At 70.2% G+C, this 109,683-nt stretch carries 103 protein-coding genes and 1 pseudogene (1 of these 104 running past the window's edge); 65 read left to right on the top strand and 39 right to left on the bottom strand.

Annotated features, from left to right (window positions below; translation table 11 throughout):
- Nucleotides 1–198: 198 nt before the first annotated feature.
- Genes Q9R08_RS15845 through Q9R08_RS15830 form a run of 4 tightly spaced genes read right to left on the bottom strand, consistent with a single transcriptional unit; the run spans nucleotide 199 to nucleotide 3,879 of the window.
- On the bottom strand, nucleotides 199–1,161 hold the full coding sequence (locus Q9R08_RS15845; protein ID WP_308869091.1) for a VOC family protein: 963 nt from the start codon (nucleotides 1,159–1,161) through the stop codon (nucleotides 199–201).
- A 40-nt stretch (nucleotides 1,162–1,201) separates the two neighbouring features.
- Nucleotides 1,202–2,404, bottom strand: coding sequence for a 4-oxalomesaconate tautomerase (locus tag Q9R08_RS15840; RefSeq protein WP_308869090.1), 1,203 nt, complete (start codon nucleotides 2,402–2,404; stop codon nucleotides 1,202–1,204).
- Entirely contained in the window at nucleotides 2,391–3,107 is a 717-nt protein-coding gene (locus Q9R08_RS15835; protein ID WP_308869089.1) for a 4-carboxy-4-hydroxy-2-oxoadipate aldolase/oxaloacetate decarboxylase, read from the bottom strand. The genes Q9R08_RS15840 and Q9R08_RS15835 overlap by 14 nt, the downstream gene beginning before the upstream one ends.
- Nucleotides 3,108–3,123: 16 nt before the next feature.
- Nucleotides 3,124–3,879 (bottom strand): PIG-L deacetylase family protein, encoded by a 756-nt coding sequence (locus Q9R08_RS15830; RefSeq protein WP_308869088.1) that lies wholly within the window; start codon nucleotides 3,877–3,879, stop codon nucleotides 3,124–3,126.
- Between the two features lie 147 nt (nucleotides 3,880–4,026).
- Between Q9R08_RS15830 and ligM (Q9R08_RS15825) the strand changes: the two genes are divergently transcribed.
- Together ligM (Q9R08_RS15825) and Q9R08_RS15820 are read left to right on the top strand one after the other, a co-directional pair.
- Nucleotides 4,027–5,433, top strand: coding sequence for a vanillate/3-O-methylgallate O-demethylase (gene ligM, locus Q9R08_RS15825; protein WP_308869086.1), 1,407 nt, complete (start codon nucleotides 4,027–4,029; stop codon nucleotides 5,431–5,433).
- A gap of 169 nt (nucleotides 5,434–5,602) precedes the next feature.
- Nucleotides 5,603–6,463 (top strand): IclR family transcriptional regulator, encoded by an 861-nt coding sequence (locus tag Q9R08_RS15820; protein ID WP_308869085.1) that lies wholly within the window; start codon nucleotides 5,603–5,605, stop codon nucleotides 6,461–6,463.
- Between the two features lie 152 nt (nucleotides 6,464–6,615).
- Here the strand turns inward: Q9R08_RS15820 and Q9R08_RS15815 are convergent, their stop codons facing one another.
- From Q9R08_RS15815 to Q9R08_RS15800, 4 genes are all read right to left on the bottom strand, one after another.
- A complete protein-coding gene (locus Q9R08_RS15815; protein ID WP_308869084.1) occupies nucleotides 6,616–8,238 on the bottom strand; it encodes a tannase/feruloyl esterase family alpha/beta hydrolase in 1,623 nt (540 codons plus the stop codon).
- A gap of 155 nt (nucleotides 8,239–8,393) precedes the next feature.
- Nucleotides 8,394–9,173, bottom strand: a complete 780-nt coding sequence (locus Q9R08_RS15810; protein WP_308869083.1) for an NAD(P)-dependent oxidoreductase — start codon at nucleotides 9,171–9,173, stop codon at nucleotides 8,394–8,396.
- A 10-nt stretch (nucleotides 9,174–9,183) separates the two neighbouring features.
- Nucleotides 9,184–10,113 (bottom strand): IclR family transcriptional regulator, encoded by a 930-nt coding sequence (locus tag Q9R08_RS15805; protein ID WP_308869082.1) that lies wholly within the window; start codon nucleotides 10,111–10,113, stop codon nucleotides 9,184–9,186.
- A gap of 155 nt (nucleotides 10,114–10,268) precedes the next feature.
- The gene (locus tag Q9R08_RS15800) at nucleotides 10,269–11,636 is read right to left on the bottom strand and encodes an aminomethyl transferase family protein (protein ID WP_308869081.1); all 1,368 of its coding nucleotides are present in this window, start codon (nucleotides 11,634–11,636) and stop codon (nucleotides 10,269–10,271) included.
- 226 nt (nucleotides 11,637–11,862) lie between these two features.
- Between Q9R08_RS15800 and Q9R08_RS15795 the strand changes: the two genes are divergently transcribed.
- From Q9R08_RS15795 to Q9R08_RS15775, 5 genes are read left to right on the top strand one after another with little or no spacing between them, the layout of a single operon-like run.
- Nucleotides 11,863–12,675: an ABC transporter ATP-binding protein gene (locus Q9R08_RS15795; RefSeq protein WP_308869080.1), complete on the top strand. Its 813-nt coding sequence runs from the start codon at nucleotides 11,863–11,865 to the stop codon at nucleotides 12,673–12,675.
- The gene (locus tag Q9R08_RS15790; RefSeq protein ID WP_163615928.1) at nucleotides 12,662–13,372 is read left to right on the top strand and encodes an ABC transporter ATP-binding protein; all 711 of its coding nucleotides are present in this window, start codon (nucleotides 12,662–12,664) and stop codon (nucleotides 13,370–13,372) included. Before Q9R08_RS15795 ends, Q9R08_RS15790 begins: the two co-directional genes overlap by 14 nt.
- A 1-nt stretch (nucleotide 13,373) precedes the next feature.
- Nucleotides 13,374–14,255: a branched-chain amino acid ABC transporter permease gene (locus Q9R08_RS15785; RefSeq protein ID WP_308869079.1), complete on the top strand. Its 882-nt coding sequence runs from the start codon at nucleotides 13,374–13,376 to the stop codon at nucleotides 14,253–14,255.
- The gene (locus Q9R08_RS15780) at nucleotides 14,255–15,400 is read left to right on the top strand and encodes a branched-chain amino acid ABC transporter permease (RefSeq protein ID WP_308869078.1); all 1,146 of its coding nucleotides are present in this window, start codon (nucleotides 14,255–14,257) and stop codon (nucleotides 15,398–15,400) included. Before Q9R08_RS15785 ends, Q9R08_RS15780 begins: the two co-directional genes overlap by 1 nt.
- A 20-nt stretch (nucleotides 15,401–15,420) precedes the next feature.
- Nucleotides 15,421–16,692, top strand: a complete 1,272-nt coding sequence (locus Q9R08_RS15775) for an ABC transporter substrate-binding protein (RefSeq protein WP_308869076.1) — start codon at nucleotides 15,421–15,423, stop codon at nucleotides 16,690–16,692.
- A 201-nt stretch (nucleotides 16,693–16,893) separates the two neighbouring features.
- Here the strand turns inward: Q9R08_RS15775 and Q9R08_RS15770 are convergent, their stop codons facing one another.
- On the bottom strand, nucleotides 16,894–17,553 hold the full coding sequence (locus Q9R08_RS15770) for a GntR family transcriptional regulator (protein WP_308869075.1): 660 nt from the start codon (nucleotides 17,551–17,553) through the stop codon (nucleotides 16,894–16,896).
- A 342-nt stretch (nucleotides 17,554–17,895) separates the two neighbouring features.
- Between Q9R08_RS15770 and Q9R08_RS15765 the strand changes: the two genes are divergently transcribed.
- The 4 genes from Q9R08_RS15765 (at nucleotide 17,896) to Q9R08_RS20855 (ending at nucleotide 21,684) form a co-directional block, all read left to right on the top strand.
- Nucleotides 17,896–19,392 (top strand): aldehyde dehydrogenase family protein, encoded by a 1,497-nt coding sequence (locus Q9R08_RS15765; protein ID WP_308869074.1) that lies wholly within the window; start codon nucleotides 17,896–17,898, stop codon nucleotides 19,390–19,392.
- 772 nt (nucleotides 19,393–20,164) lie between these two features.
- A complete protein-coding gene (locus tag Q9R08_RS15760; protein WP_308869073.1) occupies nucleotides 20,165–20,713 on the top strand; it encodes a GNAT family N-acetyltransferase in 549 nt (182 codons plus the stop codon).
- 179 nt (nucleotides 20,714–20,892) lie between these two features.
- Entirely contained in the window at nucleotides 20,893–21,384 is a 492-nt protein-coding gene (locus tag Q9R08_RS15755) for a hypothetical protein (protein WP_308869072.1), read from the top strand.
- A gap of 3 nt (nucleotides 21,385–21,387) precedes the next feature.
- Entirely contained in the window at nucleotides 21,388–21,684 is a 297-nt protein-coding gene (locus tag Q9R08_RS20855; RefSeq protein ID WP_418001357.1) for an RNA polymerase sigma factor, read from the top strand.
- A 49-nt stretch (nucleotides 21,685–21,733) separates the two neighbouring features.
- Here the strand turns inward: Q9R08_RS20855 and Q9R08_RS15750 are convergent, their stop codons facing one another.
- From Q9R08_RS15750 to Q9R08_RS15740, 3 genes are all read right to left on the bottom strand, one after another.
- Complete coding sequence (locus Q9R08_RS15750) at nucleotides 21,734–22,036, bottom strand: hypothetical protein (protein ID WP_308869071.1); 303 nt, start codon at nucleotides 22,034–22,036, stop codon at nucleotides 21,734–21,736.
- A 170-nt stretch (nucleotides 22,037–22,206) separates the two neighbouring features.
- On the bottom strand, nucleotides 22,207–23,637 hold the full coding sequence (locus tag Q9R08_RS15745; protein WP_308869070.1) for an HNH endonuclease signature motif containing protein: 1,431 nt from the start codon (nucleotides 23,635–23,637) through the stop codon (nucleotides 22,207–22,209).
- 385 nt (nucleotides 23,638–24,022) lie between these two features.
- On the bottom strand, nucleotides 24,023–26,500 hold the full coding sequence (locus Q9R08_RS15740) for an alpha/beta hydrolase-fold protein (protein ID WP_308869069.1): 2,478 nt from the start codon (nucleotides 26,498–26,500) through the stop codon (nucleotides 24,023–24,025).
- Between the two features lie 185 nt (nucleotides 26,501–26,685).
- On the opposite strand from Q9R08_RS15740, the gene Q9R08_RS15735 reads away from it, so the two are divergent.
- The 8 genes from Q9R08_RS15735 to Q9R08_RS15700 are packed head-to-tail and all read left to right on the top strand — an operon-like array spanning nucleotide 26,686 to nucleotide 35,192.
- Nucleotides 26,686–27,588 (top strand): transporter substrate-binding domain-containing protein, encoded by a 903-nt coding sequence (locus tag Q9R08_RS15735; RefSeq protein WP_308869068.1) that lies wholly within the window; start codon nucleotides 26,686–26,688, stop codon nucleotides 27,586–27,588.
- Nucleotides 27,589–27,595: 7 nt separating this feature from the next.
- The gene (locus tag Q9R08_RS15730; RefSeq protein WP_308869067.1) at nucleotides 27,596–28,519 is read left to right on the top strand and encodes an amino acid ABC transporter permease; all 924 of its coding nucleotides are present in this window, start codon (nucleotides 27,596–27,598) and stop codon (nucleotides 28,517–28,519) included.
- Nucleotides 28,516–29,325 carry an amino acid ABC transporter ATP-binding protein gene (locus tag Q9R08_RS15725; protein ID WP_308869066.1) on the top strand — a complete coding sequence of 270 codons (810 nt, stop codon included), beginning with the start codon at nucleotides 28,516–28,518 and terminating at the stop codon, nucleotides 29,323–29,325. The genes Q9R08_RS15730 and Q9R08_RS15725 overlap by 4 nt, the downstream gene beginning before the upstream one ends.
- Nucleotides 29,322–30,446, top strand: coding sequence for a CapA family protein (locus Q9R08_RS15720; protein ID WP_308869065.1), 1,125 nt, complete (start codon nucleotides 29,322–29,324; stop codon nucleotides 30,444–30,446). Before Q9R08_RS15725 ends, Q9R08_RS15720 begins: the two co-directional genes overlap by 4 nt.
- Before the next feature lies 1 nt (nucleotide 30,447).
- Entirely contained in the window at nucleotides 30,448–31,692 is a 1,245-nt protein-coding gene (locus Q9R08_RS15715) for a CaiB/BaiF CoA transferase family protein (protein WP_308869064.1), read from the top strand.
- Complete coding sequence (locus Q9R08_RS15710) at nucleotides 31,689–32,735, top strand: 2-hydroxyacyl-CoA dehydratase (RefSeq protein WP_308869063.1); 1,047 nt, start codon at nucleotides 31,689–31,691, stop codon at nucleotides 32,733–32,735. Before Q9R08_RS15715 ends, Q9R08_RS15710 begins: the two co-directional genes overlap by 4 nt.
- Complete coding sequence (locus tag Q9R08_RS15705) at nucleotides 32,732–33,991, top strand: 2-hydroxyacyl-CoA dehydratase (protein ID WP_308869062.1); 1,260 nt, start codon at nucleotides 32,732–32,734, stop codon at nucleotides 33,989–33,991. The genes Q9R08_RS15710 and Q9R08_RS15705 overlap by 4 nt, the downstream gene beginning before the upstream one ends.
- A gap of 4 nt (nucleotides 33,992–33,995) precedes the next feature.
- Nucleotides 33,996–35,192 (top strand): MFS transporter, encoded by a 1,197-nt coding sequence (locus tag Q9R08_RS15700; RefSeq protein WP_308869061.1) that lies wholly within the window; start codon nucleotides 33,996–33,998, stop codon nucleotides 35,190–35,192.
- A 4-nt stretch (nucleotides 35,193–35,196) separates the two neighbouring features.
- Here the strand turns inward: Q9R08_RS15700 and Q9R08_RS15695 are convergent, their stop codons facing one another.
- The 5 genes from Q9R08_RS15695 to Q9R08_RS15675 form a co-directional block, all read right to left on the bottom strand.
- Nucleotides 35,197–35,733: a MarR family winged helix-turn-helix transcriptional regulator gene (locus Q9R08_RS15695; RefSeq protein ID WP_308869060.1), complete on the bottom strand. Its 537-nt coding sequence runs from the start codon at nucleotides 35,731–35,733 to the stop codon at nucleotides 35,197–35,199.
- 9 nt (nucleotides 35,734–35,742) lie between these two features.
- Nucleotides 35,743–36,324 carry a PadR family transcriptional regulator gene (locus tag Q9R08_RS15690; RefSeq protein WP_308869059.1) on the bottom strand — a complete coding sequence of 194 codons (582 nt, stop codon included), beginning with the start codon at nucleotides 36,322–36,324 and terminating at the stop codon, nucleotides 35,743–35,745.
- A gap of 115 nt (nucleotides 36,325–36,439) precedes the next feature.
- Nucleotides 36,440–37,852: a vanillate/3-O-methylgallate O-demethylase gene (ligM, locus tag Q9R08_RS15685; RefSeq protein WP_308869058.1), complete on the bottom strand. Its 1,413-nt coding sequence runs from the start codon at nucleotides 37,850–37,852 to the stop codon at nucleotides 36,440–36,442.
- Between the two features lie 35 nt (nucleotides 37,853–37,887).
- Nucleotides 37,888–38,763 carry a formyltetrahydrofolate deformylase gene (gene purU / locus Q9R08_RS15680; RefSeq protein WP_308869057.1) on the bottom strand — a complete coding sequence of 292 codons (876 nt, stop codon included), beginning with the start codon at nucleotides 38,761–38,763 and terminating at the stop codon, nucleotides 37,888–37,890.
- On the bottom strand, nucleotides 38,760–39,698 hold the full coding sequence (locus Q9R08_RS15675) for a methylenetetrahydrofolate reductase (protein ID WP_308869056.1): 939 nt from the start codon (nucleotides 39,696–39,698) through the stop codon (nucleotides 38,760–38,762). The genes purU (Q9R08_RS15680) and Q9R08_RS15675 overlap by 4 nt, the downstream gene beginning before the upstream one ends.
- Nucleotides 39,699–40,035: 337 nt before the next feature.
- Between Q9R08_RS15675 and Q9R08_RS15670 the strand changes: the two genes are divergently transcribed.
- From Q9R08_RS15670 to Q9R08_RS15650, 5 genes are all read left to right on the top strand, one after another.
- The gene (locus Q9R08_RS15670; RefSeq protein ID WP_308869055.1) at nucleotides 40,036–41,028 is read left to right on the top strand and encodes an ABC transporter substrate-binding protein; all 993 of its coding nucleotides are present in this window, start codon (nucleotides 40,036–40,038) and stop codon (nucleotides 41,026–41,028) included.
- A 165-nt stretch (nucleotides 41,029–41,193) separates the two neighbouring features.
- Nucleotides 41,194–42,027, top strand: a complete 834-nt coding sequence (locus Q9R08_RS15665; RefSeq protein ID WP_308869054.1) for an ABC transporter permease — start codon at nucleotides 41,194–41,196, stop codon at nucleotides 42,025–42,027.
- The gene (locus Q9R08_RS15660; protein WP_308869053.1) at nucleotides 42,024–42,848 is read left to right on the top strand and encodes an ABC transporter permease; all 825 of its coding nucleotides are present in this window, start codon (nucleotides 42,024–42,026) and stop codon (nucleotides 42,846–42,848) included. The genes Q9R08_RS15665 and Q9R08_RS15660 overlap by 4 nt, the downstream gene beginning before the upstream one ends.
- On the top strand, nucleotides 42,841–43,644 hold the full coding sequence (locus tag Q9R08_RS15655) for an ABC transporter ATP-binding protein (protein WP_308869052.1): 804 nt from the start codon (nucleotides 42,841–42,843) through the stop codon (nucleotides 43,642–43,644). Before Q9R08_RS15660 ends, Q9R08_RS15655 begins: the two co-directional genes overlap by 8 nt.
- The gene (locus Q9R08_RS15650; RefSeq protein WP_308869051.1) at nucleotides 43,641–44,501 is read left to right on the top strand and encodes a PaaX family transcriptional regulator; all 861 of its coding nucleotides are present in this window, start codon (nucleotides 43,641–43,643) and stop codon (nucleotides 44,499–44,501) included. Before Q9R08_RS15655 ends, Q9R08_RS15650 begins: the two co-directional genes overlap by 4 nt.
- Before the next feature lie 27 nt (nucleotides 44,502–44,528).
- Here Q9R08_RS15650 and Q9R08_RS15645 read toward each other — a convergent pair whose 3' ends face one another.
- The 6 genes from Q9R08_RS15645 to Q9R08_RS15620 form a co-directional block, all read right to left on the bottom strand.
- Nucleotides 44,529–44,990, bottom strand: coding sequence for a DUF3237 domain-containing protein (locus tag Q9R08_RS15645; RefSeq protein WP_308869050.1), 462 nt, complete (start codon nucleotides 44,988–44,990; stop codon nucleotides 44,529–44,531).
- Entirely contained in the window at nucleotides 44,987–46,510 is a 1,524-nt protein-coding gene (locus tag Q9R08_RS15640; RefSeq protein ID WP_308869049.1) for an acyl-CoA synthetase, read from the bottom strand. The genes Q9R08_RS15645 and Q9R08_RS15640 overlap by 4 nt, the downstream gene beginning before the upstream one ends.
- 102 nt (nucleotides 46,511–46,612) lie before the next feature.
- A complete protein-coding gene (locus tag Q9R08_RS15635) occupies nucleotides 46,613–47,065 on the bottom strand; it encodes a MaoC family dehydratase (protein ID WP_308869048.1) in 453 nt (150 codons plus the stop codon).
- Between the two features lie 108 nt (nucleotides 47,066–47,173).
- Nucleotides 47,174–48,379 (bottom strand): acyl-CoA dehydrogenase family protein, encoded by a 1,206-nt coding sequence (locus Q9R08_RS15630; RefSeq protein ID WP_308869047.1) that lies wholly within the window; start codon nucleotides 48,377–48,379, stop codon nucleotides 47,174–47,176.
- 1 nt (nucleotide 48,380) lies between these two features.
- Nucleotides 48,381–49,283, bottom strand: a complete 903-nt coding sequence (locus Q9R08_RS15625) for an amidohydrolase family protein (protein WP_308869046.1) — start codon at nucleotides 49,281–49,283, stop codon at nucleotides 48,381–48,383.
- Between the two features lie 95 nt (nucleotides 49,284–49,378).
- Complete coding sequence (locus Q9R08_RS15620; protein WP_308869045.1) at nucleotides 49,379–50,308, bottom strand: SDR family NAD(P)-dependent oxidoreductase; 930 nt, start codon at nucleotides 50,306–50,308, stop codon at nucleotides 49,379–49,381.
- 93 nt (nucleotides 50,309–50,401) lie between these two features.
- On the opposite strand from Q9R08_RS15620, the gene Q9R08_RS15615 reads away from it, so the two are divergent.
- Nucleotides 50,402–50,866, top strand: coding sequence for a MarR family winged helix-turn-helix transcriptional regulator (locus tag Q9R08_RS15615; RefSeq protein WP_308869044.1), 465 nt, complete (start codon nucleotides 50,402–50,404; stop codon nucleotides 50,864–50,866).
- Nucleotides 50,867–51,109: 243 nt separating this feature from the next.
- On the opposite strand, the gene Q9R08_RS15610 is transcribed toward Q9R08_RS15615, so the two are convergent.
- The 3 genes from Q9R08_RS15610 to Q9R08_RS15600 all read right to left on the bottom strand — a co-directional run bounded on the left by Q9R08_RS15610 (nucleotide 51,110) and on the right by Q9R08_RS15600 (nucleotide 54,672).
- Nucleotides 51,110–52,336 carry an MFS transporter gene (locus Q9R08_RS15610; RefSeq protein ID WP_308869043.1) on the bottom strand — a complete coding sequence of 409 codons (1,227 nt, stop codon included), beginning with the start codon at nucleotides 52,334–52,336 and terminating at the stop codon, nucleotides 51,110–51,112.
- Between the two features lie 190 nt (nucleotides 52,337–52,526).
- Nucleotides 52,527–53,711 carry a 4-hydroxybenzoate 3-monooxygenase gene (locus Q9R08_RS15605; protein ID WP_308869042.1) on the bottom strand — a complete coding sequence of 395 codons (1,185 nt, stop codon included), beginning with the start codon at nucleotides 53,709–53,711 and terminating at the stop codon, nucleotides 52,527–52,529.
- 208 nt (nucleotides 53,712–53,919) lie between these two features.
- A complete protein-coding gene (locus Q9R08_RS15600) occupies nucleotides 53,920–54,672 on the bottom strand; it encodes an IclR family transcriptional regulator (protein WP_308869041.1) in 753 nt (250 codons plus the stop codon).
- 428 nt (nucleotides 54,673–55,100) lie between these two features.
- Here Q9R08_RS15600 and Q9R08_RS15595 point away from each other — a divergent pair, with 428 nt between their 5' ends.
- The 12 genes from Q9R08_RS15595 (at nucleotide 55,101) to Q9R08_RS15540 (ending at nucleotide 66,005) form a co-directional block, all read left to right on the top strand.
- Nucleotides 55,101–55,859 (top strand): IclR family transcriptional regulator, encoded by a 759-nt coding sequence (locus Q9R08_RS15595; protein WP_308869040.1) that lies wholly within the window; start codon nucleotides 55,101–55,103, stop codon nucleotides 55,857–55,859.
- A gap of 262 nt (nucleotides 55,860–56,121) precedes the next feature.
- Entirely contained in the window at nucleotides 56,122–56,991 is an 870-nt protein-coding gene (gene pcaH / locus Q9R08_RS15590) for a protocatechuate 3,4-dioxygenase subunit beta (protein ID WP_308869039.1), read from the top strand.
- Nucleotides 56,991–57,578 carry a protocatechuate 3,4-dioxygenase subunit alpha gene (gene pcaG, locus Q9R08_RS15585; protein ID WP_308869038.1) on the top strand — a complete coding sequence of 196 codons (588 nt, stop codon included), beginning with the start codon at nucleotides 56,991–56,993 and terminating at the stop codon, nucleotides 57,576–57,578. The genes pcaH and pcaG overlap by 1 nt, the downstream gene beginning before the upstream one ends.
- Nucleotides 57,568–59,079, top strand: coding sequence for a lyase family protein (locus Q9R08_RS15580; RefSeq protein ID WP_308869037.1), 1,512 nt, complete (start codon nucleotides 57,568–57,570; stop codon nucleotides 59,077–59,079). Before pcaG ends, Q9R08_RS15580 begins: the two co-directional genes overlap by 11 nt.
- On the top strand, nucleotides 59,076–59,870 hold the full coding sequence (locus Q9R08_RS15575; protein WP_308869035.1) for an alpha/beta fold hydrolase: 795 nt from the start codon (nucleotides 59,076–59,078) through the stop codon (nucleotides 59,868–59,870). Before Q9R08_RS15580 ends, Q9R08_RS15575 begins: the two co-directional genes overlap by 4 nt.
- The gene (pcaC, locus tag Q9R08_RS15570; protein WP_308869034.1) at nucleotides 59,867–60,268 is read left to right on the top strand and encodes a 4-carboxymuconolactone decarboxylase; all 402 of its coding nucleotides are present in this window, start codon (nucleotides 59,867–59,869) and stop codon (nucleotides 60,266–60,268) included. The genes Q9R08_RS15575 and pcaC overlap by 4 nt, the downstream gene beginning before the upstream one ends.
- A gap of 38 nt (nucleotides 60,269–60,306) precedes the next feature.
- Nucleotides 60,307–60,741 carry a MarR family winged helix-turn-helix transcriptional regulator gene (locus Q9R08_RS15565; protein WP_308869033.1) on the top strand — a complete coding sequence of 145 codons (435 nt, stop codon included), beginning with the start codon at nucleotides 60,307–60,309 and terminating at the stop codon, nucleotides 60,739–60,741.
- A gap of 251 nt (nucleotides 60,742–60,992) precedes the next feature.
- On the top strand, nucleotides 60,993–62,210 hold the full coding sequence (locus Q9R08_RS15560; protein WP_308869032.1) for an alpha/beta hydrolase family protein: 1,218 nt from the start codon (nucleotides 60,993–60,995) through the stop codon (nucleotides 62,208–62,210).
- A 244-nt stretch (nucleotides 62,211–62,454) separates the two neighbouring features.
- Nucleotides 62,455–63,222, top strand: coding sequence for a 3-oxoacid CoA-transferase subunit A (locus Q9R08_RS15555; protein WP_308869031.1), 768 nt, complete (start codon nucleotides 62,455–62,457; stop codon nucleotides 63,220–63,222).
- Entirely contained in the window at nucleotides 63,219–63,911 is a 693-nt protein-coding gene (locus Q9R08_RS15550) for a 3-oxoacid CoA-transferase subunit B (RefSeq protein WP_308869030.1), read from the top strand. Before Q9R08_RS15555 ends, Q9R08_RS15550 begins: the two co-directional genes overlap by 4 nt.
- A 1-nt stretch (nucleotide 63,912) precedes the next feature.
- Nucleotides 63,913–65,085: a thiolase family protein gene (locus tag Q9R08_RS15545; protein WP_308869029.1), complete on the top strand. Its 1,173-nt coding sequence runs from the start codon at nucleotides 63,913–63,915 to the stop codon at nucleotides 65,083–65,085.
- A 140-nt stretch (nucleotides 65,086–65,225) separates the two neighbouring features.
- On the top strand, nucleotides 65,226–66,005 hold the full coding sequence (locus Q9R08_RS15540) for an IclR family transcriptional regulator domain-containing protein (RefSeq protein ID WP_418001360.1): 780 nt from the start codon (nucleotides 65,226–65,228) through the stop codon (nucleotides 66,003–66,005).
- Nucleotides 66,006–66,031: 26 nt separating this feature from the next.
- On the opposite strand, the gene purU (Q9R08_RS15535) is transcribed toward Q9R08_RS15540, so the two are convergent.
- The 5 genes from purU (Q9R08_RS15535) to Q9R08_RS15515 all read right to left on the bottom strand — a co-directional run bounded on the left by purU (Q9R08_RS15535) (nucleotide 66,032) and on the right by Q9R08_RS15515 (nucleotide 70,804).
- A complete protein-coding gene (gene purU, locus Q9R08_RS15535) occupies nucleotides 66,032–66,907 on the bottom strand; it encodes a formyltetrahydrofolate deformylase (RefSeq protein WP_308869028.1) in 876 nt (291 codons plus the stop codon).
- Between the two features lie 69 nt (nucleotides 66,908–66,976).
- Complete coding sequence (locus Q9R08_RS15530; RefSeq protein ID WP_308869027.1) at nucleotides 66,977–68,032, bottom strand: glycosyltransferase; 1,056 nt, start codon at nucleotides 68,030–68,032, stop codon at nucleotides 66,977–66,979.
- Entirely contained in the window at nucleotides 68,029–69,147 is a 1,119-nt protein-coding gene (locus Q9R08_RS15525) for a glycosyltransferase (RefSeq protein ID WP_308869026.1), read from the bottom strand. The genes Q9R08_RS15530 and Q9R08_RS15525 overlap by 4 nt, the downstream gene beginning before the upstream one ends.
- Nucleotides 69,148–69,160: 13 nt before the next feature.
- Nucleotides 69,161–70,270, bottom strand: coding sequence for a glycosyltransferase family 4 protein (locus Q9R08_RS15520; RefSeq protein WP_308869025.1), 1,110 nt, complete (start codon nucleotides 70,268–70,270; stop codon nucleotides 69,161–69,163).
- 153 nt (nucleotides 70,271–70,423) lie between these two features.
- Nucleotides 70,424–70,804 (bottom strand): MerR family transcriptional regulator, encoded by a 381-nt coding sequence (locus Q9R08_RS15515; RefSeq protein WP_308869024.1) that lies wholly within the window; start codon nucleotides 70,802–70,804, stop codon nucleotides 70,424–70,426.
- 77 nt (nucleotides 70,805–70,881) lie between these two features.
- On the opposite strand from Q9R08_RS15515, the gene Q9R08_RS15510 reads away from it, so the two are divergent.
- A complete protein-coding gene (locus Q9R08_RS15510; protein ID WP_308869023.1) occupies nucleotides 70,882–72,129 on the top strand; it encodes an MFS transporter in 1,248 nt (415 codons plus the stop codon).
- A 43-nt stretch (nucleotides 72,130–72,172) separates the two neighbouring features.
- Here the strand turns inward: Q9R08_RS15510 and Q9R08_RS15505 are convergent, their stop codons facing one another.
- Nucleotides 72,173–73,129: a LysR family transcriptional regulator gene (locus Q9R08_RS15505; RefSeq protein WP_308869022.1), complete on the bottom strand. Its 957-nt coding sequence runs from the start codon at nucleotides 73,127–73,129 to the stop codon at nucleotides 72,173–72,175.
- 218 nt (nucleotides 73,130–73,347) lie between these two features.
- On the opposite strand from Q9R08_RS15505, the gene Q9R08_RS15500 reads away from it, so the two are divergent.
- From Q9R08_RS15500 to Q9R08_RS15435, 14 genes are all read left to right on the top strand, one after another.
- On the top strand, nucleotides 73,348–74,649 hold the full coding sequence (locus Q9R08_RS15500; protein WP_308869021.1) for a C-glycoside deglycosidase beta subunit domain-containing protein: 1,302 nt from the start codon (nucleotides 73,348–73,350) through the stop codon (nucleotides 74,647–74,649).
- Nucleotides 74,650–74,666: 17 nt separating this feature from the next.
- On the top strand, nucleotides 74,667–76,154 hold the full coding sequence (locus Q9R08_RS15495; protein WP_308869020.1) for a C-glycoside deglycosidase beta subunit domain-containing protein: 1,488 nt from the start codon (nucleotides 74,667–74,669) through the stop codon (nucleotides 76,152–76,154).
- 211 nt (nucleotides 76,155–76,365) lie between these two features.
- The gene (locus Q9R08_RS15490) at nucleotides 76,366–77,673 is read left to right on the top strand and encodes an extracellular solute-binding protein (RefSeq protein WP_308869019.1); all 1,308 of its coding nucleotides are present in this window, start codon (nucleotides 76,366–76,368) and stop codon (nucleotides 77,671–77,673) included.
- 76 nt (nucleotides 77,674–77,749) lie between these two features.
- Nucleotides 77,750–78,709: a carbohydrate ABC transporter permease gene (locus Q9R08_RS15485; protein ID WP_308869018.1), complete on the top strand. Its 960-nt coding sequence runs from the start codon at nucleotides 77,750–77,752 to the stop codon at nucleotides 78,707–78,709.
- 1 nt (nucleotide 78,710) lies between these two features.
- Nucleotides 78,711–79,547, top strand: a complete 837-nt coding sequence (locus Q9R08_RS15480) for a carbohydrate ABC transporter permease (RefSeq protein WP_308869017.1) — start codon at nucleotides 78,711–78,713, stop codon at nucleotides 79,545–79,547.
- Nucleotides 79,548–79,671: 124 nt separating this feature from the next.
- On the top strand, nucleotides 79,672–80,466 hold the full coding sequence (locus Q9R08_RS15475) for a TIM barrel protein (protein ID WP_308869015.1): 795 nt from the start codon (nucleotides 79,672–79,674) through the stop codon (nucleotides 80,464–80,466).
- Nucleotides 80,463–81,998: a GMC oxidoreductase gene (locus Q9R08_RS15470; protein WP_308869013.1), complete on the top strand. Its 1,536-nt coding sequence runs from the start codon at nucleotides 80,463–80,465 to the stop codon at nucleotides 81,996–81,998. The genes Q9R08_RS15475 and Q9R08_RS15470 overlap by 4 nt, the downstream gene beginning before the upstream one ends.
- A 96-nt stretch (nucleotides 81,999–82,094) precedes the next feature.
- Nucleotides 82,095–82,505, top strand: a complete 411-nt coding sequence (locus Q9R08_RS15465; RefSeq protein ID WP_308869011.1) for a C-glycoside deglycosidase beta subunit domain-containing protein — start codon at nucleotides 82,095–82,097, stop codon at nucleotides 82,503–82,505.
- Nucleotides 82,502–83,602, top strand: a complete 1,101-nt coding sequence (locus Q9R08_RS15460) for a sugar phosphate isomerase/epimerase family protein (protein WP_308869009.1) — start codon at nucleotides 82,502–82,504, stop codon at nucleotides 83,600–83,602. Before Q9R08_RS15465 ends, Q9R08_RS15460 begins: the two co-directional genes overlap by 4 nt.
- Nucleotides 83,603–83,646: 44 nt before the next feature.
- Nucleotides 83,647–84,681 (top strand): sugar phosphate isomerase/epimerase family protein, encoded by a 1,035-nt coding sequence (locus tag Q9R08_RS15455; protein ID WP_308869007.1) that lies wholly within the window; start codon nucleotides 83,647–83,649, stop codon nucleotides 84,679–84,681.
- A gap of 95 nt (nucleotides 84,682–84,776) precedes the next feature.
- On the top strand, nucleotides 84,777–85,193 hold the full coding sequence (locus tag Q9R08_RS15450) for a C-glycoside deglycosidase beta subunit domain-containing protein (protein WP_308869006.1): 417 nt from the start codon (nucleotides 84,777–84,779) through the stop codon (nucleotides 85,191–85,193).
- Nucleotides 85,194–85,216: 23 nt separating this feature from the next.
- Entirely contained in the window at nucleotides 85,217–86,383 is a 1,167-nt protein-coding gene (locus Q9R08_RS15445) for a Gfo/Idh/MocA family protein (RefSeq protein WP_308869112.1), read from the top strand.
- A 53-nt stretch (nucleotides 86,384–86,436) separates the two neighbouring features.
- On the top strand, nucleotides 86,437–87,444 hold the full coding sequence (locus Q9R08_RS15440) for a sugar phosphate isomerase/epimerase family protein (RefSeq protein WP_308869004.1): 1,008 nt from the start codon (nucleotides 86,437–86,439) through the stop codon (nucleotides 87,442–87,444).
- A gap of 83 nt (nucleotides 87,445–87,527) precedes the next feature.
- Nucleotides 87,528–88,397, top strand: a complete 870-nt coding sequence (locus Q9R08_RS15435) for a ThuA domain-containing protein (RefSeq protein WP_308869002.1) — start codon at nucleotides 87,528–87,530, stop codon at nucleotides 88,395–88,397.
- 68 nt (nucleotides 88,398–88,465) lie between these two features.
- Here Q9R08_RS15435 and Q9R08_RS15430 read toward each other — a convergent pair whose 3' ends face one another.
- Both Q9R08_RS15430 and Q9R08_RS15425 read right to left on the bottom strand, forming a co-directional pair.
- A complete protein-coding gene (locus Q9R08_RS15430; protein WP_308869000.1) occupies nucleotides 88,466–89,932 on the bottom strand; it encodes a hypothetical protein in 1,467 nt (488 codons plus the stop codon).
- Between the two features lie 100 nt (nucleotides 89,933–90,032).
- Entirely contained in the window at nucleotides 90,033–91,310 is a 1,278-nt protein-coding gene (locus Q9R08_RS15425) for an ROK family protein (protein ID WP_308868999.1), read from the bottom strand.
- 176 nt (nucleotides 91,311–91,486) lie between these two features.
- Here Q9R08_RS15425 and Q9R08_RS15420 point away from each other — a divergent pair.
- The 9 genes and pseudogenes from Q9R08_RS15420 to Q9R08_RS15380 all read left to right on the top strand — a co-directional run.
- Nucleotides 91,487–92,446, top strand: a pseudogene (locus tag Q9R08_RS15420) (Gfo/Idh/MocA family protein); the annotation flags it as partial.
- Nucleotides 92,443–93,225, top strand: coding sequence for a hypothetical protein (locus Q9R08_RS15415; protein ID WP_308868997.1), 783 nt, complete (start codon nucleotides 92,443–92,445; stop codon nucleotides 93,223–93,225). The pseudogene Q9R08_RS15420 and the gene Q9R08_RS15415, both read left to right, overlap by 4 nt.
- Before the next feature lie 106 nt (nucleotides 93,226–93,331).
- Entirely contained in the window at nucleotides 93,332–94,351 is a 1,020-nt protein-coding gene (locus Q9R08_RS15410) for a VOC family protein (protein WP_308868996.1), read from the top strand.
- A 76-nt stretch (nucleotides 94,352–94,427) separates the two neighbouring features.
- The gene (locus Q9R08_RS15405; RefSeq protein ID WP_308868995.1) at nucleotides 94,428–95,399 is read left to right on the top strand and encodes a fumarylacetoacetate hydrolase family protein; all 972 of its coding nucleotides are present in this window, start codon (nucleotides 94,428–94,430) and stop codon (nucleotides 95,397–95,399) included.
- Nucleotides 95,396–96,394 carry a cyclase family protein gene (locus Q9R08_RS15400; protein ID WP_308868994.1) on the top strand — a complete coding sequence of 333 codons (999 nt, stop codon included), beginning with the start codon at nucleotides 95,396–95,398 and terminating at the stop codon, nucleotides 96,392–96,394. Before Q9R08_RS15405 ends, Q9R08_RS15400 begins: the two co-directional genes overlap by 4 nt.
- A 36-nt stretch (nucleotides 96,395–96,430) precedes the next feature.
- Nucleotides 96,431–97,564 (top strand): FAD-dependent monooxygenase, encoded by a 1,134-nt coding sequence (locus tag Q9R08_RS15395; RefSeq protein ID WP_308868993.1) that lies wholly within the window; start codon nucleotides 96,431–96,433, stop codon nucleotides 97,562–97,564.
- A complete protein-coding gene (locus Q9R08_RS15390) occupies nucleotides 97,561–98,565 on the top strand; it encodes an amidohydrolase family protein (RefSeq protein ID WP_308868992.1) in 1,005 nt (334 codons plus the stop codon). The genes Q9R08_RS15395 and Q9R08_RS15390 overlap by 4 nt, the downstream gene beginning before the upstream one ends.
- A gap of 177 nt (nucleotides 98,566–98,742) precedes the next feature.
- Entirely contained in the window at nucleotides 98,743–100,230 is a 1,488-nt protein-coding gene (locus Q9R08_RS15385; protein ID WP_308868991.1) for an MFS transporter, read from the top strand.
- Between the two features lie 17 nt (nucleotides 100,231–100,247).
- Nucleotides 100,248–101,843: a GMC oxidoreductase gene (locus Q9R08_RS15380; RefSeq protein ID WP_308868990.1), complete on the top strand. Its 1,596-nt coding sequence runs from the start codon at nucleotides 100,248–100,250 to the stop codon at nucleotides 101,841–101,843.
- A gap of 128 nt (nucleotides 101,844–101,971) precedes the next feature.
- On the opposite strand, the gene Q9R08_RS15375 is transcribed toward Q9R08_RS15380, so the two are convergent.
- The 3 genes from Q9R08_RS15375 to Q9R08_RS15365 form a co-directional block, all read right to left on the bottom strand.
- On the bottom strand, nucleotides 101,972–102,739 hold the full coding sequence (locus Q9R08_RS15375; RefSeq protein ID WP_308868989.1) for an SDR family NAD(P)-dependent oxidoreductase: 768 nt from the start codon (nucleotides 102,737–102,739) through the stop codon (nucleotides 101,972–101,974).
- A 218-nt stretch (nucleotides 102,740–102,957) separates the two neighbouring features.
- Nucleotides 102,958–104,451 (bottom strand): peptide MFS transporter, encoded by a 1,494-nt coding sequence (locus Q9R08_RS15370; protein WP_308868988.1) that lies wholly within the window; start codon nucleotides 104,449–104,451, stop codon nucleotides 102,958–102,960.
- A 189-nt stretch (nucleotides 104,452–104,640) separates the two neighbouring features.
- Nucleotides 104,641–106,044, bottom strand: a complete 1,404-nt coding sequence (locus tag Q9R08_RS15365; protein WP_308869111.1) for an MFS transporter — start codon at nucleotides 106,042–106,044, stop codon at nucleotides 104,641–104,643.
- A gap of 199 nt (nucleotides 106,045–106,243) precedes the next feature.
- Between Q9R08_RS15365 and Q9R08_RS15360 the strand changes: the two genes are divergently transcribed.
- Nucleotides 106,244–106,957, top strand: coding sequence for a GNAT family N-acetyltransferase (locus Q9R08_RS15360; protein WP_308868987.1), 714 nt, complete (start codon nucleotides 106,244–106,246; stop codon nucleotides 106,955–106,957).
- A 45-nt stretch (nucleotides 106,958–107,002) separates the two neighbouring features.
- Here the strand turns inward: Q9R08_RS15360 and Q9R08_RS15355 are convergent, their stop codons facing one another.
- Together Q9R08_RS15355 and Q9R08_RS15350 are read right to left on the bottom strand one after the other, a co-directional pair.
- Nucleotides 107,003–107,206, bottom strand: a complete 204-nt coding sequence (locus tag Q9R08_RS15355) for a hypothetical protein (RefSeq protein WP_308868985.1) — start codon at nucleotides 107,204–107,206, stop codon at nucleotides 107,003–107,005.
- Between the two features lie 2 nt (nucleotides 107,207–107,208).
- Nucleotides 107,209–108,015 carry an SDR family oxidoreductase gene (locus Q9R08_RS15350; RefSeq protein ID WP_308868983.1) on the bottom strand — a complete coding sequence of 269 codons (807 nt, stop codon included), beginning with the start codon at nucleotides 108,013–108,015 and terminating at the stop codon, nucleotides 107,209–107,211.
- A gap of 153 nt (nucleotides 108,016–108,168) precedes the next feature.
- Here Q9R08_RS15350 and Q9R08_RS15345 point away from each other — a divergent pair, with 153 nt between their 5' ends.
- From Q9R08_RS15345 to menC, 3 genes are all read left to right on the top strand, one after another.
- Entirely contained in the window at nucleotides 108,169–109,086 is a 918-nt protein-coding gene (locus Q9R08_RS15345; protein WP_308868982.1) for a cyclase family protein, read from the top strand.
- Nucleotides 109,087–109,187: 101 nt separating this feature from the next.
- Nucleotides 109,188–109,418, top strand: coding sequence for a hypothetical protein (locus Q9R08_RS15340; protein ID WP_308868981.1), 231 nt, complete (start codon nucleotides 109,188–109,190; stop codon nucleotides 109,416–109,418).
- Nucleotides 109,419–109,456: 38 nt separating this feature from the next.
- Nucleotides 109,457–109,683, top strand: the start of a protein-coding gene (menC, locus tag Q9R08_RS15335) for an o-succinylbenzoate synthase (RefSeq protein ID WP_308868979.1). The gene runs 907 nt beyond the window's last position; the window shows 227 of its 1,134 coding nt (coding positions 1–227); its start codon is at nucleotides 109,457–109,459; its stop codon lies beyond the right edge, outside the window.

The following is a 109,683-nucleotide window of genomic DNA, read 5'->3' as shown; positions in this document are numbered from 1 at the left end:
CCCGGCCGGCCCGGCGCGGCCCGGCCCGCCCCGGCCCGCGCCGCGCCGGCCTCAGACCGCGAGAGTACATCTGGTGGACGAGGGGTAGGCGGGTTCCCTGGCTTTCGTCCGCCAGGTGTACTCTCGCGGATCGGAGACGTCGGAGGCGAGCGGCGGGGCGAGCGACGGCGGCGGCGGCGGGCGGCGAGCGGGGGCGGGTCAGTGACCGGGTGCCTCCACCACGGGGGTGCCGTGGGTGTGGAAGGTCTCGATCGTCTTCATGCCCCAGGCCTGGCCCTTGCGGCGCTCGGCCTCGGACCATTCGACGACGGGCTGATCGGGGTCGAGCAGCAGGCGGGCGCCGGCCTGGGCGAACTCGATGCGGTTGCCGCCCGGCTCCCAGACGTACAGGAAGAACGTCTGGTTGATGGCGTGCTTGTGCGGGCCCGACTCGATGTGGATGCCGTTCTCGAGGAAGATGTCGGCCGCCTTCAGGATGTCTTCGCGGGTGTCGGGCGCGAACGCGATGTGGTGCAGGCGGTTGCCATGCTTGGTCCAGTCGTCGGAGTACACCACGTCGTAGGACTTCAGCGAGAAGTGGAACCACCACGCCGCGAAGCGGCCGTTGTCGAGCCGGATGCGCTCCGACTCGCGCATGCCGAGCGCATCGCGCAGGAACTCGCCGTTCGCCTCGACGTCCTTCGCGAGGTAGTTGATGTGGTCCAGGCGGCGGGCGTTCACCCCGCGGCCGGGGAAGCGTGAGGCCTGGTTCTTGAGCGCCGGCTTGTCGTCCGTGGCGACGTAGCGCTCGGCCTCGTAGAAGATCGCCATCGCGTGGCCGTCGGGGTCGGTGAACCCGTACGTCGGCCCGCAGCCCAGGTCGCCCTCGGTCCAGCCGGTGCCGTGCCCGGTCGCCTCGATGGCGGCGACGCGACGCTCGAGCGCCTGCGGCGACGACGCGCGGAACGAGGTGCGGCCCACGCCCGCGGCATCCGACGCGGTGAGCTTGATCGTGTACAGCTGGTACTCGTCCCAGGTGCGCAGGTAGATCGAGTCGCCGTCCTCGGCGACGACGCGCATCGCGAGGAGCTCCTCGAAGAACCACCGGCTCTCCGCCGGCTTCGGGGTGAGCAGTTCGACGTGGGCGAGGTGGGCGACGTCGAACGACGTGTCGGCGGTCATGGGGCGTCCTCTCTGACGTGTTCGGGTGTCTCTCGTGCGGTCACCGGCGCGGCCGGGGGAAGACCGTGCCGTCGAAGAGCTTGCGGGCGGTGCGGAGCGAGAACGAGGTCGCGCGCCACGTGCCGTCGGCGTCGCGGGTGACGTTCACGCGCGACGGGAACGTGCCGCTGGGGTGCTCGACGACGGTCTCGTCGCCGGTCAGCGGGCCGGCCATGTCGTGCCCGACGGTGCCGGGGATCCTGAGCGCCGCGGCGACGGATGCCGCCATCAGCACGCCGATCGCCGTGTGCACGCGGGCGGGGATGAAGGCGCGGGTCGAGATCGCGCCGCCGTCGCGGGGCGGCGAGAGCAGGATCATCTTCGGCACCGTCTGAGCGGCGACGTCGCCCAGCCCCATGAGCGGGCCGGCGCCGAGCCGCACGCGCTCGATACGGCCGGCGAGCTCGTCGTCGGCCTCGAGCGCGGCGGGCGGCTCCGAGCCGTCGACGCCGAACTCCTCGGCGCGCAGCAGCACCACCGGCATTCCGTTGTCGATCAGGGTGACGGTGTGGCCGTCGACCTCGTCGGAGGGGTGGCCGGTCGGAAGGAGCGGCTTGTCGGCTCCGCCGCCGACTTCGAGCTCGATCGCGGATGCCGTGCCCGGAACGCCGTCGATCACCGCGTCGCCGTCGTAGTCGGGGCGCCCATCGACGGTCGGGAACTCCGCGGTCGCGATGTCGCCGGTGTTGAGCAGCCGGATGCGGACCGTGGTGCGCTCCCCGGTCGCGGGCAGGAGGCCGCGCTCGACCGCGAACGGCCCGATGCCGGCGAGCAGGTTGCCGCAGGTCTGCGCGTCGCCCACGGTCGCGGCGTCGACTCCGATCTGCAGGAACAGGTAGTCGACGTCGATGTCCGGCGCCGCGGACCGCGACACGACCGCGACCTTGCTCGTGAGCGGGTGCGCGCCGCCGATGCCGTCGATCTGGCGCGGGTCGGGCGACCCCATGATCCGCAGGAGCAGGTCGTCGCGCACGGCGGGGTCGCTCGGCAGGTCCGCGGCGAGGAAATACGCCCCCTTCGAGGTGCCGCCGCGCATGAGCATGCATCGGATGCCGTTGCGCACCGCCGCCGCGACCGACGGCTCGGCCGCGCCCGACGGTTTGCTCGCGATCGGCGGTTCGCTCGCGACCGACGGCCCCGCCGCGATCGGCGGTTCGCTCGAGATCGGCGGTTCGCTCGCGACCGGCTGCTCAGCCGCGTTCACGGTTCTGCGCCTCCCAGTCCGCCTGCGTGAGGTACTCGACGCCGAGCTCGGCCAGGAGCGGCCGCAGCCCCTTGCGGTCGAGGCTCAGCTGGCCGCCGCCGTACGCCGCCCGGTCGGCCTCCTCCTTCGCCAGGCGCGCGTCCGCCGCGGCGAGTGCCGCGTCCGCTCCGCGCCGCGGCACCCGCAGCACGCCGTCGTCGTCGGCGACGATGACGTCGCCGGGGGCGACCGTGACCGCGCCGAGGGTGATCGGCACGTTGACCGAGCCGGGCGTCGCCTTGACCGTGCCCTGCGCGAAGACGGCCGCCGACCACACCGGGAAGCCCATGGCCCTCAGCTCCGCGACGTCGCGCACCCCGGTCGTCGTGACGAGCCCGCGCACTCCTCGGGCGTGCAGGGCGGTGGCGAACAGCTCGCCGAACGCCCCGTCGATCGACGGCGACGTCGTCGTCACCACCAGCACGTCGCCGGCGCGGCACTGCTCGACCGCCGCGTGGATCATGAGGTTGTCACCGGGGTGGCACAGCACCGTGACGGCCGTGCCCGCGATCCGGACGCCGTCCTGGATGGGACGGATGCCTGCACCGACGAGGCCGGTCCGGCCCATGGCCTCATGCACGGTCGCGACGCCGTGCACGCCGAGTGCGTCGGCGGTCGCGGCATCCGCCCGGTCGATGTCGGTGACGACCACCGGACCGCTCATGACAGGGTCCGTCCGCTCATGACAGTGCCTGGGTGACCTGCGGGAAGTGCCGCATGTAGGCCTCGCCCATCGTGTCGTGGGGAAGGCCCAGGTTCGGTCCGGCGTTGCGCTTGAGCTGCACGCCGCGGCGGATCGCGAGGTCGGTGTAGTACGACCACATGTGCTTCTGGGCGGGCAGGCACTCCATCGCGGCGCGCTTGCGCGGGAACGCCTCCGTGATGTCGAGCAGGACGTTCGGGGTGAAGTCGCACTGCTCGGGCTGGTGCGGCTCGAAGAAGAAGACGGGCGGGGCGCCGATGATGTCGTCCTTCGAGGGGTAGGTTCCGTCGGAGTTCGCCACGCCGATCGCCTGCGCCAGCACTCGGGCTTCGAGCGCCATGCGCGCAGCCGCGGGGTGGTCGCCGTTGTACGGGTCGCGGAGGGTGTGCGTGAGCACCACCGTGGGCTGCACCCGCCGGTACAGGTCGACCAGGCGCGCGACGGCCTCGCGCGACTCGACGAGCGGGTAATCGCCCAGGTCGAGGAATTCGATCTCGGCTCCGAGAGCGGATGCCGCGGCCTCGGCCTCGTCGCGGCGGATGCCCTTGATCTCATCCAACGACTTGCCGTCGAGCCATTGGCTGGCCGACTCGCCGCGCTCGCCGTACGACAGGCAGGCGACCACCGCGCGCTCGCCGCGGAGGGCCGCGGCGGCGATCGCGCCGCCCGCCCGCCAGACGAAGTCGCCGGCGTGGGCGCTGACGACGAGGAGCGTGTCGGCAGTGTCTGTCATGGGGCCAGCGAATCACACCCATGGCGAAATGGTCAACAAATTGTCTACAATCGTGGCGACCAAATACCTCTGGACGTAGGTATAGCGGACACGTAGCATCGCGCTCAGGTCACCCCGGAAACACTGGACGAGGAAGTCGAGGAACTCATGGCGAGCAATCTGCAGGAGCTCATGAACGAACGGGGGAGTGTGGTCGAGATGCTGCGCAACTCGCGGCTCGGCACCTACATCTACCCCGTCGTGCCCGCGGAGTTCACGAACTGGCGCCGCGAGCAGAAGGCGTGGCGCGAGACGGCCGTGCTCTACGACCAGACGCACCACATGGTCAACTTCTTCATGACCGGGCCCGACGCGCTGAAGCTGCTGTCGGACACCGGCATCAACTCGTTCGCGAACTTCCCGGTGAACACCGCCAAGCAGTTCGTACCGACGTCGTCGACCGGCGGGGTGATCGGCGACGGCATCCTGTTCCATCTCGCCGAGGATGAGTACGTGTACGTCGGCCGCGCGCCCGGCGCCAACTGGCTGCAGTTCCACGCCGAGACCGGCGGCTACGACGTCGAGACCCGCTACGACGACCGCTCGCCGTCGCGCCCGTACGGCGAGGCGGTGACACGGGAGTTCTATCGCTTCCAGATCCAGGGCCCGAATGCGTGGCCGATCATCGAGAAGCTCGCTGGCCGCGAGGTCGAGCAGGTGCGGTTCTTCCACATGGGGGAGATCGAGGTCGCCGGTCAGCCCGTGCGGACGCTCCGCCACGGCATGGCCGGCGCACCGGGCCTCGAGATCTGGGGTCCGTACACCGAGCACGGCCGCATCCGTGACGCCGTGCTCGAAGCGGGACGCGAGTTCGGGATCGAGCCGTGCGGCTCGCGCGCGTACTCGTCGAACACCCTCGAGTCGGGGTGGATCCCGTCGCCGCTTCCCGCGATCTACACCGGCGGAGACATCGAGCGGCGCTACCGCGAGTGGCTGCCGGCGAGCAGCTACGAGGCGATCAACGCCCTCGCCGGATCGTTCGTGTCGGACGACATCGAGGACTACTACCTCAACCCGTGGGACCTCGGCTACGGCTCGTTCGTGAAGTTCGACCACGACTTCATCGGCCGCGAGGCCCTGGAGCAGGTCGATCCCGAGGCGCAGCGCAAGAAGGTCACGCTCGCGTGGAACGACGAGGACCTCGGCCGCATCCTCACCAGCGTGCTCGATCGCGAAGGCCCCGGGTACCAGTTCTTCGACCTGCCGAACGCGAACTACGGCTCGTCGAACTACGACGCCGTGATCGACGCGGACGGCAGCCACGTCGGGCTGTCGCTCTTCACCGGCGTCACCGCCAACGAGAGGCGCGGCCTGTCGCTGGCGACGGTCGACCGCGACGTCCCGATCGGAGCGGAGGTGCGCGTGGTGTGGGGCGAGCCCGACGGCGGCTCCCGCAAGACCACCGTCGAGCCGCACGAGCAGATCGCGGTGCGCGCCGTCGTCAGCCCGGTGCCGTACGCCGAGACGGTGCGGCAGGAGTATCACGGCGGCTGGCGCACCGCCGGGGTGGCCTGATGCTCGCGCTCGAGGGGTCGGCCGCTCCCTGAGCTCGTCACCGGTCACCGAGCTCTTCGAAGGGCGCTTCGGCGGGCTCGGCGACCGGGAGGCCCACTGACCGGGAGGCTCACCGGGCTCGGCGACCGGCGGCCCCGGCAGCCATCCCCCGACCCGAAGGAGGTTCGACGTGGCACGCGGCTCGGACGGCGAGTCCGTCCTGCACAAGCATCTGCGGGTGCTGCAGGCGTTCGACGTGCTGCGCCCGTTCCTCACGCTGACCGAGATCGTGGAGACGACCGGCCTCGCGGTGTCGACCACCCACCGCCTCGTCGCCGAGCTCGAGCGGGAGGGCCTGCTCGAACGGATGCCGGACCGCTCGTACCGGCTCGGCATCCGGCTGTGGGAGTTCGCGTCGCGGACCCCCGGCGCGCTGGGTCTCCGGGAGCTCGCCCGGCCGTGGCTCGAGGCGGTGCATTCGCGCGTGCGCCAGCACACGCAGCTCGGGGTGCTGAGCGGACGGGACGTGCTCTTCATCGAGCGCCTCTCGACCCGGGAGGCGGTCGTCAACGCCACGGTGATCGGCGGCCGCGTGCCGCTGCCGGTCAGCTCGAGCGGCCTGGTGCTGCTCGCCCACTCCGAGCCGGGCGTCGTGGCGGACGTCATCGCGGCCGGCTGGCCGGCGTACACGTCGGCGACCATCCGCACCGGCGAGGAGCTGCGGGCGCGGCTGCGCCGGGTGCGGGCGGACGGGTTCGCCGTCACGGACGGGCACATCCATCGCGAATCCCGCGGCATCGCAGTGCCGGTCCTCGACGCGCACGGCCTGGTGCATGCATCGCTCGGCGTCGTCGTGCCGAACGACGGCACCTCGCCGCAGGCGGCGGTCGAGCTTCTCACCGTGGCGGCGGCGGGCATCTCGCGTGCGCTCGAGGCGGCGGGCGGCGCGGGCGGGCACGGCATGCGCACGCTCGCCAACACCTCACGGAAATCGCTGGACTATTTCTCGTCGCTCGACGCCCGCACCCTGCCGTCCGCGTCCGCCGGCTGACCCGCCGTGGGCGTGGGCCGCGGTGCTGCTTCGGGGTGGAGGTGACGGCGTGTCGTGTCACCTGAGCGCCGCGCGGGCGACGCGGCACGCGAGGACCCGGGCATCGGCGGATGCCCGGGTCCTCGCGCGTCACGACGAGACGCGTCGCGAGGTCAGCCCGTCACGCAGGTGTACGAGCCGGCGTCGTCGATCGATCCGGAGCCCGAGTACTCGGGCCAGGCCGGGTACTCGCACATCGGGCGGGTGCGATCGGCGCCCGCGTTGCCGTCGCTCGCGACGAGGCCGGACGGCGCGACGCCCTGCTCGACCCAGGCGACGATGGCGTCGAGGCCGTCGTACTGCGCCAGGAACCGGCCCTGGCCGTGGCCCCAGCCGGGCACCATGTAGAACTTCGCGAACCTGTCGAGGCGCTTGCCGAACTCGTCCTGCAGCGACTCCCAGTACTGCACGGTGTTGTGCGGCGTGATGAAGTCGTCGATGGTGCCGTGGGTCAGGATGAGTTTGCCCCCGTGCGCGCGGAACTGATTGAGCGAGACGTCCGTCACGTCCATGATCTCGCCCACCTCCTGCACCCGCTCGGCGTAGTCGAGGGGATCGACCGTGTAGGGGTCGAAGCCGGGAGGATCACCCGCGACGCCGTACCGCATCGTGGCCTCGAACACCGCGAACTGCAGCCCCTGCGCCTGCGCGCTGGAACCGAAGCCGGCGAAGCCCTGGTACAGGGCGCCTTCGAGGAGCGCGCTCTTCGCGAAGATCGAGTTGCCTTCGATGTCGATGCCCAGGTCGTAGTCGGTGCTGATCTTGACGGCGGCCGCGATCTCGACGTTCGAGAGGCACGTGTCGACGGTGGCGGCATCCACTCCCGCAGGGCAGGCGAGGGACTGGATGTCGAACGCCGCGTCGCAGCCGGGGACATCGCTGATGATCCCGTCCACGGCGCCGTCCAGCCCGTCGCACGTCGCGTACACGGCGCTCGTGATCGTCGCCGTCTCGGCGGAGTTGAGGTGCCCGGCGCCGCCCTCGAGCTGCAGCGCGTCGCGGAAGTTGACCGCGCCCACATGCATCATCGTGACGTTGTAGGCAGGATAGTTCGCGATGACGCCGTCGTAGTCCTTGGGGTAGCGCGCCGCCGCATCCAGGGCCTCGTGCCCGCCCTGAGAGCCGCCGATGAAGTACGACCACTCGGCCTCCATGCCGTAGGCCGCCTCGATGACGACCGCGGCCGCATCGTGCGCCTTCTTGACCGACCACTGCCCGTAGTTGAGGAACAGCTCCTCGTCGAGCTGGAAGGTGCCGTCGAACCCGGGCGCTCCCTGGTGCCCGCCGTCGGAGCCGAGGGTGACCCAGCCCTGCGACAGGGCGGTCGGGGTACCCGCCGGCTGAGCGGTGTAGGCCCCGGTCGCGGTGACCAGGGATCCGTCGAACCCGCCGCCGCCGAACTGCAGCGTGCGCTCGTTCCAGATGGCCGGGAGGTTGACCCGGAACTGCATGTCCTGCGGTGCCGAGACCGCACGGATCCAGCCGGTGACCGCGCAGTAACTGCCGGCGGCATCCCACACCGCCGTCTCGACGTCGGCCCCGCTCGTCGGCAGCCCGATGTCTTTCGCGGAGATCGTGAGGCCGGCCAGCGACGTGCACTCGGACGCCGTGAGAGTGGGCGAGCCGGCGTGGGGACCGCCGGGTGCTGCCGTGGCCGACGAGATGCCGGCCGTGAGGACGAGGGCTGCGGCGATGCCCAGCGACACCGCTGACAGCCGCCTGAACGTGGATTTCATCGACGCTCCTTCGCGTTGTGAACCGCAGTCGCCGTGGGGTCGGCGCCGTGCGTGTGCGGCGAGGATCGCATCCCCTCACACCGGCGGCAACGGCACTTCCGTCCAATGCGCTTCGCCGTTGTGCCGGGCAGAGGATGCGGGTATGTTGCCGGGCTTCAGTCGTGATCGCGCTCGGCGACGAGCCGCTCGAACCACGCCAGTGTCGCGCGCGTCATGTCGGCGGGCTGCCCTGACGACTCGAGTGCCGCCAGGGCGGCGCGCACCTCATGCTCCCGGCGCACGGCGTGCAGGGTCGAGCCGTCGACGAGCCGGTCGACGAGCGCGTCGCCGTCGGGACCCAGCTCGTCCGCCATCTGCCCGCGCAGCCATTCCTCGGCACCGGCGGCGCGCGCGGCACCGAGTCCCTCGAGCACCAGCGCCGCCAGTCCCTTCATGAACACGCTCCGCAGCAGCCGGAGGCGCGCGGCCTCCCCCGCGTCGCCGTCGATGACCTCGACGGGCACCTCGAACGGGCCCACGCGGTCGGCGAACGTACGTGCTCCGGGACCGCTCGCGAGGAGCGGCGTCCGGTGCCCGGCGCGCACCACGGGCGCGAGCACCGCGACATCGGCCATCGCGAGCCCCCGGTCCGCGGCGAGGCGGGCGATGCGCTGTTTGAGGTCGGGAGCGGCGGTGTTGAGATCGGCGTAGACGGCCCCCGCGGCGATGTGCGGCAGCGCCTCGCGGGCGACGGATGCCGCAGCATGCCCGGTGACGAGGCTCAGCGCCACGTCGGCCCCGAAGACGGCGTCGGCCAGTGTGGCGAACTGCGGCACGTCGGGGTCGCCGAGGTCGTGGGCGGGATCGAACGCGCGGACGTCCGCCCCGGCATGGGCCAGGCCGCGGGCGTAACGACGGCCGGCCTCGCCGAGGCCGAGGATCGCGATCGTCGTCATGGCCGCCACCCTAGAGCACTGGCGCAGGGCCGAGGCCGGCACCGGTGGCGGGGTCGGAGCTGCCGGAAGGGGCCGGAGCGCCGGCGTCGTGCGGGTCGGTGTCGAGGCTCTCGAGGTACTCGAGCGAGCGGCGCGACCCGCTCACGAGCGAGCGGATGCCGTGGGTGCGCTCGTCGACGTCGGGCCGGTAGGCGAGCGCGAGCTCGCGCGCGATGCCGGCGGCGGCGCGGCGCAGCAGCTCGGCGTAGCCGTGGGTCGAGGCGCCGTCGTTGGGCACCACGACGCCGATCGCGGCGTAGACGCTGCCGCCCGGTCCCGTCACGGGCACCGCGATGCCGCGGGACTCGGGGTGGATCGCGCCCTCCGTCACCGCATACCCGTCCTCGCGGACGCGTCGCAGCTGCGCGCGCAGCTCAGCGCCGCTGCGGATCGTGTTCGCCGTATACGGCCGCAGCCCGCGCGCGATGACGTCGTTGACGAGGGCGTTGTCGGCATACGCCAGCAGCACGAGGCCGCTGGACGACGCGTGCAGCGGGATGCGGCCGCCGATGAGCGTCGCGTTCACGACGGCCTCGCGGGTCGACATCCGATCGATGAACAGCACGTCGCGTCCGCTGAGCACGCCCAGCTGCGCGTGCTGACGAACCCGTTCGTGCACGGCGCCCAGCCACGGCCGCGCGATCTCGCGGAGGCCGACCGCGCCCGGCGTGCGGCTGGCGAACTCCCACAGTCGCACGCCGAGGCGGTACGTGCGATCGGGCAGCCGCTCGAGCAGTCCCTCGCGCTCGAGCTCGGCGATCAGCCGGTGCGCGCTCGAACGGGGCACGCCGGCGGCATCGGCGATCTCGCTGAGCGTGAGGAACGGATGCCACGCGTCGAAGCTCTCGAGCACGCGCAGGTGCCGGTGCAGGACCGACTCACCCGCAGATCCTCGTGCCACGGCATCCTCCTCGATGACGCCGCCATGCTAACCCGGACGGGCGCCACTGTTCCGTTGAGCGGAACCGGAGTACCGGTCTCCGTTCCGGTCGCTGAGCGTGTCGAAGCGCCCTTCGACGCGCTCAGGGACCCGTGGGCGGCCCAGGCCCCGGTCGCTCAGGCGTTCGCGCGATAGACCGTCCGGGCGTAGTCGTGGTACGGCGCGGGGGCGACGGTCGCACGGATGCGCACCTGGCGGTGGTCGGCGTCGACCGAGTCCTTGCGCGAGATCGGATCCTCGCCCCAGACGACCTCGACCTCGTCGCCGTCGCGGAGTCCCACGTCCAGGGTGGCCAGCGACATGTAGAGCTGGTCGTACGCCACGTAGCCGGCATCCGTCGAGATCCCCACGCGCTCGCCGTCCTTCAGGATCTCGTCCATCTGGTACAGCCCGTAGCGGGCCTTGGGGAAGTCCAGGTACTTCGCGGGCGTGCCCGGTTCGACCTGCGAACGGACGACCGCCGCGACGTCGTCGGCGTTCCAGATCAGCGTGACCTTGCGGCGTCGCTGGTTCTCGGCGTGCTTCTCGAGCGCCTCGCGTCCGTGGAAGTCATGGTCGAAGCGCACCGAGCGCCCGAGGCCGATGTCGAACGGCGTCATGTAGAAGTCGTGCACGTCGGTCGAGTACAGCGAGCCGGCGACCGAGCCGATGCGCGCGGCGGGGAGCCAGGCGCGGTACTCCGCGAAGTCGTCGTCGAAGACGGCGGGGAAGGGCGTCGGCACCCAGCCCGACTCCAGCGGCGACGACGAGTACGCCTTCGCGCCGACGCGCCGGATATCGTGCTCCGCTCCGGCCGACATGAGCGCCTCGAGCACGATCTCGTTGTCCTCCCAGGGGCCGTAGAACTCGAACCCCGGCTGTCCGGCCATGCCGTGGCGGAGCGCCTTGACCGGTCGCCCGGCGATGGTCACGTCCCCGATGTGGAAGAACTTGATCTCGGGCGCCGGTCCGCCGAACACCTTCTCCATAACGAGGTCGGCGTGGGGGCCCTGCAGCTCGTAGCGGTAGAAGGTCGGCGGTCCCTGCCGCATGTGCGAGTTCGCTTCGAGGCGGTAGCGGACGTCCTTGCCGGCGGACTGCGCCTTCTCGACGTTGAACCGCACCCAGTCGATGAGGATGTGGTGCCCGATGAGCACCAGCCCCTCGGGGCCCTCGGAGTTGTAGAACAGGATGCCGTCGCCGATGAGGTAGCCGTCCTCGTTCACCGAGATGAGCTGCTTGGCGACGCCGGGACGGAACGTCGCGAACGTGTTGGGTGAGATCGAGCTCAGGAGCGGGATGAGGTCGGCTCCGTCGAGGAACAGCTGCGTCATGTGGTGCGACTGGTCCATGAGCGCGACGGACGTGTTCCACGCCCGCTGCTCGTCGCGCCAGTTCGTGAACTCCGGTGCGACAGGGAATGTGAATGCCGGCCAGTTCTGGTTGCGCAGCAGTTCCACCGCGCTGCCTGCGCGATCGATCGCCTGGGCGAGTGTCTCGGTCATCGTCGACCCTCCTTCGTTGTTGCGGAAGCTGCGGTCAGCGTAGGAGCTCCTCCCGGTGGCTTGTCCCGGGGTGTTCCGTTGAGCGGAAACGGATGCCGCATCCCCCGGTTCGGCGGGCCAGCATCGAATCGCACCATCACGGTTGCGAAACTTCACACCAAAATCGTTGACAATCTTTCCGGGGATCCGTAGTTTTCCCAGCAGGGGGAGGACTCGAGTCCCCCTGATGACCACACGCGACGACGCGAAAGGTGGGGCCATGGGCGCTCGGCTCGCAGTCCGCGACGTCAGCCTTCACTTCGGCGGCGTCAGGGTGCTCGAGGACGTGAGCTTCACCGTGGAGTCGGGCCAGATCTTCGGCCTGGTCGGGCCCAACGGCGCCGGCAAGACGTCTCTCTTCAACTGCGTGAGCGGTCACTACCGGCCGAGCGCCGGCTCCATCACGATCGACGACGTCGAGGTTGTCGGGTCGTCCCCGGCCACGCTCGCGCGGCAGGGGCTCGCGCGCACGTTCCAGCATCCCGCGCTCCAGCTGCGCGAGACCGTGCTCGAGAACGTGCTCCTCGGCGCCCATACGCGCCTTCCCGGGGGTCCGGTGGAGTGGTCCCTGCGGCTGCCGCGCACGGTGCGCGCCGAGAAGGCGCTGCGGCAGGAGGCGCTCGACCTCCTGGACCGCAACGGCCTCGGGTGGGCCGCCAAGATGCGGGCCGACGAGCTGTCGCACGGACTGCACAAGGGCATCGAACTCTGCCGCGCGCTGCTCACCCACCCCGGCCTCCTCCTCCTCGACGAACCGGCGGCAGGGCTCCCGCACGCCGAGGTGGAGCAGCTCATCGAGACGGTGCGGCGGGTGCGCGATGAGGACATCACGGTGGTGATCGTCGAGCACAACATGGGGCTCATCTCGGCGCTCACCGACCGCGTCGTGGTGCTCGATCACGGCCGCAAGCTGATGGAGGGCTCGGCCGCGGAGGCGCAGGCCGACCCCCGCGTCATCGAGGCCTACATCGGGAAGGACGCGGTCGATGACGCTGCTTGAACTGGCCGACGTGCGCGCCTTCTACGGCCGCATCCAGGTGCTCGAGGGCGTCTCGCTGACGGTCCCTGACGGGGGCGCGGTCGGCATCCTCGGCGCGAACGGCGCCGGAAAGACCACGACGCTGCGCGCGATCTCGGGCACCGTGCGCTCGACGGGCACGATCCGCTTCGACGGCAAGGACCTGCGGGGACTGCGTCCCGACCAGGTCGCCGCACTCGGGATCGCGCACGTGCCGGAGGGACGCGGCACGCTCGGCGATCTGACGGTGCGGGAGAACCTCAGGGTCGGCGCCTACAAGCGCAAGGACCGCAAAGGCATCGCCTCGGACATGGACTACTGCCTGGACCTGTTCCCGCAGCTGCAGGACCGGATCCGCTCCAACGGCTCAGCGCTCTCGGGCGGCGAGCAGCAGATGCTCGCGATCGCCCGCGCCATCATGTCGAAGCCGCGGCTGCTGCTGCTGGACGAGGCATCACTCGGTCTCGCTCCCGGCACCGCGAAGAGCGTGTACCAGGCGATCGGCCGGCTGCGCAGCGAATCGGGCATCGCGATGCTCGTGGTCGAGCAGAACGCCAACCTCGCCTTCACTCTCGTCGACAGCGCCACGGTGCTCGAGACCGGGCGGAACGCCCTCACCGGCTCGTCGGCGGAGCTCAAGGGCATGGACGAGATCCGCCGCGCGTACCTGGGAGGCTGACGTGGGCACGTTCATCCAGCTCGTCATCGACGGCCTCTCCACCGGCTCGATCTACGCCGCCCTCGCGCTCGCGATCGTGCTGGTGAACCAGGCGACCGGGCTCATCAACTTCGCGCAGGGCGGCATGGCGGTGCTGTCCGCCTACATCGCGTGGACGCTGAACGGTCTCGGCATCCCGCTCCTGCTCGCGATCCTCGCAGCCGTCGTCATCTCGTTCTTCCTCGGAGCCGTCATCGAGCGGTACCTCATCCGGCGCTTCGAGCGCGGCGACCCCGACACCGCCGTCGTCGTGACGATCGGCCTGCTCACCTTGATCACGGGGTTCTGCGCCTGGATCTGGACGTACAACAACCGGCTGTTCCCTTCGCTGTTCCCGCTGGAGACCATCCAGATCGCGGGGGCGGTGATCAGCGTCCGCTCGCTCGGCACCTTCATCGTGATCGTCGCATGCATGCTGCTGCTGCAGGCGCTGTTCCTGGGCACCAAGCTCGGTCTCGCGTTGCGCGCAGTCGCGATCAATCCCGCGTCCGCCGCATTCGCCGGCGTGAACGTCGGCCGCAACCTCATGATCGGCTGGGGGCTGGCCGCCGTGCTCGGCGCGGTCGCCGGCGTGCTGGTGGCGCCGCAGCTGACCCTGACGCCCGGGATGATGGACTCCGCCCTCGTCTATGCGCTCGCCGCGTGCATCCTCGGCGGCCTGTCGAGCCCCATCGGGGTCGTGGTGGCCGCGTGGCTCATCGGCGTGCTCGAGAACCTCGCCGCCGTCTACGTGCCGTTCATCGGTCACGATCTGAAGATCGCGGTGCCCTTCATCCTCATCTTCGTCGTGCTCTTCCTGCGGCCACAGGGCCTGTTCGGGCGGAAAGCGGTGGTGCGCGTCTGATGGCTGCGAACACGGACCTCTCCAACCGGTCGCCCCTCCTCGAGCGCCCCTGGCTGCGCTGGGCCGTCATCGGCCTCGTCATCGTGCTGATGATCGTGCTGCCGCTGATGCTCCCGGAGTTCGCGAACCAGACGATCGCGCGCATCGGCGTCTTCGCCGTCGCCGTCCTGGGCCTCAACGTCGTGATGGGCTACACCGGCCAGGTCTCGCTCGGCCAGATCTTCTTCGTCGGCGTCGGGGCCTACGTCACGGCGTTCGGGGTCAATGCCGACTGGAACATCCTGCTCGTCTTCGTGCTCGCGTGTCTCGTACCCGCGGTGATCGGCCTGGTCATCGCCCTCGCCGCCGCGCGTCTCGGCGGACTCGCCATCGCCATGGTCACGATCGCTCTGCCGATCATCGGCGTGCCCCTCGCCAAGCGCCTATCGGACTTCACGGGCGGCTCGCAGGGCACCTCCGCCCGCTTCTCGGGCGCACCGGAGTGGACCGGCCTGTACGACGACCAGTGGCAGCTGTACATCGTCTTCCTCATCGGCGGCATCACCTTCATGCTCACGCGCAACCTCGTGCGGGGCAAGTACGGCAGGGCCTTCGCGATAGTGAAGGGAAACGAAGCGGTCGCCGGGTCGCTGGGCGTGTCGCCGTACCGCTTCAAGGTGCTCGCGTTCACGATCGCATCACTCATCGGCGGCGTGAGTGGCTTCCTCTACATGGTCGTCATCCAGTACACCTCGCCCGAGACGCTGCACTTCGGCCACTCCATCGAGCTCCTCGCGTCGATGGTGATCGGCGGCGCCGGCAGCATCCTCGGCTCCCTCCTCGGGGGCGTCTGGTACGTGCTGCTGCCGCAGGTCACCAACCTCATCGACCCGAACATCACCGCCATGCTGCAGGGCGCCATCCTCCTGGTCGTGCTGTTCATCCTGCCCGGCGGGCTGGTCTCGCTTCCGAGCCTGTGGCGGCGACGCGGGCGCGACGCCGGCTCCGGTCGCCCGAGTGGACCCGTCGGCGGTGCCATGCAGGCGGATGCTGCGGGATCCGTCGCCGGAATCTCCACCGTCGGCGACGCACTGGGCGCCCCTTCGACGCAATCACCACCACCACCTACGACGCAATCACCACCACCATCTACGACGCAGTCGTAACACACAGAGAGGCATGACCCATGAGCACGAATCGCAGAAGGATGCGCGTCGCCTCGGTCGTCGCGGGGATCGGCATCGTCGCCGTCCTCGCTGCCGGCTGCGCACGCGGCGGCGGCTCGCCGAACAGCACCGACGACGGCGGCGGCGCCGAGGCGAGCCCGGGTATCACCGACGACTCGATCACCCTCGGCATCACCACCCCGCTGTCGGGACCGACCGCCGGCCCGGGCACCTGCACGGTGGCCGGCATCACCGCGTACTTCGGCGCCAGGAACGCCGAGGGCGGCGTGGAGTTCGGCGACGGCAACACCCGCACCGTCGAGATCGAGGCGCTGGACGACGAGTACGACCCGCAGAAGGCGAAGGCCAACTACGACCAGCTCAAGAGCAGCGTCTTCGCGATGACCGCCGGCCTCGGCACGCCCACCAACCGGGCGTGGCTCGACGCGGCGATTGCTGACGAGGTGCCGCAGGTGCTGATCATGACGGGCGATCCGATCTTCAGCAACCAAGAGGAGAGCCCCTGGCAGCTCGGCTTCGTGCCGATCTACCAGAACGAGGGCGAGGCGTTCGGCGAACTGCTGGCCGGATCGGCCGAAGACCATAAGGTCGCGATCCTGTCGCAGAACGACGACTACGGCGAGGGCTACGTCGAGGGCTTCAAGACCGCCATCGAGGGCGCCGACAACATCGAGGTCGTCAAGGAGTTGACCTACGAGGCCACCGACACCTCGGTCGACGCGCAGCTGACCGAGCTGGCCGGCTCGGGCGCCGACGTGTTCTTCAACGCCATGTCGATCACCCCGCTGGTGATCTCGTCGCTGCAGAAGTCGCAGGAGCTCGGCTGGCTGCCGTCCTGGTTCCTGCCGTCGAACACGTCGAGCCCGACGGCCATCCTCGAGCCGGGCGGCGCCGCGGCGTTCCCCGGCGTCTACACCGTGGCGTTCGCGCAGTCGGCGGCGGCGCCCACGTTCGCCGAGAGCGAGGACGGCGCAGCCTTCCTCGAAGGGCTGAAGGAGTACGCGAACTACCCCGACACTCCGGCGTTCCCGCACTGCGTCTGGTCGTACCAGATCGGGGCGACGCTCGAGGAGGTGTTCGGCAACATGACCGAGCCGACGCGCGACAACTTCATGGAGGCGCTGCGCGACGTCTCGGGCTTCACGGCGCCGCTCATGCTGGAGGGCTCCACTGTCGACACGACCCAGGACGGCCAGCCCGCGGTCTCGACCGTCCAGGTGCAGAAGTACAACGGCAAGGGCTACGCCCCCGCCGAGAGCTGGGACGAGTGAGCTAGCTCGCTCGACGCGTGAGCGCGCGGATGGGGCGGCCGGAGGCATCCGGTCGCCCCTTTCTCGTTCGTTCGTTCGTCGCGTCGCCCGGCGTTGCCGAGAACAGGTGTTCTGGCGAAGGCAGGGCGTTTGCCGGCGGATCGTCCTGTGCTCGCCAGATCACCTGTTCTGGGCGACGGATGCGGCGGCTCGCGACGCGGCTCACTCCATGCCGTGCAGGACCTCGACGATGCCCGAGAGATGGGCGCGGGTCGCGGCCTCGGCGGCGTCGGGGTCCTTGGCGAGAATCGCGTCGATGATCGCGATGTGCTCGGGAGCCGAGGTCGCGGCGCGGCCGGGGTGGAACGCGAGGCGGAACTGGTGGCGCGCCGACTGGGCGCGCAGGCGCTCGAGCAGCTGCGTGGCGGTGCCGTGACGGCTGAGGTCGCGGATGCGGCGGTCGAGTTCCTGGTTGAGGCGCGAGTACGCCATGAGGTCGCCCGACGCGATCGCCGCTTCGATGTCGGAGCGCAGCGCGCGCAGGCGCTCGGCGTCGGCGGGCGTGAGGTTCTCCGCGGCTTTGCGCGCGCAGAGGGTCTCGAGCCCGATGCGCACCTCCACGATCTCGATCGCCTCGTCGACGGTGATGGCGCGCACGCGTGCGCCGCGGTTGGGCAGGCGCTCGACGAGTCCCTCGCCGGCGAGGTTGAGGAGGGCGGTGCGCACCGAGGCACGCGATGCGCCGTACCGCTCGCTCAGGTCGGCTTCGATGAGGCGCTGATGCGGTGCGAACTGGGCGTCGAGGATCGCCTCGCGGATCACCTGGGTGAGGTCGGGCCGCTCCATCGTCTCGTCGTCGCTGCGCACTGCGGCATCCGTCATCTCGCCCATCCCTTTCGGCGCCCTCGTCCGTGCACTGACACTATCTCTCGACGATGGTCCCATCGGGAAGCATTCCATACGAAATCTGCGCGAAAATCGTCGACAATCTTGATTCACGCGCATGCGGGAGGCACGCTGGGAGCAGGTGTCGACGGCGCACCCCGCGCCGACCCGCCGACAACCCGAACAACAACGTGCTTCGGCGAGAGCCGGAGCGAGAAGAAGGCGCACCGCCCCGGCGAGAGCCGGAGCAAGGAAGCACAGGCCCCGGCGAGAGCCGGAGCCGGACAACACATGCCCCGGCGAGAGCCGGAGCCGGACAACACAGAGAGGTGGCGTTCCATGGGCGAGACCGCGATGGGGACATCGGTTCGGACGGGACTGTACATCGGCGGTGAGGAGCGGTTCACCGACGACGTGCTCACGATCCCCGACCCCGGCAGGCCCGGGGCGGTCGTCGGCGAGGCTGCGGCGGCATCCGTCTCCGATGTGAAGGATGCCGTGGCCGCGGCGAAGGCGGCCTTCCCGGCGTGGGCGGCGCTCACGGCGCAGGAGCGTGCCGCGAAGATGGCGGAGGCGATCGCCGGGATCGCGGACGATCGCGACGAGGACGCCGCGATCCTGTCGCAGGAGAACGGCAAGATCCGGATGGAGGCGTGGATCGACGCCCTCGTGTTCGAGATCCGCTGGAACCTCGCCCTGATGCTGGCCGACGAGGTCGACGCCTCCAAGACCCTGCCGCCGATTCCCGGGGCGATCCCGGTCTCGACCGAAGTGAGGTATCAGCCGCTCGGTGTCGTGACCGTGATCGTGCCGTTCAACTGGCCCATCGCGATCCTCGGCGCCGCGCTGCCGCACGCGCTGCTGGCCGGCAACACCGCGATCGTGAAGCCGCCGCCCTCGGCGCCGCTGGCGACCACGCGGGTCGTGCAGCGGGTCGCCGAGAAGCTGCCGCCGGGCGTGCTGAACGTCGTCACGGGACGCGACCACGACATGGCCGACCTCATCCAGAACCCCGACGTCGCCAAGGTCTGCTTCACCGGCAGCGTGAACGGGGGCAAGCGGATCATGGAGATGGCTTCCAAGACGCTGACCCGCGTAACGCTCGAGCTGGGCGGCAACGACGCGGCGGTCTTCCTCGATGACGCGATCCTCGACGACGCGCACCTCGACCGCCTCTACGCCGCGATCTACGACACCACCGGACAGATCTGCATGAACGCCAAGCGCGTCTTCGTGCACCGTTCGCGCCTCGACGAGCTGGTCTCGGGACTCGCCGCGCGGCTCGAGAAGGCCAAGCTCGGCCACGGCCTCGACGAGGGCACCACGATGGGTCCCCTGCATCAGCCGGCGCAGAAAGCCTTCGTCGACGAGATCATCCAGGAGGCGAAGGATGCCGGAGCCGACGTGCGCGAGTACGGAGAGCTGCCCGGCGGCGACCTGGCCGGAGGCAACTGGGTCCGCCCGGCGATCGTCGTCGACCCGGAGCTCGACCTGCGCGTGGTCACCCAGGAGCAGTTCGGCCCCGTCATTCCGGTGATCCCGTTCGACGACGAGGACGAGGCGGTGCGCCTCGCCAACGACACGTGGGGCGGGCTCTGCGGATCCGTATGGACGGGTTCGCCGGAGGCAGCGCAGCGCGTCGGCTCGCAACTCGAGTGCGGCTACGTGTGGGTGAACGACCACGGCGCGACGCGTCTCGACCTGCGGGCGCCGTTCGGCGGCATGAAGCAGTCGGGCTTCGGCCGCGAGCAGGGGATCGAGGGCGTCCGCGCCTTCCAGGACACCCGCTCGATCGCCACGCTCGACCCGGAGGCGCTCGCGTCGATGGCTCACTGACCGGTGGGCACGCTCAGGGACCGGGGTCGGCCAAGGACCGAGGGTGTGGCCACTCGGTGGGCTCGGCGCGGATGATGCGGCACCGAGGAGGAATCTCGCGCTGGAATCCGCCCGCTAGGTCTGCCTACGCGGGCGAAATCCACGCGCGGGCTATACGTTCACGTGGGCGCTCTGGAGTCGCAGGGGAGTCGTAGCGTCGTCGGCCGGCTCTATGGGCTGCCGTCCTCCGCACGGCCGAGAACCATGCTCCCGAGTTGTGGATCACATCCTGATCACTGGAATGTCCGGCGTCGGAAAGTCATCGGTCCTGAGTGAACTCTCGCGTCGCGGCCATCGAACGGTCGACACGGACTACGGCCAATGGGTGCGCGCAGACGGCGCGTGGACGAACCACGAATGACTGCCCTGCGCTCCGCCGCCTCCCCCATCATCGTCTCGGGGAGGGTAGAGAATCAGGGGCGCTTCTACGACCGCTTCCGTGCCTTGATTCTCCTCAGCGCACCGGTCGACGTCCTGCTACACCGCCCCTCGGTGCGTACGAACGATCCCTACGGAAAGTCAGAACGCGATCAGGCCGAGGTACGCCGATATGTGCGGGACGTCGAGCCCCTGCTGCGTCGCGGCGCGACCCTGGATCTCGATGCGCGCCGACTCACCAGCGAACTCGCCGATGAGATCGAGAAGCTGGCAATACCGCCCGGCTCCAGTAGCGCACGATGGGCGACCCTCTTCCGCGTCATCTCGGCAGTCGACGCACGCTTAGGCTTGCCGGATGCCCGAGGAGTTTCACGTCGTCACCCATCGCGCACTGACCGGCTCACAGCGTGCCGCTCTGCAGAGGTTGTTCGACAGCGAGTACCTCGCGGAGTACGGCGCGTGGGATCCGGATCGGCCCTACGGCTACTCGCCCGCCAGTGTGCACACCCTCGCCTTCGTGGACTCTGAGTTGGTTGCCCACGTTGGGTTTCAGGTCCGGACGATCAGCGTCGGCGAAGCGGAAGTCACCGTAGCCGGCACAGGGGGCGTCTTGGTAGACGAGGTCGCTCGGGGCAGAGGGCTTGGTCGGCGTCTCATGCTGTGCGCGCAACAGGAGATGCGCAAGAACGCGCGCATCGAATTCGGTTACCTCGGCTGCCGAGAGGAAGTCGTCCCGTTCTATGAGCGCGCAGGCTGGCTGCGAATCCGCGCCATCGAGCGCCATACGTCGATGCAGGATCCGCAGGCAACGGTGGTGTCGTCTGACGGTCCGCTCCTGATCTTCCCCACTCGGAGGGTCGACTGGCCAGTTGGCGACATCGACCTACGCGGCACGCCCTGGTGAGTTGGGGCCGACCGGCATTCCTCGTCGCCCGAAACGAGCGCGTTGAGCGACGGCCAAGCGGGCCGCTGTGCGGAGCGGCAGTCTGGGCTCACACTGTGTCGCTTGACCCCGACCGGGCCGAAGGCCGCGGCCGCCGTCGGTCCAATCCCGGGCAGCCACGGCGTCACTATGCTCGAGAGGTGACCGAAGCGACGCACCGATCCCGCGCACGCCGTCTGCGGATCGGGGGCGCCCTCCTGCTGGCGCAGGGGGTATTGATGGAGGCGACGGTCTTCGTCGGAGTGGTTGTGTTGCTGGTCCTCCGAGTGCCGCAAGCGACGATCTCAGACCGCATCGACATCTTCGCGCTTGCGTACCTGAATGAGAATCTCTACATGATGATGGCGATGAGCGGCATCTTCGCAGCACTGCGTATCATTGGCGCGATCGGCGTCCTGCGCAATCGCCTCTGGGCTCTGGTGCTAACCCTCATCAACTGCACCGCCACCCTCCTGCTAATGGTCTTCATGCTTCCCGCGGGTCTGGTCGACGGGCTGCTGACTGGCACCGCACTCGTGCTCATCCTCAGTGCGTGGATCCCACCGAACCGCACAATCATCGGTTCCGGCTCCGACGCAACCGCTTTCATGACCGCCGACAAACCGGCGCGCACCTTCGCCCCGGCTGAATAGCGGATGCGCCCGCGCAGAACGACCGCTCGAGGACGGTTTGCGGCGACTCTCGCCATCGATCTGACCGTGCGGGCTGTGAAAGGTGGCGATGACGCAGAGCGTGCGGAGCATGTCCGCTCGCTTATTCGATGCCTTCCAGACATCGATCAGGAGATCGTCCGACTCGTCTACTGGGACGGTTTCACGCAGGAGCAGGTCGCCACGATCATCGGTAAGTCGGCCACTGCCGTCCGCGCTCGGCTCTCGCGCGCGCGAGGAGTGCTCCGAGACCGGTTGGCGGAGGGCGGAGATGTCGAATGAGGCACACCAACCGTCATCGGCGGATCTCCTATCGGTATACACACCGGAGTCAGCGATGAATGTTCACCGCGAAATGGACCCCGCAGTCCTCCACCTGCCCGGCCCACAGAAGCAGGATGAGTCCGGCCACGCGCACCGACAGGCCGACGCGTTCCCACTCCAGACGGTTGCGGACGAGCGGGATCCGCTGAGTCTGAGTCAGGATGGGGACCGACTTCGCATCACGACGCGACGCATTGATGCGGCGGGCTGAGCTGGCCCGGTCGTGGATGAGCCAGCGCACGTAGTTGCGGATGTGTTTTCGGGTGCAGGGGCCGTCTGCGAGGTAGTCGTCGACGTGGGCCTGCGTCATCTCGGCCGGGTCGGCGCCACGTGTGTCGGAGAGCAAGATAAGCCGCTTCGCGGCCTCGGTGATCTCTTTGCTTGGAGGCGTGTGTCACGGTTTCGAGGTTCGCGGCGGGATCTGTTGCGCGTTTGCGGATCCGCCCACGCGCGCTGGACGCTCGATCCGGCGTGCCAGGTTCACGTGGGCAGGGCGATGAGGTCGCGTCTTCGGGTGGGGGACTTCGTGGCCGGTCGCCACTTCACCTGCGCGTCCCACCAGTACGGGCCTTTCACATATGGCACGCCGTCGATCATGCGGATCTGCCAGCCGCCGGTGTCGATGGTGCGGTGGTGGAACCAGCAGAGCAGCACCCCGTTGTCGGTGTGGGTCGGGCCGCCGCGGGCGTGTTCTTCGACGTGGTGGACCTCGCACCATTGCGGTGGGACGGAGCAGCCGGGGATGAGGCAGCCTCCGTCGCGGAGGGTGATCGCTTTGCGTTGGTGGTGGTTGAAGATGCGGTCCAGCGTCGTGATCGACACGATCCGCCCGTTCTCGCCCAGAACGACGCGTTGGATGGCGCCCGTGCAGGCGATGTGCCGGGCGACCGCGAGCGGGACCGGCTGGTCGTCGCCTGGGAGGTGGGCGCGACCGCGGCCGGCTGCGACGTCCTCCTGGCGCACAGACACCACCAGGGTGGGCGCCGCCCTGCCGAGGCTGGGGAGTTCGCCGGACGCAGCGGCGGCGGTGAGCAGCACCGCGAACGCGTCGTGCTGCTTCTGGGGGTGGCTGCGCTGATCGGCCGCCGACGCCAAGGGTTCCGATGGATCGCGGTCCGGATCCTGGACGAAGCGCGGTCCTGGTGCCGGTGCGCCGTCGACGCGCGGATTGAGAACGCTGTCGAACCCGAGCTGCAGCTGCGCGGCCACTTCGGGGAGGAGGCGTCCGCGGAGGGGGACGAGGCCGTCGTCGCCGCGACGACCCACGGTGACGCCCCGTCGGCGGAGCGCACGGGTGTCTTCGGGCTCCGCTCCGTCCTGGTCGAGGTACGCCGCCCACACCTGCGCCAGGGCACGGAGTTCATCCGCGGACGCCGGCGGTGCGGCATCCACCCCCTCGCCACATGCGGCCGCGGCCAACTCAGCGTCGGCGGCGAGCATCTCCACGCGACCGATCTGGCAGCCGCGGAACGCGCCGGTTACCGCGATCACCCCTTCGATTCCGACCTGTCCGCCACTCAGTGCGACTCGCAGCCCCGGAAACTCCGCGGGCAGCACCTCACCGGTGGACAATGCGACAGGCTGCTGCACCGCGTTCGCTGCGGCGATCATGTCGGATGCCGTCCGCCCCGAGACCCGCGTCGCGCGCTGCACGAGTTCGCTCATGTTGCGGCATCCGTACCGCGTGGTGACCCGGTCATTGTGACCGACGCCACGGTCGCGGTCCACGATCACCGCGACCGCCTCAACCATCACTGCGTCGGCAACACGCCGGATCCGCCCCGCCGTCGCGAGCGCCGCGAGCACGTCGGCGTCATCCGACCCCCGCAACCCGCCGTCGGCGAGCGCTAGCGCGGCCACTTTCGCGAGCGCGTCGCCGAGCTCCGTGAGAGCGTCGGCGAGGTTGGTCATACCGCTATTCTGACGAGGGCCACCGACATTCAAACTGCCAGATCACCTGGCAAAAATACACTGTGGATAACCCGGCGTAGAGGCTGGCGAGAGGCGCCTGTGGAGGAGCCGAAACTCCGTCCACACCACGACCATGACGACCACGGCCACTCCGACGACCGCGACCACACCACACCACACACACCACGACCACCATGACCACGACGACCACGACCACGACCACGACCAGGACGACCACGACCACGACCAGGACGACCACGACCAGGACGACCACGACCACGGCCACGCCGACGCCGACGAAGGTGCGACCACGAGGCGCTGTAGCCGACCGGCAGCAGAAGGGCGGGCCCCCGCGGGCCCGCCCTCCTGCGTCACGCGCCCACCGTCAGGGGCGCACGGCGGCCCAGGACGACAGGGCCGGCTCGGACAGCCCCAGGATGCTGACCGCGGTTACCGTGTACTCCTGAGACTCGTGGTCGCGGTCGCCCGCGACCCGGCATGTCGTCGCACGTGTCTCGCATACGACCTCGCCCGACGCGTCGCGAACGATGTAGCCGTCGAGCGGCAGATCGGATGCAGCGGTCGTCCAGGTGACGCGAACCGCGCGGCCGGCGACGACAGCCGTCACGTCTGCGGGCGCGTCCGGAGGTGACAGGCGATGGGTGCCGGCGGAGACGTGCGCGACGCGTGTCGCGCCGTCGCGGGCGAGCTGGATCGTCACCTCACCGTCCGCCGTGACACTCAGCTCGGCGGGTGCCGCCGGGTCGAGGCCCGCGCGGTCCAACTCCACGCGCAGCTTCGCCACGTTCTCGGTCGAGAGATCGAGGGCGTTGCGCGGCTCCTGCTCACCGGTGGGCGCCCAGGCCTGGTCGCGCACCTGCACGTTGCGGCCGTCGATGACCTGCGTCTGATCCGTCAGCACCGCTTCCGTCGAGGTCCTGGCCAGGGCGTGCGACGTCGCCTCGACGCGGCTCCATCGGGCGGATGCGTCGCGAACGGCGAGGCCGGTCAGCCAGTACGCACGGTCGACCGTGATCCCGAGGTCGGGCCGGGCGTCCCCCGGCTCCCAGCGGAACGACACCTGTGCGGGGGAGTGGACGCGTTCCGGATGCTGCTCCACGTACTCCGCGGCATCGCTCCAGCCGAGCCACTGCCCGAGCTGGCCGTGGTCAGCGTCCTCGTAGTAGTTCGCCCGGTAGCGGACGTCGGCGGCGTCGGCCGCGGCATCCCAGCGGCGCGTGTTGTTCAGCGCCACATCACGGGATCCGGAGTCCATGAAGGTCACGAGGTTGCGGAGGTTCTCCATCCGGTCCTCGTCGCCCGCCTGGTCGCGTCTGCCCTGTGTGTCGTAGTAGCCCGCGCCCGAGACGATGACGGTCGCCGCGAACAGGTCGGGATGGTTGGTGGCGATGCGGGTCGCGCCCACCGCGCCCATGGACCACCCGCCGATGACCGTGCGATCCGGGTCCAGGGTGTACGTCCGCGCGAGATCGCCCCAGATCTCCCAGACATCCAACTCGCCCTCGTTGATGTACCAGGTGGTGTTTCCACGACCGAGCGGGGTCACGCAGATCGAGCCACGGTCCTCGCACATGGGCCCGTAGACGTCTTCCTGGGTCGTGCCCCCGAAGCCGTTGTGGTTGCGATCGCCCGCGTGCAGCAGCAGCGTGAGCGGCGCGGGGTCGCCGGCGTCGTATCCGGTGGGCACGTACACCGTGTACGGCTGGACCCGGCCGAAGAAGGAGGGTCCTCGCAGCGCCGGACCGTAGGTCAAGCGCGCCTGCGGGTCGAGTCCCTGCCCGAGGTCGAGCGACGACACGTACCAGCGCGTCGAGTATCCGGTGGGAGCGGGTTCCGCCGTCGAGGCCTGCTGGGCGACCCGGCCCCAATCCAGCTCGGCGGCGAAGTCGGTGACGTCGCCGGCCCTCAGGGCGGCGGACTGGGCGCCGTTGTTCCATCGCGTCGAGGAGTCGGTCCACCCACCCGCGAGGAACTGCTCGTCATCGCGGTCCCGGAAGGCCGCGTTGTACACGCGCGAGCCGTCGGGCGCCTGCGGAGCGGGCGCGAAGCCGTCGCCCGACGCGTTCGCGACGCCCGCCGCGAGCCGCACCGTCCACGTGTCGTCAGCGGGCATCACCGTGCGGGGCACTGCTACGACGAACGATCGAGCGGCCTCGTCCACCGTCACGGTCGCACCCGACGCCGTCAGATCGGTGCGGGCTCCCGTCACCGCGTCGACGAGCCACGCACCGCGCGACGACACGATCATGGCTGTTTCGATGCCCGGGGACACGACACCGGCGTCGGCGGGCCACGAGGCGGTCCCGGTCGCCGTGTCGGCGTCGGTGTCGAACGCCCACGCGGCTACCGGAACGTCGGAGTCGATGAGCGTGTTCCAGTCGACCCTCCAGTAGGTGTGCGTCGCATCGCCCGCGATCCCGGCACGGAACACGTCGGCGCCATTGCCGGCCGCCTGCGCCGATGCATAGGTGAAGTCCCCGCGGCCCATGTCGTCGTACAGCCAGTCCGTCCAGAGGAACGCGCCGACGTCGTAGCGGCTGGTTCCGGACGTGCGGGGAAACTGCTCCGAGAAGCGCCAGCCCTCCGCGCGCGGAAGCGCAGGTTCGTCGGCCGTCGCGGCGGCGGGGATCTCAGGGGGAAGACCGGCCACACGGGCGCCGTCGCCCGCGGCCGCCGTCGCCGTTGCCGCCGTCGTCGTTGCCGCCGTCGCCGTCGTGGGGGCAACGCAGAGGGCGAGTACAAGCCCCGCGGCTGCAGCGCCGACCAGCACTGCTGGGACGGGCCGTGACCGGCGCGCCCTCTGCGCAGCGGCCGCTTTCAGGCGATCAGGGAGGTGGACCATGGCTTCTTCTCCTTCGAAGAAATATCAACCAAATTGATATTTTGGTACGCTAACCGGGCATCTTCGTTGGTGTCAATCACGCATGGAGATAGTGATAGTTGATATCTTCAATGATCAACTTTTATGATGTTCCTGACGGTGATCGATCGACACCGACCCGATCTGCACAACGATGTGGAGTCCTCATGCGCACCACTAAGAGCGTCATCGCCCTCGCCCCGCTTCTCGTCCTCGGTCTCATCGCGGGCTGCTCCTCCCCGGCCCCGGAGAGTGAGCCAGCCGAGACGGATGCCGCGACCGAAGCGCCCCTCTACGACCAGCTTCCCGACGCGATCAAGCAGGCCGGCGTCATCAAGATCGCCGGCGACACCCACCCGCCCTACCGCACGATCGAAGAGAGCGGCGAGATCACCGGCATCGATCCCGACCTCCAGGCCGCCCTGTCGGAGCAGCTCGGTGTGCCGTTCGAGATCATCACCTCGTCGGGTCTCGACGCGATGCTGACCGGCATGCTCTCGGGGCGCTACGACGCGTTCAACGGACCCGTCCGCACGACACCGGAGCGTGAGGCGGAGTTCGATGCCGTGGTCTGGATGACGACGCGCACCTCCTACGTCTTCCTCGACGAGCGCGCGGACGAGCTCGACGATCCCGAGGCGCTGTGCGGCTCGCGGGTGGCCGGTGTCACCGGCTCGGTCACCGAGAGTCAGCTCGTGCGCTACAACGAGTGGTGCGAAGCCGAGGGCCTCGATCCGGCGGAGTTCATCGGCCTCGAGGACAGCAATGCGACGTTCCTCGCGGTGAACTCCGATCGCGCGGACTACGCCGGCACGACGCAGTCCGCCGCGATCGACCTTCAGGCGTCCGACCCCGACCGCTATGGGTACCTCATCCAGAGCGACGAGCAGGGCGCCGGTATCGACCAGCTCGCCCTCTTCATGCCGAAGGGCAACGGGCTCGCCGAGCCGATGCTCGCCGCGTTCGAGGCGATCTTCGAGAACGGCGAGTACGAGCGGGTCATGTCGGAATGGGGCATCGAGGATGCCGCCGTCGAGGCGCCGGTCCTCAACCCGATGACGAGCGAGTGAGGCGATCATGACTGATCTCACGACGCAGCCCGTGCGCAATCCCTTCGCGGATCGCACGGTGGACGTCGCGAACGCGGGACGCCGCATCCATCCGTGGCGCGTGGTCGTCGGCATCCTTCTCGCCCTCGTGACCGTGCAGATCTTGGTGTTCCTCGCCACCAACGAGCGGTTCGAATGGCCGGTCGTCGCCGAGTACCTCTTCAACCCGAGCGTGCTGATGGGCCTGGGCATGTCGATCCTGCTGACGATCGTCGGCATGGTGTTCGGGTCGATCCTGGGGACGGCGCTGGCCGCCGGGCAGCTCAGCGACTTCCGACCGCTGCGCTGGGCGTCCATCGTGTTCGTCGGGGTCTTCCGAGGCGTCCCGCCGCTCGTGCAGCTGATCTTCTGGTACAACCTCGCCTACCTGCTGCCCCGCCTCGCCGTCGGCGTGCCCTTCGGCCCTGAGCTCTTCAGCTGGCCGACGAACGATCTCATCACTCCGCTCACTGCGGCGGTCATCGGCCTGTCGCTTCACGAGGCCGCGTACATGGCGGAGATCATCCGCGCCGGCATCCTGTCGGTCGACTCCGGTCAGCGCGACGCGGCCGCCGCCATGGGCTTCAGCCGCTGGCACTCGTTCACCAGGGTCGTGCTGCCGCAGGCGATGCGCGTGATCATCCCTCCCACGGGCTCGCAGGTCATCGCGCTCCTGAAGGGAACGTCTCTCGTGAGCGTCATCGCGATGGGCGACCTCCTGCACTCGGTGCAGGTGATCTACAACCGGACGTACGAGGTGGTGCCGATGCTGATGGTGGCCGTGATCTGGTACCTCGTGGTCGTGACGGCACTCACCCTGGTGCAGCGCCGTGTGGAGCGCCACTTCAGCAAAGGCATGACGCGCGCGGCCGTGGCCCGCCGGACCGTCGAACGAGTGGAGGCGACGGCGTGAACGCTCGCTCGGAAGATGCCCTGACCCCCGTGCTCCAGGTCGTGGGGCTCCGCAAACGCTACGGCGATCACCTCGCGCTCGACGGCGTGGACTTCGAGGTGCATGCCGGCGAGGTCGTGGCCGTGCTCGGCCCGTCGGGTTCGGGCAAGTCGACGCTGGTGCGCTGCATCGATCAGCTCGAGTCGATCCAGGGCGGGGCGATGTACCTCGACGGCGAGCTTCTCGGCTATGAGCGTCACCGTGACGGGGTGCGTCCGCTCCGCGACACGGACGTGCAGCGTCAGCGGCGCCGCATGGGGATGGTGTTCCAGCAGTTCAACCTGTTCCCGCACTGGACCGTGCTCCGCAACATCACCGAGGCGCCGATCAAGGTGCACGGCGTGGCCCCGGGCGAGGCGAGGGACCGCGCTATGGAGCTGCTCACGCGCGTGGGACTTGCCGACAAGGCGCAAGCGCACCCGCGCCAGCTGTCGGGCGGCCAGCAGCAGCGCGTGGCGATCGCGAGGGCGGTGGCGACGCAGCCGCGCATCCTGCTCTTCGACGAGCCGACGAGTTCGCTCGACCCCGAGCTCGTGGATGAGGTGCTGCAGGTCATGAAGGATCTGGCGGAGTCGGGGATGACGATGATCGTGGTCACCCACGAACTCGACTTCGCTCGGCATGCTGCCGATCGCTGCGTGTTCATGGCCGACGGCCAGGTGATCGAGGACCGCCCGTCGGGAGCGTTCTTCGACCACCCCGAGTCGACGCGCCTGCGCACGTTCCTCACGCGTACCTCCGGAACCGTGGTGGGCGGGACCGCGTGATCACGATCCACGCCGTCGGCGATCTCGTCCTCGAGCGCGAAGACGCGCGTGACCTGCTGGCGCCCGCCGCCGAGACGCTCCGCGCCGCCGACCTCGTGATCGGGCATCTCGAGATCCCGCACCTGCACGACGGGGTGGTGCAGACGACCGATGTGCCGGCCCTGCCGGGACCGCCGTCGGCGCTCGACGCCGTGGCGGAGGCCGGCTTCGGCATCCTGACCCTGGCAGGCAACCATGTCTACGACTTCGGCGCCGAGGGGATGCGCGAGACCGTCCGGCACTGCGAGGCGCGCGGTATGCGGACCGTGGGCACCGGCGAGAGCCTCGACGAGGCCTTCGAGCCGGTGATCGACGAGCGGGACGGCGTCCGGATCGCGGTGCTGAGCGTCAACTGCGTGGGACCGCGTGAGAGCAGGGCGACGTCGCTCAAGCCGGGCGCGGCCTACGTGGACGTCGTGACGCACTACGAGGCACGCAACGCGAACCCGGGTGGGCCGCCGCGCATCGACACGTTCGCCGAGCCGGCCAGTCTCCGCCGCTTCGCAACTGCGGTGACGGATGCGGCCACCCGCGCGGACGTCGTCATCGTGGCCCTGCACAAGGGGCTCGTGCATGTGCCCGTCGAGATCGCGGCGTACGAGAGGCAGATCGCGCACGCGGCCGTGGATGCGGGAGCGACCGTCGTGCTCGGACACCACGCCCACATCTGCAGGGGCGTCGAGGTCTACCGCGGCCGCCCGATCTTCCACGGCCTCGGGAACTTCGCGACCGTGACGACGGCGCTCTCGGATGGTCCTGGCGCTGTGCCCGAGCGATCGGGCTGGGCACGTGAACGGCGACGGCTCTTCGGATTCGACCCCGATCCGTCGATGCCGGACTACCCGTTCCACCCCGAGAGCCGGCACACCGCGATCGTCGAACTGACGATCACCGAAGGCGGGATCGACGCCGCGCTCATCCCCTGCTGGATCGACGACGCCGCGCGCCCCGTCCCGGTGGCGCGCGGCGAACGCGGGGATGAGGTCGCGGCCTACCTGCGAAGAATCACGAGCGAGGCCGGATTCGCCACCGAGCTCGTCTGGCACGGCGACAGGCTCGTCGTCCGAACGAAGGAAGACTGACATGAACACCGCCGACGGGCCTCTCGCAGGCAAGACCGTGATCGATCTGACCACCGCACTCGCAGGTCCCTACGCCACGCTGCTGCTGGCGAGCCTCGGTGCGCGCGTCATCAAGGTCGAGAACCCCAGCCGTGGCGGCGACTCCTCGCGGAACAACTCGCCCTACGTGACGGCGGACGGGCTGCAGATGCGACGTTCCGCGCCCGACGACATGTCGGTCTCGATGATGGCCCGCGGGCGGGGCAAGGAGAGCATCACCCTCAACCTCAAGCATCCCGAGAGTCGGGGTGTCTTCTTCGATCTCGTGCGCAACGCCGACATCGTCGTCGAGAACTTCAGCGCGGGTGTCACCAGGCGACTCGGCATCGACTACGCCGCCGTCCAGCAGGTCAACCCGCGCATCGTCTATACCTCGATCAGCGGCTTCGGCGCTCAGGGTGTGCCCGGCGAGGGCAAGGCGATGGACACCATCATCCAGGCCCTGAGCGGCGTCATGATGACGGCAGGCGAGCCGGGCGATGCGCCGATCCGCTTCGGGTTGCCCATCGGCGACCTGGTCGCCCCGCTGTTCGCGGTGATCGGGACTCTGGCTGCGGTGATGGATGCCGAGGCCACCGGCGAAGGCCAGCACGTGGACGTCTCGATGCTCGGCAGCCTCACGTCGCTGGTCGCGTGCGAGCCGTTCGATGCGCTGGAGTCCGTGGGCTTCCCGCTGCGAACCGGCGCGGTCGTTCCCCGGCTGGCGCCGTTCGGCACCTTCCAGACGACGGACGGATGGTTCGCCATCTGTGCGCCGACGGATCAGTTCGCCGAGGGCACCCTCGCGGCCATGGGCAGCGGCGATCTCGTCGACGACCCGCGCTTCTCCTCGCGCGACGCGCGTGTCACGCACGCCGAGGAGCTGCACGGCATGATCGCGGACTGGGCAGCCCCCCGCTCCAGCGCGGAGGTGCTGTCCGCGCTCGAACGCCACGGCGTTCCCGCCGCACCGGTGCGCGACACCGCCACCGCGGTCCGCGACGACATCGTCACGAGCCGCCGCGAGGTCGTCCCCCTCGTGCATCCCCGCTACGGGCACCTGGAAGGGCTGTACGGCAGCGGGCTTCCGGTCGTCTTCTCCCGCAGCTCCGCGGACCTCTCGCGGCCTGCTCCCGGGCTCGGCGAGCACACCGCCGATATCCTCGGCGGGCTGCTCGGCTACGACGACGAACGGGTCGACGCGCTCCGGAGGGACGGAGTGCTGTGACGCCGGTTCGACGCGCGATCGTCGGGATCGTCGGAAACGACGTCCCGCGGCAGCTCGTGCTCGCGAGCGGCGGCCTTCCCCGGCGGATCACCGGCTCGTGGACAGGCGCCATCGACGCGGAGGCACAGGATCTGCTCGGTGCCGCCGACGCCGTCGTCGCGCGCATGCTCACCGAGCTGCGCTCCGGGCACGTCGAGTGCGACGCGCTCGTCGTCTGCGCCGACACTCAGGCGCACGTCCGGCTCTTCTACGTGCTGCGGTCGATCGCGTCCGAACTGCCGTTGCATCTGCTCGATCTTCCCCGAGCGGAGTCGGCGGCAGCGCGGCGGTTCGCACGTTCGCAGCTCGAGCGCCTGGCGGCCTTCCTCACCGGCATCGGCGGCGAGACCATCGACGGCGCGGCCCTCGCCGCGGCGGGCAGCGCCGAGCGGGACCTGGGGGAGGCGCTCGCACGGCTGCGAGTCCGGCGGGGTGCGACGCCCCCGGAGTGCGGGGGATCGGCTGCCCTGGAGGCCTGGCTCGAGGCGGGACGCGTCGACCCGGAGGAAGCCATCACGCGGGTCGACGAGGCCCGCGTCGACGTCCCGGTCACGGCCGCCCGCGTGCACATCACAGGGTCGAATCACCCGGACCCCGCGCTGTACCGCATCCTCGAAGAGCAGGGCTGCGTCGTGGTGGGCGAGGATCACGACACCGGCGAGGGGGCGTGGCTCGGCGTGGCGGTCGATGCGGCGAGCCTCGACGAGGCGATCGAGCGTCTGGTCGACCTGCACTTCGGCCGCGTCGGCGGATCCGCCACCGCCTCGAGCGCCGACCGGGCACGACTGACCCACGAGGCGGCGTTGCGCAGCCGGGCCGATGTGGTCGCGGGCGTGATCCGCGATCTCGACGAGGCCCCGGCATGGGACCTTTCCGACCAAGCCGCGGCCCTTGCAGGGATCCGCGTGCCCTTCGTCATGCAGACGCGGCTGCGTCCCGGCGACGAGGCGCGGGCCGCGCGGGACCTGGGACACCGCATCGTCAAGGGGACGGCATCCTCATGAACGCCCAGCGCATCGCCGCCGATCGGCTCTCGAGCGCGGTCGAGGCCACCTCGTACCAGCGCGAGTGGTTCCACTCGCTGGCCGCCAAGGTGCACGCCGGCGAACCCCTCGCGCTGGCGAACGCCGACGCCCCGCACGAGGTGCTCCGGGCGCTGGACGTGAACTACGTCGTCAACCAGTGGTGGTCGTCGATCATCGCCGCCAAGCGCGCGGGCGCGGCGAGCCTCGAGGCCGTGGCGGCGCGGGGTCTCCCCGACTACAGCCGTCAGTACGACGTGCTGCCACTGGGCGCTCAGGAGCTGCGGGGCGCCGATGCGCCGTGGGGCGGCCTGCCGCAGCCCCGCTTCGCCATCGCCGAGCGGGGCGGCGATGTCACGCACAAGATCTTCGAGCAGTGGGGTCGCCGCGCGGGGACCGAGACCTTCCTGCTCTCGCGGACCGCGGCCGATCCGGCACCCGAGGGCTGGTGGGACCTCGTCTCGCACCGCTGGGAGGAGGTGTTCGGCGCGGAGCGCATCGATCTGCTCCAGGGGGAGATCGAAGACCTGATCGCCTGGCTCGAGCACCGGCTGGGACGCCGCGTGCAGCGCGAACGGCTCCGCGACGTGATGACGCTCGCCAACGAGCAGGCGGAGTGGAACCGGCGCACCCGCGACATGCTCGCATCCGCCCGGCCGTTGCCCGTGCCCGTGACTGACATCATTCCGAGCGTCATGGTGCCGCAGTGGCACCGGGGAACCCGCTGGGCCGTGGATGCCGCGCGCCGGCTCCACGACGAGGTCGCCCGCCGCATCGACGAGGGCGCTGCGGTGTGGCCGGGCGAACGGCGCCGTCTGATGTGGGTCGGCCGCGGCCTGTGGTCCGATCTCGACATGTACCGGTCGTTCCAGGAGGACTTCGACGCGGTGTTCGTGTGGTCCATGTACCTGGCGATCGCAGCCGACGGATACGCCCGGTACGGCGACGATCCGATCCGCACCCTCGCGGCGAGGTTCGTGGGACTGACCGACCTGTTGTACGTCCCGCCCATGTCGTCGTCGTGGTACGTCAAGGAGGCCGTCGCGCACGGCGTGGACGGCGTGGTGCATCTCGTCGCCGACGACACCCCCGGCGGCGCCCTGATCACCGCCGCGCTCGAGGACCGCGGAATCCCGGTGCTCGAGATCCGCGGCAGCAACGCCGATGCACGATCGACCGCCGGCGTGCGCGAGCGGATCGCATCGTTCGTGCGCGACCGGGTCGCCGCGAGCAGCTGAGCGCGTGACCTCGTGGGGGGTGTTCCGGCCGTTCGCGAACGGCCGGTTCTCGCTCTACTTCGGCGGGCAGGTCGTCTCCAACACCGGGACGTGGTTCCAGAACCTTGCGCTCTCGCTGGTGGTGCTCGGGGAGACCGGCAGCGCACGTGCGCTCAGCGGCGTCACCATCGCGCAGTTCCTCCCCCTGCTGCTGCTCAGCGTGCCTGCCGGCCGCGTCGCCGACCGCATCCGGCCGCGGACGATCCTCCTCGTCACGTCACTGCTGTCGACGGCCATCGTGGGCGGGCTCGCGGTCGCGACGCTGAGTCCCGCCGCACCGATCTCGCTCTTCTACCTGCTGGTCGCGGCGCTCGGCACGGTGCACACGTTCGAGCGAGTCGCGGCACAGGCGATCATCTTCGAGATCGTCGGCTCCGCCGACCTGAGCAGGGCGGCCTCGCTCAGCACCATCGCGCTGGCGTCCGCCCGTTCGATCGGCCCGGGGCTCGCCGGCGTCGCGTTCCAGAGCCTGGGAGCGACGGCCTGCATGCTCGTCAATTCGGGCTCGTTCCTCGTGGTCTTCCTCTCGATCGCGCTGATCCGCCCGTCGCGCCTGCACGTGCGGGAGGCTCCTCGCCGGCCACGGACGACCGAGCGATACCGCGTCGGCACCGACCGCGGGATGGCCACGCTCCTCGTCGTCAATGCGGTGGTGGCGCTGCTCGCCCTCAATCTGATGCTCGTGCTCACGTCCACGGTCACCCTCACCTTCGGCGGGGATGCGACCGCCGTCGGCGGCGTCCACACCCTGAACGCGATCGGCGCGATCCTCGGCGGCATCCTGGCGGCAGGGCGCGCACGTGTCACCGTGCGATCCCTCATCGCCGCGTGCGCCGGCCTGGGGCTCGCCCTTCTCGCGAACGCGGCTGCGCCGGGGCTGCCCGCGTTCCTGGCCCTCGGACCGCTGCTCGGACTGGGAGTCGGGTACTACCAGGGCATCCTCAACGCCGCCGCGCAGGTCAGCGTGCCCCCCGACCAGATCGGACGCACGATGTCGCTGGTGACCCTCGGCAGCTACGGCATGGTCCCGTTCGGTGCCCTGCTGATGGGCTGGGTCATCGACGAGTCCGGGGGACGGACCGCTCTCGTGATCGGAGGGAGCGCGGCACTCGCCTGCGCGCTGTTCGTTGCGATGCGGCTGCGTCGCCGCGGGTCTCGGTGACTCGTCAGGCGGGCGCCATCCCGGCGCCCTTGCTCGGACGGCGCCGTCGCGCCACCGCCTCCGCCTCGGCCTCACGGTCGCCGAAGTAGCCGCCGGCGATCACCTCTGCGGCGTGCTCGAGGACCTCGGCGAGCGTGCTGCCGAGATCGGGGCCGATCGCCTCGGCGAGCCGGTCCTCACGCGCACGGATCTCCCGTTCGCATTCCGCCAGCGTCGCCCAGCCGGCTTCGCTCAAGCGGACCAGCCTGACGCGCCTATTGGTGGGATGCTCGACCCGCTCGATCAGTCCGGAGGCGAGCAGTTCGCTCGACACGACGTGGGCCGCCTGCGAGCTGACGAAGGTGCGGTGCGCGACCTGCGCGTTCGACAGCGGCAGCCCTTCGCCGAGGACCTGCAGGATCAGCAGCTGCGGCAGGGTGACGGCGTGTGCGAGAGCGGTGTTCTCGGCCGCGCGATTCAGCGCTCGCGCAAGGCGGTACGCCGTGTAGTTGAGCCGATCCGTCGCGGGAGTCCCTCGAGGGTCTCGGCTGATGTCCGGCACACGTCCAGCCTAAGCGTGGAGGCGGTCGATCAGCTCGAGCCCTCGGCGGGCCCAGGCGATCTCGCCCTGCGCGCGCTCGACGAGGCCTTCGTACGCGAACCGCTTGTAGGCGATGGTCCGCTCACGGTCGGCGTCGGCGGTGACCGCGAGGCGGCGCACCAGCATCGGGTTGGCGACGGCGTCGATGCGCTCGAGCTCGCCCTCCCACTGCGCCAGCTCGCCCGCCCACTGCGCGATGTGCCGCTCGAGGAACCCGCGCGCGTCCTCGGGCGTAGCCGCCTCGAGGTAGGCGGCCCGCAGGTGCGCGGGGTCGCGCACCCGCTGATAGTCGAGGGGTGAGGCCATCCAGTCGAGGAAAGCCCGGTTGCCGGCATCCGTCACGTGGTACATGCGGCGCGTGCCGCGCTCGCCGCGCGTCTGCTCCTCGCCTTGGATGAGGCCGAGCTCCTCCATCTTGCGCAGCTCGGGGTAGATCTGGGAGTCGGGCGCATGCCAGACATGTCCGACGGACTGGTGGAACTGCTTCTGCAGGTCGTACCCCGACAGCGGACCCACCCGCAGGATCGCCAACAGTGCGTACCGCAGACTCATGCGACTCCTTTCCCTCCAAGAGAGTAGCGATCAGCGGATGCCGCGCCCCGCCGGCCCGGCGGAATGGTACGAGGGGGCCCGCCCGGAGCGGGCGGACCCCCTCGGGTCTCGTGGGTCAGGCGGGCTGGGGCTGGTATCCGGTGCGCCAGCCGCCGTGGTAGCTCTGACGCACCACCGTGGAGTACGGCACGGGCGAGACAACCGCGCGGACCTCGAGCTGCTGGTGCGGTTCGACCGAGGCCTTCGTGGTGCCGCCGTTCGGCTCGCCCCACACGACCGTCACCTCGGCGCCCTCGGGCACATCGGGGTTCACGGTCGCGAGCGACAGTGCCCGCTTCTCGTTGGCGCTGTACCCGGTGAACATCGAGAAGCCCACGACGCTGCCGTCGGCATCCGTCACCGAGTCGTAGTTCGCCGATCCGTAGTTCGCGAGCGGGAGATCGAAGAACTTGTAGCTGTCGCCTTCGACGTCGAACAGCGACGCGAAGATCTTCGTCACGTCCTCGGCGTTCCACGCGAGCGTCACCTTGCGGCGCTGCGTCTCGGGGTCGACCTTCTCGAGCGCGTCGCGCCCGATGAAGTCGTGGTCGAACTTCACGAACGAGCCGTAGCCCAGCTCCCACGGCGTCAGGTAGTAGTCCTCGATGTTGTCCGACACGAACGAGCCGGCGAGCGTGCCGGTGGCCTCGTAGCTGTCGACGCCGAGCCACTCGCGGTAGCCGCGCTCGGCCTCGCCGGAGTAGATGGCCGGCAGCGGCGACGGGATCCAGCCCGACTCCAGGGTGTTCGACGGGTACGCGCGAGAGCCGACCGGCACGAGGCCGAACTCCGCGCCCGCCTCGACGATGATGTCGCGGACGCGGTGGTGGTCCTCGTACGGTCCCCAGACTTCGAGGCCGGGCGCTCCCGCCATGCCGTGGCGCAGGGTGCGGACGTTGGCGCCGCCGATCTGCATCTCCGACATGCTGAAGAACTTCAGCTGCTCGAGGGGGCCGCCGTTCAGCTTCTCGATGACCTGCCACGCCGCCGGTCCCTGGATCTGGAACCGGTAGTAGCGCCGGCTGACCGCGTCACCATAGGGGCGCGAGGGCGAGCGGCGGTCGACGGTGACATCGAGGTTCGCGTAGCCGCCGGTCTCACCGTGGTAGAGCAGCCAGTTCGATGCCGGCGCACGACCGACGTAGACGTACTCGTCCTCGGCCTCGTGGAACAGGATGCCGTCGCCGATGACGTGCCCTGAGGCGGTCGTCGGCACGTACTGCTTCGCGCGGTTCACGGGGAAGGTCGCCACCGAGTTGATCGCCGTGTCGGAGATCAGGCGGATCGCATCCGAGCCCTTGAGGAACACATTGTCCATGTGGTGCGACTGGTCGTAGAGCACGGCCGTGTCGCGCCACGCCTTCTGCTCCTTGATCCAGTTCTGGAAGTCCGCGGGGACCACCGGATAGATGTACGAGCCGATCTGCGAGTTGCGCAGCATCTCGACGGCGTTCTGGCCGTCGAGCAGCTCCTGCAGATTCTTCGCCATGGGGAACCTCTCTGTTCGTGGGGTGTGGTTCGGGGTTACGTGAAGACGATCGTGCTGTTGCCGTGGCGGATCACGCGGTCTTGGGCGTGCCATTCGACCGCCCGCGAGAGCACTGCGCGCTCGACGTACGCGCCGCGCGCCTGCAGGTCTCCGGCGGTCATCGCGTGGGTGACGCGTGCGACGTCCTGCTCGATGATCGGGCCCTCGTCGAGGTCGGCGGTGACGTAGTGGCTGGTCGCTCCGATGAGCTTGACGCCGCGCTCCTTGGCCTTGCGGTAGGGGGCCGCGCCGATGAACGCCGGCAGGAACGAGTGGTGGATGTTGATCACCGGGACGCCGACCTCGTCGAGGAAGCGATCCGACAGGATCTGCATGTACCGGGCCAGCACGACGAAGTCGACGTTGCCTTTCAGCAGCTCGATGATCCGCGCTTCGGCTGCCGACTTGTCGGCTCCCTGCGACGGGACATGGAAGAACGGGATGCCGAAGCTGCGGACGTCCTCCGCGGTGTTGGTGTGGTTCGAGATGACCATCGGGATCGTCACGGGCAGCTCGCCGCGACGATGCCGCCAGAGCAGCTCCAGCAGGCAGTGGTCGGACGTCGAGGCGAGGATCGCCATGCGCTTCGGGATCGACTGGTCGGTGAGCCGCCACTCGAGGCCGAGCGGGCCGAGCGTCTCGTCGAGGTCGGCCTCGATGGCGGGCAGCGCCGCCTGCAGGTCGACGCGGTGGAAGACGACGCGCTGGAAGAACTCGCCGCCCTCGGGGTTGTCGGAGTACTGGTCGAGCGTCACGATGTTGCCGAGGTTGCGCGCGACCAGAGCGGTCACCGCCGCGACGATGCCGGAGCGGTCCGGGCCGTGCACGATCAGGCAGGCGTGGTCGCGCCGCAGTTCGAGGTGGGTCGTCATCGACGCGCCCCGTGCGCCTGGGCGGCGACGAACTCCCGTGCCCAGTTGCTCGTCGCGAGCAGACCGCCGAACGTGTAGAAGTGCAGCTTGACGTCGCCGTATCCGGTCGCCGAGTCCGTTCCTGCCGTCGCCGTCTCCATCGGTGCGCCGGTCGGCTGAGGGGCCGAGTCCAGGCGCTCGGCAAGGTCGGACACGAAGCGATCGGGGCCTGCGGTGCCCATGAGGTTGGTGAGCGAGAACCCGTACTTCTTCACGATCATCGCGTTCGCACCGATGCCGAAACGTCGCGCGAAGCCGAGCAGCCGCTTGATGCCGGCGGGTCCAGGCGTGCCGATGCGAATCTGCGCGTCGATGCCGCGATCGCGCACCTGGCCGATCCACGTCATCACCGGATCCGTGTCGAACGCGAACTGGGTCAGGACGACGGCATCCAGTCCCTCCTGCGCCAGCGTGAGCGCCTTCTCGTCGAGGTGACGCCAGAGCACGTCGTCAGGGATGTCGGGGTGCCCCTCGGGGTAGCCCGCGATCGAGACCTCGCGCACGCCGAACTTCTGCAGCACGCCCGACCGGATCACGGTCAGTGCGTCGGGGTACGGGCCCTCGGGCTCGGCCGGGTCGCCGCCGACGGCGAACACGTGCTCGGTCGCGCCGACCTCTTGCAGGCGTCCGAGGAACTCCTCGAGCTCGTCCTGCGACCGCAGCCGCCGCGCCGACAGGTGAGGGACCGGGACGAAACCCATCTCCTTGACGGCCTTCGCAGCCGCGACGCGCATCTCGAGATCTTCGTTGCCGAGGAAGGTCACGTTGACCTTCGTCCCCTGCGGGATCGTGTCGCGGGCCTCTTCGAGGCCGCCGATGTCTTTGCCGGTCATCTCGAGCGAGAAGCCGTCGACGAGGGCGGCCGCCGAGGGCGATGCGGGGGTCGCGTGGGCCATGAGAGAGGTCCTTTCCTCTTCCGGGTGCGTCTCTGCACCGCGGTAGCCAGAGAATACCTATCACCATAGGTAATGGCAATAGGCACGCTGTGCGTGCGGACCCATCCTGCGCGGGGCGGCCCGCGACGCACGTCGCGATTTCCGTTGAGCGGATGCCGCAGTGCCAGGTTGCCGGGTGATTCATGCAATTCGTGACGGGCGTCACAAAAGCATTGACAATCGACGCGGAGAGGCGCACGATGACTGTTGTCCGGCACGCCGCGGTGCCGATCCCGACTCCCGGTCGGGCGGACGCGGCTGACGGCACCCACAGCACCCGCTCCTGAGAGGCCCGTCAATGAAGAAGAGTCTTGCCACCCTCGGCGTCCTCGCCGCCGCCGCGCTCGCGCTCAGCGGCTGCACCGATTCCGCCGCCGATCCCGAATCCACTGCCACGTCCGGCGGCGACGCGGAGGGCTCGGGCGAGCTCACCACCGTCCGCGTGGCCGCGCTGCCCATCGCCGAGACCGGCGCCCTCTGGGCCGCCATCGACGAGGGCATCTTCGAGGATCATGGCCTCGAGATCGAGGTCGTGCCCGCGCAGGGCGGCGCCAACGCCATCCCGGCGCTGCTGAGCGGCGACATCCAGTTCGCCATCGGCCAGCCGTTCGGCCCCATCCGTGCCGACGTCCAGGACCTCGGCGTCGTGATCGTGGGCAACTACGCCAACAGCCTGGCCGAAGGCGACGACGTCAACGCGGTCGTCGCACTGGGCGACTCCGGCATCTCGCGGCCGGCCGACCTCGCCGGCAAGAAGGTCTCGGTCAACACCATCGGCGCCGCGGGAGACCTGACCATCCGCAAGGCCGTCCAGGACGACGGCGGCGATCCCTCGACGATCGAGTTCGTCGAGGTCGCGTTCCCCGACGTTCCGGCACAGCTCGCCGCCGGCACCATGGACGCCGCGTGGGCGCCCGACCCGTTCCGCGGAATGGTCCTCGGCGACGGCGGTGTCTCGGTCGTCGCGCCGTACCAGGCGACGATCCCCGGCCTGTCGGTGCTCACGAACATCACGACGCAGGCGCTCCTGGACGACGACCCCGACCTCGTCGCCGACTACTCGGCCGCGATGGCGGAGGCGCTGGAGTGGGCGGGCGAGAACGAAGACGCCGTGCGTGCCGCGATCGCGACGAACCTCGAGATCCCCGAGGAGGCGGCTGCCGGCATCACGCTCCCGACCTTCACGTGGGACCTCGCCGACGCCGGCATCGAGGACCTCGGCACGCTGGCGGTCGAGTTCGGCTACATCGACGCCGAGCCGAACTTCGACCGGCTGCTCCAGCAGCAGTAGCCCCGTGACAGGGGGGTGACGGATGCCGCGCGCCGCGGCATCCGCCACCCGTCACGTCCCCGCCCCACCTCGTGAAGCAGCATCCGCTCACCCCTTCGTCCCTCCCCACCTCGTGGAGCGTCACATCGACACCCCCACGACCCGACCGCACCGATCGGAGGCACCGTGACCGCCACCGCTGACGCTCCGCCGGTCGTCGCCACGACGCCACGCGCCCGGCAGAACCGCACCATGCGCAAGGTCGTGCTCGGCGTGGCCGGCATCCTCGGGTTCCTGGCGACATGGCAGCTGCTGCCGACGCTCGGGATCGTGAACCCGGCGTACTTTCCGACGGCTACCGAGACGATCGCGCAGCTGATCGTGCTCTTCGGCGATCTGGAGTTCTGGCGCAACGTCGGCCGTACGCTGACATCCTGGGCTCTCGGCCTGCTGATCGCGACGGTCCTCGCGGTGGTCCTCGGCACGGTCATCGGCCTGGTGCCGTTCCTGCGCCGAGCGACGCACACCACGGTCGAGTTCCTGCGGCCCATCCCGTCGGTCGCGCTCATTCCGCTCGCGATCCTCATGTTCGGCTACCAGCTGCAGGCCGCGCTCCTGATCATCGTGTACGCGAGCTTCTGGCAGGTCTTCATCCAGGTGCTCTACGGTGTGGCCGACGTCGACGCCGTCGCCCGCGACACGGCGCGCAGCTTCGGGCTCTCTCGGGGGTCGCGGATCGTCAACCTGGTCTTCCCGACCGCGCTGCCGTATCTCATGACGGGTCTCCGGCTCGCGGCGACCGTCGCGCTGATCCTGGCGATCACCGCCGAGATGTTCATCAGCATCCCCGGGCTCGGACGCGCGATCATGCTCGCGCGCGAATCCGGGCAGTGGACGACGGTGTATGCCCTCGTGATCGTGACCGGCATGCTCGGCCTGCTCGTCAATCTCGTGTTCCGGGCGATCGAGCGCCGGTCGCTGTCGTGGCATCAGTCCGTACGAGGGGAGGAGGTCCTGTGACCCTCTACACGAGCACCGTCGTCACGCCGCGCCGCCCGTCCCGGGTGTGGGCGAAGTTCGGCGAGAACACCGCGTACGCGCTGGGGCTGCCCATCATCCTGCTCGTCATATGGGGCATCTGGTCGTCGATCTCGCCGGCCCCGTTCTTCCCGAGCCCACTCGTCATCGCCGAGGCGTTCGTCGAGACGTGGGTGGGCCCGGCGTTCTTCGCTGACGTGGTGCCCAGCCTCGGCCGGCTCGCGATCGGCATCGTGCTGGCCGTCGCCCTCGGCATCGCGGCGGGCATCGTCATCGGCCTGGTGCAGTGGCTGCGAGAACTGCTCGAGCCCGTGTTCGAGTTCTTCCGCGCGGTGCCGCCGCCGGTGCTCATCCCGATCGTGGCGGTCCTCGTCGGTGCGAACGACCTCATGAAGGTCGTCGTGATCGTCGCCGGCGCGATCTGGCCCGTGCTGCTGAACACCATCGAGGGCGTCCGTTCGACGGACTCGGTCATGACGGAGACCGCACGGTCGTTCGCGGTGACCTCGGGTGAGCGGCTGCGGTATCTGGTGCTTCCGGCGGCGAGCCCCCGCATCATGACGGGTGTGCGGCAGTGCCTCTCGATCGCGCTCATCCTGATGGTCATCTCCGAGATGTTCTTCTCGTCCTCAGGCCTGGGCTATCGAATCGTCTACTTCCAGCGCAACTACCTCATCGCCGAGATGTGGAGCGGCATCGTGCTGCTCGGCCTCATCGGCGTGCTGCTCGCCGTGATCTTCGGATTCGTCGAGCGGCGCGTGCTTCGCTGGTATCACGGAATCAAGGAGGTCGAGCGTGCCTGACACACTGCTGAACGTCGAGCACCTGCGCAAGGTGTACGAGTCCACGACCGGGAACGTCGAGGCCATCGGCGACATCGGATTCCAGATGGATGCCGGTGAGCTGGTGTGCATCGTGGGTCCGTCGGGCTGCGGCAAGACCACGCTGCTCAAATGCATCGCAGGGCTGCTCAAGCCGACTTCGGGCGTCATCGAGCTCGGCGGCCGACGCGTCACCGCGCCGCCGCCCAACATGGCGCTGGTCTTCCAGGAGTACGGTCGCAGCCTGTACCCGTGGCTCACCGTCCGCGGCAACGTCGAGCTGCCGCTGAAGCACAAGAAGCTCAGCCGCGCAGAGCGGGATCGGCTCGTCGACGACGCGCTCCTCGCCGTCGGGCTCGAGCACGCGACCAAGAGCTACCCGTGGCAGCTCTCCGGCGGGATGCAGCAGCGCGTCGCCATCGCGCGGGCCGTCGCGTACCAGCCGGAGGTGCTCATCATGGACGAGCCCTTCGCCGCGGTCGACGCCCAGACGCGCGCGGACCTCGAAGACCTGGTCCGCAAGCTGCACCGGGAACGCGGGATGTCGATCCTCTTCGTGACGCACGACATCGACGAGTCGGTGTACCTCGGCGAGCGCGTGATCGTGCTGTCGAAGTCGCCGACCTGGGTGCAGGAGGACCTCGCCATCGACCTCGCGCCCGACCGCGACCAGATCACGACGCGCGCGCTGCCGCGGTTCACCGAGCTGCGCACCCACGTGTACGAGCAGATCCAGCGCGCCAAGCGCGGTGAGGCCGTGCGCCCGGAGGCCGCGTGAGCGTCGCAGCCGCCAAGACCGCCGTCGCGCTGCCGGCACTCTCGGCCGTCGAGACGTCGGTGCTCACGCGCAAGCCCCGGCAGCTGCTCTTGGCGTTCTTCGGCGAGTACGTGTGCGACCGCTACTTCGAGCCGCTGCGAGCGAGCGTGCTGATCGGCGCGCTCGAGAGCGCCGGGGTCGCGGCATCCGCGGTGCGGACCAACCTCGACCGCATGGTGCACAGCGGGCTGCTCGAACGCCGGCGCCTCGGCAGGGAGATCGGGTTCGTCCTCACCGGGCACGGCAGCGAGGTGCTGCGCGAGGCCTCGGGTCGCGTCAACGGCCCGGCGCCCTTCGAACCGCAGGGCGATGGCTGGACCCTCGTCACGTACACGGTTCCCGAGCACCTGCGCGACCTCCGCCATCGCCTGCGCGCGGCCCTGACGTGGTCGGGGTTCGCTGTGCTCCGCGACGGACTGTGGATCGCGCCCGGCGCCGTCGACCTCGCCGCGGCACTGGGAGCGATCATCCCCGACCTGCCGTCGGGATCGGTCAACGCGTTCTCGGCCGCCGAGCTCGACGGGTTCCCGATGGTCGAAGCGGTGCGCGTCGCGTGGGACGTCGAGCGCATCCGCGAGGCTCATGACGAGTTCATCGCGCACTGGGAGCGAGAGGATGCGGCATCCGATCTCCCTCCGCTCACCGCGCGCACACTGCTGGTCGCCGACTGGCTCGCCCTGCTGCGCGCCGATCCGCGCCTGCCGCGGCAGTACATGGGCGAGGACTGGCCCGCCGACCGCTCGTTCGAGCTGTTCACGCAGCGCCACCGCGAGTTCGCGTTCCCCGCGGTGCGGGACTTCGCCGCCCTCGTCGGCTGAGCTCTCGGAATCGCGGGGCAGAGCCGCTCAGGTGACGCGGTAGGCGACGTACCGGACGCGGCTCGCCTCACGGGTGTACGACGCGACGTAGACCGCGCGCTCGAACTCGGGGCGCGACGCGGACTCCAGCGTGAGCGCGGCGCGGAAGTAGTAGGCGTCCGGTTCGACGTCGTCCCCGCGCAGCAGCGCCTCGAGCACGGCGGGATCGCCGCTGCGCACGCCCCGGGCGCGGATGTGGAGCAGCGACCCGTCGTCGCCGCGGGCGCTGTACCGGCCGTCGATCTCGATCGAGCCGTCCGCCCGCACGGTCTGCCAATCGGCGCCGCCGGCGAGGATCGTGCCGGTGAAATCGCCCGTGACCGTGCCGCCGACCACCGGGATGATGCGGCGATGGCCGGCGCGGGTCATGCCGTGGTCCTCGAGCGGACCGAGCTCTGCGACCACCTCGAACGCCGGCACGAGGGACGGCACCGGCGGGACGCGCGTCATCGGCTCTCGCCGAAGCGCGCGCGCAGGTCGGCCTTGCGCACCTTGCCCGACGCGGTGCGCGGCAGCTCTTCCACCACGACGACGTTCTTCGGCAGCTTGTAACGCGCCAGCACGCCGTCGAGATGGGAGCGCACGATCGCGGTGTCGACCTCGGCGCCCTCCTTGACCGTCACGACCGCCCACGGCACCTCGCCCCAGCGCTCGTCGGGCACGCCGACGACGGCGACGCCGGAGATCCCCTCGATGTCGGAGATGAGGTTCTCGACCTCGGCGGGATAGATGTTCTCTCCGCCGGAGATGATCATGTCCTTCAGCCGATCGGCGATGTAGAGGTAGCCGTCGGCGTCGAGGTAGCCGAGGTCTCCCGAGCGGAACCAGCGGTCGTCCGTGAACGCGGCCGCCGTCGCCTCGGGCTGGCCGTGATAGCCGAGGAAGACGTTGGGGCCCGAGATCTCGATCTCGCCGACCGTGCCGCGCGGCACGACATCGCCGTGCTCGTCGGTGATGCGCACCTCGGTGAAGAAGTGCGGGAGGCCGACGCTGCCCTGCTTCTCGCGGGTCATCGACGGTGCGAGCGACGTCGCCCCCGGCGACGTCTCGGTCATGCCGTAGCCCTGCGAGAACGACAGCCCGCGCTCTTCGTACGCGTTGAGGATGCGGGTGGGGACCGCCGACCCGCCGCACGTCAGCTTCTGCAGCGTCGAGATGTCGGTCGCCGCCCAGTCCGGGTGGTCGGCCAGCATCTGATACGTGGTCGGCACGCCGCTCAGCATCGTGATGCCGTGGCGCTGGATCTGCGCGAGCGCGCGCCCGGGCTCGAAGCCCTTCTCCAGGACGAGCGTCGCGCCCTTGAGGATCACCGGCAGCGCGCCCATGCCGAGCGAGGCGACGTGGAACAGGGGCGAGATCATCAGCGAGACGTCGGTCGAGACGACGTCGTAGTCGACGATGCAGTTCACGGCGACCCAGGTGAGGTTGCCGTGGCTCAGCACGGCGCCCTTGGGGCGCCCAGTTGTGCCCGATGTGTAGATGATCGCGGCGGGATCGTCGAGGCTCACGTCGGCGACGGTGTGACCGCCCGGGGCGTCAGCCACGAGGCGGGCGAGGCCGGGGTGCTCCGGCAGCCCGTCGCCGGTCACGATGACGTGGGCGATGCGCCCCGCCTCGATACCCGGCATCGCCCGTTCCAGGAACTCCGGGTCGAGCACGACGGCCCGCGCCCCGGAGTCGACGAGGACGTGCTGCATCTCGGGACCGGCGAGCCGCGTGTTCAGCGGCACGAAGACGGCTCCGAGCTGTGCCGCGCCGAACATCACCTGCAGGAACTGCGGGCTGTTCTCGCCGATGTAGGCGACGGCGTCGCCACGGCGGATGCCGCGATGCCACAGCACCGCGGCGACATGGTCGGCGGCATCCGCGAGCCGGCGATAGCTCAACTCGTCGTCGCCGAAGACGACGGCCGTCTTGTCGGGGTCCTTCAGCCGCCGCTTGGCGAGCCAGAACCCGATTCCCTCGTGCATCGTTGCGGAGTCCTCTCCCTCGAGGAAGGTGGGGCTGCTCGCCTGTCACGAATCGTGGGTGGGAACCAGCGATTGCGACAGGCGAGCGGGTGGAAGGAACGGTCAGGCGTAGAAGCGGTACAGCCCTCGCGCGACGACTGCGGGCTTCTCGCCGCCTTCGATCTCGATGGTCTGGTCGACGGCGAACTGGTAGCCCCCGCGCACCTCGGTCACCTCGTCGATGACGGCGTTCATGCGCACGCGGGACCCGACGGCGACGGGCGAGACGAAGCGCACCTTGTCGAGGCCGTAGTTCACGCGCGTCGTGACGCCGGTGACGTCGAACAGCTCCGACCAGAACTTCACGGTGAGCGACAGCGTCAGGAACCCGTGGGCGATGGGCCCGCCGAAGGGGCCGTCGGCCGCGCGCTCGGGGTCGACGTGGATCCACTGGTGATCGTCGGTCGCGTCGGCGAAGAGGTTCACGCGGTCCTGCGTCACCTCGAGCCACTCGGTCCAGCCGAGGTCGGTGCCGGCGAGCCCGGCGACGTCGGCGTAATCGACGGTGGTGGTCATGGGATCTCCTTCGGTAGGTGGTGCTTCGACAAGCTCAGCAACCGGTGGGCGGCTCAGCAACGGGTGGGGCGGCTCAGCGACCGGTAGGCGGCTCAACCGGCGGGCGGGTCAGGTGAAGGCCGACGCGCCGGTGAGCGCGCGGCCGACGATGAGGGCGTTGATCTCATGCGTGCCCTCGTACGAGTACACGGCCTCGGCGTCCGCGAAGAAGCGGGCGACGTCGTGCTCGAGCAGGATGCCGTTGCCGCCGAGCACCTCGCGCCCGAGGGCGACCGTCTCGCGGGCGAGCCGGGCTGTCTGCATCTTCGCGAGCGCCGAGTTCTCGTCGGGGAACTCGCCGCCGACCTCGGCGGAGCCGTCCTGGTGCAGGGAGAGCTGCACGACGAGGGCGAGCGACGCCACGCAGTTGCCGAGCATGCGTGCGAGCTTCTCCTGCACGAGCTGGAACCCGCCGATCGGCCGGCCGAACTGGTGCCGTTCGCGCACGTAGCGCACGGCGGCGTCGAGCACGCCCGCCTGGAGTCCCGCGGCGATCCAGGCGACGTCGGCGCGCATGGCGCGCAGGATGCGCGCCACGTCCGCCCACCCGTTCACATTCTGCAGTCGTGACTCTTCGGAGACCTGTACTGCGTCGAGCGAGATGAGGGCGTTCTGCATCGGCCGCAATGAGACCTTGCCGCCGATCGTCTCGAGGCGGACTCCCTCGGCACCGGTCGGCACGAGGAACACCTTGACCGCGCGGTCGTCGACGTCGCGCGCGAAGACGACGAGGACATCGGATGCCGCAGCCCCGCCTATCCACTTCTTGCGACCGTCGAGCACCCAGCCGTCGCCCACGCGCCGGGCGCTGGTGGCGAGTCCGCCGGCGATGTCGGAGCCGTGCTCGGGCTCGGTGAGCGCGAACACCCCCTTGACCTCGAAGCTGCGAACGCGCGGGTCGAGCTCGGCCGCCTGCTCGGGTGAGCCGCCGAGGGCGATCGCGGTGCGGAAGAGTCCGGACTGGGCGTTGTAGAGGGTGGCCACCGAGACGTCGGTGCGCGCCAGCACATAGTTGCGGAACCCCGAGTAGACGCTCGACGCAGCCTCGGCGGCATCCATCCCCTCCGGCTGCATGAGATCGAGCGGGATGAGTGCGTCGAGCACCTCGCGCGGCATGGTCGCCGTCTCCCAGGCGTCGGCGAGGAGCGGGCGGATGTCGCGGTCCAGGGCGGTCTGCAGCCGCCCGAGCGCAGCGCGCGCGGCGGGGCTCAGCCGGGCGGCAGCGATCGCGTACGGGTCGAACCCGAACGTCGCATCCGCCTCGAGCACCGGCATGTCAGCCGCCGAGTCCGAGCAGGCGTACCGCGTTGTCCTTGAGGATGCCGGGCAGAGCCTCGGCCTTGAAGCGCGCGGCGCCCGAAGCGGTCGGCAGCTCGGCATCCCGCAGCCAGCGGTCGGGCGTGAGCAGTGGGAAGTCCGAGCCGAAGAGCACGCGGTTCTTCAGGTACGAGTTGGCGGCGCGCACGAGCGACTCGGGGAAGTACTTCGGGCTCCAGCCCGACAGGTCGATCCAGGTGTTGTGCTTGTGGGTCGCGACCGACAGGGCCTCGTCCTGCCACGGCACCGACGGGTGCGCCATGATGATCTGCAGCTCGGGGAACCGCGCCGCGACGGGGTCGAGCAGAATCGGGTTGGACAGGCCGAGCAGGAGGCCCCGGCCGCCCGGAAGACCCGCGCCGATCCCCGTCTGACCGGTGTGGAAGAGCGCGACGACGCCCGCGTCCTGCAGCGTCTCGTACAGGGCGGAGTGCACGGCGTCGGACGGGTCGAAGCCCTGCACGGTGGGATGGAACTTGAAACCGCGCACGCCGTGGTCCTCGATGAGGCGGCGCGCATCGTCGACCGCGGTCGGCTTCAGCGGGTCTACCGAGCCGAACGGGATGAGCACGTCGTTGTTGCGGGCGGCGCCCTCGGAGATGTCGGCGCTCGCGATCGGCGACTGCCCCAGATTCGTCTCGGCGTCGACCGTGAACACGACGGCCGCCATGCGCCGTTCGCGGTAGTAGGCGGCGACGCCGTCGAGGTCGGGGTTCGGTCCGTCCGTGCTGAAGTACGCCGCCGCCGCATCGCGGAGGTCGTCGGGCAGCGACGAGTGACCGTGATGGTCGACCTCGATGTGCACGTGCACGTCGACCGCGGTGAGCGCGTCGACGTCGATCGCGGGTTCGTAGCGGGTCATGGCGGGTCCTCAGTGGGTCATGGGCCGGTCCGTGAGCTTGTCGAAGGGTGCTTCGACGACTCAGCGACCGATTTCGGCGTACTCGGGGTGAGGTGTCACGGGCGCTGGAGCTCTTCCGGGAGCGGCGGGAACTTCTCGCCGACGGACTGCAGGTCGCCGGCCGCCTCGTCGAACCCGGTCGCCAGATCGTCGTACGACCAGCCGCCCTCGTGATACGCGGTCGCGACGGCCTCGGGGTGCGACCACATCTGCAGGCGGTCGCCGCCGATGCCGATGGCCTGCCCGGTGACGCCGGCTGCGGCATCCGATGCGAGGTAGGCGATGAGTCCGGCGACGTCGTCGGACGTGCCGAACCCGAGGTCGTGCCGGAAGAACGCGGGCATCGGCTCGCCGGCCGCGTCGGCCTCGACCGCCGCGGCGAAGTAGGGGACCGTCGCTGTCATCGCGGTCGCGGCGACCGGGATCACGGCGTTGGCGGTGATGCCGGCCTTCTTCAGCTCCAGCGCCCACGTGCGCACCATGCCGACGATGCCCGCCTTGGCGGCCGCGTAGTTCGTCTGCCCGAAGTTGCCGCGCTGACCGGTGGGCGAGCCGATGCAGATGATGCGACCGGCCACCTGGTTCTCGCGCATCCAGGTCGCCGCCTCTCGCACGCAGGTGAAGGTGCCGCGCAGGTGGACGTTGATGACCGTGTCGAAGTCGTCGTCGCTCATCTTCCACAGCACGGTGTCGCGCAGCACGCCCGCGTTCGTGACGAGGATGTCGAGCCGCCCGAACGTGTCGACGGCGGCTTGCACGAGCTGCTTCGCGGTCTCGGTGGGGCCGACCGGTGCGACCACGGCGACCGCGCGGCCGCCCTCGGCCTCGATCGAGGCGACGGCCTCGGCGGCGGTGGCGTCGTCGACGTCGTTGATCACGACGGCGGCGCCCTGGCGGGCGAGCTCCTGGGCGTAGGCGAGGCCGAGGCCGCGGCCCGAGCCGGTGACGATGGCGACCTTGCCGTCGAGGGGGGCGTGCGAAGACATGCGTGAACTCCTTCGTGTCGGGTCCATTGAAGTCCTAACCGTTGAGAAAGTCAATCATTCCGTTCATCCATGAAGTGGACTAGCATCGTGGCCATGCCGAAACCCGCCGACGCCGTCGCGCCCGAGGGGCTCCGCTCGTCCGCCCTGACCGACGACGTCAGCTTCCTGCTCGCCCGCGCGAACGCCATCGCGCTCGCCGCGGGCAACGCCGCGCTGGCCGAGCACGGGCTCAAAGCCCGCTCGTACTCGGTGCTCGTCCTCGCGTCGGGCGATGCCCGGCCGTCGCAGCGGGAGCTCGCGGAATTCCTCCGGCTCGATCCCAGCCAGGTCGTCAGCCTCGTCGACGAGCTGCAGGCCCGCCACCTCGTCGAGCGTCAGCCCGATCCGTCCGACCGTCGCGCCAACGTCGTGGTCGCCACCGACGCCGGCCGCGAGCTCGTCGCCGTGGCCCGCGAGTCCGCCCGTGCCGCCGAGGAGCGCGTCCACGCGCAGCTCAGCGCCGAGGACCGCGGGACCCTGGGCACGCTCCTGCGGGCGCTGGCCTTCCCCGACGAGTGAGCCTCGCGCCGCGCTGTGGCGGGCGTTGAGGTGTCACGATACGCGGTGCCGCGGTGCGGGATGCCGCACTTCGTGACACCCGAGCGGGTGCGCCGCGCGGACGGCGGCGTTGAGGGGACACGACACGCGGTGACGCGGGGTGGGATGCCGCACTTCGTGACACCCGAGCGGGTGCGCCGCCCCTGAAACCGTGGTCCGACGCCCGAGCCCTGGGACGTCGTCTCGAGCCACGGCGTCGGGGCGCTAGGGGCGTTCGAGGACGTAGCGGTCGCGCCCGGCGAAGACGCCGACGACCGTGAGCGCGGCGAGCACCGCGAGCACGAGCGCCAGCGAGGCGATCCAGTCGCCGGTGAGGCTGTGGAGCGCGCCGAAGGCGACCGGCCCGAGCGCGGCGATCACGTAGCCGACCGACTGCGACATGCCCGAGAGGGCGGCCGACGCGTCGTGGTCGCGCGCCCGCTGCGCCATCAGCGTGAGCGACATCGCCAGCGTCGCGCCGCCGGTGAGTCCGATGAGCGACGCCCACAGCAGGACGGCGTCCGGCGCGATCATGAGGCCGGCGACGCCCACGATCGCGAGCGACGGGATGAGGGCGGGCGCCCACCGCTCCAGGCCGCCGCGCAGGATCAGTGGCAGCAGCAGGCAGCCGGCGAGCGAGAACAGCTGGTAGACCATGACGTCGATGCCGGCGATCACCTCGGTGCGTCCGATCGACATCGACAGCGGGGCGAGCCAGGTCACGAACATGTAGAACATCGATGCCTGGAGGCCCATGTACACGGCGACCAGCCAGGCGATCGGGTCGCTCCAGATGCCCGTGCGGCCGCGGGGCACGGACGCCCGGACATGAGCGTGCGCAGCGCCTCGGTGCGCCCACCACCACCCGGCGATCGCGAACGGCAGCAGCGCCGCGCCCGTCACGAGCAGCGCGAACCGCCAGCCGGCGGGATCGCCGTCGACGGAGATGTGCGAGATCGGCACGACGACCCCCGACGACACCGCGCCGAGCCCCGCGAGGAGCGCCGTGTAGGCCGCGGTGACCGCCGGAACGTGCGTCGGGAAGTCACGCTTGACCACGGCGGGCATGAGCACGTTGATGATCGCGATGCCGATGCCGATGATCGCCGTGCCGACCCAGAGGCTGACGACCGGCCCCGGGATCGATCGCACCAGCGTGCCGACCAGCAGCACGAGGAGCGACCACATCAGCACCCGCGGCTGCCCGAACCGCCGGCTCAGGTCGTGCGCGAGCGGCGAGAACAGCGCCCACGCGACCAGCGGCACGGCGGCGAGGACCCCGAGCGCCGAGACCGACATCCCGGTGTCGTCGCCGATCTGGTCGAGAAGCGGTCCGAGTCCCGTGATGGCCGGCCGCATGTTCGCCGCGACCAGGCACACGGCCACGAGCAGCATCGCGACCGCGGTGGTGCGCGACGGCTCGGGCGGTGCGGTCCGCGACGATGAGGCCATGGGCACCGGACTATAGCCGAGACGGCCGTGCGGCATCCGTCCATTCCCGTTGAGCGGCAGTCGCCCGCCGGTCGTGTTCACGTGCGCTGTTCGTCTCCTTCCGGGCCCATTCAGGCACGGACGCGCACGTGAGCCTGGGGAAACCAGCGGGGCGGGGCGGGCGGTGCGGGGAGGCGGGTGCGGGTGCGCGTCAGGTGAGGCCCTCGAGCGGCCACCCGGTGTAGGCCTCCGCGAGGAAGCGGCGGCCGGCCTCGGACTCGACGACGGAACGCAGCTCGCCGAGCTGGCGCAGGCGGTCGAATTCCGACGCGTCGGGCGCGACGTGCAGCATGTTCGTCATCCACCACGAGAAGTGCTGGGCCTTCCAGATGCGGTGCAGCGCCTTCTCGGGGAACGCCTCGATGAGGCGGTCGTCGTTCTCGAGCAGCAGCGCGCGCAGCGCCCGCTCGAGCACCAGCACGTCGGCGACCGCGAGGTTCATGCCCTTCGCACCGGTGGGGGGCACGGTGTGCGCGGCGTCGCCGATGAGCGCGACACGGTTGTTGAGCAGCTGGTGCGCGACGAAGCTGCGGAACCGCAGCACGTCGCGCTGGAAGATCGGCCCCTCCTTCAGCGTCGTGCCGGGCACGCGGGCCTGCAGCGCCTCCCACAGCTGCTCCTCCGAGAGGGCGTTCGGGTCGGCATCCGGATCGCACTGGAAGTACATGCGCTGCACCGTGGCGCTGCGCTGGCTGATGAGCGCGAACCCGTCCGGCGAGTTGCTGTAGATGAGCTCGTCGGCACTCGGCGGCGCCTCGCACAGGATCCCGAACCACGCGAACGGGTACTCGCGGAAGTAGCCACCGGTGTGCGAGCCGGTGACCGCCTCGCGCACGACGCTGCGGGAGCCGTCGGCGCCGACGACGAAGTCGGCCTCGATCTCGAGCGGCGAGCCGTCGGCGTCGGTGGCGATCAGGCGCGGACGGTCGGATGCCGCCTCCTCGACGCGCACCGCGGTCACACCGAAGCGGAGGTCCTGGCCCTTGCCGAGGCGCACGGCGATGAGGTCTTTGAGCACCTCGTGCTGCGGGTACAGCCACACGCCGCGGCCCACGAGGTCGGCGAAGTCGATGCGGTGACCCGCTCCGGCGAAGCGCAGCTCGATGCCGTCGTGCCGGTTGCCGACGGTGCGGACGCGGCTCGAGGCTCCGGAGGAATCGAGCACCTCCACGGTGCCCTGCTCGAGGATGCCCGCGCGGATCGTGGTCTCGATCTCGTCGCGCGAGCGCTGGTCGATGACGATCGACTCGAGGCCCGCGATGCCCAGGAGGTGCGAGAGCAGGAGGCCGGCGGGCCCGGCGCCGACGATGGCGACGCGGGTGCGGATCGTGGACATGAGCGTCTCCTTCGACGTTCGGAAATCGGATGCCTCGGCCCAGTGTGGCCCCGCCGCGCCAGCGTTGCGTCGGATTCCCGTTCATCGGGAAGCGGGGCGCTGCTGGCTGCGATGATCCGCGCGAGGACGGGAGGAGATGCGAGGAGCGGAGGAGCGAAAGGCGGGGATCGGTCCTCCGCCCCTCACATCCCCTCCGCTCGTGACGGATTCAGCGGCGGTCGGCGCGGAGCGCGGCCTCGATACCTGCGGCGGCTTCGCGCAGGGCCGCGACGGCGGCATCCGGGTCGGTCTCGCGCGGCAGCACCACCGAGAGCGCGGCGACCACCTCTCCGGCGTCGCGAATGGGGACGGCGACGCCGGTCGAGACCGCCTCGATCGAGCCCGGCGCGACCACCACTCCGGTGCGGCGGACCTCGGTGAGCAGGCGACGCAGGCGTGCGGCATCCGTCACCGTCTCGGGTGCGAGGGCGCGCAACGGGCCCGCGAGCACCCGCTCCCGCAGCGCCGCGGGCGCGTGCGCCAGCAGCACGATGCCGGACGAGGAGGCGTGCAGCGGCAGACGGCCGGCGATGCGGGTGATGTTCGCGCCGGCGTCGGGGTGCGACAGGCGCTCGAGGAACAGCGCCTCGTCCTGTTCGAGCACCGCGAGCTGCGTGTGCTCGCGGATGCGGGACTGCACCTGCTCCATGTGGGGGAGGGCGGCCTGGCGCAGGCGGAGCGCGGCCGAACCGCGCAGGGCGAGCTCCCACAGGCGCAGGCCGAGGTGCACGCGGCGGTCCTCGTCGCGCTCGAGCAGCCCGGCATCGACGAGCTCGTCGACGATCCGGTGTGCCGTCGACGACGGGAGCCCCGCGCGTCGCCCGATCTCGGCGGCCGACTGCATCGAGCGCTCCGCCGTGAACGTCTCGAGCACGCGCACGATGCGCGCCGTCATCGAGTCGCCGGAGGGCGAGTTGGCCATGCGCCCACTCTGCCACCCGACGCGACCATGGCTGCGCGCAGCGGCAGCGCTCCAGCTCCTCGGAAGTGTGGGGGTGTGGGCCCGCGAAAGCGGCTCGCCGCGGCGATCGCGCCGGAAGTTGAGGAGTTGCGCTCCTCGAAGCGGCAGGTACGGGTTCAGGGTCGGCTCGAGGTGCGGTCGGTCGGCGCGGGATGCCGCGGGCGGGCTCGTCGGCGGCGGGCCATCGCAACTCCTCAGGAATGTGCGCATGCGGGCCGGCTCGTTGGCGGCGGGCCGTCGCAACTCCTCAGGAATGTGCGCATCCGGGCGGGCGTACCGGCTTGGCGCGCGAGCGCGCCGGATGTCGAGGAGCTGTGTCCCACGAAGCGGCTGGTCGCGCCACGGCGGACCGCGAGCGGCCGCGGGGTAACGTCGCTCGGGGAGGAAGCATGGCGGACGGCGAGGGCGTGCTCGAGCGCACGCTGCGGGTGCTCGGATGCTTCACCGACGACGAGCCGGCCGTCACGGCGACGACGCTCGCGGCGCGCACCGGGCTCGCGTCGTCGACACTTCATCGCCTGCTCGCCACGCTCGTGGCCGAAGGCCTCCTCACGCGGGGCCCCGGGCACACCTACGCCATCGGCCCGCGGCTGTGGGAGCTCGGCGAGCTCTCGCCCCTGTCGCTCCGCCTGCGCGAGACGGCGCTCCCGCACATGGTGCGCCTCTACGAGGCGACCGGCGAGAACGTGCACCTCGCGGTGCTCGACGGCGCGACCCCCGAGACCACGAGCGCGCTGTACGTCGGGCGCCTCACCGGCCGCCAGTCGATCCCGACCCTCAGCCGCATGGGCGGCCGCGGGCCGCTGCACACCACGGGCGTCGGCAAGGCGCTGCTCGCCACGCGCGACGAGAGCTGGCTGCGGCAGTACTTCCGGGCGCCTCTCGAGCGCGAGACCGTGAATTCCATCACGAGCGAAGCCGACCTCCGCGCCGACATCGCCCGCACGCGCGCACTCGGCTACGCCACGACGCGCGAGGAGATGACGCTCGGCAACGTCTCCGTCGCCGCCGCGCTGCCCCGCGTCGAGGGCCTGCCGCCCGTCGCGCTCGGCCTGGTCGTGCACCTCGAGCGCGCAGACGAGCGCCGGCTGGGCCCGCTCGTGGTGCAGGCCGCGAAGGACCTTCACCACGACCTCCGCAACACCTGAGCGGAGACGGATGCCGCGCCCGCGGCATCCGTCCGATTCCGGTCGTCGAGCGAGCGCGCCGGGGTCACCACGGGTGTGGGGTGCATGTCGTGCGTTCGGGGCGCACGTCGCGCGCCCCGAACGCACGCGTCGCGCCCCACACCAGGAGGAGACGGATGCCGGGAGGCCGCCGCACCGTTATTCCCACTGGGTGGGAATCTGCGACGCGTACCCGACCGGGCGGTGCGACCCTGGGACGACCCGAGTCGTCGAAGGAGACCTCATGACCGCGACCCAGCCCGATCCCCGGGGCGAGGAGGCGTTCTCGTCGTCGGTGGTTCTCGAGCAGAACGCGGCAGCGCCGGAGTCGCTGCTCGCCTCGCCCGACCAACTGACACAGAACGAGATCACGCAGGAGATCGTCGACTACCACGCCGCGGCGGCCCGCCGTGAGGAGGCGGGGGAGCGGCAGAACATCAGCCTGCACGACTTCCCGCCGTACCGGTCGAGCCTGCTGCGCCACCCGACCAAGAACCCGAAGCTCGTCGATCCCGAGACGATCGAGCTGTGGTCGCCGGCCTTCGGCCAGCGGGATGTCGCCGCCATCGAGTCCGACCTGACGCTGCAGCACATCGGAGAGCCCCAGGGCGAGCGCATGACCGTCGAGGGCCGCGTTCTCGACTCGTGGGGCCGCCCGGTCGCCAACCAGCTCGTCGAGATCTGGCAGGCGAACGCCGCCGGCCGCTACATCCACCAGCGCGATCAGCATCCCGCACCGCTCGACCCGAACTTCACCGGCGCCGGCCGCACCGTCACCGACGACGACGGGTACTACAAGTTCACGACGATCAAGCCCGGCGCGTACCCGTGGAAGAACCACGTGAACGCGTGGCGTCCCGCGCACATCCACTTCTCGATCTTCGGCTCGGGCTTCACGCAGCGCCTCGTGACGCAGATGTACTTCCCCGGCGACCCGCTGTTCCCGCTCGACCCGATCTACAACACCATCTGGCGACAGAAGGACCGCGACCGGCTGATCGGGCTCTACGACCACAACCTGTCGGTGCCGGAGTTCTCCATGGGCTACCGCTTCGACATCGTCGTCGACGGCCCCGACGCCACCTGGTTCGAGCCCGAAGAAGGAGAGCACTGATGGCCGCCGACGCCGCGCGCGCGAAGCGCGACCTGGGCCCGAAGACCCACGAGGCCACGGGCGGGCAGACGGTCGGCCCGTTCTTCGCCTTCGGCCTGGACTACCCGAAGAAGCACGAGGTCGTCTTCCCGCACAGCCCGGGTGCGATCGTCCTCGGCGGCACGGTGTTCGACGGCGCCGGTGCGCCGATCCCCGATGCCGTCGTCGAGATCTGGAGCGCCGACGAGAACGGCGAGATCCCGCGCGCCCACGGCGCGTTCCGCCGCGACGACCACTCCTTCACCGGATTCGGCCGCGCGGCGACGACGGATGTCGGCCGCTACGAGTTCTGGACCCGCAATCCCGGACCCATCGACGGCGGTGCCCCGTTCTACTCGGTCGTGGTCTTCGCGCGGGGACTCCCCGACAAGCTCGTGACCCGCATCTACCTGCCCGAGCACGATGATCTGCTCGCGGCTGACCCGCTGCTGTCCTCGCTCGACGAGGACGAGCGCGCTACGCTCATCGCGACGCGCCTGGCCGATGGCAGCCTTCACCACGACATCCATCTGCAGGGCGAGAAGGAGACCGTGTTCCTTGCCTTCTGACCGTGACCGGCCCCCGATGGACGAGGGCCTGCTCTCGCCGGTGACCGTGGGTCACGACGGGACGGTGACGGATGCCGCGTACCTCGACGCGCTGGTGACGGCCGAGGTCGCGCTGGCCCGGGCCTACGGCGAGCTCGGCCTCGCGCCGGCGGAGGCCGTGGACGAGATCGAGGCGGAGTTCGGCTGGCAGGGAGGCCTGCGCGGCTGCCCCGACCACGGCGTCGAGCTCACGGCGCTGGCTGCGGCATCCGTGGCAGGCGGGAACCCCGTGATCCCCCTCGTCGCGCGGCTCAGGGAGCGGGTGTCGGACGACGCACGCGCCTGGGTGCACCGCGGTGCGACGAGCCAGGACATCGTCGATACCGCCGTGATGCTGCTCGCCCGCACGGCGACCAGCAAGGTCGTCGCTGCGCTTGCGCACACCGAGGTCTCGCTGCGCTCGCTCGCGCGCTCCCGTCGCGACGAGGTGGCGGCCGCCCGCACGCTCACGCAGCATGCGGTGCCGACGACCGTGGGCCTCCGCGCGGCAGCGTGGCTGCGGGGCGTCACCCGTGCCAAGGAGCGCGTCCAGGCTGTGGAGCACAACCTGCCGGCGCAGCTGGGAGGTGCGGCCGGGACGCTCGCGTCCTTCGCCGAGATCGCCGGACCTTCGTCGGCCGCCGACCTGCCCGCCGCGTTCGCGCACGAGCTCGGGCTGGCAGTGCCCGACGCGCCGTGGCACACGACGCGCTGGCCCGTCACCGAGCTCGGCGACGCGCTCGTCCAGGCGATCGACGCGGTCGGCAAGATCGCGGCGGATGTCGCGACCCTCAGCCGTACCGAGATCGGTGAGCTCGCCGAGGGCTCGGGCGGCGGATCGTCGGCGATGCCGCAGAAGCGCAATCCCGCGGCATCCGTCCTCATCCGCTCCGCCGCGCTGCGGGCACCGCAACTGGGTGCGACCCTCCACCTCGCGTCCGCGCTCGCGACCGACGAGCGGCCCGACGGCGCGTGGCACGCCGAGTGGCCGACGCTCCGCGAGCTGCTGCGCCTGGCCCTCGGTGCGACGGCCCATGCGGCCGCGCTCGTGACCGACCTGCACGTCGACACCGACGCCGTGGCGCGCAACCTCCGCGCGACGGGTGGGCTCCTCGTCGCCGAGCGCCTCTCGCTCGTGCTCGGCCCGGTGGTGGGCACCGGGGCCGTGTCGCGCCTCGTGTCGGATGCCGCCGCGGGCGGCGACCTGGCGTCGGCGCTGGCTGCCTCGCCCGACGTGATCGCGCTCGCCGCCGAGCGCGGTGCGACACCGGAGGCGTTCGTCGCCGACCTGCTGGATCCGGCGAACTACACCGGGCTGGCCGGAACGCTCGTTGACGACGCCGTCGGTTTCCCCGGCCGGTCCGGCGCCGACGTCCGTCCCCGGTTCGGGGCGCACGACGTGCGGTCGGGGCGCGCGGCGCACGCCCCGAAGACACGTGACGCGCCCCAAACCCCGCTTTCGGACCAGGAGGAGAACCCGTGACCCTTCCCGCCATCGCCGTCAACGCGCCCGTGGGGCCCACGACGGGCTCGAACACCGACGCGCCGACGCTCGTGCTGGGGCCGTCGCTCGGCACCTCGACGATGCTGTGGGAGCGCGTGATCCCGGCCCTCGCCGAGCGCTATCGGATCGTGGCGTGGGACCTTCCCGGCCACGGCGCCGCCCGGCCGGCCGGCGATCCGTTCACGATCGCCGAGCTGGCGGACGCCGTCGCCGCGGCGGTAGAGGGCCCGTTCCTGTACGCCGGCGTGTCACTCGGGGGCTGCGTGGGCCTCGAGCTGCTGCGGCGCCACGGCGACCGCATCACCGCCGCCGCCATCATCTGCTCCGGCGCGGCGATCGGCGCGCCGGCGGGGTGGCACGACCGCGCCGCCCAGGTGCGCGCGCAGAGCACCTCGAGCTTGATCGTCGGATCGGCGCAGCGCTGGTTCGCCCCGGGCACGATCGCTCGCGACCCCGATCTGACGGGGCGCATGCTGCACGTGCTGCAGGACACCGACGACGAGAGCTATGCGCTGTGCTGCGAGGCGCTGGCCGCCTTCGACGTGCGGGCCGGGCTCAGCGAGATCGCCACCCCGGTTCTTGCGGTCTGGGGCGCCCACGACGGCGTCACGCCCGAGGCGTCCGCGCGCGAGATCGCCGACGGCGTGCAGCGCGGCCGGGCCGTCGGGATCGCGGATGCCGCCCATCTGCCGCCCGCGGACGATCCGGCCGCGACCGCCGCGACGTTGCGGGGGTTCTTCGACGGCGTCGCCCGGGAGCGTGCCGCATGAGCCGCCCCGCAGGCGAGGGGCTCACCGACGAGGAGCGGTACGACCAGGGGATGGTCGTGCGGCGCGAGGTGCTGTCGGACGCGCACGTCGACCGGGCCATCGCCGGCACGACCGAGCTCACCGCCGACTTCCAGGACTTCATCACCCGCGTCGCGTGGGGCGATGTCTGGTCGCGCCCCGGTCTCGACCGGCGATCTCGGTCGGTCGCCGTGCTGACGGCGCTCATCGCACTCGGGCATCACGAAGAGCTGGCGATGCACCTTCGCGCGGCCCTGCGCAACGGACTGACCGTCGACGAGATCAAGGAAGTCATCCTGCAGGCGGGCGTCTACTGCGGCGTCCCCGCCGCCAACACCGCTTTCCGCATCGCGAAGGACGTGTTCGCGGAGGAAGGCTGACGCCGTAGGCTTCATCGCATGACGGACCCGGGGACCGCATGACGGCCGAGCACGCGCCCCGCATCCTCTACCAGGTGAAGCAGGTCGAACTGGCGGTCCGCGGGCGCCTCGATGCGGTCGTCCGACCGCACGGCATCACCGTCACCCAGTACACGGCGCTCACCGTGCTGGAGCAGCATCCGGGAATGAGCTCCGCCCAGCTCGCCCGGCACGCCTTCGTCTCGGCGCAGGCGATGGAGGGGATCGTGCGCGCCCTGGGCGAGGCCGGGCTGATCGAGCGCGTGCGCGACGCCGACAACCGCCGGCGCATGACGATCTCGCTCACGCCGGCGGGCACCGCGCTGCTCGCCGCATGCCGGAGCGACGTCGACCGCATCGAGGCGGAGGCGTTCGCCGGCCTCTCGTCGACGGAGCGCTCGGCGCTCGGGCGATGGCTTCAGGATGCTCGACGCGCACTCGAGCAATCGCCCTGACCCATTGACTCATCATCAGGAAACTTGATAATTGGTCCTAGCTCCGTCGCCGACGTCGGAGTCCCTGTCGATGATGACAACGGAAGGACCACCCCCATGTCCCCGCACGTACGCACCCGCGTCCTCGGAGTCGCCGCGGTCGCCGCCGGCGCGCTGCTCTCCGCCGGTCTCGTCGCCCCGCCCGCTGTCGCAGCCACACCCCAGGGGAGTACTCCGGTTCGCTCCCCACCGGAACGACCTGGCTCGCCTCGGTGCCCTCCGACTGGAACGGCACCGTCCTGCTGTACAGCCACGGGTACCGGCCCTCGTTCGTCCCCGGCAACCCGGCGTCCGTCGCGCCCAACGACGCCACCAAGGCGCTGCTGCTCGAGGAGGGCTACGCGCTCGTGGGCTCGTCGTACGCCGCGAGCGGCTGGGCGGTCCCCACCGCCGTCGACGACCAGCTGCAGTCGCTCGACGCGATGCTCGACCAGACCCGCCTCGATCCCGACCACATCCTGGCGTACGGCACTTCCATGGGCGGCCTCGTCACCGGCCGGATCGCGGAATCCGCGGGCGACGTGATCGATGGCGCCATGCCCACGTGCGGGCTCATGGAGGGCGGCGTCGACCTGAACAACTACCAGCTCGACGGTGCGCACGCGATCGACCAGCTGCTGGCCCCCGCGCAGGACATCGACATCGAAGGCTACGCGACGCTGAACGAGGCATTCGCCGCATCGTCGGCATTGAGCGCTGCCGTGCAGGCCGGCCAGCAGACGCCTGAGGGACGTGCGCGCGTCGCCCTCGCCGCCGCCCTGTTCCACCTCTCGGACGGCGTGCTCGAGGCCGATGCGCCTACCGACCCCGCCGTGGCGCAGGAGGCGCTCTTCTCCCAGCTCGTGGGCACCATCGGGTTCGTCACGCCGGGGCGCTTCGACATCGAATCGACCGCAGGCGGCAACGCGACGTGGAACGTCGGCGTCGACTACCGGAAGCTCTTCGCCCAGTCGGCGGACCGCACGCTCGTCCAGGAGCTGTACCGGCAGGCCGGGCTCGACCTCAAAGCCGATCTCGCCACTCTGACGCAGACCGCGGACGTCGCAGCTGACCCGGGGTCGGTCGAGACGCTGCGTGCGTCGTCGGGACTGACCGGCGACCTGCAGATGCCCGTGCTGTCGCTCCACACGCTCGATGACGTGCTCGCGCCGGTGCAGGTCGAGCAGGAGTACGCGGAGGACGTCCGTGCGGCCGGCGACAACAACCTGCTCCGTCAGTACTTCGTCGACCACGTCGGGCACTGCAGCTTCACGCCTGCCGAGATCGCGGCCGGCATTGAGGCGCTGATGGACCGCGTCGAGAGCGGACACTGGGGAGGCCAGTCGGCCGAACTCATGAACCGCCTCGCGGCGTCGCTGGACGAGAGCGGTTCGGCCTTCGTGCCGACCAAGCCCGGCGAGTTCCTCGCCGACCGCGAGGGGAATCGCTGACCACGACCTCGTGAGCCCTGCAGGGGCGGCATCCGTGATGGGTGCCGCCCCTCTGCTTTGGCGGTCGGGCTGCTCAGATGTCACGACATGCGGTGACGCCGACGGTGAAGCCGCGCTTCGTGACACCCGAGCGGATGCCGCTGCCGAGGCCGCGGATACCCCTGGCGGCGTTGGCAGGGCCTCGGGTAGAGTGTCCGTAGAACGTACAGACGTTCGCACAGCGAACACTTCGAGGAGTGCATCGATGATCGACAAGACCGTGGGCTCCGTCGCGGAGGCCGTGGCCGGCATCCGTGATGGTGCGACGATCATGATCGGCGGCTTCGGCCGCGCCGGGCAGCCGGTCGAACTCATCGACGCGCTCATCGCCCAGGGCGCCACCGACCTCACGATCATCAACAACAACGCCGGCAACGGCGACGTCGGCCTCGCCGCCCTCCTCGCCAAGAAGCGCGTGCGCAAGATCCTGTGCTCGTTCCCGCGCCAGCACGACTCCTGGGTGTTCGACGGGCTGTATCGCGCCGGCGAGATCGAGCTCGAGCTGGTGCCGCAGGGCAACCTCGCCGAGCGGATCCGTGCGGCCGGCGCCGGCATCGGCGCCTTCTTCTCGCCGACGGGCGTCGGCACGCAGCTGGCCGAAGGCAAGGAGCTCCGCGAGATCGACGGACGCACCTACGCGCTCGAGTACCCCATCAAGGCGGATGTCGCGCTGGTCGGCGCGTATCGCGCCGACCGGTGGGGCAACCTGGTCTACCGCGAGACGGCGCGCAACTTCGGCCCGATCATGGCCGCTGCCGCGACCACCACGATCGTGCAGGTCGACGAGATCGTGCCCCTGGGTGCGCTCGACCCCGAGTCGGTCGTCACCCCCGGCATCTTCGTCGACCGGGTGGTCGCGGTGGGCGAGCGCGGATGGCTGAGCGACGGCGCGTTCGCCGGGGGAGTCGACATCGAAGGACGCCCGCTCGTCCGCGCAGGCTCACCCGCAGAAGGAAACGAGGTCGACCAGTGAGCGCCACGGATTCGGCGCCGTCCGCCACGCGCATCACGCGCGAGCAGCTCGCCGCACGCATCGCGCAGGACATCCCCGAGGGCTCCTACGTGAACCTCGGCATCGGGGCGCCGACGCTCGTCGCCGACTACCTGCCGCAGGACCAGGAGATCATCCTCCACACGGAGAACGGCATGCTGGGGATGGGGCCGTCGCCGGCGACCGGCGCGGTCGATCCCGACCTCATCAACGCCGGCAAGCAGCCGGTCACCGCGCTCCCCGGCTCCGCGTACTTCCACCACGCCGACTCGTTCGGCATGATGCGCGGTGGCCATCTCGACGTCTGCGTGCTCGGGGCCTTCCAGGTGTCGCAGGCCGGTGACCTCGCGAACTGGTCGACCGGAGCGCCGGGCGCCATCCCCGCCGTCGGGGGCGCCATGGACCTCGCCATCGGCGCGAAGAACGTCTATGTCATGACGGACCTGCTGACCAAGACCGGCGAGTCGAAGCTCGTCGAGGCCTGCACCTACCCCCTGACCGGCGTCAGCTGTGTCACGCGGGTCTACACGGACCACGCCGTCTTCGACGTCACGCCCGAGGGCTTCGCGGTGCGTGAAGCGTTCGGCGACAACACGATCGAGCTCCTCGCCGAGCTCACGGGCCTCGAGCTGAAGCCGGCCGAGACCCCCGGCATCCCCGAGGAGAACTGACATGGCCACCTACGTCTACGACGCCGTCCGCACGCCGTTCGGGCGCGCCGGCGGTGCGCTGTCGGGCGTTCGGCCCGACGACCTCGCCGCCATCGTGATGAAGGCGACGATCGAGCGCACGGGCCTCGACCCCGCCCGCATCGACGACGTCATCTTCGGCGACGCGAACCAGGCCGGTGAGGACAACCGAAACGTCGCCCGCATGGGTGCGCTGCTCGCCGGGTTCCCGACGTCCGTGACGGGCGTCACCGTGAACCGGCTGTGCGCGTCGTCGGTCGAGGCAGTCATCCAGGGATCGCGCGCGATCGACGCCGGCGACACCGACGTCGTGCTCGCCGGCGGCGTCGAGTCGATGAGCCGTGCCCCGTTCGTGGTCGAGAAGTCGGCCCGTCCGTGGCCGAGCGTCGGCAACCAGACGCTGTGGAACACGTCCATCGGGTGGCGCATGACCAACCCGAAGCTGCCGAAGCACTGGACGATCTCCAACGGCGAGTCCGCCGAGCTGATCGCCCGCGAGTGGGGCATCTCGCGCGAGGCGCAGGACGAGTTCGCGGTGCGCTCGCACCGGCTCGCCGCCGAAGCCTGGGCCGCGAACCGCTACGACGGCGAGATCGTGCAAGTGCCGGGTGCGGAGCTCGCCCGGGACGAGGGCATCCGCGACGACACCTCGGTCGAGAAGCTCGCGGGGCTGAAGGCGCTGTTCGCCGCCGACGGCGGGGGAACCGTCACCGCGGGCAACTCGTCGCCGATCAACGACGGCGCGTCGGCCGTGCTGCTTGGGCGCGAGGGCGCTTTGCCCGGCGAGCCGCTCGCCCGCATCACCGCCCGTGCCGCCCACGGCGTCGACCCGGACCAGTTCCCGATCGCGCCGATCGAGGCCGCGAACAAGGCGCTGGCGCGTGCCGGGCGAACCTGGGCCGACGTCGACTTCGTCGAGCTCAACGAGGCGTTCGCGTCGCAGTCGCTCGCATGCCTGGCCGGCTGGCCGGAGCTCGACCCCGACAAGCTCAACGTCCACGGCGGCGCGCTGGCGATCGGCCACCCGCTCGGCGCCTCCGGCGGGCGCATCATCGGCCACGCCGCGCACGAACTGCGCCGGCGCGGCAGCGGCGTCGCCGTCGCCGCCATCTGCATCGGCGTCGGGCAGGGCCTCGCCGTCGTGCTGGAGCGGTGACCCGCGCACCGGGTCGGTAGGGTGAGCCGGTGACCGCGACCAGCGATGTGCCCGCCACGGCCGACCGCCGCAGCGACCCGGCTACGGGCGACGCGGCTGCCGGCCCCGGCAGAGCGCCGGCACAGTACGCAGATCCGAGCATCGTCGACGCGAGCCCCGGTTCGGGCAGAGACACCGTGCAGTCCCTCGCGCGCGGGCTCGCCGTCATCCGCGCCTTCGACGCCGACCACCCGGAGCTCACGCTGAGCGAGGTCGCGCGACGCGCCGACATCACGCGCGCTGCCGCCGGACGGTTCCTCCGCACCCTCGAGGAGCTGGGCTACGTCCGCGGGCGCGACCGGCTCTTCGCCCTGACGCCGCGGGTGCTCGAGCTGGGCTTCAGCTACCTCTCGGCGCTGTCGATCCCCGAGATCGTGCAGCCGCACCTCGAGCGGCTGTCGCGCGAGGTCGACGAGAGCGTGTCGGCGGCGGTGCTCGACGGCGAGGAGATCGTGTACATCGCGCGCGTTCCGACGCGCCGCATCATGAGCGTGCGCATCACGATCGGCACGAGGTTCCCCGCCTTCGCGACGTCGATGGGACGCGTGCTGCTCGCAGGGATGCCAGCTGCCGAGCGCGACGCGGTGCTCGCGGCATCCGCTTTCCCGGCGCTCACCGACCGCACCGTGACGAGTCCCGGCGCGCTGCGGGACGAACTTGCACGCGTGCGGGAGCAGGGGTGGGCGCTCGTGGACGGCGAGCTCGAGCCCGGCCTGCGCTCGGTCGCCGTGCCGCTGCACGATCGCCGCGGCGACGTGGTCGCGGCCGTCAACGTCTCGACCAGTGCCACCCGCGACAGCATCGACCACGTCGTCGCCCAGTACCTGCCGCCGCTGCAGCGGACCGCGGCGGCCATCGACGCCGAGTTGCGCCTGGTCTGATCGCGGCAGCCGGGAAGCGCAACGCCTCAGAACACGATCGTGTGGTTGCCGTGGCGGATGATGCGGTCCTGCGCGTGCCACAGCACCGCGCGGGAGAGCACCTGGCGCTCGACGTCGGCGCCGCGGCGGGCGAGCTCGGCGGCGGAGTCGGCGTGCGTGACGCGCACGGTGTCCTGCTCGATGATCGGGCCCTCGTCGAGGTCGTCGGTGACGTAGTGCGAGGTCGCGCCGATGAGCTTGACCCCGCGCTCCTTCGCCTTCTTGTAGGGCTCGGCGCCGATGAAGGCCGGCAGGAACGAGTGGTGGATGTTGATCACCGGCACCCCCAGCTGCGACAGGAAGTCGCCCGAGAGGATCTGCATGTAGCGCGCGAGCACGACGAAGTCGACGTTGCCCTTGAGCAGTTCGATGATCTTCGCCTCGGACGCCGACTTGTCGGGGCCGGGTACGCCCGGCACGTGGAAGAACGGCACGCCGAACGAGCGGACGTCCTCGGCCGACGTGGTGTGGTTCGAGATCACCATCGGCACGGTGACCGGCAGGTCGCCGCGGCGGTGGCGCCACAGCAGGTCGAGCAGGCAGTGGTCCTGCTTCGACGACAGGATCGCCATGCGCTTGGGCACCGACTGGTCGGTCAGCGACCACTCCAGCTCGAACCCGGCGAGCGTCTGCGCGATCTCGCTCTCGATCACCGGGCGGTCGGCGGCGAATCCGGGCCTGTGGAACACGACCCGCTGGAAGTACGCACCCCCGGTGGGATCGTCGGAGTACTGGTCGAACGCGACGATGTTGCCGCCGATGCGCGTGATCATCGCCGAGACGGCGGCCACGATTCCGGGCCGGTCGCTGCCGTGCACGATGAGGCAGGCGTGGTCGGGCTTCAGGTTCGGTGAGGCGGGCACCGTTCGATTCTGCCGTGTCACAAGGGCGACGGATGCCGCGGCCCGGCGGTGGCCGACCCGGGTAGCGCGTCACACGGGTGCGACCGCGGCGACGCGGCCCACGCACTGCAGCGTGCTGAGGGCGGCCAGCGTCGATTCCGCCCCTCGGTTGTCGTTCCGGCCGGTCGGAGTGAGGCCGTCGTATCCGGCGCCGGTCTCGGGGTCGAACAGGGCGACGCCGATGTCGTTGCGGCCCTCGAACCACGCCCAGGTCGCACGCAGCGGCCGCAGCCAGCGGCTGTCGGCGGTGACCTCGAACGCCCGCAGGCACGCCTGTGCGAGAGCGGCCGCCTCGATCGGCTGCTGATCGAACGCGGGAGCGGTGTCGTGCGGCCCGCGGCCGGTGACGGGCGTCAGCGAGAGATGCCCGTCCAGCGCCGTCTCGGTGGCGACGAGGAAGTCGAGCAGGTCGAGTCCGCGCTCGAGGCAGCGGGCGTCACCGAGCGCGTGGGCTGCCGCGATCAGCGCCTCGGGTATGGCCGCGTTCGCGTAGCGGAGGCGTTGCTCGGGCCACGACCAGCCGCGAGCCCCCGGGTCGCGGGCAGCGACCGCCGCGGCGGCGTCGCGCAGCATCCGGCGTGCAGCAGCGGCCGAGCCCGGCGACACCCGCGGCTCCCCATCCGTCTCGGCCGCGGCAGCGACCTCGGCGGCGCCGATCGCCGCGAAGCACCGCGCGCGCAGCCACGGGGAGCGCGCCTGGGCCGCGCGATCGAACGCCCGCAGCGCCCGGCCGCGTAGCGACGGCCGCGCCGACCAGCGAGCAGCGGCGCCGAGCCCCCACAGCGCGCGCCCCCACCAGTCACCGGTGCTCGGCTCGTCCGTCCAGCGCCCGTCTGCGGCTCTCCGGTTGCGCACGCGGCCGTCGTCGGCGATCGCCGCCTCGACGAAACGCAGGTAGCGGTCGGCCAGGGCGGCCGCGGCATCCGAGCGCCCATCCTCCCGCGCGGTGAGCGCGAGCCCGCGCGCGACGTCATCGAGGCAGTAGCCGAGCTCACGCCGCGGCGCGGACCCCCGAGCGTGCTCGAACAGGCCGCGCTCGTCGGTCATGGCCTCCAGGTGGGCGAGGGGCAGCTCGGCCGGGATCACGCCGCCTGCTCCGCGCGCAGTCTCTCCGCCAGGTCGAGATACCGCTCGGCGACCTCCGGCCAGGAAAGCCCCGAGCCGTGTCGCCGGGCGGCCCGGCGGTCGTCGCCGCGCTGAAGCATCTGCTCGAGGCCGAGTGCCATCGCGTGCGGATCGTCGTGCGGCACGGTCATCCCCGCCGCTCCGGTGAGCACCTCCACGGCGTGCGGGAACGCCGTCGCGACGACCGGCACCCCTGCCGCGAGCGCCTCGACGAGCACTCCGGACGTCGCCTGCTCGAGCGAGTCGTAGGGCAGCAGCACTGTGTCGGCGGCGCTCAGCAGCCCGGCGAGGTCCTCGGGCGTGAGGTACCGGTTGACGAATCGGACGGATGCCTCGACACCGAGCCGGCGGGTGAGCGCGACGAGCGAGTCGCGGTACGCCTCGCCATCGTGCGCCAGCACCTTGGGGTGCGTCTGCCCGGCGACGACGTAGGTCGCCTCGACGCCGCGCTCGCGCAGGGCGGCGACGGCGGCGATGCCTCGCTCGATGCCCTTGCCGGGTGCGATGAGCCCCCACGTGAGGATCGTCGGCGCCGTGCCCCGGCGGTGCAGCGACTGACGCGGCGGCAGCGCGGCGCCGTGCGGGATGACGTGGACCTTCGCGCCGTCCACCAGGAAGTGCGCGTGGAGCGTGTCGTGGGCGCGGTCGGTCATGACGACCGCCGCCGTCGTGAGCTCGACGACCCGTTCGAGCACGCGCTTCTGGCCAGGGCTCGGCTGGTGCAGCACGGTATGCAGAACGGTGATCACGGGGACGCGGAGCGCCTCGAGGACGCTCAGCACCTCATCGCCGTCGGCACCGCCGTAGATGCCGTACTCGTGCTGAACGATCGCCGCATCGCACGCGTTGAGGGCGCGAGCGGCAGCGCGCTGACTGCGCACATCGCCCGCGCGCAGGACGGCGGCGATGCGCACCTCCGGCTCGGCGGCGGGCGCCGGCGCCTCGGCCGGGTCGAGCACCCGCACGACGGCTGCAGGGCCCGAGCGCTGGTCGGCGAGCGCGACGGCCAGCGAGCGCGTGAACGTCGCGAGGCCGCAGCGGGTCGGCGGATACGTCGACAGGAATCCGAATCGCATGGTTTCTCCCTCCCTACGATGCGCGGGCGCGCATCGGATGGCGAGGGTTCCCACGGTGGGCGATGACGTCGCGGTAGACGTCGAGATAGGCATCCACCATCCGGTCGATGCCGAAGCGTGCGCGTGCCCGCGCGCGGACGCTGCCACGGTCGAGGGCCACCGCGTCGTCGACGGCGGCTGCCGCGCGCTCGAGCCTGTCGTCGGACTGCGGATCGACGAGGATGCCGGTCACCCCGGGGTCGACCACCTCGGCCATCGCCCCGCGGCGATAGGCGACGACCGGCGTTCCGCAGGCCATCGCCTCGGCGACCGAGAGCCCGAAGGGCTCGTCGAAGTGCACGGGATGCAGGAGGGCTGCCGCCGCTCCCAGGACGGAGGGCCGGTCATCTGCCGTCACGGCGCCGAGGTGGACGACGCGCTCCCCGTCGATGCGAGGCTGTACGCACTCGCGGAAGTACGCCTCGTCCTGGACGATGCCTGCGATGAGCAGCCGCCGCCCGGCCCGCGCCGCGATGTCGATGGCGTCGACGATGCCCTTGTCGGGGTGGATGCGGCTGAAGACGATCAGGTCGTCGCCGCCGGGGCCGAGCGGGAAGGCGTCCAGGTCGATGCCGTGCGGGATCGTCGCGGCGTACTCGAGCGTCGGCGCCCGGTCGGCATCCGAGATCGACACGAATGTCGAGCGGGAGCGCTCGTACGCGGGCAGGATGCCGGCACCGGAGAAGCCGTGGATGGTCGTCACCAGCGGCGAGCGCCACTCCGCGTCGAAGGCGAGCGGCAGCCAGTCGAGGTGGTTGTGGATGAGGTCGTACTCGGCGGAGCGGCCGAGCGCGCGGGCCACATGGAGGGCCTCCCAGACTCGGCCCTCCATGCGGGGGTCCTCCGCGTAGCCGTGCGGCGCGACGGATTCGAGACGGGCGGAGGTCACGGAATCCGCCGTCGCGAAGAGCGTCACGTCGATCCCGCGCCGCACCAGACCCTCGGTGAGCATCGAGGCGACCTGCTCCCAGGGCCCGTAGGCCACGGGAGGCGTGCGCCACGCGATCGGTGCCAGCATCCCGATCCGGAGGCCCTGCAGGTCGGGCGCAGCGGAGTCGGACGCCGTCAGCGGGCGTGCGCACATGGTCACCTCACTCGGGGGGTCGAGGGGACCTTCACGGTAGAGGCGGTTCTCCCGCCCGCGCCCGGGGGTTGACAAACTGCGCCCGGACGCGCCAGCCGGGTCACCGGCGAGCAGGCGAGCAGGCGAGCGGGCGGCGCCGGCGAGCGGATGCCGCTACGCCGCCCCGCCGCGCACCAGGTCGCCGTTGCGGGTGCGTTCGAGGAACTCCGCCACGGCATCGCGGCTCTTGGTCAGGCAGGCGAGGCGGTCCTCGAGGGCGGCAAGCTCCGTCGCGAGCATCTCGGCGAGCTCGCGCGAACATGTGGGCTGGGCGATCGCGCGCTGCTGCTCGACGTCGAGCACCACCTTGGCGAGGCGCGTGGTGAGCCCCGCCTGGACGAGACCGCGTGCCCTCGTGGCGCGATCGACGTCGGACTCGTCGTACGCCCGATAGCCGTTCGCCGACCGCTCCGACGAGAGCAGGCCCTGCTCCTCGTAGTACCGCAGCATGCGCGTGGGGATGCCGGTGCGCTCCGACAGCTCGCCGATCTTCATCGCGCTTGGCCTCCGTGCTGTTTCATGTCGCTCGAAAGCTTGACATTGACATTGATGTCAAAGTTTAGCCTCGCTGCATGACCGCGTCCACCGCATCCCTCACCGTCGCCGCGCCGCCCGCGCGCCTGCCGCTCGGAGCGCTGCTCCTGCTCTCCCTCGGCGTCTTCGTCACCGTCACTGCCGAGTCGCTGCCGGCGGGCCTCATGCCGGAGATGGCCGCCGACCTCGGAGTCGATCCGCAGCGGATCGGGCTGCTCGTCTCGGTATGGGCGATCGTCGTGATCGGCACGAGCCTCCCCCTCACCAGGGCGACCCGCAGGATCGACCGGCGAATCGTGGTGGCCGTCTCGCTCGCGGTGTTCGCGCTCGCCAACGTGGCGACGGCGTTCGCGCCGAGCTACGAGTTCGCCCTCGCGACCCGGGTGGTCGCGGCGATCGCGCACGGCGTGTTCTGGGCGATCGTCATCGTCTACGCGTCGTCCCTCCTGTCGGGTGCGCAGCTCGGTCGCGGGCTCGCCCTCGTCACCGGCGGCGGCACGGCGGCGACGGTCCTCGGCCTTCCGGCCGCCACCGCGCTGGCGCAGCTCACCAGCTGGCGCGTCTCGTTCGCCGTGATGGGGATCGGGATGCTGGCGCTCGCCGCCGTCGTCCTCCGCCGGCTTCCCACGTCCGTGGTCGTGCCGGTGGCGGCGGGGGAGCGCGCGCCCCTGCGTCAGGACCGATCGCTGCCTCCCCTCCTCGCGTTCGGGATCGCCGGCCTGCTCATCGGCCTGGCGCAGTTCCTGTCGTTCGTGTACATCCGGCCCTACCTGGGCGAGGCCGCCGGCATCGCGGACGGCTGGGCGAGCGCGCTGCTGTTCGTGTTCGGTGCGGCGGGCATGCTGGGCGTCGCCGTGGCGGGCACGCTGGCCGACCGGTTCCCCCGAACGGCGCTCACTGCCACGCTGCTCGCGTTCGTCATCGCGTTCGCGGCGCTCGCGCTCCTGCCGCAGACCACGCCGGTCGTGGTCGTCGCGCTCGCCGTGTGGGGCGCGGGCACGGGTGCGATGTTCCCGCTGATCCAGACGGCGCTCATGCGGGCGGCATCCGATCGACTCCGCGACCTCGCCAGTGCGTCGATCGTGGTGCTGTTCAACGTGGGGATCGCGGGCGGATCCTGGGCCGGCGGCCAGTTGACCGCGGACTACGGGCCGACGGCGAACATGGCCGTGTCCGCGACGGTGGTTCTGCTCGCCTCCGGCCTGACGGCCCTCGGCGCGGTGCTGGCGTCGCGGCGCGCCCTCGAGCGGGACGCGCAGGCAGGAGAGCGGCTGGGCACGTCATAGCGAGCGCCACGGTGCCGGCCGGCCGCGTCCGTGACGGTGGCTCTCAGACCGGCTCGGCGACCGGGACGGTGGTCCGGCCGCTCGACACCGATGCCGCGGCCTGTGCGAAGATGCCGCGCATCCACGCGTGCTCGGGGTCGCGGCCGTGCACGGGATGCCACCACAGCGCGTTGACGACGGGCGTCGCGTCGAAGGGGGCTTCGAGGATGCGGACACCCGCGACGGACTCCGCGACGTGGGCGAGTCCGGCCTGGATCAGGCCGAGGCGATTCGTCCCAGCGATGAAGTGAGGCAGGGCGAGGAAGCTCTCGACCACCGCTTCGACGTGTGGTTCGATGCCGAGCTGCTGCAGCTGCCGTGCCGCTGAGGTGAACGCCGTGCGGGATTGATACGTGAAGACCCACGGCAGCGCGCCGAGCACGTCCATCGTGAGTTCGTCGCCGACCCGTTCGTTCGACTGCGAGGCGACCACGACCCAGCCGTCGCGCCACAGGTCGGCGTAGGGAAGGTCGGCGAGGTATCCGTGCGGGATGACCATGCCGTCGGCCGAGCGCAGCCGGTTGAGCGCGTCGTCGACGATCGACGGGTTGTGGAGCATGAAGCGGAAGCGCACGCCGGGCGCAGCCTCGGCGGCGAGACGTGATACCTCGCTGCCGATGGTCGCGAAGCCGTAGTCCGAGCCGTAGATCGAGAACTCGCGGGTCGACTCCCGCGGACTCCACGTCGCCTGGCTCTCGAAGACACGGCGCGCTGCTTCCAGGGCCGTCGTCGTGTGCTCGGTGAGGCGGAGCGCGAGCGGCGTGAGCTCGTAGGTGTTGCCGCGGCGGGCGAGGATCGGGTCGTTGAAGTGCGTCCGCAGCCGCGCCAGGGACGCACTCAGCGCCGGCTGGCTCAGGTGCAGTCGCTCCGCGGCGCGCGTCACGCTGCGCTCGGTGAGGAGAGCGTCCAGCGCGACGAGCAGGTTCAGGTCGAGCCGCGAGAGGAGCGGTTGATCGGACACGACGATGTGCTCCTCGTTTTTCGGGACGCCTCGAAACAGTGTATCCGCGCAATCTATGTGCACGGTAGGCGGCATCGCTCGCAACGATGGGCAGACCACGTCGCGATTATGCGCTCATCACACTTACTTATGTCTGAAATAGGCCTAACGCTGATAGTCTTGAAGCGACTTCCCGGCCCTCGACGACGTCGTGGTCCCCACCCAGAGAGCGAGCATCGATGCTTCTCGAGAGAGATCTCATCCAGTCCGTCGGCTTCCGGAATGTGCGCGAAGGCGGTGAGATCACCGGCTTCCAGTTCCGCCTCCGCATGCCGTCGTACCGCGGGATGGCGGCGTCCCTCATCGACGGTGTCGCGGTGCGGGTGGGCGATCTGGTCGACGTGGGGGCGGACGTTCCGCGGTGGACCTTCGGCGGCCGCACGTATTCGCTTCAGGAGCTCTGGGACTCGGAGGGCGTGCGCTGGCCGCTGGAGGAGGCCGCGATCGTCACCGTGCCGCATCCCGGCGGCCTGCCGGAGGGCGCGCACGAGGTCTCCATCCAGCTGCGACTGCGCATGTCGTACATCCCGCAGGAGCACCAGCCGTCGACCTACGAGGTCTCACGGCACATCACCCTCACGTCGGCGGAAGACGGCGGGCCCTTCCGCTACGGTGTGAGCCTCTACAGCTTCATGACCGACTTCGGCACCGTGATGGATCTCGAGACCGCGCTCGCCGCGGTCGCCGATGTCGGGGCGACCGGCGTCGAGATCCTCGGCGAGGGGCACATCGAGCGGTACCCCGATCCCACCAGCGAGTGGATCGACCGCTGGTTCGCCCTGCTCGAGAAGTACTCCCTCGAACCCACGAACTACGGCTCGTGGATCGACACCCGCCTGCACTCGAGCGGTCTCCACGCCCGCGATCTGACGGCGGCCGAGGGTGCGGCGATGCTGCAGCGCGACCTCCGCCTCGCGAAGCGCCTCGGCTTCCGCTTCGTGCGCCCCAAGATCGGAGTCGTGTCGAGCGACCTCGTCCCGCACCCGATCTGGACGGAGTCCGTCGAGCGATCCCTCGACCTCGCGGCCGAGCTCGACGTCGTCATCTGCCCCGAGATCCATGCGCCGACCCCGATCAAGCACGAGGTCGTGGATGACTACATCGGCCTCATCGAGCGCACCGGAACGAAGCACTTCGGACTGCTGCTGGACACCGGCATCTTCCAGGACCGGCCGATCCCGCTCAAGCCGGGCGAGCTGCCCGGCCGTCGTCCCGCCTTCATGGACGGGATCGCCGTCGACCCCGCCGACATCGCCGACATCGCGAAGTACGTCGTCTTCATCCAGGCCAAGTTCCACGACATCGACGAGAACCTCGAAGACCAGCAGATTCCCTGGGAGCCCGTGCTCCGCGCCCTCAAGGACGCCGGGTACTCCGGCTACCTCTCGAGCGAGTACGAGGGTGAGCGCACCCCCTGGCGATCGATCGAGCAGGTGCGGCGCCAGCACTCGCTCATCCGCTCCATAGCCTCCCGCCTCTGAAACCCGACCGGAGAACAATGCCCAACGGACTCATCGCCGAAGACAGCCTTCGCCCGCACCCGGACGGGCTCGCGCTGAAGCTCACGATCCCCTGGTACCGAAGCCTCTGGCTCTCGTCGGTCTCGTCGTTGCGCCTCACGGTCGACGGAACCGAGATCCCGGTCGAGGACCTCGCCTTCGAACTCGGCAGCACCCGCTACGTGATCTCAGAGCTGCCGGAACGGAGCGAGACGCTCTGGTTCCTGCAGCAGCATCCGCTCCTCGTCGCCCGCCTCGACCAGCCCGTCGTCCTCGGCGAGCAGCACGAGGTCGAGATCTTCGGCGAGCTGCGCCTGCCCTACATGCAGATCGCCCCCGGTCAGGACGGCGGCCCGGGCATGTACGTGCCCAACATCGTGCGGCAGGCCTTCAGGCTGACGGTCACCGACGAGGACGCGCCGCCGCTCGCGACGGCGTCGGATGTCACGCCACCGCCTCCCGCGGCGGAGGACGATCCGTTCAAGCTCGGCCTCACGCTGTACTCGGCGAGCGCCGAGTTCCGCGCCGGCTGGTACGACTTCGACGGATTGCTCGACCGCGTGGCCGAGCTCGGTATCGGTCCCGGCATCGAGATCGTCGCGTCGCAGGTGCTGCCCACCTACCCCGTCGTCTCGGACGAGTTCGTCACGCAGTGGCGCGCGGCCTTCGACAGGCACGGCTTCGACGAGAGCTCGTTCGGCGCGAACCTCGACATGGGCAGGCGCCGCGACCGCGACATGACGCCCGACGAGGAGTTCGAGTTCAGCGAGCTGCTCTTCCAGGGTGCGAAGAAGCTCGGTTTCCCGCTCGTGCGCATCCAGAGCGCGAAGCCGGAGCTGCTGCGACGCCTGCTGCCGGTCGCCGAGAGCCTCGAGCTGAAGCTCGCGTACGAGATCCACGCGCCGATGGGGCCGAACGCGCCCGAGATCCTCAAGGTTCGCGAGGCCTACGCCGACCTCGACTCGCCGCTGCTGGGCTTCGTCGCCGACTTCTCGTCGACCATGCACGCGATGTCGCCGACGCTCCTGCGCGCGGTGCGCCGGGCAGGCCTCGACGACGAGGCGACCCTGCAGCTGCAGCGCATCTGGGCGACGGATGCCTCGATGCGCGAGCGGCAGCAGGATTTCATCGCCTATCTCCAGGGCCGTGACTTCGACCCCGGCCGGCTCGGCTCGTTCGCGCACCTGGCGTTCAACATGCACGGCCACGTCGATCCGCGGGAGTGGGCAGACATCATGCCGCAGATCCTGCACGTGCACGCGAAGTTCTACGACATCGATGAGAACGGCCAGGAGCCGGCGATCGACTACCCGGAGCTCGTCCGCGTCTTCGTCGAGGGCGGGTACCGCGGCTACTGGTCGAGCGAGTGGGAGGGTCACGCGTTCGCCGAGCTCGGCGAGGTCGACCCGCTCCTTCTCGTACGCAAGCAGCACGATCTGATCCGGCGCTCGATGCACGCCGTCGAGGCAGCAGGGCTGCCGGGCTAGCTCCCGCTCAGATCGCACGCCTGGGCCTCGTCGACGATCGTCGGCGAGGCCCAGGCGTGCGTCGTTCGCCGTGCGCTCAGGGGGTGGCCCAAAGTTATGCGCAGTATCGTCAATACTTATGTGTGTTTCTGGCGCATCCCCGACATACTGAGATCACAGCACAGGCGCTCGAAGGATCGAGCCGCCGACAACGAAGTCAGAAAGGCTGGAAATGACACAGCACCGTTCCTCGGCTGCTCGCCGAGCGGCGATCATCGCGGTCCCCGTGGTGGGGGCCCTGCTTCTCGCCGGCTGCTCCGGCTCGGGCGGCGACTCCGGCGACTCGGGCGACTCGGGCGACGGCGCCGCGGAGTTCTCCTTCACGTTCGCGACGTCGAACAACCTCGAGAGCCCGTACGAGACCCTCGCCAAGGCATACATGGACGCCAACCCGGACGTCACCATCACGACGAACCCGACGCCGAACGACAAGTACGGCGAGACCATCCGCACCCAGTTCCAGGCCGGCAACGCCGCCGATGTCGTCCAGACGACGCCGGGTTCGGGCGACGCCCGCGGCATCATCCCCCTCGCCGAGGCGGGGTTCCTCGAGCCTCTGGGTGACACCGCGGCTGAGCTCGTTCCGGCCGGCAGCGAATCGATCTTCGAGATCGACGGCGATGTCTACGGCCAGCCGATGGACTTCACGATCGCCGGATTCGTGGCGAGCATGGGCACGGCCGCGATGAACGGGCTCGACGAGTGGCCGGCGACGGAGTCCGACCTCTTCGACGCCTGCTCCGCGCTCGCCGCCGAGGGGAAGTCCCTCCTCGCGCTCGCCGGCGCCGCCGGCCCGAACGCCGGTCTGACCGCACAGGGAATCGCCGCCACGCGGGTGTACGCCGAGGATCCCGACTGGAACGAGCAGCGCGCCGCAGGCGACACCACCTTCGCCGAGAGCGAGGGCTGGGCGGATACCCTCCAGACGATCATCGACCTGAACGAGGGCGGCTGCTTCCAGCCCGGCGCCGAGGGCGGTGGCTTCGACGCCATCACCAACGGGCTCTCGCAGGGCACCTCGGTCGGCAGCTTCATCCCCTCCGGCTCCGCCGTGGAGATCGCGAGCGCCGCCCCGCCGGAGGCCGACTTCAAGGTGCAGCCCTTCCCGGCAGCCGATGGCGGCGACCCGTACATCATCGCGAGCTCCAACTACACGATCTCGATCAACGCCGCGTCCAAGAACAAGGACGCCGCCTCCGAGTTCGTCGACTGGCTGGCGACGCCCGAGGCGCAGGAGATCTACTACGAGGCATCCGGTCTGCTGCCGATCTCGTCCTACCAGGATCTCGACCTCAGCGACACGATCTACTCGCCCGTCGTCGACCTCCTCGCCGAAGGGTCGTATGCGCCGCTGCCGAACAACATCTGGCCGAACCCCGCGGTGTACGAGGCGCTGCAGGTGGGCGTGCAGGGTCTGCTGACGGGTCAGAGCACGGTCGAGCAGGTTCTGCAGAACATGGACGCCGCCTGGGGCGAGTGATCCGGACGCGGCCGCCCGGGACCACATCCCCGGGCGGCCGCGCCCTCCGCACGATGCCGTACGAACACGAGGGATCATGACCGCGACACTGAACTCCGAGACCGAAGCGCTGATCGTTCCGAAGCGCGATCGCCGGGGCCGCCGGCGCGACACCGCACCCCGTCGGCCTGGCCTGCTGAAGTTCGGGTACTGGTGGTGGGCGCTGCCCGGCATCCTCCTCGTCCTCGCGATCCACTACGTCGCCACGGCGATCGGCGGGTTCTTCGCATTCACCGACTGGTCGGGGATCGGCGACTTCACCTGGATCGGCCTCGACAACTTCATCGCGATCTTCGAGGACCCGACGCAGATCGGCGCAGTGGTCAACACGCTGTTCCTGGCATTCGCGTCGGTGATCCTCAGCAACATCGCCGGTCTCGCACTCGCACTCGGCCTGAACCGCGGCCCCAAGACGCGTTACGCCCTCCGCGTCCTCTTCTTCATGCCCGTCGTGCTGAGCCCGCTGGCCGTCTCGTACGTGTGGAAGTTCATCTTCGACTACAACGGCCCGATCAACGGCGTGCTGCGGGCGATGGGACTCGGCGAGTTCGCCAAGGCATGGGTCGCCGACCCCACCTGGGCGATCTGGACCGTCCTCATCGTGATCGTGTGGCAGAACACCGGCTTCGCGATGGTCATCTACATGGCCGGTCTCGCGGCGGTGCCCGTCGAGATCGAGGAAGCCGCGGCCATCGACGGCGCCGGCCTGCGGCAGCGTTTCTGGCACGTCACGTTCCCGTCGATCAGGCCGGCGGTCGCCATCGCGACCACGCTGGGTCTCGTCAACGGCCTGCGGGTCTTCGACCAGATCATGGCGCTCACCGGCGGCGGCCCGGCCGGCGCGACCGAGACGCTCGCCACGCAGGTCTACAAGGAGTCCTTCGCCCTGGGCAACTTCGGCTACGGCGCAGCGCTGGCCCTCGTCCTGACCCTCATCATCCTCGTCTTCGCCGTCGTCCAGCAGCGAGTGACCAGCGGCCGTCCCGAGGAGGCCTGACATGTTTCGATACACCAAGCTCACCGGGTTGCGCGAAGTCATCTTCTGGGTGCTCGCCGTCCTGTTCCTGGCGCCCTTCTATTTCCTCGTCACCACGGCGCTCAAGTCGGACGAGGAGGTGCTCACGACATCGAACCTGGCCCCGCCGTCGAGTCTCGACTTCAGCAACTTCACCGAGGTGCTGACAGCGCAGGGCAACTCGAACGTGATCCAGGGCCTCGTGAACAGCATCATCATCACGGCCGGCAGCATCCTCGGCCTCGTGCTGCTGGGCGCGCTCACCGGCTATGTCATCGCGCGCAGCACGCGGCGCTGGAGCCGCGCGGTGTTCTATCTCTTCCTCATCGCGATCGTCCTGCCCACGCAGCTGGGCACGGTCCCGCTGTACATCGGTGCACGCACCGTGGGCCTCACCGGCTCGATCTGGGGCATGATCATCCTCTACACGGGGATGCTCCTGCCGCTGTCGATCTTCCTCTACGCCGGCTTCTTCCGCGGCCTGGGCACCGAGTACGAGGAAGCCGCGACCATCGACGGCGCCTCGCGGACCCAGATCTTCTTCCGCATCGTGCTGCCCCTCATGTCACCCGCCACCGGGACCGTCGCGATCCTCGCGGGTCTCATCGTGTGGAACGACTTCTTCACCTCGTTGATCTTCCTCGGCGGCTCCGACAACCAGACGCTCCCTGTCGCGATGTATTACTACATCGGCTCGCTCGTCTCGTCGTGGAACAAGATCTTCGCCATTGTGATCGTCTCGATGATCCCCATCCTGGCGTTCTATCTCTTCGCCCAGAAGCGCTTCATCCAGGGCTTCGCGGGCGGCTTGAAGGGCTGAGCCCGTGAGCGCCGGCATCCGCGCGGCGTTCGAGAAGTTCGTCGAGCACCGGGACGTGCGGCAACAGCTCCCCGTGCATGGCGCCCACGACCACCCCATGTTCTGACCCCCGAGGAGACACACCGTGTACCAGCTCGCCCCCAACATCGAACTCCTCTTCACCGAGGCGGGCGACTACCACGACCGGGTCCGCGCCGCGGCCGCGACCGGATTCACCGCCGTCGAGATGTGGGGACCGACGGGCGTGGATGCCCCATCGACCCCGAAGGATCTGCCCGCGCTCAAGGCGGCCCTCGAAGAGACCGGCACGCAGCTCACGGCGCAGTTGTCCGAGCCGCGCACGCAGTTCATGATCCCGCCGTGGGACCACTCCGAGTTCTATCGCAAGCTCGACGAGGGAGTGGAGATCGCGCACCTCCTCGGCACGCCCCGCATCGTCGTCGGCAGCGGCACAGGCTTCGGCGGCTGGAAGCGGCAGGTGCAGCTCGACAAGCTCGTCGAGATCTACCAGAAGGCCGCCGCGCAGATCGACGGTTCGGGCGTGACGCTGGTGCTGGAACCCGTCAACGTGCGCGTGGACCACCCCGGTTCGCTCCTGGACCGCACGGCCGAGGCCGTCTACGTCGCGCGGGGCGTCGACTCGCCCTTCTTCGGCGTGCTGTACGACCTCTACCACTCCACCGTCGAGGGTGAGGATCCGGCGGCCGAGCTCGCGAACGCGGGTGACCTGATCCGCTACGTGCAGATCGCCGATGCGCCCGGCCGCGGCGAGCCCGGCAGCGGCGACATCGACTGGCCGGCATCCCTCGCGCTCCTGCGTGCATCGGGCTACGACGGCCCCATCGGACTCGAGTACTACCCCCAGACCGCGTCGGCCGAGTCGGTGCAGTACATCCGGGATCTGGCGGCGAGCGCATGAGCGCGCGTGACTACCCCGACGCGGTCGACGTCGTGATCGTGGGCAGCGGCCCCGCCGGGGCGACGTACGCCCGCATCCTGAGCGAACGGGCGCCGGGTGCGAAGATCGCGATGTTCGAGGTCGGCCCGACGATCTCGGACCCGCCGGGTGCGCACGTGAAGAACATCGCCGATCCCGCGCAGCGCGCCAGCGCGCAGACGCGGTCGGAGGGCCCGCACGCGAAGGAGAGCGCCGATCGCACGGGCGGCATCGTCAAGACGACGCAGCGACGCGCCCGGCCGGGCACATTCCTGCTGGAGAGCGGCTACCAGGTGGACGGCGAAGACGGGCTGCCCGTGGCGGCCATGTCGAGCAACGTCGGGGGCATGGCTGCGCACTGGACCGGCGCCTGCCCACGGCCGAACGACAGCGAGCGGATCGCGGTCCTCGACGCCGCGGGCAGCTTCGACGAGCTGCTCTCAGAGGCGGAACGGCTTCTGGGTGTGACGACTGACGCGTTCGACAGTTCGCCCTACGGCGACCTTGTCCGAGAGCGACTGGCCGCGGCGGAGGATGCCGGACGCATCGCGGCGACGCGGGTGCAGCGGATGCCGCTCGCGGTGCACCGCCGAGACGACGGCAACCTCGTGTGGTCGGGTTCGGATGTCGTGTTCGGCGACGTCACGCGCGCCAACCCGGGATTCACCCTCTTCGACGAGTCCCTGGTCACGCGCGTGCTGGTCGAGGACGGCCGCGCCGCGGGCGTCGTCGTCACCGACCGACGCACCGGCGAGAGCGCAGAGGTCCGCGCGGAATTCGTGGTCGTCGCCGCGGACGCCCTGCGCACGCCGCAGCTGCTGTGGGCGTCCGGCATCCGTCCCGACGCCCTCGGCCGCTATCTCAACGACCAGGCGCAGATCGTCTTCGCCGTCCGCATCCGCGACCTTCCGTCGGCGGACACCGGCGATAGCGGCGCCGCCACCGGTCTGAGCGAGTACAGCGGTGTGACGTGGGTGCCCTTCACTGACGACATGCCCTTCCACGGGCAGGTGATGCAGCTGGACGCCTCGCCGGTGAAGCTCGCCGACGACGACCCGGCCGCTCCCGGTTCGATCGTGGGGCTCGGCCTGTTCTGCGCGAAGGATCTGCAGGCCTCGGATCGTGTCGAGTTCTCTGATCACGACGTGGACGGATACGGGATGCCGGCGATGACGGTGCACTACAGGCTCACTCCGCGCGACCATGAGGTGATCGCCCGTGGCAAGCAGGAGATCGTGCGCCTCGGCAAGGCCGTGGGCGAGCCTCTGGACGAAAGCGCCTTCGTGATGCCTCTGGGCGCCTCGCTGCACTATCAGGGGACGACCCGCCTCGGCGCGTCCGACGACGGTTCCACCGTGTGCTCACCTCAGGGCGAAGTGTGGGACGTGCCGCGACTGTTCGTCGCCGGCAACGGGGTCATTCCCACGGCGACGGCGTGCAATCCGACGCTGACGGGGGTGGCCCTCGCCATCAACGGGGCCCGCGCGATCTCCGAGAAATTGACCGGCCGGTAGAGGCGATCTTGCTTCTGTCTTATTCAGACATTAGAGTGTAGAAACAATGACAAAGATGTCCGGCCGACCGCGTCGGCCCAGAACCTGGAGGTCATCGTGATCCCCGACCGCATCATCGAGCAGGGCACGCTCACGACCGAGGGGCCGCGGACCGCGCTCGAGGTCCGGCTGCCCTGGTACCGCGCGCTGCCGGGGTCGTGCATCGCCGGCGCGAAGCTGACCGTGGACGGGGTGGAGGCGCCGGCGGAGTCGCTGCGCTGGCGCATGAACGGCCGCGAGTTCCGCTTCGACGAGCTGGTGACCGAGGCCGATGAGTGGTGGTTCCCGACCGACTCCGCCGTGCTGTCGGGAGAGATCCCGCTGAGCGATGCGCGCGAGCACGAGGTGCGGGTGGATCTGATCCTCTACATCCCGTACATCATCATCGGCGACGACGAGACGCTGCACATCGAAGAGCACGACACGAAGACCATGACCGTACGACAGGGAATAGAGGTGGCGGCATGACGACACGGGGAACGCCCATCCAGGGCGTCACGCTCTACAGCTTCACGCGCGCGTTCCACGCCCGCGAGTACGACCTCGAGGGACTCATCCGCAAGGTGGCGGCCGACGGCTACGGGCCGGGCCTCGAGATCATCGGATTCTCGAGCTTCCGCGGGTTCCCCTCGATCGACGACTCGTACGCAGGGTGGTTCCGCGATCTGGTCGCCGAGCTGGGTCTCGTGACCACGTCGCTCGCAGTGAACGCGGATATCGGCATCCACCGCGATCGACTGCTCACGCAGGACGAGCTGATCGACTACATGACACTGCAGATCAAGGCGGCCGCCAAGCTCGGTTTTCCGATCGCGCGCGTGCAGATCTCGATCACCCCCGACTCGATGCAGGCGCTGGCGCCGATCGCGGAGGAGCACGGTGTCACCCTTGCGCTCGAAGTGCACGCCGACCAATACGCCTCGCACCCGCGCATCCTGGCGTTGCGCGACCGGTTCGAGCAGGTCGGCTCGCCGTTCCTCGGTTTCACCATGGACTGGGGCGCCACCGTCTCGGGATTCGCACCGTCGCTCATCGAGGCGTACCGCCGTCGCGGCGCGTCCGAGGACCTCCTCGCGCAGGTCACCGGCCTGTGGAACGAGTTCTACGAGCAGGGTCCGCCCGCCGACCAGGCGGAGCACGGCCAGCGCTTCGGCCGCTTCATCGGCTTGGCAGCCCAGAACGGTCGCCCCGACCTGGGAATCGACTTCGGGATCAACGGCACCGGGCTGTTCGGCCCGGCCCGTGTGGACGACTGGCTCGAGATCATGCCGTGGATCCGTCATGTGCACGGCAAGTTCTTCGGTATCGACGAGAACGGCGAAGAGCCCTCCGTGCCCGTGCGGGACCTCATCCGGCTGCTCGTCGAGAACGGGTACTCCGGTGCGATCTCCAGCGAATACGAGGGCTGGCATTGGAACCACTGGCAGAGCCCGTTCGAGATCATCGCCGGCGAGCAGGCCGTCCAGCGCTCCGCCGCCGCCGACGCCGGCTCGCGCATGATCACGGATGCCGCCGAGGCGCGGAGCCTGCTCCATGACCACCTCGCTCAGCCCGTCCGGGGCTGAGCCCCACCGACGACCCATCGACACACTCAGGGCAGGGACCAACCATGACTGACGGCATCGCCGGCACCGGGATCAAGCTCGGGATCACCCTCTATTCGCTCACCTCGGAGTTCGCCGCGGGCCTCTACACACCGGAGACCCTCATCAAGGCGGCGGCCGACCACGGGCTCGGCCCGGGTATCGAGTTCAACATCGCGCAGATGCTGCGCACATACCCCGATGTGGACGACGATTTCGTCCGCATCTGGCGCGACAGCATGGACCGCTACGGACTGGAGCCCAGCGCGATCGGCACCAACCTCGACATGGGACGCCGCAAGGATCGCGACATGACGCCCGACGAGGAGCACGACTTCCTCGCCCGCCAGCTCAAGACCGCGCACACCCTCGGCTTCACGAAGGTCGTCATCCGCTCCCACGGCAAGGAGCTGCTGCGCAGCCTGCTGCCGCTGGCCGAGAAGTACGACCAGAAGCTCGGCTACGAGATCCACGCGCCATCGGGGCCGAACGATCCGCAGGTGCTGCAGATGCGCGAGATGTACGACGAACTGCAGTCCGACCGGCTCGGGTTCACCGCGGACTTCTCCTCGACGATGCACAGCCTCTCTCCGACGCTGTTGCGGACGCTCCGCCAGATGGGCATGGACGAGAAGCACTTCCCCGTGATGGACGAGATCTGGCACGAGCCCACGCCCATGCACGTGCGCAACCAGAAGTTCGAGGACTACCTGACGGCCGAGGGCGTCGATCCGCTGCGGTTCGGCCCCTTCACCCGGCTCGCGTTCAACATGCACGGGCTGGTGCCGCCGGAGGAGTGGCTCGACATCATGCCGCAGATCTTCCACGTGCACGCGAAGTTCTACGACATCGGCCCCGACGGCGAGGAGCCGGCGATGGACATCCCTCGGATCGTGCGCCAGTTCGTCCAGGGCGGCTACCAGGGCTACCTCTCCAGCGAGTGGGAGGGCCATGCGTTCTCCGACCTGGGCGAGTCCGACCCCATCGACCTGGTCAAGAAGCAGCACGCGCTCATGCGGCGCGCCGTCGAAGAGACCGTCGCCGAGCGCCAGCCGGCCTGAGCACCGTCGAGGACCCGCTCGAGCCGGCACCCCGGTACCGCACGAGACGTTCACCGACACCTTCCCCCGACCCGCACCGAACGAGGACCCTCATCATGGCCACCCACAACTCCCTCTTCTCCGAGCAGGACGTCCACCGCCGCGAAGACGGCATCGCCGTTTCGGTGCAGCTGCCCTGGTACCGGAGCCTCTGGCTCTCGGCAGTCGACGATGTCGCGGCATCCGTCAACGGCGTGCCGGTGCCGAAGGACGATCTCCGCTTCGAGCTGAACGGCCGGAGCTACCGCATCGAGGAGCTGCCCGAGCAGTGGGACACGCTCTGGTTCGTCGCCGACAAGCCTGAGGTCGTCATCCCGCTCGATCATGCGCCGCAGGCCGGCGAGAAGCTCACCGTCGAGGTCGTCCTCACGATGCGCCTGCTCTACATGCAGATCATGCCGGGCGTCGACGGCGGCCCCGGCCGGTACGTGACCAACCGCGTCCCGGTCGAGCGAGAGGTCGTGCTCGCGTGACCGGGCGCCGGCTGCGGGTCGCGATGATCGGATACGGCTTCATGGGGGCCGCGCACTCGGTCGGGTGGCGCCAGGCGCCGCGCATGTTCGATCTTCCCGCCGGTGTCGAGATGGCCGTGGTCGTCGGACGCAATGCCGAGGCGGTGGCGGATGCCGCAGCCCGGTGGGGCTGGCAGGAGTCGGCGACCGACTGGCGCGAGGTCATCGCGCGTGACGACATCGACCTCGTCGACATCGTCACGCCGGGCGACTCCCACGCCGAGATCGCCATCGCGGCGCTCGAAGCGGGCAAGCACGTGCTGTGCGAGAAGCCCCTCGCCAACACGGTCGAAGAGGCGCAGGCGATGGCGGATGCCGCCGCACGCGCCGCGGAGCGCGGCATCCGTTCCATGGTCGGCTTCACGTACCGTCGCGTCCCCGCTGTCACCTTCCTCCGCGACCTCGTCGCGCAGGGCGCGGTGGGCAGGATCGCGCAGGTGCGCGCGGCGTATCGCCAGGACTGGCTCGTCGACCCGGACATGCCGCTCGGGTGGCGGCTGCAGAAGGAGCACGCGGGATCCGGTGCCCTCGGCGACATCGGCGCGCACATCATCGACATGACCCAGTTCGTGACGGGACTCTCAGTCGACGCCGTGTCGGGCGTGGTCGACACGATCGTCAAGGAGCGCCCGCTGCAGGGATCGGGGACCGGGCTGTCCGGGACGGTCGCGGAGGGGTATGGCGAGGTCACGGTGGACGACCTCGCGATCTTCACCGGGCGACTGTCGACGGGAGCTCTCGCGTCGTTCGAGGCGACGCGCTTCGCCACCGGCCGCAAGAACGATCTGTCGATCGAGGTCTCCGGCGACAAGGGCGCGCTGCGCTTCGACCTCGAGGATCTCAACACGCTGTGGTTCTACGACCGCACGGCCCCGGAGGCCACCCAGGGCTTCACGCGCATCCTGGTGACGGAGGCGCAGCATCCGTATGTCTCGGCGTGGTGGCCGGCTGGTCACACGCTCGGTTACGAGCACGGCTTCAGCCATCAGGCCGTCGACCTCGTGACGGCGATCGTCGAGGGCACCGATCCTCACCCGTCGTTCGACGAGGGTCTGTCGGTGCAGCGCGTGCTCGCAGCCGTCGAGGAGAGCTCGGCCAACGACTCCGCGTGGGTGCGGGTGGGTGCCGAGGTTTCGTCTCCGACACGGTGAATTCGACCGCCTGAGCAGATAGTTTGACTCAACAACAAAGCAAAGGAGCCGCGATGCCTCGTCCGATCACCCTCTTCACCGGTCAGTGGGCCGACCTGCCGTTCGAGGAGGTGGCACGGCTGGCGGGCGAGTGGGGCTACGACGGTCTCGAGATCGCCTGCTGGGGCGACCACATCGACGTGTCGCGCTGGGATGATGCGGACTACGTGCAGTCGCGGCGCGACATCCTCGAGCGCAACGGGCTGAAGGTCTGGACGATCTCGAACCATCTCGCGGGGCAGGCCGTGTGCGACGATCCGATCGACGAGCGGCATCGCGACATCCTCACCGATCGCGTGTGGGGCGACGGCGAGCCGGAAGGCGTGCGGCAGCGGGCCGCCGAGGAGCTGAAGATGACCGCACGGTTCGCCGCGAAGCTCGGCGTCAAGACGGTCACCGGCTTCACCGGATCGTCGATCTGGAAGGCGGTCGCGATGTTCCCGCCGGCTTCAGACGAATGGATCGCGGCCGGCTACCAGGACTTCGCCGACCGGTTCCACCCGATCCTCGACGTCTTCGAAGAGGTCGGGGTGCGCTTCGCGCTCGAGGTGCACCCGTCCGAGATCGCCTACGACTACTGGACCGCGAAGGCCACGCTCGACGCCATCGGCCATCGCAAGAGCTTCGGGATCAACTTCGATCCGTCGCACTTCATGTGGCAGCAGCTGGACCCGGTCGCGTTCGTGCTCGATTTCGCCGAGCACATCTTCCACGTGCACGTGAAGGAGTCGATCACCAACCTCGACGGCCGCAACGGCGTGCTGGGCTCCCACCTGCCGTGGGCGAACCCGCGCCGCGGGTGGACCTTCGTGTCGACCGCACACGGCCAGGTGCCGTGGGAGCCGCTGTTCCGTGCCCTCAACGCCATCGGCTATGACGGCCCGACGAGCGTCGAGTGGGAGGACGCCGGCATGGACCGGCTCGACGGCGCCCCCGAGGCGATCGAGTTCGTCCGCAAGCTCAACGCCATCACGCCTCCCGCCGCGGCATTCGACGCCGCGTTCTCGACCAAGGCCGAGTAGCGCCACCAACCCAGCCCGACCTCGCGATCCCGAGGTCGTCGTTCGGCGTGCCCGCGCACGTCTCACGCAGATGGAGATTCCGCATGGCCGATGTCCTCGATGTGCTCATCCTCTCGGGCCACATGACCCGCGAGCACGACAACGAGTTCCGCAGCTTCCGTCAGCACAACCAGTGGCTCATCGCCCTGCTCGAAGACACCGGCCGGTTCCGCGTCCGCGTCACGGAGGACCCGCGCGGGCTGGGCGCCGAGATCATCGACAAGTACGACGTGGTGATCGTCGTGTTCGAGGGTCGGGACGGCTACCACGAGAAGGCCGTCGGCTTCGGTGCGGAGACGGATGCTGCGCTGCTGGCGTTCGTGCATGACGGCGGCAAGGGGATCGTGTGGTTCCACGGCTCCGCTGCGCAAGAGGACGACTGGGGCTACCCCGAGGAGTACAACGTCATGCGCGGGTCGAAGCTGACCGTCGCGGGCGGGCTGCGGCCACGGCCATGGGGCGAGGCGCAGCTCGACACCGTCGAACCACGCCACCCGATCACCGAAGGCATCAGCGCCCGCTGGACCGTGACCGGCGACGACATCCTCACCGGTGTGGCGATCCACGAGGGCGCTCAGGTGCTGCTCACGACGTTCGACGACCTCGAGTCGTACGAGAGGGCGCCGATGTGGCCGATGTCCCACTATCCGGTGGCGATCCCGCCCGAGGGCATCGCGGCACTCCCCGGCATGAACACCGATCAGCCGATCGCATGGATCAACGAGTACGGCGAGGGTCGCTCATTCACGATCACGATCGGCCACGACATCGACACGTTCCGGCGCATCGAGTTCATCCGCATGTTCCCCCGCGGCGTCGAATGGGCGGCGACGGGCGAGGTCACGCTGAACGGACCGGACCGCAGGGGCGAGCGTCGCTTCCTGCCCTGGCCGTACTACAACCACCAGGGCTGAGTCGGGGCGCGTGACGAAGGCAGGGCCGAACGCGGTCCGGCCTGACTTCATTCGAGGGCGCGGCCCGGTCAGCGCGGCGCGCTCACCGTGGAGAGCGCTCGTCGGGCGAGGGCGAGGTGCGCACGGGTCGTCGCGGCCGGATCGTCGTCGAGCCACTCGTGGCCTCCCCACTCGCTGGTCAGCGTGCCCGTGAAGCCGGTACGTCGCAGCGCGGCCCCGATGTCGCTGATCGGCCGCGACACGCGACCGTCGGTGTCTTCGAGATCCCAGAACTTCAGGTGCACACCGCCGGTGAGGGGAAGGAGCGGCTCGAGGTCGCCCACCTCGGACCGGCCGAACCGCACCAGCAGGTTCATGAAGAGCGTGTGCACGGCGGGCGGCACCTGACCTCCGCGCAGTGAGGCGACGACCGCCTGGTGGGTCTCGGGGGCGCGCCAGTCGTGTTCCAGACGCACGAGCAGATCCTCACCGACCCCGCCCCGGCGGAGCTCCTCGAGATAGCTCACCGGCAGCGACGGCATGAGCATGCTGATGTCGATGAGCGTGCGGATACGCGGATCGTCGAGCTGCTGAATCAGCTCGAGGTTCGTCGAGACGGCCGGTACGCCGAGCGTCTGCTGACCTTGGATCTCCTCGTAGAGCACCACGTCGAGCGCTTCGAGGACCGGCTGGACCAGGCGCAGCAGCTCGGGCCCTGCCTGTCCGAACGGCACGCGCACGCCTCGTGCACCGAGCCGTGCGGCCGCTCGCAGCTGCGGTACCAGGAACGCGAGGCGCTCTTCCTGCGTGCGGCGGCGGGAGGGCAGCGCCCAGTCGTCGAGGCTCGCGCCCACGATCGTGACGGCTCCGCGCGCTGCGGCGAGGCGTTCGCCCAGGCGGTCGACCTCGGCATCGGAGGGGTTGGGGAACGACCGCCACACCTGCCCGGCCTCGATCTCGATCGTCTCCGCGATCCCCTCTGCGACGATGCCGACCGCGATATCCTCAGCGGGCCGCTGGGCGCGGATGACTTTGGGCGTCCAGTTGAACGCACTCGCCGAGACCGTCCAGGCATCGTCCACCGTCGCCGATGCGAACTCCTCCGAGCGCGGTCGGACGCCGGCGACGGCATCCGATTCCCCCGCTGACGCGCGGCCCTCTGCAGCTGTGGCGCCCGATGCCGGTGCACCGAGAACAAGGGGACGCTCCGCGTGGAACGGCAGCGTCAGCGGTCCCGTCGGTCCGGCCTGCAGGTACGGCACGAGGAGGGTGAACGAGAGCGAGACGTCATGGGTGCCGGGAGCCAGGGTCCTCTCACCGCGCAGTTCGAGCCTGTCCTGTATGAACCACCATCCGGGCGTGGTCGCGAGTTCGGCGGATGTCACCGCGCGGCCGTCGAGCGCTGCCGACACCGCGACCGGCTCCTTGTCGATCGCCACCATCACCCTCGTTACACTCGCCAGCGGCATCGAGCGGATCCATGGCAGGCTCACGCGCAACGAGAAGCCGCCGACGGTGGCGGAGAGTGCGTCGTCGAGCAGCAGCGGTAGCGTCATCGGGTTCACTCCCTCGTGTCCGAGCCCGTCCGACGGGCTTCAGACAGGAAGCTACACGCTTTTGTCTGTTTTAGTAAGAAGTCCTCGAAGCCCGGGCGACTCACGCCGCCGTCTCGAGGCTGCCGCGGATCGCGCCGATGGTGGGGCGCCCGTCGCCGAACCAGCGCGGGAAGGTCACATCGAACAGCTGCTCGCGCACCATCTCCACGCCACCCCGCAAAGGTTCCCGCACGTCATTGACGGACTGGGCGATCGTCAGATCCCGCGTGGCGAGCGGGAGTGAGAGCTCGTACACGCGCTGGCGCACCTCGGCGAGCAGCAGCTCGCCGGCCCCCGCGACGGCGCCGCCGATCACGATCACCGAGGGATTGAACATGTTGACCAGCGCGGCGATCGACTCGCCGACGACGCGCGCCGACCGCTGGACGAGCCGGATGGCGAGCGCGTCCCCCTCCTCCGCCGCGATCGAGATGCGCTCGGGCGTCAGCTCCTCGCCGTCGGCGACGGCCGTGGCCAGTGCTCCCGTCGCCCCGGCCTCGATCTCCGCGAGGGCATCGCGGATCAGAGCCCACCCGCCGGCGACCGCCTCCAAGCACCCGACCTTGCCGCAGCGGCAGAGGGCATCGGAGTCCCGTACGCGGACGTGCCCGATGTCGCCTGCGGCGCCGTTCACGCCACGGTGGATGCGTCCGTGCGAGAGCAGGCCCGCTCCGATGCCGGACCCGATCTTGCAGTAGATGAGGTCGAGGCGGTAGTCGTCGCGCCGCGCGCGCTCGCCGAACGTGAGGAGGTTGACGTCGTTGTCGACCCACACGGGGGCGTCGTAACGCTGCTCGAACCGGCGGCGCACGTCGAACCCGTTCCAGCCGGGCATGATGGGCGGTGCGACGGGGCGGCCGCTGTCGAAGTCCACCGGGCCGGGCACGCCGACACCGATGCCCCACACCGGCACGTCCGGAGTGCGTTCGAGCACCTCGTCGATCATGCTGAGCGCCTTGTCCAGCGTCTCTGCGGGGCCGCGCGCGATGTCCCACCGCGAGTGCGCCTGATCGATAACGTCACCGTCGAGCATGGCGACCCCGACGTGGATGTGGAGGGCTCCCAGGGCGCACACGACGATGCGACCCGCGTCGCCGCGGAATCGGAGGGTGCGCGGGGCGCGACCCCCCGACGAAGGCCCGAACTCGCCGTCCGCGAGGTAGCCCATCTCGATCGCCTGGTCCACCCGCTGCGTGACGACACCGCGACCCAGTCCGGTCACGCGTCCGATCTCGGGCCGGGTCGACGCGTCCCCCGTGCGCACCATGTTCACGATCCTCAAGAGGCTCGTCATCTCGTCGGTCTGCGCCCCGAAGCGCAACGTGGACTCTCTGGCCATGGTCGATTCTTGCATAACCGCCCACGGAATCATCCCAAATGTGGCGGTCTATAGTCAAAGCACATCGAACTTAGGTACGCTTCGAGCGAAAGTACGGAGGCGGCATGACCTACGGCGTCGGCATCATCGGGGCGGGACCGGGCGTCTCGGCTCTGCACCTGCCCACCCTCGCGCAACTCGGCGAGTCGTTCCGAGTGGTCCACATCTCCGACGCGGGAAGCGGGCGTGCGGAGGCTCTCGCGGCGCGCACCGCCGCGCGCTTCTCGTCGGGGACCGAGGATCTCCTGTCAGACCCGGCGGTGGACGTCGTCGCCGTCTGCAGCCCTCCGGCGGAGCACTCGAGGCAGGTCGTCGCGGCGGTCGCCGCCGGCAAGCAGGCGATCTTCTGCGAGAAGCCACTCGGCACCACGGTCGGCGAGGCCACGCAGGCCGTCGAGGCGTGCCGCCGCACGGGGATTCCGCTGATCGTGGGGACCAACCACTACTTCGATCCGGCGTGGGGCAGGGCCAAGCACCACCTGACCGCGTCGGGCGGCCCTGTGGTGTCGGTGTCGGTCACGCTCTCATTGCCGCCGAACACGCGCTACCACGATGTGGTGTCGGAGCTTCCGACGGCGAGTCGGCACCCTGCGCTTCCCGACCTGACCCGCCCCGAGGTCGCGGCGGAGGTCGTGCACCGGCTCCTCACCGGTCTCGCCATCCACGACCTCCCGCTCGTCCGGGACATCGCGCCGAACTTCGAGCGCGTCGTCTTCGCCCGCGCGCTGGCGCCCCTCGGCTACGCCGTGGGTTTCGTCGCGAGCGGCATCCCGGTCCAGCTCACGGCCGTCATGCAGAGCGGCGGAGCCGACGCGCTCTGGCGCCTGGCGATCGCCACGACGCGGGACCGACTGGATGTCGGCTTCCCGCCCGCTTTCGTGCATGCCGGAAGCGCTCGCGTGCGCCTTCGCGCTGCGGACGACCGCGAGACGACTTTCGCGCACGACGCCGGCGACGGCTACACGGCGGAGTGGCGAGCGCTCGCCGAGCTGCTCGACAGCGGATTCCCCGTCGAGTACGACGAGCTCCTCGACGACGTCCGGTACTCCCTGCGGATCGCGGACGCCGCCGCCGCCCTCGTCGGAGCGGCGGCATGACCGCGACCCTGGTCCGCACCGACCTCGATGAGTATCGAGTGGCGATGGCCGAGCTTCCCGAACGCGTCGCCGCCGCGGCCGGCCGCGCAGGTGCCGTGGTCGTCGTCGACGGGACGGGCGCCTGGTGGCGCCACGCCGAAGCCGCCTCCAGGGACGGCGCCGCAGCCGTCGTGGTGGCCCGTCCCGGTGGCGCGCCCGCGGAAGCCCTCGGCGTGCTGGAGGCGCGCACGGGCGCCGTGCCGATCATCCTGGAACGACCCCAGCTGCGCCACGACGCCGTCGCCGCCGCCGCGGATGCGCTGCCCGCACCGCGCCGCCTGAGTGCATGCACGATCGAGTGTCACGCCGCCTCCGACGCGCTCTCGCAGGCCCTCCGCGACGCGATCGGATGGGCTCGCGTGCTCGCAGGCCGGCCCTTGCGCCTTCGCGTCGGAACCTTCGCGGACGGAAGCGGTCTCGCGCTCCTCGAAACCGACGCGCAGGCGGTGGTGTCGGCCGTCGTCGCAACCCAGCCGGGAGCCCCGGGTCTCGGACGCCTGCGCATCACGGCTCTCGCCGAGACGGTCGTCGAGGTCGACGACGACGGGGGAGACCTGGTGATGGCGACGACGGACGCCTCGGGTCGGCGGACGCTTCCGCGCCGGTTCGAACGTCCCGAGCGGGTGGCGCTGCGCCGTGCCATCGAGGCGGTCCGCCTCGGACGCGACGTCGACGATCTCGCCGAGCTGCGACACGACGCGGTCCTCGCCGGGCAGATTCTCGGCCGCTCGCGTTCATAAATGTGGGTGATCCGGGTAATCGTCGATATGGGATTCCCTGATATGCCCGACTCCGGCGAAAGTGGTTGTGGGGATCACCCCGACGACTCACCGAAAGGGATCGAAGATGATCAAGCTTCTGTCGCATCTGTCGTATGTGGCCATCACATCGCCGGATGTCGAGGCATCCGTCGACTTCTACGTCAACCAGGTCGGACTCACCGTCGTCGACCGCGTCGACGGCGCCGTGTACCTGCGCTGCTGGGGCGACTACTACGCCTACTCCGTCGTCGTGCTTCCGGGCGACGAGCCGAGCCTCGACACCGCCGCGTGGCGCACCTCGAGCCCCGAGGCGCTCGAGGAGGCCGCCAAGCGCGTGGAGGCCGCCGGCATCCAGGGCGAGTGGGTCGATGTCCACAAGATCGGTCGCGCGTACCGCTTCACCGGCCCGTGGGGTCACACGCTTACCCTGCACTGGGACGTCACGCGCCACCACGACACCGAGGGCGACGCCGCGTCGATCTACCCCGACCGGCCCTCGCGTCGCAGCAAGGTCGCCGGCGCCCCGCGTCAGCTCGACCACGTCACCATCGCCACGAGCGACGTCGACGCGTTCGTGAAGTGGTACGTCGACGTGCTCGGCTTCCGCTTCATGGCCCGCACCGTCCTCGACGAGGCGCCCATCTCGGTGTTCTCGGTGCTCACGACCAACGAGAAGTCTCACGACCTCGGAGTCGTCCTCGACGGCTCGACCCGCGCCGGACGCGTCAACCACTACGCGTTCTGGGTCGACACCCGCGAGGAGCTGCTCATCGCGGCTGACGTCCTCGGCGAGAACGGCTACCCGATCGAGTACGGCCCGTCGATCCACGGCATCGGCGAGCAGAACTTCCTCTACTACCGCGAGCCGTCGTCGCTGCGCATCGAGCTCAACACGGGCGGGTATCGCAACTATGTGCCGGACTGGGAAGCCAACACCTGGACGCCGTCTCAGGGCTCGAACAACTTCTACCGCAACAGCGCCATGCCGATGTCCATGACGGAGTCCTTCCCGCCCGCCGATGGTCCGTCGGCGACCGAGGAGGGCGTGCCGGACGAGATCAAGGAAGCGCTCTTCAACCCCTACGCCAAGCACGGCCAGGGCTGACAGGCTCGAGGGTGGGGATGCCCGACCGGCGTCCCCGCCCTCGCACCACGTTGCGAACCACGGACTTGGAGAACACATGACGACGACGTCAGACGGACTGACCGCACCCTTCGCCTTCGCCCGCTACCGCGACGGGGATTCCGTCCGTCTCGGGCTCGTCGCCGGCGACCGCATCCGCGCGGTGTCGGACGACGATCTCGGCGCGCCAGGACTGAACGCCTTCCTCGCCGCGGCCGACTGGGATCGCCTGACGGCGCTCGCCGAGACGGATGGCGAGTGGATGCCGCTCGCCGATGTCGTGCTGACTGCTCCGGTCGAACCGCGTCAGGTGCTGCAGGCGGGGGCGAACTACCGCGAGCACGTGATCGAGCTCGTCGTGGCCGGACTCACGCAGGACGCTTCCCGCTCGCCCGAGGAGGCGCGGGAGTTCGCGGCGAAGATGATGGACGACCGCCGGGCACATGGCGAGCCCTACTTCTTCCTGGGGCTGCCCACCGTCGTCGTCGGTGACGATGTGCCCCTCGTGCTGCCGTCGTACAGCGAGGTGCACGACTGGGAGCTGGAGCTGGCCGTCGTGATCGGCAAGGAGGCGTTCCGCGTGTCGCGGGAGGACGCGGTCGGCCACATCGGGGGCTACACGATCGTGAACGACATCACGACGCGCGACCTCGTCTTCCGCAAGGACATGAAGGAGATCGGGACCGACTGGTACCGCGCCAAGAACGCGCCGGGCTTCCTGCCCACCGGTCCGTTCCTCGTGCCCGCTCCCTTCGTGTCGGGTGACGACCTCGCCGTCCGGCTCGACCTCAACGGCGACACGATGCAGAACGGATCGACGAGCGACCTGCTCTTCGACATCCCCGCGCTCGTCTCGGCCGCCTCGCAGACGACCGCGCTGCTCCCCGGTGACCTGCTCCTCACCGGGAGCCCTCCCGGCAACGGCCAGCACTGGAAGCGGTTCCTGCGCGACGGCGACGTCATGACCGGTTCGATCTCCGGCCTCGGCACGCAGGTCGTCCGGTGCGTCGCGGAGGGGCCGGAGGTGTGAACGCGCCGTCCGAGAACCCCGCCGACCTCGACCGGGCGAATCCCGAGGCGGAGATCGCCGCGCGCGCCGAGGCGTTCCGCAACTGGGGGCGATGGGGCGGGGAGGATCGCCTGGGCACCCTCAACTTCATCGATGCGGCGGTGCGCGTCGCCGCAGCCGGTCTGGTGAAGACCGGACGCGTTGTCTCGCTGTCGCAGTCCTTCGACATGAACGGCCCGCAGAAGGGCTGGCGGCGTCGAACCAACCCCGTGCACCTCATGATGGACACGGGTACGGATGCCGAGCGCGGCGCGCAGGGGTTTCCCCACGGCATCGGCGGGGCCGACGACCACATCTCGATGCCGCTGCAGTGCTCGACGCAGTGGGATGGGCTCGGCCACATCTTCGACCACGGCCACGCGTGGAACGGCCGACGGGCGGGCGACGTCGTGACGAGCGACGGCGACCTGGTGACGGGCATCGAGCATGCGGCATCCGTCATCGTCTCGCGCGGCGTCCTCCTCGACGTCGGCCGCCACCTGCGCCCAGACACCGGCGAACTCGAGGACGGATACGCCATCACTGCAGCCGACCTCGATGCGACGATCGAGGCGCAGGGGGTATCGAGCCTCGTCGGTCGCGGCGACATCGTCGTCGTGCGCACGGGCCAGCTCGCGCGTACGCGCCGTGACGGCTGGGGGGACTACGCGGGCGGGCCGGCTCCCGGACTCTCGCTCACGAGCGCGGGCTGGCTGCACCGCAGCGAGATCGCCGCCATCGCCACCGACACGTGGGGCTTCGAAGTGCGGCCCAACGAGTTCGACGTCGCGGCCTTCCAGCCGCTGCACCAGGTGGTGATCCCGAACATGGGCCTCACCATCGGGGAGCTGTGGGACCTCGAGGAGCTCGGCGCGGTGTGCGCTGAGTCGGGCACCTACGAGTTCCTCCTCTCGGCGGCACCGCTGCCGATCACCGGCGCGGTCGGCTCGCCGATCAACCCCGTCGCCATCCTCTGAAGCACTCCACACGACACAGAACAGAGAGGTTCTGACATGACCGCAGTCAGCAACGTCGCGATCGCCGGAAGCGGCGTCTCGGGGCTCGCCGCCGCCATCCAGCTCGCCAAGGCCGGCGTCGAGGTCGACGTCTTCGAGGCGAAGCCCGAGCTCAGCGCACTGGGTTCGGGCATCTCGCTGCAGGGCAACGCCCTGCGCGTTTTCGACGCGCTCGGCGCCTGGGAAGACATCCGCGCCGCCGGCTACCCCTTCGAGGGACTCAACCTGCGCGCCCCCGGTCCGGGTGCCCCCGTGGTCGCCGCGCTGCCCGACGTCAAGACCGGCGGACCCGACTACCCGGCCGCGATGGGGATGCCGCGTCCTGCACTGGCGCGCATCCTGCTCGAGCACGCGCAGAAGGCCGGCGCGAACGTCCGGTTCGGCGCCAAGGTCACCGGGCTCGAGCAGACCGACGACGCGGTCGAGGTCTTCGTCGACGGCGCATCGGCCGGCACGTACGACCTGCTCATCGGCGCCGACGGACTGAACTCCGCCGTGCGGGGCCTGATCGGCATCGACGTCACTCCGCAACCGACCGGCATGGGCATCTGGCGCACGTTCGTATCGCGCCCCTCCGAGGTGGAACGCAGCGAGCTCTACTACGGCGGCCCGGTCTACATCGCCGGCTACACCCCGACGGGTGAGGACACGATGTACGCGTTCCTCGTCGAGAAGGCGCAGGATCGCTTCGGCGTCTCCGATGAGGAGGCCACCCGCATCATGCTGGAGGAGTCGCGTGCCTACGACGGCCCGTGGAACGCGATCCGCACCGACCTCGAGAGCGGCGCACACGCGAACTACACGTGGTTCACCAAGCACCTGGTCCAGGCGCCCTGGAACCGAGGACGTGTGGTGGTGATCGGGGATGCCGCGCACAGCTGCCCGCCCACGATCGCGCAGGGGGCCGCACAGGGGCTGGAGGACGCCCTCGTCCTCACCGAGCTGCTCACCGACCGAGAAGTGCTCGACCGGGGGCTGTGGGACGACTTCCACGCCCGGCGTCTGCCGCGCGCGAAGGCGGTGGTCGAGGCATCCGTGCAACTGGGCCAGTGGCAGATCGACGGCAACAGGGATGCCGACGCCGGTGGGCTGATCTTCGGCATCGCGCAGCAGATGGCGCAGCCGGCATGATCACCGACGTCCACGCCCACCTGCTGTTGCCGGCGCTGCATGCCGAGGTCGAGCGGCGCGTGCCCGACCTCGTCGCCGAGGCCGCCGACCTGGAGCGTCGCCGCAACGGGGTCGAGAGCCTGCAGGTCTCCGGCGCCATGGTCGGCGCGCGCATTCCGAAGCTCACCGACGTCGGCGCGCGGCTCGCCGCGATGGATGCGCAGGGTGTCGACCGCCAGTGGGTCAGCGTCTCGCCGAACCACTTCTACCCGTGGGCGCCCGAGGGCCTCGCGGTGTGGGTCGCGCTGGAGACGAACCGGCTCATCGCGGCGCACGCGGCGCTGGCGCCCGACCGTCTCACCGGGCTCGGTGTGGTGCCGCTGCAGCATCCGGAGCGCATTGTGGAGTGCCTCGACGACGCGATCCTCGGCCGCGGCCTCGCGGGCGTGGAGATCTCGTCGTTCGCGGGCGATGTCGAGCTCTCGGACGCACGACTCGAGCCGTTCTGGGCCCGGGCGGCGGAGCTGGGGGCCGTGGTGTTCCTGCATCCGTTCGGCTGCAGCCTCGACGAGCGGCTGGATCGGTTCTACCTCTCGAACACCGTGGGGCAGCCCACCGAGAACGCCGTCGCCCTCTCGCACCTCATCTTCTCGGGCGTGCTCGATCGGCACCCGGGCCTGAAGATCGTGGCGGCGCACGGCGGCGGCTACCTGCCGTTCGCCATCGGGCGCTCGGATCGCGCCTGGCACGTGCGGCCGGAGGCGCAGCGCTGCCGGCACGCGCCGTCGACGTATCTGCGGAAGCTGTGGTTCGACACCGTGGTGCACGATCCGGTCGCCATCCGGCACCTCGTGGAGGTCGCCGGCGCGTCGCAGGTCGTGCTCGGCAGCGACTTCCCGTTCGACATGGGTCTCGACGATCCCGTCGCACTGGTGCGCGGCGCCGACCTGCCCGCGGTGCTGACGGAGCGCATCCTCGCAGGCAATGCCGCGGCGCTCCTCGAGACGGGGGTGCGAGTTTGAGGAGGGCGCGCGGGCATCCGGACGGCGCTCCGATCTTTAGTTGTTTTTAGACTAAAGAGCGATTAGAATCGACAGTGACGTCGGGGCCAAAGTTGGCCCGTCCCCTGCAGCGAAGCCGCGCAGGGGCACACCCCGTCGCGTCGATCGCCCGGTCGTACGGGCACCACGCGTATGAGCATGTCACCGTGGAGGCTCCGCCTCCTGATCGTCGCCCTTCTGACGGTCGCCACCCTCGGAGCGCTCGATCACACGATCGTGTCGACCTCCCTGGCCACCGTCGCCGGCGAACTGGGCGCCCTCGCCCAGATGGGGTGGGTGGTCGTCGGCTACACGCTGGCGAGCACCGTGCTGCTGCCGATCATCGGCAAGCTCGGCGACGCGGTCGGTCCTCGAGGCGTGTTCCTCGTGTCGCTCGTGCTCTTCCTCGTGGCATCGCTCGCGTGCGGCTTCGCGCAGGACATGCCACAGCTCATCGGCGCGCGCGTGGTGCAGGGCATGAGCTCGGCCGGGCTGCAGCTCATGTCGCAGACGATCGTCGCGAGGGTCACCACGCCGCGCGAACGTCCCCGATATCTTGCGATCATCGGCGCCGCATTCCCGGTCGCCATCCTGATCGGTCCCGTGGTCGGCGGCCTGATCACCGATCACTGGGGCTGGCCCTGGGTGTTCTGGATCAACATCCCTTTCGGCGTCGGCGCCCTCCTCCTGGCGCTCGTCGCCGTGCCGAAGCTCGCCGGTTTCGGGCGGCGGCGGTTCGACATCGCCGGCTCGGTCTCGTTCGCGATCGCGATGGTCGGGCTCGTGCTGGCCGTCACCTGGATCGGCGATCCCGCCCGTGCTGCGGCATCCGTCGTCTCGTTCGTCGTGGCAGGCATGGCCTTCGCCGCCTTCTTCCTCATCGAGATGCGTGCCACCGAGCCGCTGGTGCCGCTTCGGCTCTTCGCGGATCGGACGATCGCCGCCGGAACCGCGCTGTCCGCGATCATCGGCATCGGGCTGTTCTCCATCACCGCGTACCTTCCCACCTACTTCCAGATGGCGTATCGCACCACGGCGACGGTGTCGGGTCTCGTTCCCATCGCGACGGTCTTCGGGATGCTGGTGTCGAACCTCGCAACCGGGTGGCTGGTGGGCCGCACCGGCCACTACCGCGTCTACTGCATCGCCGGCACCGCGCTCAGCGCCGCCGGGCTCTTCGTGATGGCCGTCTTGCCGGTCGGGCTCCCGCTGTGGGTGCCGATGATCGTCATGGCCGTCGTCGGAGTGGGCACCGGGGCGTTCATGAGCCTCGTCATCGCCGTCGTCCAGAGCGCGGCGCCGCACCGCGACATCGGCAGCATGACGGCCACCGTCAACCTCGTCCGGCAGGTCGGCTCGACGGTGGCGACGGCGATCATCGGCGGCGTCATCGGCTTCGGGGTCGCGGGCCTGCTGCCGGCGGCCCTCGATGCCGCGACTCTGACGCCGCAGTTCGTCCACCAGGCCTCCGAGTCGGTGCAGGCCCAGGTCGCCGAGATCTACGGCGGCGTCTTCTCGCCCGTCTTCGCGGCGCTCGCCGCCACCTACGCCGCCGGCATCGTCGCCGCGGTGCTCCTTCCTGCCCGGCGGCTCGCTGACGAGTCCGAGCCTGCCGCCGCACCCCGCTCCGAACCCCTCACCGCGTGACCAGAAGAGGTACTCCCATGTCTGACAGCCCCACCGTCGCCATCGTCGGCAGCGGACCGATCGGCTCCGCTTACGCCCGAGTCATCCTCGAGTCCACTCCCGATGCCCGCGTCGTGATGTTCGAGGCAGGACCGCAGCTCACTGCCGTGCCGGGTGAGAGCGTGCGCAACATCGCCGATCCCGATGAGAAGGCGCGCGCCCGCGAGATGTCGCAGGGGCCGCAGTCGGGCGCATTCCGCGAGAGCCTCGGAATTCCCGCCGGCGTCGTCGTCGAGGGGATGTTCACCGCCCGGCAGGGCACTCATCTGCTCGACTTCGGCGGGCCGGGCTCGGCTCACGCGCCCACCTTCCCCGCGGCGGCCGCCGCCACGAACGTCGGAGGTCAGGGCGCTCACTGGACGTGCGCCATCCCTCGTCCGGCCTTCAGCGAGCAGGTCGGCTTCATCGAGGACGCCGAGTGGGAGGAGCTCATCACGACGGCGGAGGGGCTGCTGCACGCGCAGAGCGCGGCGTTCGCGGATTCCCCCATCGGCGCCGCCATCCGATCGCTCCTCGACGAGGAGTTCGGCGCCGAGCTGCCCGCGGGCTACGGAGTGGGCACCCTGCCGGTCGCCGGCGATCCGCAGCCCGACGGCTCCATGGTGTGGGCCGGCGCGAACACCGTCCTCGGTCCGCTCATCGAGGAGGGCAGTCGCGAGTCGGTGCGCTTCACGCTGCGCGACCTCACGCTGGTGCGGCGGATCGAGCACGAAGGCGGTGTGGTGACCGGCGTGACGATCGAAGACCTGCGCACGAAAGAGGTCTCCTTCTTCGCAGCCGACGTGGTCGTCGTGGCCGCCGACGCGTTCCGCTCGCCACAGCTGCTCTGGGCGTCCGGCATCCGTCCCCGTGCGCTCGGGCGGTACCTCACCGAGCATCATGTCGTCATCACGACGGTCGCGCTCGACGAAGAGCGCATGGGCGCGCTGATCTCTCAAGACGAGTTCGAGCGCGAGCTCGCGCGCCGCGCCCAGAACGCGGCCGACCCGGTCGCCTCGGTCAACCGCATTCCGTTCTCGGAGCCGGACCACCCCTTCTCCCTGCAGGTGATGTACGCCGAGAACCCGCCGTTCGCGCTCGACCCGTCCCACCCGGCGTCGGGTAACCGGTGGGGCTACGTGAACATGGGCTACGGCGTGCGCAAGCACCCCCGGATCGAGGACGGCGTCACCTTCGACGACGCGGAGCTCGACTACCGGGGTTTTCCGAACATGACGATCGAGTACGCGCTGACGGATGCCGAGCAGCCCGAGCTCGACGAGGCCCACGAGCGGGTGCGCCGTGCCGGCGCCGCCCTCGGCACCTTCGTGGCCGAGCCGCGGCTGCTGCCCAACGGCTCGAGCCTGCACTACATGGGAACGATGCGCATGGGCCCTGCGGACGACGGCACATCGGTCGCCGACCCGTGGTCGCGCGTGTGGGGCTACGACAACCTCGTGGTCGGCGGCAACGCCCTCATCCCGACGGCCAACACGATGAACCCGACCCTGATGAGCGTTGCGATCGCGGTGCGCGGAGCGCGGCGCGTGGTCGAGCAGTTCTCGCGGGCGCGGGAGGACCAGGTCGTGCGCTGACGGCGGGTCCCGAGTGGGAACCCGCGCCCGCCGTTCACCACAGTCCACGGAGACGGCCGCCGACCCGTGCGGAGGCACAGGATCGGGCGGTCGCGCCCCGACTCGGTGGAGATGTGCGGCTGCGACAGTCAGACGCCCGCGATGCGGTCGGCCATGACCTTCGCGCCGGCCGACGAGGTCGTGCCGCCGTCGACCGGGATCTCGGCACCGGACAGGTAGGACGCGGCATCCGAGAGCAGGAATGCCACGAGCTCCGCGACCTCGTCTGCCCGACCCACCCGCTCAAGGGGCGTCAGAGCGAGCTGCGCGTCGCGCATCTTCTCGGGCGCGCTCGCGGTCATCGGTGTCTCGATGAACCCCGGGTGCACGACGTTGACCCGGATGCCGCGAGGGCCCAGCTCCGTGGCCGCGACATGGGTGAGGCCGCGAAGGCCCCACTTCGATACGGTGTAGGCGACCGGGTAGTGCGCGTTGAGCGCGGCCGACGACCCGATGTTGACGATCGATGACCCGGGGCCCATGAGCGGGGCGAGGGCCTGGATGCCGAGCATCGGCCCCGTGAGGTTGACCGCGAGCACGCGATCCCAATCGGCCCGTTCGACGGCGCCCAGTCGTGCGCGGTGGGTGATTCCGGCGTTGTTCACCAGACCGCGCAGAGGCTCGCCGCCGAGGGCTTCGGCGAGGTCGGCGGCGAGGAGGGCCCAGCCACCCTCCTCCGCGACGTCGAGCCGCCGGTACTCGACGCCGGGCGTCGCCTCGAGCGGAGCGTCCACGACGTCGGTCGCGACGACGCGTGCACCCGCCGCGGCCAGCAGCCGCGCCTCGGCGGCTCCCTGCCCGCCGCCCGCTCCCGTGACGACGACCGTGCGTCCTTCGAGTCCTGGAAAGCTGCTCATGGGGCGACCGTAGTCCGCCGCAAGAGGGTCGGGAACGGGCATCCGCTGATGTCCTGCATCGCGATCGGCGAACCCGCTCGCGCCCCCACGCGGGCGAGGATGAGGGCAGTGAATCCGAGGACTCTTCACCCTTCTCGCACTCGGACTGACGGCTCACCCGCCGGCGCGGAACCGGCTCACGAGCCGGCAGAACACCTCCGCGCTGCTCCCCGCGAACCTCAGCGCACTCCGCGCATCAGCTTCAGCACCGGACGCACCGAGGCGAGCAGTGCGAGGCCCAGCAGGATCGCGATGACGCCGAGGATCGTGAAGTACGGCACCTCGTTCGTGGGGTCGTAGAACTGCGCGAGCCAGCCGGCGATCGCAGTGCCCAGAGCGACCGACAGGAAGTACAGCGCCACCATCTGCGTGTGGAACCGCTCGGGGGCGAGCTTGGTCGTCACCGACAGGCCGGGCGGCGAGATGAACAACTCGGCGATCGTGAACACGAGCAGGATCAGCACGATGGCCAGCAGCGGCGTCGAGTTGGGGGCGCCGTTCGCCCACGGGAGGAACAGCAGGAAGGCGACGCCCATGATCATCGCGCCGAGCGAGAACTTCACCGGCGCCGACGGGGCCCTGTTCCCGAGCTTCGTCCAGATCGCCGCGAACACCCCCGAGAGGATGATCACGAAGATCGGGTTGATGGAGTTCACCCACGACACCGGCATCTCCCAGCCGAAGATCGAGCGGTTGAGTCGCTGGTCGGAGTAGATCGTCAGCACCGTGAACTGCTGCTGGTACAGCGACCAGAAGCCCACGTTCACGATGAACAGCGGGATGAACCCGATCACGCGCGAGCGCTCATCGCCGCTGATGTGGCGCGACGCGATGATGACGCAGAAGTACGCGATCGCCGCCGCCAGCGTGACGAGGATCACGACGCCGGCCAGGTTGTCGGCGCGGATGACGCCGGTGAGCACGAGCACGACCAGGACGAGCAGGCCGGCGATGCCGATGCCGATCGCCACGGCCCTGCGGTTCGCGGGGAGCGGGTTCGCGACGACGCGCGACGAGGCCGGCAGCTGCTTGCGCCCGAACGAGTACTGGATGAGACCGATCGCCATGCCGACCGCGGCGGCGGCGAAGCCCCAGTGGAAGCCGACGTTGCTCTGCAGGAACCCGGTGACGATCGGCCCGAGGAACGCACCCAGATTGATGCCGAGGTAGAACAGCGAGAAGCCCGCGTCGCGGCGCGGATCCTTGGGGGAGTACAGCGTCCCGACGACCGCGGTGGCGTTGGCCTTGAGCCCGCCGGAGCCGATCGCGACGAGCACCAGCCCGACGCCCAGACCCCACACGTTCGGAAGCACCGCGAGCGCGATGTGACCGGCCATGATGACCCACGCGCTGAAGAACAGCACGCGCTCCGAGCCGAGCAGTCGGTCGGCGACCCACGCGCCGAGGATCGTCGACAGGTAGACGGTGCCGCCGTACGCGCCGACGATGCCGGTCGCCGTCGCCTCCGGGATGCCGAGCCCGCCGTCCGCGACGGAGTAGTACATGTAGATGAGCAGGATGCCCTGCATGCCGTAGAAGCTGAACCGCTCCCACATCTCCACGCCGAAGATGTGAGCGAGCGACCACGGCTGACCGAAGAACCTGGTGTCGTGGTCCGAGCCGTCGTCGGGAGCAGTCGTGCCGGCTGCGTCCGTCCCGCTCGCCGCGGCCATGGTGCCGGTCCTCGTGGCGTCGGCGGCGGCGGTCGCACCGTCGGGCGGCCCTACCGGAACCTGGTCCGGCTTCCTCCCGCGCGGATCCTGCTCGTCCCCCTGAAGGCCCTGATCACGCCCGTCCATCGCTCGCTCCCGTCGCCCCGGTTGACGTCAGGCTAGCGGCCGGGGTGGGCGCTCGTCAGTAGGTCACTCGCGGAGGGACGGATGCCGCTCCTCGGGCGCGCGATGGCGAGGGATGAACAGCGCCACCACCAGGGCGACGATCGCGGCCGCCCCGCCGAGGATCAGCGAGAGCGTGAAACCGGTGGTCGTCGGGACCGGGATCCCCTCGAAGTCGACGGTGTACGTGGCGAGCACCGCGCCGATGACGGCCGCCGCCGTGCTCGTGCCGAGCGAGCGGAACAGCGCATTGAGCCCGTTCGACGCACCGGTCTCGCTCTGCGGGACGGAGCGCATGATCAGCATGGGCATCGACGCGTACCCGAAGCCGATGCCGGCGCCGATGAGGATGTTCGCGACGAGGATGTGCCACACCTCGGAGGAGAAGAGCAGCGTGAAGCCGTAGGCGGCGATCAGCGAGAGCGCACCGAGCAGCAGCAGCAGCTTGGGACCGGTGCGGAACGCGATGCGACCCGCGATCGGCGAGAGCACCATCATGACGAGTCCCGAGGGCATGACGATCAGGCTCGCGACCAGCAGCGACAGACCGAACCCGGCGCCGGTCGCGACCGGCAGCTCGAGCATCTGCGGGTAGACGACGTTCGAGGCGAAGAGCGAGAACCCCATCGCCACCGATGCGATGTTCGTCAGCAGCACCGCAGGCCGGGCGGCGACCCGCAGGTCGAGCAGCGGCTCGTCGATGCGCAGCTCGAACCATCCCCAGAGCAGCAGCACGACCAGCCCGCCGAGCCCGCACACCAGCACCGGCCCCGATCCCCAGCCCCATTCGTTGCCGCGCGAGATCGCCAGCAGGATGCCGATGAGGCCGACGGCCAGTCCCGCGGCGCCGACGTAGTCGAACCGGCCGGCGGTGCGCAGGACGCTCACCGGCACGATCCAGAGCACGAGCGCGAAGACGACGACGCCGAGACCCGCCGCCATCCAGAACAGCAGATGCCAGTCGCTCCGCTCGGTGATGAGCGCGCTGATCGGCAGGCCGAGCGCGCCGCCGACGCCGAGCGTCGCGCTCATGAAGGCGATCGCGGAATCGACCCGGTCCTCGTGCAGCACGTCGCGCATGATCGAGATGCCGAGTGGCACGACGCCGACGATGGCGCCCTGCAGCGTGCGCCCGACGATGATCCCGATGATGCCCGGCGACAACGCCGCGACGACCGAGCCCGCGACCATCACCGCGACGAGCACGAGCACGATGCGGCGCTTGCCGTACATGTCGCCGAGTCGCCCCGAGATCGGGGTGATCACGGCCGCCGCGAGCAGCGTCGAGGTGACCACCCACGCGGTGTCCTCGCGGCTGGAGCTCAGCAGCTCCGGCAGCTTCGACTGGATGGGCACCATGAGCGTGAACATGAACGACGAACACAGGCCCGCGACCGCCAGCACGGCGACGATGGCGCCCTGACGCGGCATCCGGGTGAGTCTTCTTCTCGCGTCCTCATCACCCGTGGCCATCGCTTCAGGCTATCGGCGCTACGGGGCCGGGGCTCCGCGCATCGAGCGGCACGAACTCCGCCGCTCCCGGTGCGATCGGCGATACCCGACGAAAGGGCCGGCCGTCCGTGCCGAATCCGAGGAGTTGCGGCGGCGGAGGCGGGTGCAGACTGGGCACATGGCCGAGACCGCGACGCCGCCCGGCATCGACATCCGTCCGCTCGACACCGTCGAGGAGGTCCACCGCGCCTCCGACGTGCTCGCCGAGGTGTGGGGCGGCGACCGCGGCGGCATGCCGCCGAACCTGCTGCGTGCCCTCGCGCACTCCGGCAACTACGCGGTCGGCCTGTACGACGGCGATCTGATGGTCGGAGCGTCCGTCGCCTTCTTCGCTGCTCCCGCGGCGCGCTCGATGCACAGCCACATCACCGGCGTTCTGCCGGGCCACCAGTCCCAGGGCCTCGGGCGAGTGCTCAAGCAGCACCAGCGCGAGTGGGCGCTCGCGCGCGATGTCGGTCACATCACCTGGACGTTCGACCCGTTGGTCGCCCGCAACGCCCACTTCAACCTGCGGGTGCTCGGCACGCGGGTCACCGAGTACCTCGTGAACCACTACGGGCCCATGGATGACGGCGTCAACCGCGGCGACGAGACCGACCGCATCATGGTGTCGTGGGCGCTCGCCGCGCCGCCCGTGCCCACGCCCGACGACGAGCAAGTGATCGTGTCGGTCGAGATCCCGCACGACATCGAGACCATACGGCGGGAGACTCCGGTCGATGCCGCGGTCTGGCGCTCGCACGTGCGCGACCAGCTCGTGGGCCACCTCGCCGACGGTCTCGTGATCGGCGGCTTCGACGACGCGCGCGGTTACCTGCTGGTGCGCCGCTGACGTCGGCTGCGGCCGGACCGCCGCCGCGCGAGCGACGCCTGAGGCCTACTCGCCGGGGTCCTTGGTCGGATTGCCGGGACGCACGTCGGCGTCGTCGCGGATGTCGATCCGCGTGACGCCGTCGCGGTGTGTCACGTCGATCCGCGGGTCGGCGTCGGACTCGACGGCGTTCGGCGCGGACGTGAGCTGGTCGCGCCGCTTCTCCTCGTCGGTCATGCCGGTGGAGTCGGTCTCGTCGTGGTCGTTCATGGTCATCCTTCCCGCCACTCGTCGTTCTTCAGATGCGAACCGGCCTGGGGCCCCATCTGCAGCATCCCGCCGTCGACCGTCCAGCTCGCCCCCGTGACGTAGCTCGCGTGCGGCGAGGCGAGGAACGCCACCACCGCTGCGATCTCCTCCGGCTTTCCGGGACGACCCAGCGGAATGCCGGGGCGACGGGTGTGCTCGGCATCCTCGGGATCCTGGTTCGTCAGCGGCGTCGCGATCTCGCCCGGAGCGACCGCGTTGACGGTGATCGCGTGCTCCCCGAGCTCCTGGGCCGTCGTCTCGATGAGGCCGCCGAGGCCGTGCTTGGCGGCGACGTAGGCCGCCGACCCGACCCGTGGCTGCGTCTCGTGAACGCTCGTGATCGCCACGAGACGCCCTCCGCGGCCGGCGCGCACCATGTGACGCGCGGCCGCCTGCAGCCCGGCGAAGGCGCCGTCGAGGTTCAGGGCGACGATCTGGCGCCAGTCCTCGATGGACAGGTCGAGGAATGGGCCGCCCGATCCGCCGCCGGCGTTGTTGACGAACACGTCGAGCCCGCCGAGGCGCTCGACGAGACCGTCGATGGTTCCGGCGACGTCGTCGAGGGCGGTCGCGTCGAACCTGGTCACCTCGGCTCGACGACCGCGTTCGCGCACGCCGGCGGCCGTGCGCTCCGCTCCCTCCTCGTCGCTGTGCCAGGTGATGCCGACGTCGAGCCCGGCGTCCGCCAGTGCCAGTGCCGTCGCCTGCCCGATGCCCGAGTCCGATGCGGTCACGATCGCGTGCCGCGGTGCGAAGTCGAAAGTGTCCATGTGCCCGACGCTACGAGGAGCGCGCCGCCGCGGGCACGGGGTTGCATGCCCAGAGCGGCCCCGCTAGAGCACCTGCCGGTTCGGCCGGAATCCGACGGACGATGGCGGTCCCGGGCGGCGGCCGCCGGATGCCGCGGCCATAGGCTCGCTCGCATGCCCGAGTATCGCGCCCACTTCGACTTCGACATCAGCTTCGCCAACGGCGGCGGCCTCGCCGGCACGGGGTTCCGGCTCGACCTGCCCACCGCCGACGCCACGGAGGACCAGATCGCGCGCCTCCTGGTCGCGCATCTCGGGCTCGCGCTCGTGGACGAGGTCTCGCTCCGCGGACTGCGCGTGGTCGAGGAACCGCATCGTGGCAGCCGCGGCGTGGAGGCGGTGGATGCCGCCACCTCCGCCCGGCGCGTCGTCGACCTCAGCCACCCGATCCGCGCCGGGCTGGTGACCTATCCGGGTCTGCCGGCGCCGACGATCACGCCGCACCTCACCCGCGAGGACTCGCGCGCCCGCTACGCGCCCGGTACCGAGTTCGCGATGGACGTCATCCACATGATCGGCAACACCGGCACCTACCTCGACTCCCCGTTCCACCGGTACGCCGACGGTCGCGACCTGGCGGGACTCGACCTGTCGTCGCTCGTGGGTCTGCGCGCGGAGGTCTTCCACCTCGAGGATGCGTGGGACGCCTCGCGGCGCGGCATCCGCTCGGCCACGCTCGCCGATCGCGACGTGCGTGGCGCCGCCGTGCTGCTGCACACCGGATGGGACCGCTGGTTCGGCCGGCCGGAGTACGGCGTCGGCGCGCCCTTCTTGACGGGCGAGGCCGCGCAGTGGCTCATCGACGCCGGTGCGGTGCTGGTGGGCATCGACTCGCTCAACATCGACGACACCGAGTCGGGGGGTGAGCGGCCGGCGCACAGCCTGCTGCTCGGCGCCGGCGTGCACGTCGTCGAGCACCTCGCGAACCTCGGCGAACTGCCCCCGCGCGGCGCGCGCTTCACGGCCGCTCCGCCCGCCGTCGAAGGATTCGGCACGTTCCCGGTGCGCGCGTTCGCCGAGATCCCCGCCTGACGCTCGGGAATCGCGAAAGGGTAGATCGCCGCACGCTCGCCCGCGCGGAAAGACACCCTTTCGCGATTCCCGACGTCGGAACCCCCTCGTACCGTGGCGACATGGACGCGGTACGCGTGACGTATCAGCACCGTCGGATGGGCCTCTTCTCCTGGGAACGAGGAGAAGCCATGCGTGAGCACATCGAGACCCTGATCATCGCCCTGAGCAGCGGGCCGCGGCCCAGCGGAGGCCGCACCGCACCCAAGGAGCCCCGCCGCCGACGGCCCCGCGTCGCACGGTCGACGTACATCCCGGTGCGGCGCGACGTCTCCGCGCGCTTCGCGCACTGACGCCCGCCCGACCGACGCGCCGGGCGTACGCTGAGCGCATGCCCATAGCCCGGCCGGCGGCATCCGTCGCCCTCGAAGGATTCGAGCTGCGGGTGCTGCACCTGCCCCTCGTCTCACCGTTCACGACGTCGTTCGGCACCGAGACCGTGCGAGAGGTCATCCTGGTCCGCGCGCTGACCGGCGACGGCGACGGCTGGGGTGAGATCGTCACGCAGGCCGACCCGCTGTACTCCAGCGAGTACACGCAGGGGGCGTGGGATGTCGC

It is taken from the genome of Microbacterium psychrotolerans (assembly GCF_031085295.1).
Classification (GTDB): Bacteria; Actinomycetota; Actinomycetes; order Actinomycetales; family Microbacteriaceae; genus Microbacterium; species Microbacterium psychrotolerans.
The sequence above is the reverse complement of the archived record's forward strand: the minus strand, read 5'-3'. Positions and strand labels throughout refer to the sequence as shown.

Excerpts from the sequence above, each read along its gene's own strand:
- Q9R08_RS15515 (WP_308869024.1), bottom strand. The coding sequence starts at position 70,804 with ATGAAGATCGGCGAGCTGTCGGAGCGCACCGGCATCCCCACGCGCATG.
- Q9R08_RS15810 (WP_308869083.1), bottom strand. The coding sequence starts at position 9,173 with ATGACGACGATCGCGATCCTCGGCCTCGGCGAGGCCGGCCGTCGTTAC.
- Q9R08_RS15495 (WP_308869020.1), top strand. The coding sequence starts at position 74,667 with ATGCCCAACGGACTCATCGCCGAAGACAGCCTTCGCCCGCACCCGGAC.
- Q9R08_RS15470 (WP_308869013.1), top strand. The coding sequence starts at position 80,463 with ATGAGCGCGCGTGACTACCCCGACGCGGTCGACGTCGTGATCGTGGGC.
- Q9R08_RS15425 (WP_308868999.1), bottom strand. The coding sequence starts at position 91,310 with ATGGCCAGAGAGTCCACGTTGCGCTTCGGGGCGCAGACCGACGAGATG.
- Q9R08_RS15790 (WP_163615928.1), top strand. The coding sequence starts at position 12,662 with ATGACGCTGCTTGAACTGGCCGACGTGCGCGCCTTCTACGGCCGCATC.
- Q9R08_RS15635 (WP_308869048.1), bottom strand. The coding sequence starts at position 47,065 with ATGACCACCACCGTCGATTACGCCGACGTCGCCGGGCTCGCCGGCACC.
- Q9R08_RS15510 (WP_308869023.1), top strand. The coding sequence starts at position 70,882 with ATGACCGCGTCCACCGCATCCCTCACCGTCGCCGCGCCGCCCGCGCGC.
- Q9R08_RS15735 (WP_308869068.1), top strand. The coding sequence starts at position 26,686 with ATGCGCACCACTAAGAGCGTCATCGCCCTCGCCCCGCTTCTCGTCCTC.
- Q9R08_RS15620 (WP_308869045.1), bottom strand. The coding sequence starts at position 50,308 with ATGTCTTCGCACGCCCCCCTCGACGGCAAGGTCGCCATCGTCACCGGC.
- ligM (WP_308869058.1), bottom strand. The coding sequence starts at position 37,852 with ATGGCGAAGAATCTGCAGGAGCTGCTCGACGGCCAGAACGCCGTCGAG.
- Q9R08_RS15395 (WP_308868993.1), top strand. The coding sequence starts at position 96,431 with ATGACCGCAGTCAGCAACGTCGCGATCGCCGGAAGCGGCGTCTCGGGG.
- Q9R08_RS15490 (WP_308869019.1), top strand. The coding sequence starts at position 76,366 with ATGACACAGCACCGTTCCTCGGCTGCTCGCCGAGCGGCGATCATCGCG.
- Q9R08_RS15780 (WP_308869078.1), top strand. The coding sequence starts at position 14,255 with ATGGCTGCGAACACGGACCTCTCCAACCGGTCGCCCCTCCTCGAGCGC.
- Q9R08_RS15745 (WP_308869070.1), bottom strand. The coding sequence starts at position 23,637 with ATGACCAACCTCGCCGACGCTCTCACGGAGCTCGGCGACGCGCTCGCG.
- Q9R08_RS15670 (WP_308869055.1), top strand. The coding sequence starts at position 40,036 with ATGAAGAAGAGTCTTGCCACCCTCGGCGTCCTCGCCGCCGCCGCGCTC.
- Q9R08_RS15690 (WP_308869059.1), bottom strand. The coding sequence starts at position 36,324 with ATGAGTCTGCGGTACGCACTGTTGGCGATCCTGCGGGTGGGTCCGCTG.
- Q9R08_RS15765 (WP_308869074.1), top strand. The coding sequence starts at position 17,896 with ATGGGCGAGACCGCGATGGGGACATCGGTTCGGACGGGACTGTACATC.
- Q9R08_RS15770 (WP_308869075.1), bottom strand. The coding sequence starts at position 17,553 with ATGACGGATGCCGCAGTGCGCAGCGACGACGAGACGATGGAGCGGCCC.
- Q9R08_RS15640 (WP_308869049.1), bottom strand. The coding sequence starts at position 46,510 with ATGCACGAGGGAATCGGGTTCTGGCTCGCCAAGCGGCGGCTGAAGGAC.
- Q9R08_RS15645 (WP_308869050.1), bottom strand. The coding sequence starts at position 44,990 with ATGACGCGCGTCCCGCCGGTGCCGTCCCTCGTGCCGGCGTTCGAGGTG.
- Q9R08_RS15615 (WP_308869044.1), top strand. The coding sequence starts at position 50,402 with ATGCCGAAACCCGCCGACGCCGTCGCGCCCGAGGGGCTCCGCTCGTCC.
- Q9R08_RS15800 (WP_308869081.1), bottom strand. The coding sequence starts at position 11,636 with ATGACCGAGACACTCGCCCAGGCGATCGATCGCGCAGGCAGCGCGGTG.
- Q9R08_RS15815 (WP_308869084.1), bottom strand. The coding sequence starts at position 8,238 with ATGAAATCCACGTTCAGGCGGCTGTCAGCGGTGTCGCTGGGCATCGCC.
- Q9R08_RS20855 (WP_418001357.1), top strand. The coding sequence starts at position 21,388 with ATGCGCCCGCGCAGAACGACCGCTCGAGGACGGTTTGCGGCGACTCTC.
- Q9R08_RS15350 (WP_308868983.1), bottom strand. The coding sequence starts at position 108,015 with ATGGACACTTTCGACTTCGCACCGCGGCACGCGATCGTGACCGCATCG.
- ligM (WP_308869086.1), top strand. The coding sequence starts at position 4,027 with ATGGCGAGCAATCTGCAGGAGCTCATGAACGAACGGGGGAGTGTGGTC.
- Q9R08_RS15415 (WP_308868997.1), top strand. The coding sequence starts at position 92,443 with ATGACCGCGACCCTGGTCCGCACCGACCTCGATGAGTATCGAGTGGCG.
- Q9R08_RS15775 (WP_308869076.1), top strand. The coding sequence starts at position 15,421 with ATGAGCACGAATCGCAGAAGGATGCGCGTCGCCTCGGTCGTCGCGGGG.
- Q9R08_RS15375 (WP_308868989.1), bottom strand. The coding sequence starts at position 102,739 with ATGAGCAGCTTTCCAGGACTCGAAGGACGCACGGTCGTCGTCACGGGA.
- Q9R08_RS15555 (WP_308869031.1), top strand. The coding sequence starts at position 62,455 with ATGATCGACAAGACCGTGGGCTCCGTCGCGGAGGCCGTGGCCGGCATC.
- Q9R08_RS15405 (WP_308868995.1), top strand. The coding sequence starts at position 94,428 with ATGACGACGACGTCAGACGGACTGACCGCACCCTTCGCCTTCGCCCGC.
- Q9R08_RS15450 (WP_308869006.1), top strand. The coding sequence starts at position 84,777 with ATGGCCACCCACAACTCCCTCTTCTCCGAGCAGGACGTCCACCGCCGC.
- Q9R08_RS15675 (WP_308869056.1), bottom strand. The coding sequence starts at position 39,698 with ATGGCCCACGCGACCCCCGCATCGCCCTCGGCGGCCGCCCTCGTCGAC.
- Q9R08_RS15355 (WP_308868985.1), bottom strand. The coding sequence starts at position 107,206 with ATGAACGACCACGACGAGACCGACTCCACCGGCATGACCGACGAGGAG.
- Q9R08_RS15340 (WP_308868981.1), top strand. The coding sequence starts at position 109,188 with ATGGACGCGGTACGCGTGACGTATCAGCACCGTCGGATGGGCCTCTTC.
- Q9R08_RS15715 (WP_308869064.1), top strand. The coding sequence starts at position 30,448 with ATGAACACCGCCGACGGGCCTCTCGCAGGCAAGACCGTGATCGATCTG.
- Q9R08_RS15520 (WP_308869025.1), bottom strand. The coding sequence starts at position 70,270 with ATGTGCGCACGCCCGCTGACGGCGTCCGACTCCGCTGCGCCCGACCTG.
- Q9R08_RS15525 (WP_308869026.1), bottom strand. The coding sequence starts at position 69,147 with ATGCGATTCGGATTCCTGTCGACGTATCCGCCGACCCGCTGCGGCCTC.
- Q9R08_RS15345 (WP_308868982.1), top strand. The coding sequence starts at position 108,169 with ATGCCCGAGTATCGCGCCCACTTCGACTTCGACATCAGCTTCGCCAAC.
- Q9R08_RS15410 (WP_308868996.1), top strand. The coding sequence starts at position 93,332 with ATGATCAAGCTTCTGTCGCATCTGTCGTATGTGGCCATCACATCGCCG.
- Q9R08_RS15600 (WP_308869041.1), bottom strand. The coding sequence starts at position 54,672 with ATGGCCAACTCGCCCTCCGGCGACTCGATGACGGCGCGCATCGTGCGC.
- Q9R08_RS15545 (WP_308869029.1), top strand. The coding sequence starts at position 63,913 with ATGGCCACCTACGTCTACGACGCCGTCCGCACGCCGTTCGGGCGCGCC.
- Q9R08_RS15830 (WP_308869088.1), bottom strand. The coding sequence starts at position 3,879 with ATGACAGACACTGCCGACACGCTCCTCGTCGTCAGCGCCCACGCCGGC.
- Q9R08_RS15385 (WP_308868991.1), top strand. The coding sequence starts at position 98,743 with ATGTCACCGTGGAGGCTCCGCCTCCTGATCGTCGCCCTTCTGACGGTC.
- Q9R08_RS15630 (WP_308869047.1), bottom strand. The coding sequence starts at position 48,379 with ATGCCGGTGCTCGAGGCGGATGCGACGTTCGGGTTCGACCCGTACGCG.
- Q9R08_RS15485 (WP_308869018.1), top strand. The coding sequence starts at position 77,750 with ATGACCGCGACACTGAACTCCGAGACCGAAGCGCTGATCGTTCCGAAG.
- Q9R08_RS15610 (WP_308869043.1), bottom strand. The coding sequence starts at position 52,336 with ATGGCCTCATCGTCGCGGACCGCACCGCCCGAGCCGTCGCGCACCACC.
- Q9R08_RS15435 (WP_308869002.1), top strand. The coding sequence starts at position 87,528 with ATGGCCGATGTCCTCGATGTGCTCATCCTCTCGGGCCACATGACCCGC.
- Q9R08_RS15500 (WP_308869021.1), top strand. The coding sequence starts at position 73,348 with ATGCTTCTCGAGAGAGATCTCATCCAGTCCGTCGGCTTCCGGAATGTG.
- Q9R08_RS15360 (WP_308868987.1), top strand. The coding sequence starts at position 106,244 with ATGGCCGAGACCGCGACGCCGCCCGGCATCGACATCCGTCCGCTCGAC.
- pcaH (WP_308869039.1), top strand. The coding sequence starts at position 56,122 with ATGACCGCGACCCAGCCCGATCCCCGGGGCGAGGAGGCGTTCTCGTCG.
- Q9R08_RS15740 (WP_308869069.1), bottom strand. The coding sequence starts at position 26,500 with ATGGTCCACCTCCCTGATCGCCTGAAAGCGGCCGCTGCGCAGAGGGCG.
- Q9R08_RS15595 (WP_308869040.1), top strand. The coding sequence starts at position 55,101 with ATGGCGGACGGCGAGGGCGTGCTCGAGCGCACGCTGCGGGTGCTCGGA.
- Q9R08_RS15760 (WP_308869073.1), top strand. The coding sequence starts at position 20,165 with ATGCCCGAGGAGTTTCACGTCGTCACCCATCGCGCACTGACCGGCTCA.
- Q9R08_RS15845 (WP_308869091.1), bottom strand. The coding sequence starts at position 1,161 with ATGACCGCCGACACGTCGTTCGACGTCGCCCACCTCGCCCACGTCGAA.
- Q9R08_RS15445 (WP_308869112.1), top strand. The coding sequence starts at position 85,217 with ATGATCGGATACGGCTTCATGGGGGCCGCGCACTCGGTCGGGTGGCGC.
- Q9R08_RS15430 (WP_308869000.1), bottom strand. The coding sequence starts at position 89,932 with ATGACGCTACCGCTGCTGCTCGACGACGCACTCTCCGCCACCGTCGGC.
- Q9R08_RS15440 (WP_308869004.1), top strand. The coding sequence starts at position 86,437 with ATGCCTCGTCCGATCACCCTCTTCACCGGTCAGTGGGCCGACCTGCCG.
- pcaG (WP_308869038.1), top strand. The coding sequence starts at position 56,991 with ATGGCCGCCGACGCCGCGCGCGCGAAGCGCGACCTGGGCCCGAAGACC.
- pcaC (WP_308869034.1), top strand. The coding sequence starts at position 59,867 with ATGAGCCGCCCCGCAGGCGAGGGGCTCACCGACGAGGAGCGGTACGAC.
- Q9R08_RS15565 (WP_308869033.1), top strand. The coding sequence starts at position 60,307 with ATGACGGCCGAGCACGCGCCCCGCATCCTCTACCAGGTGAAGCAGGTC.
- Q9R08_RS15455 (WP_308869007.1), top strand. The coding sequence starts at position 83,647 with ATGACTGACGGCATCGCCGGCACCGGGATCAAGCTCGGGATCACCCTC.
- Q9R08_RS15480 (WP_308869017.1), top strand. The coding sequence starts at position 78,711 with ATGTTTCGATACACCAAGCTCACCGGGTTGCGCGAAGTCATCTTCTGG.
- Q9R08_RS15380 (WP_308868990.1), top strand. The coding sequence starts at position 100,248 with ATGTCTGACAGCCCCACCGTCGCCATCGTCGGCAGCGGACCGATCGGC.
- purU (WP_308869057.1), bottom strand. The coding sequence starts at position 38,763 with ATGACGACCCACCTCGAACTGCGGCGCGACCACGCCTGCCTGATCGTG.
- Q9R08_RS15730 (WP_308869067.1), top strand. The coding sequence starts at position 27,596 with ATGACTGATCTCACGACGCAGCCCGTGCGCAATCCCTTCGCGGATCGC.
- Q9R08_RS15365 (WP_308869111.1), bottom strand. The coding sequence starts at position 106,044 with ATGCCGCGTCAGGGCGCCATCGTCGCCGTGCTGGCGGTCGCGGGCCTG.
- Q9R08_RS15625 (WP_308869046.1), bottom strand. The coding sequence starts at position 49,283 with ATGACCCGCTACGAACCCGCGATCGACGTCGACGCGCTCACCGCGGTC.
- Q9R08_RS15835 (WP_308869089.1), bottom strand. The coding sequence starts at position 3,107 with ATGAGCGGTCCGGTGGTCGTCACCGACATCGACCGGGCGGATGCCGCG.
- Q9R08_RS15460 (WP_308869009.1), top strand. The coding sequence starts at position 82,502 with ATGACGACACGGGGAACGCCCATCCAGGGCGTCACGCTCTACAGCTTC.
- Q9R08_RS15605 (WP_308869042.1), bottom strand. The coding sequence starts at position 53,711 with ATGTCCACGATCCGCACCCGCGTCGCCATCGTCGGCGCCGGGCCCGCC.
- Q9R08_RS15795 (WP_308869080.1), top strand. The coding sequence starts at position 11,863 with ATGACCACACGCGACGACGCGAAAGGTGGGGCCATGGGCGCTCGGCTC.
- Q9R08_RS15370 (WP_308868988.1), bottom strand. The coding sequence starts at position 104,451 with ATGGCCGCGGCGAGCGGGACGGACGCAGCCGGCACGACTGCTCCCGAC.
- Q9R08_RS15750 (WP_308869071.1), bottom strand. The coding sequence starts at position 22,036 with ATGACGCAGGCCCACGTCGACGACTACCTCGCAGACGGCCCCTGCACC.
- Q9R08_RS15705 (WP_308869062.1), top strand. The coding sequence starts at position 32,732 with ATGAACGCCCAGCGCATCGCCGCCGATCGGCTCTCGAGCGCGGTCGAG.
- Q9R08_RS15390 (WP_308868992.1), top strand. The coding sequence starts at position 97,561 with ATGATCACCGACGTCCACGCCCACCTGCTGTTGCCGGCGCTGCATGCC.